Origin of the sequence: Maribacter sp. Hel_I_7 (assembly GCF_000688315.1) — a bacterium.
Lineage (GTDB): Bacteria > Bacteroidota > Bacteroidia > Flavobacteriales > Flavobacteriaceae > Maribacter > Maribacter stanieri.
Genome location: NZ_JHZW01000002.1, coordinates 1,669,283 through 1,784,625, shown reverse-complemented (window position 1 = coordinate 1,784,625; position 115,343 = coordinate 1,669,283). Strand labels below are relative to the sequence as shown.

Below are 115,343 nucleotides of genomic sequence, written 5' to 3'. Positions count from 1 at the left end.
AAAACATGATTTAATGACAGATGCTTTCGGTAAATATGGCGAAGTAAATAAAGGCTGGACAGCAGATGATGCTAAAGGCTTTATTAAAATTCTATCCAATTCTGGTAAGATATATAACCACGTAAATTCATCTGATGATTAAAGCAGGAATTATTGGTGGATCTGGTTACACGGGTGGCGAACTTATTCGAATTCTATTGAATCACCCCGCCGCAGAAATAGATTTTGTTTACAGTACCACCAGAGCAGGTAAAAAGGTTACTACAGCACATCCAGACTTATTAGGAACAACAAATCTAGAATTTACAGGAAATGTAAACCTGAATGTTAATGTTGTTTTTCTGTGCCTAGGCCACGGTAACTCTACGGCATTTTTAAAGGAACACAGCTTTTCTACAGATACTATTATTATCGATTTAAGTAACGATTTTAGACTAGTTGCAGATGCTAATTTTGATGGTAAACAGTTTGTATACGGATTACCGGAATTAAATAAAAGCGAAATAGAAAATGCCAAATACATAGCCAACCCTGGTTGTTTTGCAACAGCTATTCAATTGGCATTGCTTCCATTGGCAAAAGCAAATCTCTTAGAAAATGAAGTGCATATAAATGCCGTAACAGGTAGTACAGGTGCAGGCGTTAGTCCGTCAGCCACTTCTCATTTTTCATGGCGTAACAATAACGTAAGCTGGTACAAACCTTTTACGCATCAGCATTTGGGAGAAATCAATGAGAGTTTACATTCGCTTCAAGAAAATACTGGGAACTTATTTTTTATGCCCAATAGAGGAAATTTCACTCGTGGAATTTTAGCGACTTCGTATACCAAATTCGATGGTGATTTATCGGAAGCTAAAGTATTGTATCAAGATTTTTATAAGGATGCGGTCTTTACCCAAATTTCTGATGAGCCTATCAACTTAAAACAAGTAGTAAATACGAATCAGTGCCATATTCATTTGCATAAACACGATGATTTATTACTGGTGACCTCAGCAATTGATAATCTATTAAAAGGTGCATCTGGGCAAGCCGTTCAAAATATGAATTTGATTTTAGGACTAGAAGAAAATTTAGGACTGAATTTAAAGGCAGGGGTATTTTAACTTCCGCTACACTCAGTACTTTACTCATTACTAAATACTAATTACAACATGAAAATAGCTATTATAGGTACCGGTAATTTAGGACTTTCCATTGCAAACGGAATTCTAAAAAGTAATGGTGCCACTAGTATGTACCTTACTAAAAGGGATACTACATCTATTGCTGATTTTGAAAAATTTGATAAAGTTACGGTTACCAACGACAATCGTTTGGCCGTACAAAATTCAGACATCTTAATATTTGCCGTGCAACCCGTTCATTTTGCTACAATCTTAGAAAGTGTAAAGGATTTACTGACCGATAATCATGTAATTATATCTACAATTACCGGTTTCGGAATCGAAAAAATAGAGGCAGTTATCGGTAAAGATAATTACATTGTTAGAAGTATGCCTAATACCGCTATTTCTGTAGGTAAATCAATGACCTGTATTTGTAGTAATGAAAAAGGTAAAAAACGTATTGACTTAACAAAGGCTATTTTTAATAGAATGGGTCATTCTATGGAAATACCTGAAAACCAAATGCAGGCCGCAACGGTTATTTGTGCAAGTGGTATTGCTTTCTGGATGCGTTTAATACGTGCAACTACCCAAGGTGCCATACAATTAGGGTTTGATGCAAAAGAGGCTCAAGAACTTGCTATGCATACCTGTAATGGCGCCGCAAGTTTACTTATAGACTCTGGCAACCATCCAGAAGAAGAAATAGACCGTGTTACTACACCAATGGGCTGTACAATAACCGGATTAAACGAAATGGAACACCAAGGTTTAAGTGCGTCTTTAATACGTGGCATTATTGCTTCTTATGATAAGATTACCGAATTTAAAACCAAGTAAAACAGCAATTAAATGAGTTCTTTTTTGAACTTGAATCTTTTTGAATTATGAAATTATTCGACGTTTACCCATTATATAATGTAACCCCTGTTTCCGCTAAAGGAATTGTAGTGACCGACGATAAAGGTCAAGACTACTTAGATTTCTACGGCGGGCATGCCGTAATATCCATTGGTCATACGCACCCACATTATGTGCAACGTTTAAAAGACCAGTTAGATAAAATAGGGTTTTATAGTAATGCTGTTCAAAATCCGCTACAAGAGGAACTAGCAGAAAAACTTGGTGTAATTTCTAAGTGTGAAGATTATAACCTTTTTATGTGTAACTCTGGCGCCGAGGCAAATGAAAACGCACTTAAAATGGCATCTTTTGCAACAGGGAAATCTAAAATTATAGCTTTTAACAACGGATTTCACGGGCGTACTTCTGCTGCCGTGGCGGTTACGGATAATCCTTCTATAAATGCTGAAATTAACCAACAGCATGAAGTAGTTTTTCTTGACCTGAATGACATAAAAGGTTTTGAACGAGAAATTTCCAAGAATGTCTGCGCCGTAATTATAGAATCTATACAAGGAGTAGGTGGACTAGATGAACCTACCACAGAATTTTTACAGAAAGTAGCAGCACTATGTAAAGAAAATGATGCTTTATTAATTGCTGATGAAGTACAATCGGGATTTGGTAGAAGTGGTAAGTTTTTTGGATTTCAGCATCATAATATACAACCTGATATCATTAGTATCGCTAAAGGTATGGGTAACGGCTTCCCTGTTGGCGGCGTTCTTATTCATGAGAATATTAAGGCAAAATACGGAATGCTAGGTACCACTTTTGGTGGTAATCATTTGGCTTGTGTAGCTACATTAGCTGTTTTAGATGTCATTGAAGGAGAAAACTTAATTGCAAATGCTGAAGAACTCGGGATTTATTTCAATGAAAAGGCAAAAGAAATTCCGCAAGTAAAACGAGTAAAAGGAAAAGGTTTAATGCTAGGATTAGAATTTGATTTTCAAGTAGCTGATCTACGTAAAAAATTGATTCACGAGCATCACCTTTTCACCGGTGGTGCAAAAGATAAAACGGTACTTAGAGTATTACCGGCATTGAATATTACCAAACAAGATTTAGACGTGTTTTTCACCGCTCTTAAGACTGCTTTATCATGATAAAAACGCTCAGCTTAGCAAAAAGGAATGCCGTTCTAAAACGCATGGCAGAATTGGTTCAACAAGAAGAATCTATTTTAATATCTGCAAATGAGAAAGATTTAAATTCTTTCGAATCTGCTGACATTGCAATGATCGACCGTTTAAAGGTGGATAAAGATAAGGTTAGAGAAATGGTTTCTTCCTTAAAAAAATTAGCTGCACTAGCTGATCCTTTACATGTAGAACGTTTTCAATTTACGCATGACAATGGTTTAGAAATTAGTAATAAAACAGCCCCGTTCGGCACTATCATGATCATTTATGAATCTAGACCAGATGTCACTATTGAAGCTGCCGGTATTGCTTTTAAATCTGGAAACAAGATTTTATTAAAAGGTGGGAAAGAATCGTTGAACTCGAACTTGGTTTTAGTCAATTTGTGGCATAAAGCTTTAGAATCTTGTGACTGTTCTGAGGATTGGATTACGTACTTGAATTATTCAAGAACAGAAACGCAGCAGTTTCTAGAAAAACCAGCTCAAAAACTAGATTTAATTGTACCGCGTGGTGGTGAAAGATTGATTGCTTTTGTAAAGCAACATGCGCAATGCCCTGTAATTGTTAGCGGCCGTGGAAACAACTTTGTATATGTTTCTCATGAAGCAGATTTGCAAATGGCTTTAGATGTAATCATCAATGCCAAGACCACAAAAATATCGGCATGTAACGCGGTTGACAAAGTAATTATCTCTAGAGATTTACCCCGTAAAATGGAGTTTTTAAATCAATTGGTTAAAACGCTTAAAAAATATGATGTGGCAATTTTGACCGATGCTAAACTAGCTGGGTTAGATGGTACTTCTCAAATGGAAAATGAGTCCGTGTGGTATGAAGAATTTCTAGATTATAAAATTGTTATTGGACAAGTGCCCGATGTAGATGAGGCCATACAACTTATCAACACCTACGGTGGTGGACATTCAGCTGCCATTATCACAAAGGACGAAGAGGAGGCAGATGTATTTATGCAATCTGTAGATACTGCGGCTGTATATCATAATGCATCTACCCGTTTTACTGATGGCGGACAATTTGGATTAGGTGGCGAACTGGCAATCAGCACCGATAAATTACACCAACGCGGACCAATTGGCTTACAGCACTTAGTTACCAATAAATGGTACGTAAAAGGAAATGGTCAAGTTAGATAGTTAGGAGTTAGGAGTTAGGTAGAAATAATTATCCTGACGAAAACGAAACAAGCATGTTGAAAAAGAGAATTTTATTGAAATTGGGTTCCAATACCTTAACGAAAGACACTGATCATATCTCTCGTGGTAAAATCGAAGATATTGGTAGGCAAATAGCAGCTTTAAAAGATCAATATGAATTCATTATTGTGAGTTCTGGGGCTATTGCCGCAGCAAAACAATTTGTGAAACTGGAGCATAATGGCGAGGAAATTAATGTAAAACAGGCATTGGCTTCTATTGGTCAGCCACACTTAATGCGTATTTTTCAAGAGAATTTTAGGGAGTTGGGGCTTTTTACATCTCAATGCTTATTGTCATATTCAGATTTTGAAAAAGAACAGTCTAGGGTGAATATTAAAAATACAATTAACGTACTTGTCGCTAATAATTTCATCCCTATCATTAATGAAAATGACACGGTAGCAACAGATGAAATTAAGTTTGGAGACAACGATAAATTGGCTGGTTTAACGGCATCGCTTTTATCAGCAGATATTCTAATTATTGCCACCAATACTGACGGTATTTATACGAAGTCTTCACTATCAACTTCCAAACCAAAAACAATTGAATCAGTATCAGATTTAAGCATATTACTAAAAGAAATAGGGGAATCTAAATCTACCCATGGCACTGGCGGAATGCAATCTAAAATAGTTGCGGCAACAATTGCCCAGAAGGCAGGTATAGAAACCTGGATTACCAATGGCTTAAAAGACCACTTTATTACCGACGCTATTGATAATAAAAGCACATTTACAAAAATTAAAGCATTATGAATTACCTATCTATAAATGATATCGACTCTTTATCTACTTGGGTAAAGGAAGCTATAACCCTTAAAGAGCAACCTAAAAAACATAAAACTCTTGGTAGTGATAAAACTATAGGACTTTTGTTTTTCAACAATTCGCTTCGTACTCGTTTAAGCACTCAAAAAGCGGCTATGAATCTGGGTATGGAAGTTATTGTTATGAACTTTGGCAGTGAAGGTTGGGCTTTAGAATATGCTGACGGTACTGTTATGGACCAAGGTACGTCTGAACATATAAAGGAAGCTGCGCAGGTAATTTCTCAATATTGCGACATCATTGCAATACGTGCTTTTGCAGGCTTGAAAGACAAAGAATTAGATGAAGCAGAAGAAGTACTGAACGGCTTTAAAACATATGCATCTGTACCTATCGTAAATATGGAGAGCTCTGTTGGTCACCCTTTACAGGCACTTACAGATGCCATTACTTTAGATGAGCACAACTTTAAGAACAACCCAAAAGTAGTTTTGTCATGGGCACCACACCCACGAGCATTACCACATGCGGTTGCCAATTCTTTTGTACAAATGATGCAGAAACAAAATGCAGAATTTGTTATTACACATCCTGAAGGATATGATCTTGACCCTAACATCACCAAAGATTCTAAAATAGAATATGATCAAGAGAAAGCATTGGAAAATGCTGATTTTGTTTATGTAAAAAACTGGAGCAGTTATACTGATTATGGCCAGATAAAATCTCAAGATAAGAATTGGGAAATGACCTTAAAAAAATTGGGCAAGGCAAAATTTATGCACTGTTTACCAGTACGTAGAAATGTTGTAGTTGCAGATGAAGTTTTAGATAGTGAGCAATCTTTGGTCATAGAGCAGGCCAATAACAGAACGTATGCCGCACAATTAGTTTTAAAGAAAATACTAGAAGATTTAAAATAAAAACAGTGCACAAACTCGAGAACAAAGTAGCAATTATTACAGGAGCAACCAGTGGAATGGGTAAAGCCATAGCCACTTCATTTGTTGTAAATGGCGCCCAAGTAATTTTATCTGGTCGCGATGAAACTCGAGGTAATGCCTTATCTGCCGAACTAGGTAAAAATGCTTTTTTTGTAGCTGGCGATATTAGAATTTCTGAATACAACGAGCAATTGGTCAATGCAGCTATTCATCATTTTGGAAAACTAGATATAGTTTCCATGAATGCAGGAATACTTGGTATAGGCAGTGTAACCGATTTACCAGATCAGTTATGGAAGAACACTATGGATACCAACTTGTCTTCCATCTTCTATCTATCAAAATATGCAATACCTGAACTCCGAAAAAACGAGGGTTCTTCTATTTTAATAAATGCCTCTATAGCCGCTTATAAAAGTTTTCCAAATCACCCTGCGTATTGTGCTTCCAAAGCTGGAGCACTAGCACTAATGCGCCAAATGGCCGTCGAGTATGGGCCTGAAATCAGGGTAAATGCAATATGCCCCGGACCAGTAGATACTCCGCTACTTTGGAATTCGGCAAAGGCTTTTGACAACCCCAAAAAAGCTGTAGAGAATGCAGCGGACAAAACATTATTAAAACGACTGGGCAAACCAAATGACATCGCGAATCTTGCTTTATTTCTAGTATCAGATGATGCTTCTTGGATTACAGGCACGGCAATGACTATAGATGGCGGAATTTTAAATGCTTAACATGAAAGAAAAACTATCCGTAGTAAAAATTGGAGGAAACGTCATAGAAGATGAAAAAGCATTAGATAATTTTCTCTCTGCATTTTCTCGACTAGAGGGACTTAAAATATTAGTACATGGCGGTGGAAAATTAGCTACTCAATTAGCTACCAAATTGGGAATTGAATCTAAAATGATTGATGGCAGACGTATTACCGATGCCGAAACGGTAGATATTATTACCATGGTTTATGGGGGATTAGCCAATAAGAAAATTGTAGCTCAACTACAATCTAAAAATATCAATGCCATTGGCTTAAGTGGTGCGGACGGTAATAGCATACAAGCTCATAAACGTCCTGTAAAACAAATTGACTACGGCTTTGTTGGAGATATAGACGGTGTTAATTCTGAATTATTAAAAAACCTGCTATCTATAAACCTTACTCCTATTTTCTGTGCGCTTTCTCATGACGGTGCCGGACAATTACTAAACACCAATGCCGACACTATTGCCTCTGAAATTGCAATTGGAATGGCTTCTGTTTTTGAGACCACCCTCTATTATTGCTTTGAGAAAAAAGGTGTTTTAATAGATATTACAGATGAAAATAGCGTGGTTAAAAACATTGATACAAGCAAATACAAGGAACTATTGTCTAAAGGTGTTATAGCCGATGGTATGCTACCTAAACTTCATAATTGCTTTCATGCATTAGATAACAATGTTGAAAAAGTTTGCTTAGGTGATGTTAGTATGCTAGATAAAAATACAGAACTGTTCACTACCTTAAAATTATAAGATGAACCAAATAGAACTTACAGAAAGTGCAATAGCATTATTGAAAGAATTGATTTCAATTGAATCTTTTTCCAATGAGGAAGATAAAACCGCAGATGCTATACAGGCTTGGTTGGGAAAATACAATATCCCAACAGAAAGGGACCTCAACAATATCATCGCCAAGAATAAATATTGGGACGAATCAAAACCCACATTACTTTTAAACTCACATCACGATACTGTAAAACCAAATACTGCATATACCAAAGACCCATTTCTACCACATATTGAAGATGGCAAACTATTTGGGTTAGGTAGTAATGATGCTGGCGGACCTTTAGTATCCCTATTGGCGACTTTCGTTACATATTACAACTCTGAAAATCTCAACCATAATATTTTAATGGTAGCTTCTGCAGAAGAAGAAAATGCTGGGGAAAATAGCCTACGTGGATTATTGCCAAAATTGCCTCATATTGATGTTGCAATTGTTGGTGAACCTACCTTAATGCAACTTGCCATAGCCGAAAAGGGCCTTGTAGTTTTTGATGCCGTAATAAAAGGCACACCATCACATGCAGCGCACCCCAACGAGGACAATGCTATTTATAAGTCAATCAAAGTATTAGATTGGTTCAAAAATTATAAATTCGAGAAAAGCTCTGAAGCTTTGGGCGATGTAAAAATGACCGTTACCCAAATAAATGCTGGAACGCAGCATAACGTAGTACCTGCACAGGTTGATTTGGTAGTTGATGTAAGGGTCAACGATGCCTATAGTAATAAAGAAATTGCAGATTTGCTAAAGAAGGATGCTCCATGCGAATTAAAGGAACGATCTTTGCGTCTAAATTCATCGAAAATAAATAAAGACCATCCGTTAGTGCAGTCTGGCATTGCGTTAGGTAGAACAACTTATGGCTCACCTACTCTTTCTGATCAGGCAGCGTTAAGTTGTCAATCTTTAAAATTAGGCCCAGGAGATAGCACACGTTCTCATTCTGCCAATGAATTTATCTATGTTGATGAAATTGTAGAAGGTATTGATTTGTATATTAAAATATTAAAAGGATTTTTGCACTAAGCTTTCAGCTAGCAATTAATAAATTATAAAGAGCTAACAGTATCTTCAATTTTATGAAATTGATATTTGCTCTTGAACTTGAACTTGACTTATGAAACTCTGGGATAAAGGATTTAGCACCGATAAGAAAATAGACCATTTTACGGTAGGAAATGATAGAGAACTTGATTTGCATTTAGCAAAGTATGATGTAATTGCATCTAAAGCCCACGCTAAAATGTTAGGTGAAATTGGTTTAATAACTCCCAAAGAAACCAAAGAACTTGTAAATGAGCTAAATCATATTGCAGCTAGAATTGAAAAGGGTACATTTTCTATAGAGAAATCTTTTGAGGACATGCATTCAAAAATTGAATACATGCTTACCCTTAGTTTAGGCGATACAGGTAAAAAAATACATACGGCAAGATCTAGAAACGATCAAGTTTTAGTGGCAATGCATCTTTATCTAAAAGATGAACTAGATGAAATTAAATCAATGACCAAATCGCTTTTTAACCTTCTTCTGGTAAAAGCGCAAGAACATAAAGATGTAATGTTGCCGGGTTATACCCACTTACAAATTGCTATGCCATCTTCTTTTGGACTTTGGTTTTCTGCTTATGCAGAAAGTTTAATAGATGATCTTTATTTTATTGAAGCAGCATATAAAGTTGCCGATCAAAACCCTTTAGGAAGTGCTGCAGGTTACGGTAGTTCATTTGCTATTGACCGCAGATTCACTACCAAAGAAATGGGCTTTAGTACCTTAAAATATAACGTAGTTGCCGCTCAAATGAGTAGAGGAAAAGCTGAAAAGGCTACCGCTTTCGGTATTGCCAACATTGCCGCCACCCTATCTAAAATGGCAATGGACATCTGCCTCTACATGAGTCAGAACTTCGATTTTATTTCATTCCCAGATGAATTGACTACAGGTTCTAGCATTATGCCACATAAGAAGAACCCAGATGTATTTGAATTGGTTCGTGGTAAATGTAATAAGCTACAATCTATACCCAATCAATTAACCTTAATCATCAATAACCTTCCGAGTGGTTACCATAGAGATTTGCAATTGGTGAAAGAAATAATTGTTCCGGCTATTCAAGATATGAAAGCTTGTTTAGAGATTTTGACGTTTAGTCTAAAAGAAATTAGAGTGAATAAAAACATTCTAGACGACCCAAAATACGACTACTTATTTAGTGTAGATACCTTAAATGAATTGGTACAAAACGGCATGCCATTTAGAGATGCTTACAAGAAAATGGGGCAAGAAATAAATGATGGTACGTTTACACCTAAAAGAGATATTCATCACACCCATGAAGGTAGTTTAGGTAATTTATGTTTAAAGGAAATTCATGATAAGATGAAAAAGGTTTAACTCACTTTTACATACTTATCTGAATATATTTTGGTAAACTGTGCTCCAAATGTTACTATTAAACTAGAATAGGACACCCATAGCATTACCAAAATTATACTGCCAGCTGCACCATATGTTGAACCTGGTTCTGCTTTACCAAAGTAAAATGCCAGTGCATATTTACCCACTAAAAATAAAAATGCAGTAAGTGCAGCACCAACTTTAACCGCTTTCCACCGCACATGGGTACTTGGCAAGTATTTAAACATTGCACCAAATAATAGGTAGATAAAGGTCAAGGAAATAACAATATCCAACACAAAACCTAGCTCCAACATTCCATCTGGTAAAAGTCTAGATAGTTCAGCAGAAAATGCCGACAAAAATGAGGTTAGCACAAAACTGATCAGAAGCAGAAATCCGAAAATAAGGATAAACCCAAATCCTTTTAAACGCATAAATAGCGTAGATAAAATTTCATTAGTGTACTTTGGTTTCGCTTTCCAAATATCGTTCAATGCGTTTTGTAATTGATAAAAAACACCAGTAGCACCATAAATTAATACTCCTACCCCCAAAATTGTAGCTACTATAGATGTATTCTCACTACCTCTATCCGCAATCATTTCTTGTATAGACTGGGCAGTTTCAGGTCCCATTGCAGAAGAAATTTCAGCAAATAATTCTCCACGCACAATTTCCTTGCCCCAAATACCACCAACCAGTTCCAATATTAAAATAAGTAGACCTGGTAAAGATAAAATTGCATAATAAGCTATAACCGCACTTATTTGAAAAGGTTCTTTTTCCATCCATTCATTATAGGTTTTCACCAGTAATTTGGGTAGGTGAGAAATTCCAAACTTAATATGATTTTCTTCCTTATTTTGAGACATTTATAATAGTATTTAAACTAAATTTAAAAATAAGACAAGTGATATATTGACTGTAATCCGATAAGATTAAATACTACCTCTTAAAAGGTTTTCTAATTCTTTAAAGGATTGGTTTTAATGCAGTTCATCAGAAAAACTAGACTTTACATCTTATTAATAGGCGTTCACAACAAAAAAATTTAACATTTCGATTTCATGGGCATATTTGAGGCAAACCCTCGAATAAACCAACCGGCATGCCAATTTTTAAAAAAAGTATTACCCTTTTTCTTTTATTCTTAAGTTTTAATCTTTTTTCTCAATCTTTTACTTCTATTTGGAATACAAATAATACCGAGACAGGCTCTTCTACAGCCAATCAAGTTACCATTCCAACCAACCCTTCATATACAACATATAATTATGATATAGATTGGGGAGATGCTAATACAGATACTGGAGTAACCGGAAATATCACTCATACTTATGCAACTCCCGGTATATACACAATTAGTATTAGCGGTACATTTCCTTCTATTTATTTTAACGATGAAAATGCAAACGACAAACTAAAGATTATAGAAATACTTGCATGGGGAGACATAGAATGGCAAACCATGGAAAATGCTTTTTATGGTTGTGAAAACTTGAATTTTGATTTAATTGACGATCCTAACCTTGCTCAAGTCACCTCTTTGAAACAGATGTTTAGAGGTTGTACTTCGTTTAATGGAATTGTCAATAACTGGGATACTAGTACTATTAATGATATCTCTGGCATATTCTATGAAGCAGAAACATTTAATAGACCCTTAGCAAATTGGAATACCAGGGCAGTAACAGATATGTCTTATACATTTTACGAAGCCGAACTATTTAATGAGCCATTGGATAGTTGGAATACAGCTGCGGTAACTACAATGTCTAACATGTTTTATCATGCTGAAGATTTTAATCAAAATATAAACAATTGGAACGTTAGCAATGTAACGGACATGTCTAATTTGTTTTTTTATGCCAGAGTATTTAATCAGCCTTTGAACTTATGGGATGTTAGTAATGTAACTACAATGGCAAGCATGTTTTACCTAACATCCTTTAACCAACCAATAAACAATTGGAATATTAGCAATGTAACGGACATTTCTGGAATGTTTCAAAATTGCCCATTCAATCAGCCCTTAAATTTATGGGATGTTAGCAATGTGACCACCTTATCGTCCACGTTTGCCCAAAACAACAATTTTAATCAACCTTTAAATGATTGGGACGTAAGCAATGTAACCGACATGAGCCGAACATTTGGTAGTGCCGGTAGCTTAAAAGATTTTAACCAACCTTTAGATCAGTGGGATGTTAGTAATGTAACTAACATGTCAGGTATGTTTGAAAGCTCTTCTTTTAACCAACCATTAAATGGGTGGGATGTTAGCAACGTAACCAATATGAGCTATATGTTTGCTGGTTGGGCATCTTCCTACATAACTGCTTATAACCATCCTTTAAACCTTTGGGACGTAAGTAGCGTTACGAACATGAGTTATATGTTTCAAGACTCAAGTTTTAACCAAATTATTGAAGGCTGGGATGTTTCCAACGTTACGAACATGAGTAATATGTTTGATAACGCAACGCTATTTAATCAGCCACTTAACAATTGGACGATTACCTCACTTACCAATTTGGATGGTATTTTTACAAATACACCGCTGTTCAACCAACCTCTAGACAATTGGAATACTTCGGCTGTAACAAGAATGAGAAATACATTTCTAAATGCTAATGCTTTTGATCAGGACCTATCATCTTGGGACATATCCTCCGTTACATCTATGACATCTATATTATCCAATTCTGGATTATCTGAGAAAAACTATGATGCTACTTTAATCGGTTGGGCTACCCAAACAGTAGAAGATGATGTTGACTTAGGAGCAACAGGCTTAAAATACTGTGATGGTAGACTTGTAAGACAAGAACTTATTGATAACCATAATTGGACTATAACCGGAGACATTGTTAACTGTTCAAATGTGTTCTGCACAACAATTACAAACCCAGCTGAAGGTGATACGAATGTTCCTGCAAATTCTAACATACATTGGGCTGCCGCACCAAATGCGACCGGTTACTATATTGACTTAGAGGTTGAAAGAGGCGGAGTCCGTAGCTTTGTAAATATCAGTGGAAGCCCTGCAAATAATTATGATGTTGGTAACGTACAAATTTTAACTTTTACCAACGAATTTACTCCAGGCGATACTATTTTCATTACCGTAACACCTTATAATGGTGAAGGTCCGGCAGTTGGCTGTGAAGAATTTAGCTTTACCGTAGTACCCTCATGGGTCAACAGTCCAGCTGCCTATAAATTTACGGTTGACACTAGGTTCGGATCTACTTACGGTACTGACCAATTTGATTTTAGAATTCAAAGAAACTCCAGCTACAGCTATAATTATTCCGTTGATTGGGGAGATAGCGAATACAATAATAATGTTACAAGTGATCTTAGGCACATATACAATACACCTGGCATTTATACGATAGCTATTATTGGCGATTTTCCCGCTCCTTATCATTACTACGGAGATGCCGATGAAGTCATATCTATTGACCAGTGGGGTACACATGAGTATCAATCCATGCAAAGAGCTTGCTTTGGATGTGAAAACATGGAGTATAATGCTACAGATATTCCTGACCTTACTCTTGTAACCGATATGTCTGAAATGTTTGAAAATGCCCATTTATTTAATGGCAATTTAAATAGTTGGGATGTTAGTAATGTAACGAACATGGATTCTACCTTTAAAGGAACCCATATATTTAACGAACCTTTAAACACTTGGGATGTAAGCAATGTTACTGACATGACCAGTATGTTCTATAGCGCTAGAGAATTTGATCATCCCCTAAATTCATGGAATACGGGTAATGTCACCAATATGGGTTCTATGTTCTATGATGCAGAAGTATTTAATCAGCCATTAGATTGGGATGTGTCTAAAGTTACCTCTATGTATAGCATGTTTGGTTATACGGAGCTATTTAACCAAAACATAAATGATTGGGATACCTCTTCAGTTACCAATATGAGCTCTATGTTCAGAAGCGCTGAAGCATTTGATCAACCTCTAAATGATTGGAACGTATCATCGGTTACTACCATGAATTATATGTTTAGTTTCGCCGAAGTTTTTGATCAACCTCTAGACAATTGGAATGTAAACTCGGTTACCAATATGGGGTCTATGTTCTACAATGCTCAAAATTTCAACCAAGACATAGACAGTTGGTCCGTAACGAATGTAACAGACATGTCTTCCATGTTTAATTCAGCTCTAAGCTTTAACCAGCCATTAAATAGTTGGGACGTAAACTCTGTAGTGAACATGTCTGAAATGTTTAATGGCGCAGAAATTTTTGATCAACCTCTAATAGATTGGGATGTAAGTGCCGTGGCCAACATGTCATCTATGTTTAAAAACGCTTTACTGTTTGATCAACCGCTAAGTAATTGGAACGTATCATCGGTTACGCTAATGCCGTCTATGTTCGAAAGCGCTGAAGCTTTTAACCGACCATTAAACAATTGGAATACTGCTGTGGTAACCAACTTTGCAGCGATGTTTAAAAACGCATCAGTTTTTAATGAACCACTTACAAATTGGAATACTGGAGAAGCATTGACTATGCAAGAAATGTTTAGCGGTGCAACGCTATTTAATCAAAACATTGATGCTTGGAACGTCTCATTTGTAACCACAATGGAAGCTATGTTTAACGAAGCTACCAGTTACAACCAAAGCATGAATTCTTGGAACGTAGCCTCTGTAACTACCATGGAAGACATGTTTAAAGGCGCCATTGCATTTAATGAAATTATTGGGAATTGGAATGTAAGAGGTGTCACCACCATGGAAGAAATGTTCAGCGATGCAACTGCTTTCAACCAAAATATAAACAATTGGCGTATATCTGGGGTAAGCAACATGGATTATATGTTCAACAACGCATTGGCTTACAACCAACCTATGGATTTATGGAATCCGGGAAATGTTAGCATGCGATCCACTTTTTACAATGCCTCTTCACTAGACCAAAGCTTGGCAGAATGGGATGTTAGCGGAGTAACTAACATGAGCGATATGTTAGATAACACTGCTTTGGTAAGAGAAAATTATGACAATACGTTAATTGCTTGGTCCGAACAGAATTTAACATCAGGTATTACCCTTGGTGCACAAGGTCTGCCCTATTGCGATGCGCAAGAAGAGCGACAATCTATGATAGATAATTTTGGCTGGACATTTAGCCTAGACGTTCGAGATTGTCCAATTCCTGAATGTACACAATTAGCTTCACCATTAAATGGAGCAACAGATGTACCTATTAACACTAACCTTACTTGGGATGCCGCGCAATTTGCACAGGGTTATTATTTAACTGTAGGAACAACAGCTGGCGGAAACGATGTTGTAAATAATGAAACTATAATCAACGAGACTTCATACGAATTTTCTTCAGATTTTGATACTGGCGATACAGTTTATGTAACCATTGTACCTTTTAACGATGAAGGTAATCCTGGTGTTTGTAATGAAGAGAGTTTCACCTTATCAAACACACTACCTACCATACCAGAATGCACCTCTTTGGTAACACCTGCCAATAACGATAGTGATGTGCTAGTAACTACAGATTTAACCTGGAATGCCATATCTAATGCTGACGGTTATAGATTAACGATAGGGACATCTGCAGGAGCCAATGATATTCTAGATAATTTTGATGTAGAGAATGTTACTACACATGATCTAGTAACAGACCTACCTGAAGATAGAGATATTTTCATCACTATTATTCCGTATAATGAACAAGGACTTGCTGACAGTTGTACCGAAGAATCCTTTCATACAGAAACAATACCTGTACCACCTACATGTACCAATCTAATTAGTCCTGCACACCAAGAAACAGATGTAGCTATTGATACAAATTTAAGTTGGACAGCAGTTCCTGAAGCTACTGGATATTTAGTAATCGTTGGAACTACGGAAGGTGGAAATGAAATTGTAAACAATGTAGATGTAAATAATGCTACAACTTATGATATACCAGATGATCTTTTAGAGAGCAGAACTTACTATGTTACCATAATACCTTACAATGATGTTGATGATGCATCAGGGTGTATAGAAGAAAGCTTTACAACTGGCGATTCTACCAGTCCGCCATCTTGTCCAATTCTAAGCACACCTATCAATGGTGCTACTCAAGTTCCTTTAAATACCAACCTAAACTGGAATGGCTCAGGATCTGCAGAAGGATACCGTCTTAATGTAGGTACATCTTCTGGAGTAACAGACATTTATACTGGAGACCTTGGTGATGTAACTTTTTACAATTTCGCTAGTGATTTACCTGAAAACGAAACCATATACGTTTCTATCATTGCCTATAACATCAATGGAGATTCGGATTCTTGTGCCGAATTTACTTTTGAAACCGCAGGTCCGCCAGCATGTACTTCTTTGATCAGTCCATTAAACAATGACACTGATGTCGCCATAGATACTTCTATTGAATGGAACGCTGTTGCCGATGCCGATGGTTACAAAGTAACTGTTATAGGTAGCAATAGCACTGCAAACAATATGACCGATTTTGATGTAACCACGGGTACTACTTTTGATTTTGCAAATGAATTTACACAAGGTGAAACGATAACAGTAACCATAACACCATATAATGTAAATGGTGATGCCAACGGGTGTACTTCAGAAAGTTTTACCATTGTACCACAACCAGTGCCTGCTTGTACATCATTAATTTCTCCATTAAACAATACACCTGATGCAGATATCGATACTGACATTAGTTGGAATGCAGTCTTAGGAGCAGATAGCTATAGAATAACAGTAGTTGCAAGTGAAAGCACGATAAATAATTTAAACGAAGTAGAGACTCTAGACACCTCTTATGATTTCACTAACGATTTTATACAAGGAGAAACAGTCACGGTCACCATTAAACCTTTTAATGGGTCTGGTGAAGCTATAGGATGTACCGCTGAAACTTTTACTATAAAACCAGTACCTAATTGCACATACTTAACAATGCCTGCCAATGGTGATATCGCCGTTGATGCCAGTACGTCAATTTCATGGAATTCCGTAACAGATGCCATAGGGTATTTTGTGACCATTTCTGGTAGCATAAGTACTGATAATAACGAAACCAACCGTAAAACCACAGTAACAACTTTAGACTTTGATACAGATTTTACACAAGGTGAAACTGTTTCTGTTACCATAATACCGTATAACGAATCCGGTAATGCTATTGGTTGTATTATAGAAAATTTTACGATTGAAGCCGTCCCGAACTGTACTAGCTTAGTTTCTCCCTCAAATGAAGCTACGGACATACCCTTAAACACAAGATTGGAGTGGTTAGAAATAACTGAAGCTCATGGATATAAACTCTCAGTTACAGGTAGTGTAAGCACTGTAAACAATGTCACGGAATTAGATATTACATCAGGTACCACTTATAACTTTTCAAACGATTTTGAACAAGGTGAAACAGTATCGGTAACTATTTTACCATATAATAATGCAGGGGATGCCATAGGATGCTCTACTGAAAGTTTTACAATTAAATCTATTCCAAATTGTACAACTTTATTAACACCATCCAATGGTGAAGTTTTACCAGAAGTAAATGAAATAACATGGAATGCCATTGCCGACGCAGATGGTTATAAAATAACAGTTAGTGCAAGCAATAATAGTGCAAATAATGTAACTGACTTGGAAGTTCTTGACACGACTTATATTTTCCCTAACGAGTTTAATGAAGGAGAAATGGTAACCGTTACTATAGTACCATTTAACGAGATAGGCGATGCGGCCGGTTGTTCTTCCGAGAGTTTTACAATTAGACCTTTACCATCTTGTACAAATCTAGTTTCTGCTTTACAAAACGGTGTAGATATATCTGTTGCAACTGATATTGAATGGAACAGTGCAGTTGATGCAGATGGGTATAGAATTTCTATAGGTACAACTAATGGTGGTAATGAGATTGTAAACGATGAAGATGTTGCTTCTTTAACTACCTATTTACATAGTGAAGACTTACCTTCTGAAACTCTTATTTATGTAAGTATCATTCCATATAATACCTCTGGCGATGCAATAGGATGTAGTTCTGAAAGTTTCACTACAGAAATTATTGCTCCAGATTGTGTCTCATTAATCAGCCCCGCAAATGGGGAAGTTAACGTACCGTTAGAAAGTATTATTTCTTGGGAAGAAGTTGAAAAAACCAATGGCTACCGTATTTCATTAGGTACTTCTATGAATACAAACGATATTCTTGATAATCTTGACATGGGCGCTGCCACCGAGTATATCCATAATGAAGAATTCCCTTTTGACACCGAAATATTTGTAACCATTACTTCGTATAATGATGCAGGTGATGCCATTGCGTGCGAACAACAATCCTTTACTACATTAATTCCTGAAGATGAAACCAAGTACGGATTCTCGCCAGATGGTGATGGTATAAATGAATATTGGCATATTGAGAATATTGATTACTACCCAGAAAACGTTGTCAGCATTTATAACCGATGGGGAGAAATCGTATTTCAAATTGAAAATTATGACAATGCATCAAAGGCATTCTCTGGTACAGCAAATATGCGAACCAAATTAGGTGCAGATCAATTACCTACGGGTACTTACTTCTTCAATATTCAAATAGAAGGTGAAACCATATTAAGAAAAACACAAGGTTACCTTGTTTTAAAGCGATAAAATAGCATGCAGAATATATTTAAAAACATCGCTTTAGCAGCACTAATTTTAGTGGCATTAGCAAACAATGCAATAGCACAGCAAACTCCAACATTTTCAGAGTATAATTACAATCCGTACTTAGTGAATTCTGCATTTGCAGGTCTTGCTCCTAGTGCAGAGATAGGTATAAGTAACACAGGTACTTTTAATCAATTTGAAGGTAGTCCAAAAAGTTTCGCCCTAAGTTTCCATACTCCATTAAACCGAGGTAAAGTTGGCTTAGGAGCAGGATTAATACGTGATGAAGTTGGTGTAACCACCTCAACAAGTGCTTTTACTACATATTCTTATAAAATCTTTTTCGACACTAAAAAGAACAGACCTTATTGGCAGATATACACGCCAAATTCTTTATCATTTTCTATTTCTCCCGGTGTACAACAATACCAAGAAAATTTATTAGAATTGGGTATTATGGACGACCCCAATTTTGCGATGAATATTAATGCTACAATCCCCACAATCGGACTAGGGTTTCTTTTAAATCTTGCCGATGTCTATGTAGGCGTTTCTACACCAAATGTTATTGGCAATATGCTAGTTTCTGATGATAATATTGAAATCAACGTGCCTTATTACGGCTACCTTGGCTATCGTTTCTTCTCTAATAAATTTGAAGAATTAATGATTAAACCAAACCTGTTGCTTAAATATGAAAACGGCGCTCCTTTTCAGGTCGATATGAATATTGCAGTTAGCTTTAGAAATCGATTTGAACTTGGTACGGGCTACAGAACCAATTCGTCTATAAACCTATTAGCCGGTGTATATCTATTCAAGAATATTAGAGCAGTTTACAGTTATAATGTAGCCACTAACGATTCTCCACTAGGTAACACACATGGCATCATTGCCACGTACCGCTTTGGCGAAGGCTTTAGTAAAGACTAATTACTTTTCAATAAATTATGAATGAATTCTAATTTATTCTTTACTGAATCAGATATAATAAAGGGATAAAGATCATCTTCACCCATTGACCTGTTCATACTATTCAATGCAAATAATAATGGAATACCGGTGTCCATTACCTTCTCAAAGCTAGTTTCTCTATACGGATCGAAACTGGCGTTTATTTTTAGATTTTTCTTAGCCGTTATCTTCGGATTAGTTTTGAGTCCGAAATTATATGCAGTCTCTAGAACATCTGTCAAATGCAAGTAGTGAGACCAGGTTTCCGCCCAATCTTCCCAAGGGTGAGAAGACGCATATTTGCTTATAAACCTTTGCTGCCAATTCGCTTGTGGACCGTTGTTGTAATAATTGTTCAAGGCATCACCATACGATATAGATTCATTACCGAATATATTTCTAAATTCTGCTAAAGTATCTGGTTTATCACGAACAAGTCTTTCCCAAAAATAATGACCTATTTCATGCCTAAAATGACCAAGAAGTGTTCTATAACGCTCAGACATTTGCTTTTTAATCTGCTCACGAACAACCGGATCCGCCTCTGATATCAACAAGGTTATTACACCATTGGCATGACCTGTCTTTATGTCCTTAGACGCTTCTGGTAAATCTTCTTTCGCCAAGAAATCAAAACAAAAGCCTTTTATCTCATCTGTTGTTTTACTGACCACAGGTAATTTAAAACGTAATAATTGATAGACTAATCTGTGTTTAGCAATTTCAATATGCTTCCACTTAATTAAATTATCATCTTCTAAAATATGGGGAATTGTTCTATTTAAGGAACATGCCAGACAGTATTCATTACCCCTAGAAACATCTACTAGCCAATTACAGACATTATGATTGTAATTTTTACAGTACCTATAGGTCTTGTCCTCCAACTCTGGAACATTCCATTGAGATGCTTTTGCATCTAAGGAAACTGTCTTATTATAATACGAAGAATATCCTAAAAGATAACCACAGTTTACACATGTGTTATTTTCAAAAACAACCGTATTCTTACAATTTGTACACTGAAATAATTTCATATATCCTGTAGTCTTATAACCAAACGAGAACCAGGTGTTATTTAATCATCTTAAGGTTTATAACCTCTTGATCCGTTAAATACCTCCAGTGTCCTCTTGGTAAGTCTTTTTTAGTAAGACCACCATAAACAACCCTGTCAAGCTTTTGAACCTTATACCCTAAGGTTTCGAACAAACGCTCAACAATTTTATTTCTAGAACTAAATATTTCTATTCCTACTTCTCGTTTAGGAGCATCGGCAATAAAACTAACATCTTGCACTCTCACTACTTTTTCGTCAACTATGACTCCTTCTTGAATTTTCTTTAGATCGGCGCTTCTTAATTCTTGCTCCAATACTAAATGATAAATTTTACGCATACCATTTATAGGGCTCTTAAGCACCTTCGTCATGTTACCGTCATTGGTAAATAAAAGTAACCCAGTATGTTCTTTCTCCAATTTATCTATTGGTAGCAATTTTGATTTGGACGCACTAGATATCAATCCAGATACATGTCTTTTTCCTTTTTCGTCACGTATAGTTGTAACAAAATCTTTTGGCTTATTAAGCAACACGTATTCTTTCTTAACAGGATTTAATAATTGACCGTCGAATTTTACTTCATCGCTCAACTTCACCTTATACCCCATTTCTGTGATAGGCTTCCCATTAACAGTTACATTACCTGCAGAAATATAAATATCCGCATCTCTTCTAGAACATACCCCAGAATTTGCTACATATTTATTAAGTCTAATAGAATTTGGATCCATTGGCTTACTCGGCGTCACATTTTTCTTAATGGGCGCATTACCTCGAGCATAGCTCTTTTTTTTGAAATTACCTCCTTGTCTGCCTGAAGCATTCTTTCCCCTATTAGAATCATCCCTACTCATAACTGTACTAATTTTGTACAAAGGTAGGAAATTGCATTGCCGTTCAAATAGTTATATGTAACATATTACGAACAACTATAGTATTCTGTTTAAAACAAGGTCTACATCTATTAAAAGAATACTAAAGACACCCATTACAATAATAAGTTTAAGAATATTATGTAGCCATACATAGTCTTTTCGTGCTTGGGCTTTAAAAAGCAGAAATATAAACAATACCATTAGTAACACACAAAGCACAAAATAGAAGTTCATATATCCCACATCAAACTTAAATATTAGAAGTAAAGCTGGTACAAGGGTCAATAATATTAAAAAAGTTATTAGCAATTTAGATGTTCGCGATCCGTATATAATGGGAATAGTTTTATAATTCTGAGCTAGATCCCCAGAAATGTTCTCCAAATCTTTTATCATCTCTCGTGCAAGAATCAACAAAAAGAGAAATACAGCATGTACAAATATGACTGGTTGCAAATTCTTATAATACACAAAGATTACAAAGAAAGGGGTAATCGCCAGGGTAGCTGAAATGAAATTACCTAGAAAAGGTATTTTTTTCAACTTATGAGAATAAATCCAAATGCCAAAAATATAAGATGAGAAAAAGAAAACAGCTCTAAAAGAAACATAACTAGCCGCTATGACTGCCATGAAATTTAATACAAAATATGTTGTTAGCTTAAATCGTTGGCTCACCAAACGATCCAACATACTTTTACGAGGTTTGTTGATTAGGTCTTTTTCGGCGTCGTAAAAATTATTTATAATATATCCGCCCGCAATTACCATGGCTGATGCCAAGACAATTACAAAAAGGTTAATATCGAAAACCACTTTACGTACTGGCAATTCTGGCGCCAAAATATAAATAGACGCCAAATATTGAGCTAAAGCTATAACAAGTATGTTATACCCTCTAACTACTGAAAACAGACTCAGTACTTTTAAAAGTAAGAGCTTATTTTTTCTATTAAGCATTTTGGAAATTACCTAAAAATTATAAACTACTTCCAGTTTATAATCTTTTAACGCAGTTTTAGCTTTTTCTAAATCTTCTGTAAAACCTAGAATATAACCACCACCACCTGAGCCGCAAAGTTTTAAATAGTAATCATTAGTATCTATACCATTTTTCCATAAGTCATGAAACTTTGCTGGTATCATAGGTTTGAAATTATCTAAAACAACATGTGACAATTGTTTTAGATTACCGAACAGTGATTGAATATTGCCGTTTACAAAATCTTCTACACAAGCATCTGTGTGCTTTATAAACTGATTTTTCAGCATTTTTCTAAATCCATCATTTTTCATTTGTTCCATGAAAATCTGAACCATTGGGGCTGTTTCACCAATAATACCACTATCTAATAAAAATACCGCTCCTTTACCTTCTGCATTCTGAGAAGGTATGCTGGTAGACTCAATATTATCTTTAGAATTTATTAAAATAGGAAGACTTAAATAACTGTTTAATGGATCAAGACCAGAAGATTTACCATGAAAGAACGACTCCATTTTACCGAATATCGTTTTAAGCTTTAATAATTTTTCTCTAGTTAAATTCTCTAAAACCGTTATTTTATCTTGAGCGTATTTATCATAAATAGCTGCTACAAGAGCACCACTACTACCTACGCCATAGCCCTGTGGTATAGAACTATCAAAATACATACCTTCAGCAACATCTCTATTTAAAAGATCTAAATCAAATGAAACCAAACTAGGCTCATCAATTGTAAGATTTTTTAAATATTGAGCAAATACTTCTAAGTTTTTATTAGATTTTGTTGCCTCTTTAGAAACACTAGCATCAGATTTCAAAGCTCCTTTATAGAAATTATAAGGTATTGATAATCCTTTGGAATCTTTAATGATACCATACTCCCCGAAGAGAAGAATTTTTGAATAAAAAAGAGGTCCTTTCATTTTTAAAAACTAAACAGATATTGAAACTTAAGTATAAATATAATCAAAGATTCATATAAAGTTGAACGTTTTACCTTAAATGGTTAAACAAAATAGACGAATCCTTTATCTACCAACGTTTTTTACCATATAATAGTACTATAAACACCTACAACTTCTTAGCACCCAGACCAATTCGATCACAAATATACTGTCCATTTTGGCAAAAAGGAACTAACTTCTCTTTAATAAACGGAAAAACGACATCTTTTTCATTTTCCGGATAAAGCACGTGCACATTGGCACCCGCATCTAAAGTAAAACAAACATGAGTATTAGATTCCTCTCTAAACTTCCAAATTTCATTAATAATGGAGAGTGTATTTGGCTTCATTAATATAAAATAAGGAATACTAGTCATCATCATTGCATGTAATGTTAGCGCCTCACTTTCAACTATACTTATAAAATCAATTAAATTACCATCTGCCAAAACCTTACCAAGCTTTTCTAAATTTGTATGTGCCTGGTCAAACCTTTGGGTCGCAAATGGGTGTCCATGCATGAGTTCATGACCCACCGTACTACTCACTTGCTTCTCTCCTTTATCAACCAATAAAATGGTATCATGAAAATTATTGAATATTTCATGTACCTCATAAGGATATTTTATTCCATATAGGTTTGAGCTCCCCTTAATTGAAGATGTTTCACCCCATTGCACCAACGGACCTTCAATGCTACGGCATGCACTACCCGAACCTAAACGAGATAAAAATGATACTTTTCTATTAAAATCATCAGTAGTAATATTAGGTAAGAACGTTTTTTCCATCTCCATAAAGCACAATGCCAAAGCAGACATACCGCTTGCAGATGATGCTATACCACTACTATGCGGAAAAGAATTAGATGTATTTATTATAAAATGATAGTCTTTCAAAAATGGCAAATACGCCACTATTCTTTTTAAGAACGTATTTATTTTTGGTTTAAATTCTTCTTTTGCCTCTCCTTCAAACAATAGGTCGAACGAAAATTCATCACTATGCTGTTCCTTCTTTTTATAGTGTACACTAGTTTTTGTTACACATGCAGCCAACGTAAAACTAATAGATGGATTTGCAGGAATTTGATTTTCTCTTTTTCCCCAATACTTTATTAAAGCAATATTACTTGGAGAAGAATAGGTTACAGAACCTTCTTCTTTCAATGTGGTATATGGAGCTGGAATAAAATCTTTTTCTGACATTGAATATTCAATTTGTGCAAATATAGTTTTTAGGGCTATCAATTGAAATAAATTCTTATTTTAGAGGTAAACACCGACCTATTGAAAAGAAAGCTTACTTACGTTTTTATTGGTATTTTATTATGTACCACCATTGGATTTCTCAGCAGCGTTGTTACGCAAAGCTCTGTAAACGATTGGTATATGACATTGAACAAGCCAAGCTTTAGTCCCCCTAAATGGATCTTTGCTCCTGTTTGGAGTGTATTATATATTATGATGGGAATTTCTGCAGGTTGGGTTTGGGCGAAAGGCTTTCATCATAAGTATGTAAAAACCGGACTCTATCATTTTGGTTTTCAACTTCTTTTAAATGGTTTATGGAGTATTGTTTTCTTTGGACTAAAGCAGCCCCTTTTAGCGCTTCTGATAATAATTACATTACTAATTATTCTTGGGTTAACCATTAAATGGTTTAACGTTGTCAGTAAATTAGCCGCCGTTCTATTGGTCCCTTATTTTCTATGGCTATGTTTTGCTACAGCTTTGAACTATAAAATTTGGGAATTAAATTAACTCAGTTCTATTAATTTGGTCAAGGTTCTATAATTTCTAGTAGTTGCTAAAACTTTCAACTTTCGCTCAATTAGATTGTTATTTAATTTTGCTTTTCCGTAGCCAGCTTTACACTTGAGATAAATACAAGTATCAGCTATTACAAATTCTTCATTATCAAAAGATTCTAATTCAAAACTATTTAATTCATCTTTATTTGGTTTATTCTTGAGCAGAACAAAATAGATTTGCTTTCTTAAGATTTCGTCATCTGTAATGAACGGATTATGGTTTAGTATTCCTTGTAAAACAGAAACGGTTTTTACTATTACCGGTACATTAAACCCAAACTCGTTTAAAATAGCTTTTGAAAGTAGTTCTTCTAATTCTACCGTATAATCTAAAGTACTATTAAAGACAATATTTCCACTTTGAATGTATGTTTTAACTTGTTGAAGTTTTAAGTCCTCACATAACTTTTTAAGTTGGGTCATTACAATCTTATGCTTACCACTAACATTTATTCCTCTTAAAAATGCTACATAAGTTGTCATATCAATCAAAATTATTATTCAAATCTTCTACCACTCCCTTAGCGGCAATATACCCCCCTGTCCAAGCATTTTGAAAATTGAACCCACCTGTTATCGCATCAACATTTATAATTTCGCCTGCAAAATATAGGCTAGGTAAAATTTTACTTTCATAGGTTTTAAAGTTAACTTCCTTTAAATCTACACCTCCGGCAGTTACAAATTCTTCTTTAAATGTACTCTTTCCATTTACTTGAAAAATACCGGCAGTTAATTGCTCGGCTAGTGTTTGCAATTGATGTTTACTAACTTCTGGCCACGTAGTTGTATCGTCTATACCAGATGCTTTTACCAAGTTAACCCATAACCGTTTTGGTATATCTAGTACTTTAGATCTTAAGATGGTCTTCTTTTCTACCTGCTTAACTTCTAAAAGCAACTCCAACAATCCGTCTTTATGATATTCTGGCACCCAGTTCACTTGAATTTTAAATTGATAATTATATGCCTCTAAAACTCTGGCACCCCATGCAGAAAGCTTTAAAATAGCCGGACCACTCATACCCCAATGGGTAATCAATAATGGACCTTCTGAGGTTAAAGTAGAAATATCTGATTTATGTAGTTTTACTTTTTTACCAAAGTTCTTTTTAGGAACAACATGCACTTCTGCCTGTGTAGCTACGCCAGGAATAGTCGATATGCGCTCATCTTTAATATTAAAAGTAAATAATGATGGTACTGGCGAAACAATACTATGCCCTAGAGCTTCAATATAGCCCCACATTTTAGGATTGCTTCCCGTTGCCAGAATTAGCTTTTTAGAGGTCAAAGAACTATCACCAACGGCAACCTTCCATTTCTTTTTTCCTGCCTCTTCAATTTGTTCAATACCGGTAACGGAGCAATGTGTTTTTACTTGAATACCTAATCTATCTGCTTCTGAAACAAAGCAATCGATTATGGTCTGTGAAGAATTACTTACAGGAAACATTCTACCATCGTCTTCAATTTTTAAAGCGACACCACGTTCCTCAAAAAAACCAACGGTATCTCCACTGGCATAAGTATGAAATGGACCTAAAAGCTCCTTTTCTCCTCTTGGATAATTTTTACTTAAATCAGCCGGGTTAAATTCTGCATGGGTAACATTACAACGCCCGCCACCAGAGACTTTTACTTTGGTAAGAACCTCTTTACCTCGCTCCAAAATTGCAATCTTGGTATTAGGTCTATTCTCCGCAACATGTATTGCCGCATAAAAACCTGCAGCACCACCTCCAATTATTAGAACGTCGTACATTATTTTACACGTTCAGGGAAATTTGTAATAATACCGTCTACTCCTATACGTTTCATGGCATCAATATCTGATGGCTCATTTACCGTCCAAGTATATATTTTAAAACCGGCATCACGAATTTCATTTGCCTTCTCTAAGTCTAAATTTTTAAAATATGGATTTATCGCAACAGCATTTAATTCTTTGGCAACTGCAATTGCATCAACAGGATTTTCTTCGGTCAATACTGCTATAGCTACCTTAGGATTACGTTTACGCATTTCCTTTAGCTCATCCCAATTAAAACTTGAGATTATGAAATTGTCTGGAGACCAATTCTTTTTCTCTATATAATAATTCATTATAAAATTAACCTTGTCCGCAGTACCAGCACCTTTCAACTCAATGTTCAATGCAACTTTATTATTAATAAGCTTAAGTACATCTTGCAGCATTGGTATTTTATGACCGCCCTCAACAATTACCTTGTTCAAGTCAGTAATATAATAATCTTCAATATTGCCAGGAGCGTTTGTTAACCGTTCTAAGGTATCATCATGAAAAACTACAATCTCTCCACTTTTTATCTTGAAAACATCAATTTCTATCATATCAACACCCAAATCCATTGCTTTTTGAATAGATGGTAGGGTATTTTCAGTTTCGTGCCCCATGGCTCCTCTATGACCAATAACTAAAGGTTCTTTCATATTACAGGATGCTAATGTGATACATATTAAGACTAGAACTATTCTTTTGAGCATGTTTTAAAATTTTAATTCAAAAATAAAAGATTCTAAAGGATTTAGACTGATTGCAACATGACCTTCACCATTTTCTATTCGCAATGAATTAGAATGACCATAAAGTGCATCTTGTAAAGCATAGGTACCTTCCTTTAATTTCCAGTTCTTCATTAAATCTAGAGGTAATTTTAAATCGAACGAAAAATGGTCGTTAGCATCAAAATTGGAAACAATAATTAGTTTTTGATTATCTGACCAACGAACGTAAGATAATACCCTATGATTGTAATTTTCTGTAATTTCTTTATTGTAAAAATGAATTTCCCGATAAGCTCCCATTAAAGCTTCACTACTAATAGTGAAATTTAATAATCGCTTGTAAAAATCTCTAAGTTCAGTTTCTTGGGGTGTTGATTGTCCCCCATCGTATTTCTTATTATTAACCCATCTTTGGTGATGGGGAACACCTATATAATCGAAAATAGACGTTCTTGACGGACTCCCAAAACCAGCATTTTCGGCAGCTGGCTCGCCTACCTCTTGACCAAAATAAATCATGGTCGGCGAAGTACTTATTGTTGCCGAAACCACCATTGCCGGTCTACCAATTTCTGCATTACCAACAAATTCTGGACTTGCAATACGTTGCTCATCATGATTTTCTAAAAAATGGAGCATATGATGTTCTATATCTTGTAAACCATTTTGTACCACCGGTAAATGATCAGACCAACCGTAGCCTTTCATTATATGCTTTAACCCGTCATAAAAATCGACCTTATCATATAGGTAATCCATTTTTCCCTTATGAATATAAGTTCTATACAAGTCCGGATTATATACTTCTGCCATAATAAAGGCATCAGGGTTTTTCATTTTTATAGAAGAATTCATAAAGCTCCAAAATTCTACAGGAACCATTTCTGCCATGTCATATCTAAAACCATCTACACCCATTTCTAACCAGTACAGCGCTACATCTCTAAACTTTCGCCAAGAGCTAGGAACCACTCTTTTCTTCCAGTAATTAAAATGTTCTGTATAATCTTTCTCCCCAAAATCATTAGGTAGCATATCAAAATCTAATCCGCCATCTGGTCTTACACCATAATTTATACGTACGGTCTCATACCAATCGTTCATATCTGGTTGCGGACTTCTAGACCCATTTCCTGTCCATTTCGCCGGAATCTCAACTAGTTTTGTATTTGCAAATTCTGGAATATCCCCACCTAACGGTCTATACCCATCTCGCCACACTGGGTGCTGAAATTCGGTATTTGGGATGTAATAAAAATTATTATCCTTTTGATATTCTACCGATGTATCATCTCCAAATCCAAAATCGGAAACACCCTTTGGATTCGTCTTCCCTTCATATTTTCTTGCAACATGATTAGGCACAATATCAATGATAACTTTTAAACCTGCCTTATGTGTACGATTTATTAAAGATTTGAACTCAGTTAATCTTTTAGATGGGTCTTTCGCCAAATCTGGGTTAACATTGTAATAATCTTTAACCGCATAGGGCGAACCTGCCCTACCTTTAACTACCGTAGGGTCATCATTTGATATACCATATTCCGTATAATCATTAATGACCGCATGGTGCGGTATACCTGTATACCAAATATGGGTAATGCCTAAGTCTTTAATTTCTGAAAGCGCCTTCTTGGAGAAATCGGCAAACTTACCTACTCCGTTCTCTTCAATAGTGCCCCAAAGTTTGTTGTTGGTATTCGTATTTCCAAAAAGTCTAGTAAATACATGATAAATAACAATTTTACTATTCATGGGGCATTTTCAATTTTTATGATTTAAAACACTGTACAAATTATACTGTAATCAACTCATCTGGATACAATGATATTTTCTTACCATTTACCCGAATAGATACTTCCTCTGTACCCGTTAGCTGAAAAGTTGTATTCTCTGCAGTCACTTTTACTTTAATAATTCTATTTCTAAAATTGACTTTAAAGGAATATGTCTTCCATTGATTTGGAATTTGAGGTTTAAAGGATAGTTTATCATTTATAATACGCATACCTCCAAATCCTTCAACAATACTCATCCAAGTACCTGCCATAGAAGTAATGTGCAAGCCTTCTTCTACTTCTTTATTGTAGTCATCCAAATCTAATCTAGACGTTCTTAAATAGAAATTATACGCCTGCTCCATTCTACCTAATTTTGCAGCCTGTATACTATGCACACATGGTGATAACGAAGATTCATGAACCGTAAATGGTTCATAAAAATCAAAATGTCTTTCAAGATCTTCAGTTGAAAAATCTTCTTCGAAAAAGTAAAATCCTTGTAAAACATCTGCCTGCTTAATGTACGGGGACCTTAAAATTCTATCCCAACTCCATTTTTGATTTATAGGTCTATCTGATTTTGGCAATTCACTAACCTTTACCAAATCTTTATCTAAAAAACCATCTTGTTGTAAAAACACGCCATATTCTTTCGAATATGGGAAGTACATTTTACTAGCTACTTTTTTCCATTTACCACACTCTCTATCGGTAAGTTTTGTTTTACCAACAATTCTATGATAATCATCTGGGTAGCCATTTTTAACTTTTTCTAATTGTGTAAGCGTATAATTTATACACCATTTTGCCAAGTAATTTGTATACCAATTATTATTGACATTGTTTTCATATTCATTTGGTCCAGTAACCCCAAGCATTACGTATTTATTCTTGACCTTTGATAAGTTTACACGCTGATGCCAAAATCTAGAAATACCAATTAAAACTTCTAATCCCATTTCTGGTATATAGCTATAATCACCGGTATATCTAAAATAGTTGTGAATAGCAAAAGCTATAGCCCCGTTTCTATGAATTTCCTCAAAAGTAATTTCCCATTCATTATGGCATTCTTCACCATTCATGGTTACCATTGGGTACAATGCAGCACCATTAGAAAAGCCTAATTTTTTAGCATTCTCAATTGCTTTCTCTAAATGGTTATAACGATACTTCAATAATTTTCTAGCAACCTTATCATCTTTTGTTGCCATATAAAAAGGAATACAATAAGCTTCAGTATCCCAATACGTACTACCTCCATACTTCTCACCTGTAAATCCTTTTGGACCAATATTCAGTCTAGAATCCGTTCCTAGGTAAGTCTGATTTAATTGAAATATATTAAAACGTATACCCTGCTGTGCTTTAATATCTCCCTTAATAACAATATCGCTCATTTCCCAAATAGCCGCCCAAGCAGCTATTTGCTTTTTCAATAAACCTTTAAAACCTAATTCACTTACTTCACTCAAGCTATTTTTGGCAACCTTTACCAAGTCATCATTTGGATGATTTCTTGCAACCGTATACCCACCAAACTTTGTTAAAGTAATTGATTCGTTCGCTTTTACATTTTGCTCAAACTTAAGGGAAACAAAATTATCAGTCTTTTCATCAGCTGGGACACTTGAAACATCTTTATCGCCATATGAAACTGAGGCCTGCATGAAAGTACAGATCTTAAATTCTGTTTTCATGGTATGTGCTTCAATAAAAGCACGATTATTCTCTGAGCTTACGTTTGTTGTATTCCAAAATTTATCATCCCAGTTACTATCCTCATTCGTAATTCCACTATCTAAATACGGCTCAAAAACTATTGTAGCATCTGTCTTTAAAATTTTAATAGTATATGATATTGCACCAACTTCGTCTACATCTAAGCTTAAAAAACGCTTAACCACTACATCAATTTCAATGTTATTAGAAGTCACCGCTTGAAAGCTACGGGTATAAACACCCTCTTTCATATTTAGTTCTCTTCTAAAACCAGAAACTTTTTTGCTTGTTGCCAAATCAAACTCTACTCCATCAACAAATACTTTAATGCCGATCCAATTAGGAGCATTCAAAACCTTTGCAAAATATTCTGGATATCCATTTTTCCACCAACCTACTCGGGTTTTATCTGGATAATACACCCCGGCAATATAACTTCCTTGAAAAGTTTCACCTGTATAGGTTTCCTCAAAATTGGCACGTTGCCCCATGGCACCATTACCGATGCTAAAAATACTTTCAGATGATTTAACATTTTCACTGTCAAAACCTTCCTCAATAATGCACCACTTATCTGGTTTTATATAATCTTGATTCATTAAATTAAAATTGAGTTTAAATCAAAAATAGAGCAACTATGAATAGGTACCCTTATTTATTTTTATTAAGTAGTGATTCTAAAAATTCATCGCTTATTTCAGTGAAATCTTTAAAATTATAATTCGCTTCGTTGAGTATGGTATCCTCTCCAATGCCTATACTAATCATATTCGCGGCATTTGCTGCCTGAATTCCAGCAACTGCATCCTCGAAAACCACACATGAACTTGCCGTAACACCCAAATTACTAGCTGCAATTAAAAAGACCTCCGGATCTGGTTTTGCTTTAGTTACACTATTACCATCGACAATACTATCAAAATAAGGCAACAAATTAACCTTCTCCAATATTGGTCTGGCATTTTTACTAGCTGACCCCAATGCTATTGGCACATTATTTTTCTTTAAATATTCTAAAACTCTTGGCACATCTGGTAGTATTTCACTAGCATCCATTTTTTCAATGTAAGCAAGGTAATCTACATTCTTCTCTACCATCCAAGTATTAAACTGTTCTTGCGTTGCCGAAATGTTCCCGATATCTAAAAGAATTTCTAAGCATCGCTTTCTACTGACCCCTTTAAATAATTCATTTTGTTCCTTTGTAAATTCAAAACCTAATTCTTTAGCCAGTTTATGCCAAGCCAAATAATGATATTTGGCCGTATCAACTATAACACCGTCCAAGTCAAAAATAAACCCTACTTTTTCCATTATCGCAAAATATTAATTGATTGAAGAACCTCTTTTAATCAATGTTGCATTTATTATTTCCGTTTTAAACGGTTCCTCAATTACTTCTACTGACTCCATTCTATTTATCAGGAGCTTAGCCGCTAACTCTCCCATCTCTTGGCCATGTTGCGCAATAGTACTTAGTTTAGGAGAGGAGTACCTAGACAATATACCATCTGTAAAGCCTATTATTGAAATATCACTCGGTACATTAAACCCTAAATGTTGTATTACACTCATAGACTGTATGGCAAAAATCTCATTTACACATAACACGGCATCAATACTATTTTCTTTAAAAAATTTGGTCATAACATCCGTATTGTCTATTTCATGAGGTAATGTCAAAATTAAATTCTGATCAATCTCAATATTATTTGACCTTAATGCCTCCGCATATCCATCTTTTCTACTTTCACTAACATTAAAGTAATTCTCGGTTGTTATTAAAGCTATCTTCCTACAACCCGACTTAATAAAATGATTAACCGCCTCACTAGCTATTTCAGCATCATTTAATATAACCTTATCACACTCTATCTCTTCAGTGACGCGGTCAAAAAGGACTATGGGTATTCCTTGATCCAACAATTCCTTTAAATGGGTGAAGTCATTTCTTCTTTGTGTTTCCGCACTTAATGAAAGTATAAAACCATCTATACTACCATTTGCGAGCATTTCCATGTTTATAACCTCTTTATCAAAAGACTCATCAGAAATACAAACAATTACATTATATCCCATTTTATTGGCATACATTTCTATACCTCTAAAAACAGTTGTAAAAAAATGATGTACTATATCTGGTATAACAACACCTATATTTTTTGTTTTCTTGTTTTTAAGACTTAGCGCTATATTATTAGGACGGTAGTTATAGAATTTAGCAAATGCTTTTATTCTATCTTTAGTATCCTTACTAATCTCCTTGCTATTTTTCAATGCTTTTGATACAGTTGAAATGGAAACATCAAGTTCCCTAGCAATATCTTTTAAAGTAATTTTTGGTTTCAAAAAAAAGGATTTTAAAATTTTAAGATAAGAACTTAAATTCTTCTAAAAGTAAAAGTCGATTTTTTACTTCTATTTGGTAAATATATACAAAAAAGGATTTTACCTATCTTTGAAGAAATATCGTATATTCCCACTTTAGTTAGTGTAATTATAGGAATATAATAAATTTAGCTATTCACTATCATTATACTCGTAAAAAATAAAAGTTATCAACACGAAACCGTTTTCGTAACATTTAAACTTTGCTGATACTCTTATCAACAAGCCTTTTTACATATTTTTAACAATTGAAATTAAATTAACTCAACTTAAATTAACAATTTATGAAGATTACATTCCTAAAAAGTCTGTTGGTTCTTGGTGCATTTATGTGCTTCGGACTTGTTCAGGCGCAAGAAGTATCTGGAACTGTTTCAGATGCAAGTGGACCTTTACCAGGAGCTAGTGTTCTTGAAAAAGGAACAACGAATGGTACACAAACAGATTTTGACGGTAATTACACATTGACCGCAGAAGAAGGAGCTGTACTTATTGTAAGTTACATTGGCTACAAAACTCAAGAAGTAGCAATCAACGGTAGAACTTCAATTAACTTCACTTTAGAAGAAGATGCAGAAGCGCTAGAAGAAGTTGTAATTATCGGTTACGGTACTACAACTGTAAAAGATGCTACTGGCTCAGTAACGGCTGTAACAGCTGAAGACTTTAACGGCGGAAATATTTCTTCGCCTGAGCAATTAATACAAGGTAAGACTGCCGGTGTTAACATACAGGAAACTAGTGGTGAGCCTGGAGCAGGAATTCAAATTAACATTAGAGGTTCTAATTCTGTTCGTGCAAACAACAACCCGTTGTTCGTAGTTGACGGTGTTCCATTAGGTGGAGGTGATACATCACCACAAGGTGAAACAGGTTTTGGTCAAAGTGCCGTTAAAAACCCATTGAACTTTATTAACCCTAATGATATTGAAAGTATCAGTATTCTAAAAGATGCTTCTGCAACGGCTATTTATGGTTCTCGTGGTGCAAATGGTGTTGTTATTATTACAACTAAAAGTGGAAAAGGAAGTAGCCAAGGTGTTTGGGACTTCTCTAGTTCATTAAGTATCGCTACTGCAGCAAATACATTTGACCTTTTAGATTCTTCTGAATTTTTATCTGGTGTTACCGCAGTAGGTGGAGATGCTAGCGCTGTAAACTTTGGGGCCAATACAGACTGGCAACAAGTTGTATTAAGATCAACAGCTTCTCAAAACCAAAACCTTTCTTATTCTAAGAATTATGGTAGTGGTAATGTTAGAGCAACTTTTGGATATGGCAAACAATTTGGTATTGTTGAAAACTCTGATTTAGAAAGAATTACTGGTAGAGTAAATCTTAACCAAAGATTCTTAGATGATAAATTAGTTCTTGGTCTTCAAATGTCGATCGCTAGAATTAACGATTCTCAGGCTCCAATTAGTGCGCAAGCAGGTGCAGCAGGTGATGTTCTAGGTGGTGCTTACGCTGCAAACCCAACATGGCCAGCTAGTTCAGGCTTTAATGCTGGTGGATTAAACGTGAATCCTCAAAATGCATTAGACAATACTCAAAACATAACTAATACTGATAGATACTTATTAAATGGATCTATTCAGTATAACTTTACTTCAGAAATTTCTGCAAAATTAAATGCAGGTTTAGATGTTGCTGAAGCTACAAATACTTCTGTAATCTCAAGAGACATTAATAACATTAACGGTGTTACTGATATAGGACGTGGTAACTACGGTGTTTTAGAAAGAAATAATAAAACTTTCGAAGCAACGGTAAACTACAATAAGGAATTTGAAAGCTCTAGCCTTGAAGCTTTAGTAGGTTTTGGTTACCAAGATTTCCAAACATTTGGTTTCAATGCAGGTGGTAGAGGTTATACTACTAGTGACTTGAATGCAATGGGGAGAAACTTAAGAAGTGCCGTAAGTGATTTACAGAATGCAGTTACTGGTTCTTATCAACAAGCTTATTACGCTCCAAATACTGGCGGTGTATTAGTAAACAGATTATTACCAACTGTTGTTGCTCAAGAAGCCTTGGGTACTACCCTAAACAGTTCAGTTACTTCTGTATTTACAAACTCGTTTGACAACACAGATGAATTACAGTCATTTTTTGCTAGATTAAACTACACATTAAAGGACAAATACTTGTTTACGGCTACAATGAGAGCTGATGGTTCTTCTCGATTTGGACCAGAAAATCAATATGGCTACTTCCCTTCTGGTGCATTTGCATGGAAAATGAATGAGGAAAATTTTGTTGGCGAGAAAGTATCAACTCTTAAATTACGTTTAAGTACTGGTATTACTGGTAACCAAGATGGTTTAGGGTACGGTAATTTCGTAGCTAGACAACGTTTCTCAGACTTAACGGTTCAACAAAACCTTGATATTAACGCTAACGGTACGGCAATTGTTGCTACAGATAGACCTGACCTAAAATGGGAATCTTCTTTCAACTTAAATGCTGGTCTAGATTTTGGATTTAATAACGATCGCTTTAGTGGTAGTTTAGACGTATATAGAACTGAAACTACTGACGTTCTTTTACAAACACCACCTGCAGCACCTGCAGTTGATCCTTTCCAATTTCAAAACGTAGATGCTAGCATTATCAACCAAGGGGTTGAACTTGCTTTAGCTTACGATTTCGTAAGAACAGATGATGCAACTTTCTCTGCTGATTTCAATATTGCTTATAACAATAACGAAGTTCAGAACTTTGATGGTCTAATTGACACAGGTGCGGTTAACGGTCCTGGTTTAACAGGTGCATTTGCACAACGTTTTGCTTCAGGTCAATCATTGTATTCTTACTTCCTACCAATTTTTACTGGTTTTGACAGTGCAGGTTCTCCAACCTACCAAGATGTTGATGGTAACGGTACAGGCGATCCTTTCCAAGATAAAACTTTTGTAGGCGAAGATGCGTTACCAGATATTACTTCTGGTCTAAGCTTAAACTTAAAAGTAAAAGATTTCGATGCATCTGTATTTTTCCAAGGTCAATTTGGTTTCTCTGTATATAACAATACTGAAAATGCATATTTCACTGCAGGAGCGCTTTCTAATTCTAGAAACGTAACTCAGAATGTATTAACTAGTGGTGAAGATCCAGGAGCTTCTGCTGATGCTTCTACTCGTTTCTTGGAAAAAGGAGATTTTGTTCGTTTCCAAAATGCAAGCATTGGTTACAATGTTCCATTATCTGGTGAAGGCGCTTTAAATTCTTTACGTTTTTCTATTACTGGTCAAAACCTTTTCTTAATTACTGATTATAGTGGTTTAGATCCAGAGGTTACTGCTAATACTGGTGATTTAGGTTCTGGTGTACCTTCAAGAGGTATTGACTACGGTTCTTACCCAAGACCAAGAACATTCACTTTTGGTATTAACGCATCATTTTAATTAAAAAAAATTGTATATCATGAAAAATAATTTTAAAATCTTAACGCTTTCTATTCTATCGTTGGTAGGGGTTACCTCCTGTACCGATCTAGAAATAGAAGAAACAGATTCGATCATTTCTGAAGGATTTCAAGGTTTAGCTGACCCTTCTTCAACCGTAACAAATCTATATGGGACTCTAGCAGGACAATATGCAGTTCAAGAAGACTATTTCGCTCTTCAAGAAGTTACCTCAGATGAGCATTTGATTCCTACCCGTGGTGGTGACTGGGGTGATAACGGACTATGGAGAGTTATGCATACCCATGACTGGAACGGACAACATACATTCATAGTAAATCTTTTCCAAAAATGGAATTCTTACCAATTACAAGCATCACAGGTTCTAGATTCAAGAAGTAACCCATCAGCAACGAATATTGGTGATGCAAGCTTCTTACGAGCCTATAGCATGTGGGTAATATTAGACAACTTTGGGCAGGTCCCTTTCAGAGATACTTCTTTACCATCATCAAGTATTCCTGAAGTACTAACAGGTCAAGAAGCTTTAGATTTTATACTTGCTGACCTGGAAGCTGCTATTGCAAATGCGCCGGCAACAGTAGCTTTAAGTGGAGACGCAAACGGCAGAGCTAGTAAGGCTGCCGCTAGATATTTAAAAGCTAAAGTTCTTTTGAACAAGCATATATATGTTGGTGGTTCTCCTGATTCTGGCGATATGGCCGAAGTAGTTTCTTTGGTTGACGCTATTACAGCTGACGGTTACGCTTTGCAAGATGGTTATTTTGACCTTTTCTTACCAGATGCAGATACAGAAACTATTTGGTCTTTAGAAGCGAATACGATTAATAAAGTAGTAATGGGTCTTCACTATAACAACACCAGTATTCAAGGTGGTGGTTGGAATGGCTTTAGTACTCTTGCTGAATTTTATGACTTATTTGAAGGAGATTCTGAATTTAACGAATTAGATGCTTCTCAAAATCCTGCAAATGGTCAAGAAGAACGTAGAGGTGGTGTTCCAACTGTAGGTGTAGCTTTTGCTGATCAACCTTATGCTTCTGAATTAGATGGATATGTTGATGGCTCAAATGTAGGTTATGGTTTTTTAATCAACCAACAATACGCTTTAGACGGTACGCCTCTAAAAGACAGACAAGGTGCTCCTCTTACTTTCAAAAGAGATTTTAAAGATGGTGCCGGTACAGTTAGTTTCATCAATAATGATGAAACAACTGGTATTCGTATTCAAAAGTACGCTGCTAGAAATGGCGAAGCTTCTATAAGCCATCAAATTGTATTCAGATACGCTGATGCTCACTTAATGAAAGCTGAAGCTATATTTAGAAGCGGTGGTGACCCAACAGCTATGATCAATGATTTAAGAACAATACGTAACACTCAAGAGTTGTTAGGAACTGTTTCTGAACAAGATATTTTAGATGAAAGAGGTAGAGAATTGTATCAAGAAGCATGGAGACGTAATGATTTAATTCGTTTCGGTCAATTTGGTAGAGACTGGTTGTTTAAAGCACCAGGAACTATTGACAATGATGCTTACAATGTTTTCCCTATTCCACCAGCACAATTACTTGCAAATCCTAACTTGGTTCAGAACCCAGGATACTAAGGATATATAATTTTAAGTTTAAGTTGAAAAGGCCTCCAATTTGTTTTGGAGGCTTTTTTATTGGGTTATAACTTTTTTGAAATCATCAATGAATAATTTATTAGGTTACCGACTGAATTGCGAATCTAACCTGTTGTATTTAGTATTAAAACACTTTAATATATAGGGTTTAAAAAGTTGTTACAGCTAGATTTTAATACAATATATAAGAAATCACCTATACTCTTTAATTGTTAGCAGTTGAGTTTTGCTTAGCAATTCAGCAGGCCTTACCTAAGCTTTATAATAGCGCTGCTTTACCATTTAACTACAAACTAAATTTCCCTAAACAAAACAGTAATTAATTAAAAAAGTAAGCCCCATCACTTAAAGTGATGGGGCTTACTTTTTTAAATCAACCTCTTATTATTTACTTAGCAAAATACACATATATACTAATAACAATTACACAAATCAGTATACCTGCTTGATTCACATATTTGTATGGAGTTATTGAAACTTGATCTGTATACTCTAGAACGAAAGGTTCTTTTCGTGGTCTAATAGCGCCAATAATCAGCATTATTATAATATTGGTAACAAATAGTATAGCCATAATATGCAAGAAGTGAGGATATGCTTCTGCCTCAATTAATTTCAATTGCGCAACATCTGTTATACCTTTAGCACTTGCATCTGCTAATGCTTCGTTCACAAATTTATTCTTTAGCCAGAACTGACTTATAATATATAACGCAGACCCTGAAATTATACCCACTTTAGCCGCTATTGCCGGCACTCTCTTTGTCAAATAACCAACTACAATTATCGTAAAAATAGGAATACTATATATACCATTAATCTCTTGTAAATAATTGAATAGACTACCTGCATTTGCAATTAGCGGTGCTATAAACATAGCTGCCAATGCCAAACAGATTCCAAATATCTTTCCATACTTTACTACTGTAGTCTCTGGAGCATCAGGGTTAATATGCTGCTTATAAATATCTATACCAAACAAAGTAACCGAACTATTTAGAACACTATTAAAAGAACTCAAAATAGCACCGAACAATACCGCTGCAAAAAAACCAACCAATGGTTTTGGCAACACTGCACGAACCAACTCTGGGTAAGCTAAATCACTAGAATCAAGACTGCCGTCAAAATAATGATACGCTATCATACCTGGCAACACTAATATTAACGGACCTAATATTTTTAAAAATGAAGCCAATAACAATCCTTTTTGACCTTCAGCTAAGTTTTTTGCCCCTAATGCTCTTTGAATTATTTGTTGGTTGGTTCCCCAATAAAATAATTGCACTAACATCATACCTGTAAAAATGGTGGCAAAAGGTACTTCTTGTCCTGCATTCCCTGTAGAATCAAATCGTTCCGGGTTAGCACTAACTAATACATCTAATCCCCCAAATACACTGCCATCGCCAATCGCCATTAATCCAAAAACGGGTATTAACAAACCACCGATCAACAAACCAACCGCATTAATTGAATCTGAAACCGCAACAGCTTTTAAACCTCCAAAAACTGCATACACTGAACCTATCAACCCAATTCCCCATATACAAATAACGAGAGCTGTACTGTCTGCGACCCCTAATAATGTAGGAACATCAAACATACCACTTATGGCAACCGAACCAGAATACAATATAACGGGAAGCAATACAACAACATAACCCGTAAGAAATAAACCAGAGGTTATTGTTTTTGTAGTTACATCAAACCGTTTGGCTAAAAATTGCGGCACCGTAGTTAATCCACCTTTTAAATATCTAGGTAACAGAAAAATAGCTGCTACAACAATAGCAATGGCCGCTAATGTTTCCCATGCCATAACAGATAAACCGTCTGTATATGCACTACCATTTAAACCTACAATTTGCTCTGTAGATAAATTGGTAAGTAATAGCGATCCCGCTATTACTCCGGCCGTCAAGCTTCGCCCTCCTAAAAAATAACCATCCGAGGTTTGTTCATCGGTCGTTCTGGTCGCGAAGTATGAAATTACAGCCACTAAAATAGTAAAGCCTAAAAAAGATAAAATCCCTATCATTTGTTGAGTTGTTTGTTAATTAGTCAAGGTTAAATATATTGGATTATTTCCATTACATCTAAAAACAGGCTGTAAAATCTCATTATTCATATTATACGATAGCTCCTATAACGTTTTCTTTAAAATTTAACGTGTAATTTCATTAAATAACCCTAGCAAACAGTAGGTATTTGGCTATCTTGCAATTTCATTTTTAAAGAACTATTTGGCTGACTATCAACTCAATTTTAATAGTTTACAAAAATCTGAATGGAATGCGAAATAGAGTAGCACAGATACTTTAAATTAATAGGCAGACTTATGACTGAATAGTCGTTAGTTTTCAATTAATAATTTAATATTCCTCATTATAAAAGAACATATAATGCCATCTCTAATTAATTCAAGAATGAACTCCAATATATTTAAGCTGAGCTGCCTTGGCTTATTTTTATCACTTTTATCCTCATGTGGCTCTAAAGAAGATACGAATACATCTTTAGAAAATTCAGAACCTACATTATTTACACTATTACCTTCTGAAGAAACTGGTATTTCATTTGTAAACAAAGTTCAAAACTCAAAAGAATTTAACATATTCAAATACCGTAATTTTTATAACGGTGGTGGTGTTGCCATTGGCGACATCAACAATGACGGTTTATCTGATGTTTTTCTTACTGGAAATATGGAACCTAACAAGCTTTTCCTCAATAAAGGAGACTTCAAATTTGATGACATTTCTGAAAGTGCCGGTATAGCGGGTAACAAACCTTGGTCTACAGGCGTAGTAATGGCAGATATTAATAATGATGGATTTCTTGATATATACGTTAGCAATGCCGGTAATATGGAAGGAAACAATCATGATAATGATTTATATATAAATAATGGAGACGGTACTTTTACCGAAAAAGCCCATGAATACAATCTTGCGGAGACAGGGTTTTCTACGCATGCTTCATTTTTTGATTATGATAAAGACGGTGATTTAGATGCCTATATTCTAAACAATAGTAATATTCCCGTAAGTAGCCTCGGCTATGCTGAACAACGAGAAGTAAGAGCACAAGATTGGGAAGGTGTACCAAAAATTTTTAGAGGTGTTGGCGATATGCTTTTGCGAAACGACAATGGTAAATTTGTTGATGTTAGCGAAAAAGCAGGTATCTATGGTAGCCTAATTGGATTTGGCCTTGGTGTTATGGTTATTGATATTAATAATGACCTCTACCCAGATATTTATGTATCTAACGATTTTTACGAAAGAGATTATTTATACATCAACAACCAAGACGGAACTTTTAGGGAAGAAGTTCAAAAATGGACCAACCATTTAAGTTTATCTGCAATGGGAGTTGATATGGCCGATATTAATAATGACGGACTTACAGATATCTTTATTACAGATATGTTACCTGAACCTGATCAGCGTGTAAAATCTGTAATGGAATTTGAAGGTTATAATATCTTCAAGTTAAAACAGAGTAAAGATTTTCATCAGCAGTACATTCAAAATACATTACAGCTAAATAATGGTAATGGTTCTTTTTCTGAAATCGCTTACTATAGCGGTGTTGAAGCTACAGATTGGAGCTGGTCTGGACTTCTGTTCGATATGGACAATGATGGTCTAAAAGATATTTATATCACCAACGGAATCAATCACGATTTAACCGACTTGGATTTTGTTGATTTCTTTGCGAATGAAATCATACAAAAAATGGCACTCACCGGCAAAAAGGAATCTATTGATTCTATAATCAATAAAATGCCAGTTACACCATTACCCAATTACGCTTATCACAACAATGGGGATATAACGTTTAGCAATTATAATAAGCAATGGGGATTTGAAATACCTAGTAGATCGAACGGTTCTGCATATGGTGACTTGGATAACGATGGAGATCTAGATTTGGTGGTCAACAACGTAAACATGGAAACCTTTGTTTACCGTAATAATTCTGAATCTCAGTCTGAGAATAATTACATAAAATTAAAATTCGAAGGTTCTAAAGGAAACAAATTTGGTATAGGCACCGTTGCCCGCCTTTATTATCCTGATAACATTATTGACCAAACTTTGATGCCTTCTAGAGGTTTTCAGTCTTCTGTTGAATACCCTATGACTATAGGTCTTGGAGCTACTAAGTCTTTAGATTCCATTCGTATCATATGGCCTAATGACGCAACGGTTAAATTAACCAATGTTAAAGCAAACCAAACCATCACTTTTGTTCAAGAGGAAGCAAACGAAATTTTCAAAGTAAAGCAAGAATCTACCCCTACCCTTTTAAAATCCATAGAAAACAACACCTTCTTGACTCATAAAGAAAATAGCTATATGGATTTTGATAATGAAGGTTTAATTTCTAAGTCATTAGCGGAAGAAGGTCCTGGCTTGGCAGTTGGTGATGTAAATGGTGATGGTAATGACGATATATTTATAGGTGGCGCAAAAGGACAATCGGGAGCTTTGTATCTACAAAAAGGAAACGGTGCTCTTTCAAAACCAATTGTAAAGTATTTTGAGCCAGAGGCATTATTAGAGGATACCACTGCTTCATTTTTTGATTCGGATAATGATGGGGATCTAGACCTTATGATTGGGTCAGGCGGAAATGAACTAGGTATGCAAGGCACTTACGGAATTCGTTTGTATCTCAACGACGGCAAAGGTAATTTCTCCTTGAGTACCAATAAATTACCAAGTATCAATAAAAATGTTGCCGTTATCGCTCCTTCAGATTTTGATGAAGATGGAGATATAGATGTTTTCGTTGGCTCTAGAAGTGTAGTTGGTACGTATGGAATAAATCCTGACCACTTATTTCTGCTTAACAATGGTGATGGTACATTTACAGATGTTACAGAACGTTCTGCTTATGACATAAAAGATGCCGGCATGGTAACAGATGCGCAATGGGTAGACATGGACGGTGACGGTAAAGATGATTTGGTAACGGTTTCAGATTGGGGCAGTCCAAAAATCTATAAAAACTCTGGTAGAAGACTCAGCCATTTTAAAAGCTCACTTGACAGCCTTAACGGATGGTGGAGCGCTATAGAAGGTAAAGATTTGGACAATGATGGTGATCAAGATTTAATTTTAGGTAACATGGGAAGCAATCTTCACTACAAACCTGCGCCAGGCCAACCAATGAAAATGTGGGTAAATGATTTTGATAATGATGGTACTATTGAACAAATAACTACTCAGAACTATGATGGTGGGGATTACCCTCTTCATCAAAAAAAGGAATTGACCACCCAAATATTAGCGCTCAAGAAAAAGAATATTAAAGCCTCTGAATATGCCAAAAAGACTATCCAAGAGTTGTTCCCAAAGAATATTCTTGATAACACAATCTTAAAACAGGCAAACATTTCTGAATCTATTATTGCAATCAATGACGGCAATGGCAATTTTACTATTAAAATACTACCGCCTCAAGTACAATTTTCTTGCATTTATGGCATACAGTGTCTTGATGTAAACAAAGACGGAAATTTAGACCTTGTAATGGCAGGTAATAATTTTGAATTTAAACCTCAATATTCTAGACTTGATGCCAATTACGGAAACGTATTGCTTGGCGATGGCAAATTAGGCTTTGAATGGCAAAATTATTCAGAAAGCGGTTTCTTTATTAGAAATGAGGTAAAGCAATTAGAAATAGTCAAGGATAAAAAAGGAAATCAATTCATCATTGCAGCTATCAACAACGACACTCCAAAATTGTATCGATTAAATGAAAAGTAACATACTCTACATATGTTTATTGGTTTTCACCTTTAGCTGTAAGCAAAATTCTGGTGAGTTATTTGTAAAACATGCTGCAGAAGAAACGGGCATAGCTTTTGAAAATACACTTACTGAAACTAAAGACCTTAGCATCTTAGATTACCTCTATTTTTATAATGGTGGTGGTGTTGCCATTGGCGACATTAATAACGACAGTCTTCCAGATATTTATTTTTCCGGGAATCAAGTTAAAAACAAACTATACCTAAATAGAGGCAATTTACAGTTTGACGATATTACAGAAAAAGCAGGTGTAGCAGGTAATAGTTCTTGGAACACAGGTGCCATAATGGGTGATGTAAATGGAGATGGACTATTAGATATATATGTATGTGCCGTAGTTGGATTAAATGGCTTTAACGGACATAATGAGCTATTTATAAATCAAGGTGATGCAACTTTTAAAGAAAGTGCTGCAGCATACGGACTGGATTTTGAGTCGTATAGTTCGTCCGCCGCTTTTTTAGATTATGATCTTGATGGTGATTTAGATATTTACCTACTCAATCACGCTATTCATACTCAAGATTCTTATGGTAATGCTCAAATACGCCATAAAAGAGTATATGAAACAGGCGATAAATTGTTGCGTAATGATAATGGCCAATTTGTAGATGTAAGTGAAGAAGCCGGTATTTATGGAGGTGTAAACGGTTATGGTTTAGGTATTGCAGTATCTGATTTTAACCAAGACGGGTACCCAGATTTATACATTGGAAACGATTTTCACGAAGATGATTATTACTATTTAAATAACGGAGACGGTACTTTCAAAGAATCTCTCAAAGAGGCTTTTGGACACACAACAAGATTTTCAATGGGTAGTGATGTAGCGGATATCAATCATGATGGTCTACCTGATTTGATTTCTTTGGATATGTTGGGTAAAGACGAAATTGTCTTGAAGTCATCTGAGGGCGATGATGATATTCAAATTCAGAAAATGAAAACCGAGACCTTCGGTTATCACAATCAGTATACTAGAAATATGCTATCTGTAAATCAACCAAATGGCAAGTTCTTAGAAACTGCACTACAAAGTGGTGTAGCAGCTACAGACTGGAGCTGGAGTGCTTTGTTCGGTGATTACAATCAAGATGGAGAACAAGATTTATACATAAGTAACGGTATTCCAAAACGACCTAACGACCTAGATTACATCAACTACATTTCTAACGAAAATATTAGAGCCAAAATAAATAGCACCAATCTCGTAGATCAAAAGGCTCTAAAAATGATGCCCTCTGGTTTCATCGGAAATATGATTTTTAAAGGTGCAAAAGACCTACAATTTATAGATGAATCTAAATCTTGGATTGCTCAAGACACCATAATTTCTGGGGCGACAGCTTATGGCGATTTAGACAATGATGGTGATTTAGATTTAGTAACCAATAATTTATTTAGTCCTGCCGGTATTCAAGAAAATACTACTAACAGCACAAACCATTGGCTAAAAATTAAATTAAACTTTACAGAGAAAAATAAGTTTGGTATTGGAACAAAAATTTTCTCGTACGCTAATGGTATTCAACAATTCAAAGAAATGTATACCGTTCGTGGATTTCAGGCATCTTCCGAACCCATAATACACTTTGGCTATGCCGATTTAAAAAACGTTGATTCCCTTAAAATTATCTGGCCCGACAAAAGCTTTCAAGTGCTGAAAAACATAATTGTTAATCAAACACTGTATATAAGCCCTAATCAAAATCAAGCTTTTGATTATAATTCTTTAAAAAAGAAACAGAAAATATTATTCAAAAAAACATCAAACAACCTTGGTATAGATTACACTCATATTGAGGATGCTTACAGTGATTATTTACGCCAGAAACTAATACCATACCAAATGTCTGACAGAGGTCCGGCTGTAAGTGTAGGCGATTTAAATGCGGACGGCAAAGAAGATGTATTCTTTGGTGGTTCTAAATATATACCATCTCATATATATGTTCAGGGAGATTCCTTATTTCAATTACAGGTTTATCCAGAAATTCAAAAAGACAGTATAAAAGAAGACATATCTTCATTAATTGCAGACTTTAATGGAGATGGTAAAAATGATTTAATCATTGGCACCGGTGGCGCAGATTTTTTCAATCAAATGAAACCATTAACAGATTCTTTCTACGTTGCCAGTGATAGTACATTCAACAAATCGGCATTTCCAGAAATGTTCGAAAATGCGTCTATACTTTTAAAATTAGATTATGACCATGATAATGATTTAGATGTGTTGATCTGTAACCAATCAATTAGCGCAGATTATGGAAAAAAGCCAAATAGCTATATACTAAATAATGATAACGGCAATTTTAGCGTAGCCAACAACCCGTTTAAAAACTTGGGAATGGTGACCGATGCTGTAGTTACCGATTTTAATAATGACGGATGGGAAGATTTATTGTTTGTTGGTGAATGGATGTCACCAAGATTTTTTCAAAATAATGAAGGTGTATTCGAAGAAACATACCCCTTAGAAAACAAAAATATTAATGGTTTATGGCAAGCTGTCACTAGCTATGATATTGATGGTGATGGTGATCAAGACTACCTTTTAGGTAACTGGGGATTGAATACAAAATTTACCGCATCTGAAAAGCACCCAATGAAAATGTACTATGGCGACCTTGACAAAAACGGAGCTACAGAAACCATTGTTAGCACATATAAAGATGGAAAAGATTATCCAATTGACGGACTTAAAGAACTATCCAGCCAACTAGTTTCATTACGTAAAAAGTTTACGAACTACAGCTCATTTGCCGGTAAATCGATGGAAGAAATTCTTGGTAAAGAGATGTTGCCTAACGCTGAAGTTTTAGAAACACATACCTTAAGTTCTGGTTATCTACAAAATGACAACGGTCAATTTATCTTTGTTCCGTTTAATTACGAGTTACAACTGGCACCTATCATGTCATTTTTAGAATTTGATTTTAATGGAGACAATAAAACCGAAGTATTAGCCGCTGGAAATTATTTTGGCGTAAAACCATATCATGGTCGTTTTGATTCTTTTCCTGGAGCATTGATAAATAATGCTAACAATGTTACCTTAGCGAATGAAATTGGACTCGATTTAACAGGAAAATCGATTCGTAGCATGAATATCATAAACTTGAACAACAACAAATACATTTTGCTCACCTTCAATAACGAGGCTGCAGAAGTATACCAAATACTCAAACCATAGTACAATGAAGAGGTATATTATTATTTTAGTAACAGGAATTTTATTATCTAACTGCACACCAAAAAAAGAAGAACCTATTAAAATAACCCCAGAAGAGCTTCATAATTCTATTGACAAAGTAATAGATATTATGATTCATGATATTTTTTCTCCTCCGGTAGCTAGTAGAATATTCGCTTACCCAAATATTGCAGCCTATGAAATAGTAGCGCAGGTAAATCCAAAATACAACTCATTGGCGGGTCAAATTACCGACCTAGAACCAATACCTGAAATGGATACAATATCTGGTATTAATCCACGATTATCGGCTTTGATAGCACACATGAATATTAGTCGTCAATTAATCTTCTCTGAAGATAAATTTGATGTTTTACAAGACAGCTTATTCACACAGTGGAAAGCAACCAATGAAAGTGAATTTGAAACTTCTAAGGCTTATGGACTAAAAGTTGCTGACCACATTAAAGAATGGATGGGTAAAGACAATTACAGTCAAACCCGTACAATGCCAAAATTTACGGTAAATACAGACGACCAAACTAGATGGCAACCAACACCACCGGCTTACATGGATGGAATAGAGCCACATTGGAGTAAAATTAGACCATTCATCATAGATTCGGCCTCACAATTTAAGCCAATACCACCACCAGCATTTTCATTAGAAAAAGACTCAGATTTTTACAAAGAGTTAATTGAAGTTTACAATATCAGTAATGAGATAACAAAAAATGGTGATGAATCTGAAGAAGTAGCTATTGCTAAATTCTGGGATTGTAATCCTTATGTTTCCGTAACAAGAGGGCACCTAATGTTCGCTACCAAAAAAATAACTCCAGGCGCGCATTGGATCGGAATCACAAAAATAGCTAGCAAAAAAGTTAATAGTGATTTTGACGATACGGTTTACGCCTACACCAAAACCTCTTTGGCAATCGCAGATGCCTTTATCAGTTGTTGGGACGAGAAATATCGCAGTAATCTAATAAGACCAGAAACGTTGATCAACCAGCATATAGATGAGAATTGGAAGCCTATTTTACAGACACCTCCTTTTCCAGAATATACTAGTGGACATAGTGTTGTTTCAGGTGCTGCTGCAACTGCCTTAACGAGTATTTATGGTGATAATTTCAGTTTTGAAGATGATACTGAAACTCCTTACGGTCTGCCTATCAGAAAATTTAATTCGTTCAATGAAGCTGCAGACGAAGCGGCTTTGAGCAGAATGTATGGAGGAATTCATTATAGAGCCGCTATTGAAGTTGGTGTGGGGCAAGGAAGAAAAATTGGTGCTCTTTTGGAATCTAAAATTAAGATGAAGAACAATTAAAATGAGAAAAGGAATTACCATTTCAATTGCACTTATTTCTATTGCACTACTTTGGTATTTTTTCATAAAACCACAAGACTATCAAATTAGAGTTGTAGCGAAGGCAAATACCGGTACAATTAACCAAGCCCTAAAATCTTGGAACAAAACTCTTAAAGAAGCTTCTATTCGTCAACTGAGTGACCTTAACCACTTAGAACAAATGATTGCTACTGGTGATTCCACGCATATTTATTTGTGGAACATTACTCCAATTACTGATTCTACCTCGCAATTAGTAGTAGATGTAAAGGACGCTGACTACAGTTTAAATAACAAGTTGGTTATACCTTTCGGTGATACTGATTTTGAAAAACAATCAAGAAAAACGGTTACAGATTTCATTGAAAGTTTAAATATTCATAGAAAAGAATTCAAAACTACCTTTATAGGTGAAGATGAACTGCCATCTACTTATTGTGCTTGTGTTGAGCACAAAACCACCCAAAGTAACAAGGCGTTTGGAATGATGGAAAGCTATCCTTTTCTAAACTCTGTTATTGCAGGAAATGGCATTCAAGTAAACGGAATTCCGTTTATTGAGACTACAGACTGGAACATGCAAAATGATAGTATCTCTTTTAATTTTTGTTATCCTATTATCAAAACAGACTCATTACCCATTGTAAAGAATATGGTATATAAAGAGTTTATTGGCAAGAAATCCTTGAAAGCCATTTACAATGGTAATTATATGACATCGGATAGGGCTTGGTATACCCTGTTAGATTACGCAAAAGAGAATAATATAAAAATAGAGCAGAAACCAATTGAATTCTTTTTCAATAACCCTAATATGGGTGGAGATGCTTTACGTTGGAAAGCCGAAATATTCATGCCAATTGCAGAATAAAATGAACAAGATTGCTTTTACATCCTTACTTCTAATCTCTACTTTGATTTCCTGTACAAATTACGGGCAATTAAAAGTGGTTACTGATTTACCTTGTAGTTTAGATGAGAATTCAGGATTGGCAACCTATGGTGATTCTACAGTTTGGGTAGTGGAAGATAATGGTAATAAAGATGAAATATATCAAGTAAACCTTAAGGGCAAAATTATAAAAAGTTTAGAGGTAAAAAATGGAGGTAATCATGACTGGGAAGACCTCACCAAAGATGTATCTGGCAACCTATATATTGCAGATATCGGTAATAACGATAACGAACGTAAAAACTTGGTGATTTATAAATTACCTAACCCAACTAGTGAACCTGGGAACAAAATAGATGCTGAAAAAATAGAACTTTATTACCCTGATCAAAAAGATTTTCCCCCTAAGAAGGATGCTCGTTTGTATGATTCAGAGGCTATATTTCATCACGGAGATAAATTATACATTATTACAAAAAATAGATCAAAACCATTCTCGGGTGAAGCTCATATATATACCGTTCCAGACACTAAAGGAAAGTATGAAGCAAAGTTCGTTGGTTCATTTACCCCATGTACAGATTGGAAAGTATGCCAAATTACATCAATAGATATATCGCCAAAAGGAGATAAAATAATAGCGCTTAGTTATGGTAAACTTTTTATATTCACAGACTTCTCTTGGGATGATTTCACCAAAGGAAACATGCAAGAAATTGACTTAGGTGCCAGAAGTCAGCTAGAATCTGTTTGCTTTTTAAATGACAGTACCCTGCTTATTTCTGATGAACGCACTCACGGCACCGGAGGCAACCTATACACCTATTCTTTAAAATAATTATATCTCTAGAATCCAAAACCTAGACCAAATGTAAATCTTGGTCCGTCTTCACTGGCAAATATTGCGGTGTTAATGGAGATAATATCAGAAGCGTTTAAAAAGAATCCTCCACCGTAAGAAGTATGCCAACGTCCAGAACTCATTTCTGGATACCAAACTCTACCATAATCAAAGCCTCCAAAAAGACCCATTGCAATTGGCAATAGTCTGGTTCTTTTCTTTTTTAAACTAAATCTAATATCCGTATTCTGATAATATGATGTTTTCCCAGTGAAACGTTGATTTCTAAACCCACGCAAACCATCTAACCCACCAATACTAGCGGCTTGATAAAATTCATAATCGTCGCCAATATTAAATTGTGCCTTCCATTTTGTAGCGAGCACTAATCGACCATTAGGAATTAGTTTATAATCAAAACCTAGACTTGGTATTATATATCCAAAACTACCACTCTCTTTTGAAAGGTTTTCTTTGAAACCAACTTGCAATGAAGAAGACATCCCTAAAGTTGGAAAAGCTTCATTATCCTTATTTTCATATGTATAAGCAGCATTTACACCCACAAAATCGCTATTGGTTTCTTCTCCATTTTCTTGATAAAAAGTATTTATAAATCTATCGTTAGTTTCCTCTACACTAATATTTTCATAAGAAATACCAAACTTTACTTTAGCCCCCAATTGCCCTCTCCAAACCAATGACGGAGAAAAATCTATTTGCCTAAGCTTAACCCTATTATAATCTAACTCTAAATCATCATCAAAATTTTCAGTATTGTTTCCAAAACCAAAGAAGTTAACTGCAAAATTCGGACTCGTAAATCGTGCAGATAATTCAGCATTCCAATTCTCAAAAACATGTGCAAACTCGCCTTGATATTTAAAGTCAAAACCACTTGTCGCAAAATAATACGAAGCCGCAAAAGTGTGTTGTTGTGTAAATGGGTTTTGCCTAAAACCGTTATACGTATAGGTATTCATAAAGCCTATTCTAACCCCGTCATCTGGATTAAACCCAATAGTAGGAATTATTTGATTATAGCTATTTCTTAGTTTAAGCGGCTGGTATGTGTTAAGCTCATAATCATCTGACAACTTTACTTTTGCCCCACCAGTTTCTTTAAACGTGTTTTTCTTGCTCTTAAAATCATACAATGCTACATTTCTACCATCTTCTATTCTATATATATCATTGTTATGCCCTCCTATAATCCTAACCTTGACTCCAGAATAATTCGACGGATTTTTAACTTCAAAAATATCATCATCATCTAAACCAAAAACCCATAATTCCTTGGTGTCTACTTTAGTAAAAACCTTATAGTAAAATAATCTCTTCTTTTTATCGCTGATATTTCTGTAAACTTTTACTTCTGTTTCGGTATCATTTAACCTGTTTATTTCAAACCAGTCATCTTTATCCGTACCTGCAACTACTGCATATTTGTTTAAAATCTTATAATATTCATTCGCGGTTTCTTGAATATTACCTAATCGTGCCAATAGCGTTTTTTTAATTTCATCTACGGTTTCATCTCGCACTTCTACTGGAAAAGATTTAAATGCTTCATCTATATCACTTGACTTCAAATTATCCTGTAAATACTTTGCTTGTGCCAACCATTGACTTTTTTCTGTTTCGCCCAATAAAGTGAGATCTAAAACATAGGTCATTGGCGATGAATTAAATCCTTTTACATTTCTAATTTCGTCGTTAAAACCTTCCATAAGTCTTAAACCTGGTATTATTCTCGTAGCTAAATTCATTAGAGCACCATCTCCCATTTTTGAAAATACTTGATCACGATCTCTTGGTACGGGCCTATAGATTGTTTTATCTTTCTCTTTAAACTCTGCCCAACGCCATTGATCAACATGCCTATCCCAATCACCAAGAACCATATCAAAAAGTCTTGCTCTTAAATAAAGATCTTTGTCTACCTCATATTGCTCGTCATCTCTTAAATCTTCAAGCATACTATCTGTACTCTTCAATTCATTTGAATACCCAAAGCTTGCCAAATCTCCATGACCGTCCCCAGTATGTTCTTCAATCATATACAATTCATCTCCAAAAGAGTCATTAAACTCCTTTAGAGCAGGTTGTTTAGGTACATAATACAAAACTGGGTTGGTGTGGTAAATACCAACGGCATCAGATAATTTTGCTGTTGTAAATGGACCATAAGGATGAGAGCCTGTATAAAAATCTTGTAACAACTCTTGTGTATAGGTCTCTTTTAAATCATCAAGTACATATTGATCTTGAAAAGCCATGGACTGCAAATAAAGTTCAGCGCTCTTTCTCAGTGCCCTCATCACATACTCCCTACCATCCTTCGCACGTAGTCTCAATGATTTAGATTGGTGACCACCACCTTTTTTTACAGGTTCTAAGCCTCCCATTAATGAATCTAAGTTTACCGTAGGCACTTTCACTTCCGTACCATAATATTTACGATAACGTTCTCCCCATATTCCCTTAAAAAATCCACTTTTGTCAATTTCTTTTTGAGAGTAAACAGAGGCTTTTACACTATCAGGAAAAGAGGCTGTTAGTTGATCTACATACTCAATTTGAGTTGGCGGAAAAACCTCATTTGTAAACAAAAACTCCTCACTATTATCATCTCCTACCCCATAGAATCTAACTCTAGACGAACCATCTTTATATACCTCTAAAGTGGCATATCCCATTTTACCGGTATTAAACTGAGAACCGTTCAATAACTTTGTAAAACCTTCTTTTGCCCCTGAACCACTTACAATTTGTGGGGTATTATTTTCAAGTATATACTGCAGCGTATGTTCATGCCCCGATGCGAATATTACACGGTCAGAATATTGTGCCAAGGTCGTTACCCTATTCATTAATTCTCTATAACGCTTGTTATTCACATCTTCAATCGATGCCCCAGAGGTACTTCTCAATACATTAATAAAAGATCCTAAAACAGGAACCGGCACCGCCATTTGTTTTGGATAGAATTGTTTTCTTAACGAATATTGACCTCCGTGCTCCCCGTAACTATTTGTAGGATGATGCATTGCAATTACGGTTGTACGATCACGATAGCCCTTTATTGCATCTTCGAGTTCTAAGAAAAATTTATCCCTACTTTTTATTTCGCACTTGTCGTTAATATCTGGACGCTTGTCCCAGTTCGTCAAATACCATTCTGTATCTATAGTAATTATCGCAACATCATCACCTATTTCTATCACATCTATGGGGCAACCGTTCTCTGGCAAAAAAGGATCTTTCTCTTTTTCTTTTAATGCTCTTTTTATATAATTTTCTTCACGTTCAAGTCCAATTAATCCTTCGGTATACCAATCATGATTTCCAGGTATAAAAAGTGGTCTTCCCTTAAAATTATCTAAAGTTTTTATCTGGGCATCTAAATGGTTTGCCGCTGTTCTATATGCTTGTGTAGAATCTTTTGGGTCTGGTAATCCGGCCGGGTAAATATTATCCCCTAAGAAAATAGCAGTACTATTCTTATCCGCTTTATCCAATCTATCCTTGAAAATTTTTAGTGCTGGGTTCATTCCTCCCATCGGAGATAAGCCTGCATCTCCGATTAGATAAAATGTATGAGACACTTCCTTAGCCTCGTTTACATCAACGGCATATTTTTCATCAACGTATTTTGTCTTATGAGTTGCACAACCTGTAATGAAAAGAAAAACCAATAGATATGCGTAATATTTTTTCATAGCACTATAACCCTCTTTAAATTTTCGTAATTTGGGAAATTCTAACAAAACTCTTCCATGTCAAACATCTTAGAAAAGACACAACAATTTGCTGTAGAATTACTTACCAACCAATTGGACAAGAACTTCTTATATCACAATCTAAGACACACTCAACGCGTAGTCAAAAGTACTAAACAAATATTGGATTCATGTTCTCTATCCGATGAAGATAAGGAGATATTGGAGCTGGTTGCTTGGCTACATGATACTGGTTATACCAAAGGCATTAAGGATCATGAAGAGCATAGCTGTGAGATAGCACAAGAGTTTTTAGAAAAAGAAGGATATGACAAAGAGCGAATAGAAAAAGTTAAAAAGTGCATACTTGCCACCAAATGGAATGCCAAACCCACTAATTTGATGGATAAGATAATCCGCGATGCCGACTCTTCTCATTTTGCACAAAGTAGCTATATAGAAACTTCAGATTTATTACGCGAAGAGCTAAAACTTCTTGGAATAAAAAAATATTCTTATAAAGAATGGTTAGATATCAATATTCAGGTTTTTAGAACCGACCACCAATATTATACAGATTACGCAAAGGAAAATTGGTTAGAGAAAAAAGACAAAAATTTAAGAAAACTTGTAAAGGATAAAAAGTCTGAAAAGAAACTTGCCAAGAAAGAAAAACTTAAGGCTCAATTTAAAAGTGAGAGCCCTGATCGTGGAATACAAACACTATACCGTGTAACACTAAAAAACCATATTACCCTTAGTGATATTGCAGACACCAAAGCGAACATATTATTATCTGTAAACGCCATTATCATATCATTAGCGCTGTCTAATCTTATACCAAAATTAGACAACCCATCTAATGACTACCTTATTTACCCTACGGTAATATTTGTATTTTTTAGCGTAGTTTCTATGGTACTCGCTGTTTTAGCAACCAGACCAAATGTAACCAGTGGCGAATTCACCAAAGAAGATGTCAAGAACAAAAACGTAAATCTATTGTTCTTTGGAAATTTTCATAAAATGGCATTAAGCGATTATGAATGGGCTATACAAGAAATGCTTAAGGACAAAGATTATATATACACTTCATTAACGAAGGATCTTTATTTTCTTGGGATTGTACTAAATAGAAAATACTCGCTACTTCGTTGGACCTATACAATCTTTATGATTGGCATGATACTATCTGTAATAGCATTTGCAGTTTCATTCAAGTTCTTTGGTCCTGATCGTAAAATAGAACTACTTAGTCAAGTTCTATTCTTTTAAAGCATCCATTAAATCTTGATAAGTATATGTCTTTTCAGGTTCTTGCTCTCTTTTATAAAGTATTTCTGCCCTAATTGCTTTTAAACCAGACACCCCCTGTAAGCCTTCTAATTCAACAATTTCAATCTTATCGGTAAAGCAGCCTTTAGATTTTAGAAACTTAATATACCTTAAGTATTCTAGCTCATCTTTTTTCTGAGAATATACAATGGAAAGAACCCCTTTTTCAGTTAAACGCTGATTTGTTCCTTTTATATAAGACTTATCTATTCTTTTCTTTATAACCTCGTAACGCGCATTATAGGTGCCATCAACATCAAACTGTTTTTCGTCCATTCTAAAACGAATAGATAATGATGTGTTATATACCAATATTAATGATGCTACATCCAACGGTACCGGTAATTTTGGTTTCAATGAATAATGGGCATTTTCCATCTCGCACATTACTTGTAACTGCCACAACCTTAAATTATTAAGATACAAATGGTTATACTCCTTATTTTCTGAGATTGAAGAACCAATATACATGTTGTGTTCTACACCATCAGTTTTATAACGCTCATAGTAATGCGGATACATTGCCTGTGCGCTTTCTTGTCTTTTATCAATAATTGCGGATACCTTTTTATTAATCAATGTTACGCTTTCATCGTAATTCTTTCTATGATCATAATATGAACCTGTACCCATATCAATTTTAGACTCATACTTTAAAATATGTTTCTCGATATCTTTGTCGTTTTTTTTAAGATGTTCAAAAACAGGAGAAATCTCATCGTTTACAAAATCGAAAATTGCTTGTTCGCTATTGGTATAAAGAGTCTCTTTAATACTTTCTAGGTGGTTATTGACTCTAAAAATCAACTCCTCATAGATAGGCAGCTCCCATTTTTTAAATGCAATATTTAGTACATTATCAATTTCAGATAACTGAATCATTAAATCTCGCTGTATGGCTAAATTTCTAGCTTGCGAAGAATCTTTAATATCTATTTGCCCAAATAGTGGATATACATCTTTGAAAACGATTTCCTTGAATGAAGGAGATCTTCCCTCGGTTTCATCAAGAATAAATTTTTTGGCTTCCTCTTGAAATTTCCAATATACCGATGAATGAACAGACGTACACTCATTTTGTATAATAGCGTCTATTCTATTGTTTTCCTCATTTTTAGTACGTACGACTGCCGATACTATAAAAGGCATTACATCATCAAGCTTTTGTGCATTAACACCATTAAGAACGCCTTTCTTCTCAGAAACTATTTCCAAAACTCCTAAAAGATTATTTTCAAAAGCTATTGGCGCAAAAATAGCACTTTGTACACCTTGCTCTTTTAATCCTTTAAAGGGCTGCATATTACCAGATTGTTCAACTTTAAGGTCTATATCTGCAATAGTATAGTATGAATTACTTCCAATTAATTTATCATAAGAATCTTCACAAAGAGCATTTTTACAATTCATGTGATGCTCCCCTCTTAAAAGAAAACTTTCGAAACCCATGCCCGCTACCTCTTCAAATTGATCTTTCTTAGCATCAAAAGAGGCAAAACCAACTTTAATATTTGGCAATCTAAAAAAGGATTTAAACGTTTCTTGCAAATCATGCATGAATTTTGCAGGTTGCAAAGTATCCTTTGATATCAATTTCGATTTAATATTTGATATTGCCTGTTCCATGGTAACATCAAACAAATTAGCAATTACAAATCCTTTACTAATAAAACTTTCTGGCGGAATTTTTTCTATCCAAAGCGTTGCATCCGTAGGGTTTGCTAAAAGTTCATCTACATCTTCTTGTGTAATCTCTTTTGCTTTATCGGTAGGTATAATATCAATAAAATCGGCATTATATAAAATGCGATAATGACGCATTACACCAGCGGCATCTGGAATATCATAAAAGTAAGGACGACTAAAATCTAGCTGATAACCGTAGTAATAATTTAAAATAACCACACAGCTCATAATATAATCCATCTCTTCACCAAGATTTCGCAATTCTGGTTCGTAGTTATCCCCTGCTTCACTAATTATAGTTTGAAACCGTTTAGAAGATTTTATAATAGTATTTTGAAAAGGAAGGGTTGCAACCTTTATCTCATTTCCACTTAATGCTTCTGTAAACGTATCTTGTAAAATACGCTCGATCAAATCTTTATTTTTCTCTAATAGACTAAAATCGGAAAAACCGTCACGTAACTCAGGGAAACCTTTTTCAACTGCCAATATTCTTTCTGCTGTAGCAGCCAAAAATGGATTGTCACCTTTTAAATGTTGATCGTACTTCTGTAGAAGTTTTTCAAAACTTATAAGGTGCTTAACCGGCATTTTCAATCTATCGTGCTTTCCCATGACCTAGTTAGTCTACAATTAAGCTGTAAAGTTACAAAACATACCATATTTTTTAGTGTACTAAGTTCTTATGGTTAACGGGATTTTCGGATATTTAACGAAAAATAGACCATGTCATCGGATAGTAGACTTACAAGAGCTTACAAAAACGCTAAAGTTATCCCGTTTGACGACTCTTCTAAGTTTATACTTTTTAGCGATTGTCACAGGGGTGATAATAGTTTTGCCGATGAATTTGCCAACAATAGAAATATCTATTTCCATGCTCTTAAATTCTATTTTTCTGAAGGATTTGACTACTGTGAGCTTGGCGATGGTGATGAACTGTGGGAAAACATTTATTTTGAATCTATTTTTGAAGCCCATAAAAATGTTTACAAACTATTAAAACAGTTTCATTTAGCACATAGACTGCATATGATTTGGGGAAATCATGATATGGTTTATAAAGATGAGGCTTATGTAAAAAAGCATTTATCTAGTTATTTTGAGCCTATAGATGACAAAGATAAATCGTTATTTGAAGGTATAAAATATCATGAAGCCCTTATCTTAAAACATAAAAATACAAACCAAGAAGTCTTTCTTACCCATGGCCACCAAGCAGATTGGTGGAATTATACATTTTGGCGCTGGGGTAGATTTTTGGTAAGAGTGTTATGGAAACCGTTACAAGTTTGGGGTATTGCAGACCCTACATCTCCTGCTAAAAATTATACTGAACTAATAAAAGTAGAGCGACGTATAAAAAAATGGATTTTAAAGAATAATCTTAAAGTATCTGTCGTAGGTCATACCCACAGACCTCGTTTTCCAGAGCCTGGAGATATACCTCTTTTTAATGATGGCAGCTGTGTACACCCAAGAAGTATTACCGGAATAGAAATTGAAAATGGTTGTATTTCTTTGATAAAATGGCAAATAAACACCACAGATGATGGCACACTTCGCGTCGTCCGTATTTTATTGGAAGGCCCACAAAAGTTGGCGGATTACATAACTCGTTAAATTAACTTCTTTTTGCCATGGTTTTCATAGCGATAACAAAACTATCCAACTCATCTGTGGTAGTGTAAACATTGGGTGTAATTCTACATCCTTTTACATTTGCATAATCAACACCTACTGTAAATATTTTAAACTCACTTAATAATTGAGCCGCTAGCTCCTTTGCATCCATTGATGATATTCCCACATTTGCGATACCACAACTACGATGCATTTCTACTGGAGTGTTTACGGTAATATTGGGCACATTTCTTAATTTATCGCTCCAATATTTTTGTAGAAACTGAAGCCTTTCTTGTTTGCGTTCTATTCCAATCATCTCTATATAATCTAAAGCATCATTAACAGCTAAATCTGTATGTACAGGTAATGTTCCAGTATGATTTAATCGTTGAATAAGGTCAGAATCATTTTCCCAATCTGTAAAAAGCGGCCATATTTTTGTGATTTTATCTTTCGCTACATGCAACATGCCCGATCCAAGAGGAACACTCAACCATTTGTGTAAACTAGTTCCATAATAATCGCAATTCAATGCTTCTATATCTACATTAAAATGACCAATACAATGAGCTCCATCTACCAAAACCTCAACTCCATACTTATGCGCCATGTCACAAATCTTACGAATTGGCAATATATGTCCGGTAATATTAATCATATGGCTCACCATCATTAATCTGGTTTTAGGTGTAATCGCTTTTTCATATAAAGCCACTAATTCTTCATCAGACTCTGGATAGTTTGGAACATCAACAATCGCTGTTTTAATACCATATTTTTTAACCATCAACTGAAAATGGTCTTTCATTGAACCATAATCTTGTAAAGCATAAATGGCTTCGTCGCCTTTTTCCCAAGGATAACCACCAATTATTAAATCTAATGACTCTGTTGCATTTCTAGTTATCACCAACTCTTCTGGAGTGCTGCCAACAAACTTCGCCAAACGATCACGTACGTTTGCTTTATTATCCCATTGTACGGTACGCATATAGTATGAAGCCTCATAGTTGACCATTTTTAAATGTTCTATATACTTCATCATAATCGGTTTTGGGATAAAATTATAATATCCATTCTCAAGGTTAATATAATCTGGTTTTAAAAGATAATCTTCCCGTATTCTTAACCAAAATTCATCTTCAGTTTTCGTTATATATGATTTTGTTGGCACTGCTCCTTTTACCACAGAACTGTATGATAAAAAAGGCAAGGTAAAAGCTGCTTTACCCATGTTGGTCAAAAACTGTCTTTTATTCATGATGGCTTTATTTTTTGATACCTGGATTCTTAAGTTATTAATAATGTATATCAAACACTCTTTTAAAAATATTAAAACTAAACTAATGAATACCAATATAGTAAGCTTCTATTTGAGGAATTTATCCAATTATTATTTTAAGGCAATAAGAATTATAAATATGAATAAAAATTTAGGCAATTCATGCTAACTCTTTAATACGTGATAATACAAAACACTTAAAAATTATTTTGTTTATTCAGAAATAAACAAGTAAAAATTCAATGAATAATCAAAAAATTGAATAAATAATTGTGACTTTCTTAATATTTCGGTTTCCTAATAAATACAATCAATTAAACCTTATTGAAATGAAAAAATTTATTGCAGAATTTATCGGCACATTATGGCTTGTTTTAGGTGGTTGCGGTAGCGCCGTAATTGCCGCAGGATTTCCAGAACTAGGTATTGGCTTTGTTGGGGTCTCTTTAGCCTTTGGTTTAACCGTGGTTACCATGGCATATGCCATAGGTCACATTTCTGGCTGTCATTTAAACCCAGCCGTAACTATTGGTGTTTGGATAGGTGGGCGTTTTGACGGCAAAGATGTTTTTCCTTATATAGTTGCCCAGGTAATGGGCGGTATTGCAGGTGCAGCTATTCTTTTTCTTATTGCTTCTGGCAAGTCTGATTTTGTATTGGGCGGCTTTGCCTCCAATGGTTACGGTGAACATTCACCTGGCGGTTATGGCATGACCTCTGCCTTGATCATTGAAGTAGTAATGACCTTCATTTTCCTATTCGTAATATTAGGTTCTACGTATACAAAAGCTCCTAGAGGTTTCGCCGGTTTGGCAATAGGTCTTTGTCTTACCCTAATTCACTTAATAAGTATACCGGTTACCAATACCTCCGTAAACCCTGCACGTAGTACCAGTCAAGCCCTTTTTGTTGGAGACTGGGCGATAGATCAGCTTTGGTTATTTTGGTTAGCCCCAATAGTTGGTGCAATTTTAGCAGGATTAATTTACAAAGCAATTTCACCGGAAATAACAGATAATTTGTAAAATATTTATGACCAAGCTCATCGTATTTAGATAAAGTATGATGAGCTTTTTTTTTATGGTATATTTAGAGAATCAACTAAACTAACTCTTTTAAAATATGCCTTTAATCATTGTAATCATAGGAATTCTTCTCCTATTCATTCTCATTGCCAAATTTAAACTCAACGCATTCATCACATTCATCATTGTATCATTATTCGTTGGTATTGCAGAAGGTATGGAACCTATTAGTGTCGTCGATTCTATACAGAAAGGAATAGGCAATATATTAGGGTTTCTAGTAATCATTTTAGGCCTTGGTGCCATGTTGGGAAAATTGGTTGCCGATAGTGGTGCCGCTCAACGAATTACTACTCAATTAGTAGAAAAGTTCGGAAAGAATAATATTCAATGGGCAGTTGTTTTAACCGGTTTCATTGTAGGTATTCCAATGTTCTACTCTGTAGGATTTGTAATTCTTGTTCCATTAGTTTTTACCATTGCAGCAGCTACCGGCCTACCACTTTTATATGTTGGTCTACCTATGTTGGCTTCTCTTTCGGTTACACATGGTTATTTACCACCTCACCCTGCCCCAACGGCACTTGCCACAATGTTTAATGCCGATATCGGTAAAACATTACTATACGGAATTATCGTTGCCATACCTGCAATTATCGTTGCCGGACCGTTACTTTCAAGAACATTAAAAGGAATTAATGCAACACCGCTTAAAGAGTTTTTAAACCCTGTAATTCTAAAAGAGGAAGAAATGCCTGGCATGGCAAACAGTATTATAAGCGCACTTTTACCTGTAATACTTATTGCTGTTGCAGCTTTGGCTCAATTTACAATGCCAGAAGATTTTTTTCTTACCAAAATCTTAGTTTTCATGGGTAACCCGGCAATAGCAATGTTAATTGCTGTTTTAGTCGCCATATACACATTGGGTCTAGGTCGCGGAAAAAGTATGAAAGAGGTCATGGATACTGTTGGTAGTGCTATAACCGGAATCACCATGGTACTTTTAATTATCGCTGGATCAGGCGCTTTAAAACAAGTGTTAATAGATAGTGGTGTGAGCAACTATATTGGCGGTATTCTGGAGCAATCCTCTATTTCTCCACTAATATTGGCCTGGTTAATTGCTACTGTTATTCGCGTATGTGTGGGTTCTGCTACTGTTGCCGGTTTAACCGCTGCAGGTATTGTACTTCCGCTTGTTCAAGGTACTGGTGTTAGCCCAGAATTAATGGTTCTCGCTATTGGGTCCGGTAGTTTAATGCTATCACATGTAAACGATAGTGGCTTTTGGCTTTTCAAAGAATACTTTAATTTATCCGTAAACGATACTTTAAAAAGCTGGACGGTTATGGAAACTACCGTCGGTGTTATGGGGTTATTAGGTGTTCTAGTAATTAATATGTTCATTTAAATTTAATAAATATGCAAAAGAAACCTTCTGAAAGAATAAAGGAACTGGGTTTAGTATTACCTCCCGCTCCACCTCCTGCAGGCTTATATAAACCTGTATTGGTCGTTGATCATTTTCTATATATTTCTGGTCAGGGACCTATGCAAAATGACGGATCTTTAATTATTGGTAGAGCTGGACACGACATAACTATGGAAGAAGCTAAGGTTGCCGCTAGACAAGTTGCCTTGACCATGCTTTCCACCATCCAAACTCATTTTGGTGATATTGATAAAATTAAACGTATCGTAAAGACTTTGGGAATGGTCAATTCTACTCCTGATTTTGGTCAACAACCTTTGGTTATCAATGGATTTAGCGAACTAATGGCAGATATTTTCGGACCAGATAATGGTGTTGGTGTTCGTAGTGCCGTTGGTATGATATTACCTGGAGGAATTCCTGTTGAAATTGAGGCTCATTTCGAACTACATCAATAGCACATATGCAAAAAGAAAATTGGTATTCCTTGAACCAACCTGAAGAAGTGATATCTCCTTCCTTATTGGTATATCCAGATAGAATTCAACATAACATAGAGTTAATGATTTCTATGATCGGTGATGTAACTCGTTTGCGTCCGCATGTAAAGACGTATAAAAATGCCGATATCATCAATATGCAGATGGCACGCGGAATTACAAAGTTTAAATGTGCCACTATTGCAGAAGCAGAATTATTAGGGGATTGTAAAGCCCCAGATGTTTTATTGGCTATGCAGCCGATTGGTCCCAATGCGAAGCGATTTGTTGAATTGATGAAAAAATATCCCAATTCTAAGTTTTCAACTCTTGTAGATAACACTAAAACACTTTCAATTCTCGGTGAACTGGCAAAGTCTAATGATATCAAAATTTCGCTTTGGGTAGATATTAATAATGGAATGAACCGCACCGGTATCATTCCAGATAATGATGCTTCAGAATTGTATTCCCAGTTGCATCAAAATTTAAATTTGATTGCCGAAGGCTTACATGTTTATGACGGCCATTTAAGAAATTCTAACCCTGCTACACGAGAGAATGAATGTAATAGTGCTTTTGATGCAGTATTAGCTTTACAGAAAACAATTATAAACCAAAATATTCCCAGCCCAAAAATTGTTGCGGGGGGATCACCAACATTTCCTTTTCACAGTAAAAGATTAAATGTAGAAGCTAGCCCAGGCACCACTTTATTATGGGATTCTGGTTACGGTAGTCAATTTCCTGAAATGAAATTCTTACCAGCGGCAGTTCTCTTTACTAGAATCTTAAGCAAACCTACAACTGGTATTCTTTGTTTTGATTTAGGACATAAATCTATAGCCCCAGAAATGCCTTTTCCAAGAATTGAGTTTTTAGATTTAAAGCATAGTAAACAAATTAGCCAGTCTGAAGAGCATTTAGTGGTAGAATATGATGATTTAACCATACCAGAAGTAGGCGATGTTCATTACGCCATCCCAAAACATATTTGCCCAACTGTGGTGAAATATGACACCCTAACCGTTATTAAAAACAATGCAGTTATAGACCATTGGAAAGTAAGTGCAAGAACTCAAAAATCTACAATTTAAGCATGTTCATATTCGACGCCCATTTAGACCTTTCCATGAATGCGATGGACTGGAATCGTGACCTAACATGGTCTATAGAAGAAATAAGAAAAAGCGAACAAGGTTTAACCGATAAGCCTGGCCGTGGTAACAATACCGTTTCTTTAGAAGCCATGCGTCAAGGAAACGTTGGACTCTGTATGGCGACACAAATTGCACGATATGTGCATAAAGACAATACCCTACCGGGATGGAAATCGCCGCAACAGGCATGGGCACATACACAAGGGCAATTAGCATGGTACAAAAGCATGGAAGAGGCTGGTGAAATGGTTCAGATTACCAACAAAAATCAACTTGACGCCCATTTAGCCCTTTGGAAGACTGACGAAGAAAAAAAGCCTATTGGGTATATACTAAGTCTTGAAGGTGCAGATTCAATTGTTGATGTCTCTTACCTACAAAAGGCTTTCGACAGTGGATTACGTGCCATTGGTCCTGCTCATTATGGACCTGGGACTTATGCTCACGGTACAAATTCCGTTGGTGGTATTGGAACAAAAGGAAGAGTTTTACTAAAAGAAATTCAAAGATTAGGCATCATCTTAGATGTTACCCACCTGTGCGATTTAAGTTTTTGGGAAACTATGGTAAACTATGATGGTCCACTTTGGGCAAGTCATAACAATTGTAGGGCATTGGTAAATCATCACCGCCAATTTACTGATGAACAATTAAAGGAAATTATAGCTAGAAAAGGGGTAATAGGGGTTGTTTTAGATGCTTGGATGATGACACCAACTTGGGAACGTGGTGTATCCACACCTGAATCCGCAAATGTAAGTTTAGAGCAGATAATTGATAACATTGACCATATTTGTCAATTAGCAGGCAATACTAATCACGTTGGAATTGGTTCTGATTTAGATGGCGGATTTGGAAAAGAACAAGGTCCTGCAGATGTAGATACTATTGCAGACCTTCAGAAAATTTCTGGATTATTAGAAAAACGAGGCTACTCTAACAACGACATTGAAAAAATAATGAATGGTAATTTCATTACATTTTTAGAAAAAAACCTACCAAACTAAATATCCTTTTATCGAATAATAGTATAACCTGCAGTATTTTAACGAAGCCTTAAGTACGCATGGCAGGGTATTTGTTATCTTTATTTCATCTTATATACTATTCGATGAGAAAACTTTTTTTTCTTTTTATTATTTTGTTCTCCTTTTCTGCTGTACAACTTTCTGCGCAAACAGATTTGCCTACATCAAAGCCGCTTAAAATTGAGAGTGTAAACCCTATCGAACCAAAAGGTACTCCAAGTGCCGGGGCTGTTCTTAATATGCCTAATTTGATTAAAGAACAGCCAAGTGTAAATATGAAAGACCCTAACCCAGTAAAAATGCTGCGCGATGAAGAATTAGTGCAAGCTGGTACAGGTATGAAAATAGACCCACGTATTGGACCTGGTGAACGATTAGGTGGATCAGGGCAATATTTTGCGGATCAATACCTAGGTGATGTAAAAAGTACAGGGAAATTTATAGGCATTGTTTGCAGAGACCATGAATACGTAGATGGGGATCGAGTAAAAATCTATATGAACGACCAGGTAGTAGAACACAACCTATTATTGACAGGGGCATTTAAAGGTATTAATGTAGACCTGCAAGACGGCTTTAATCGTCTAGACTTCGAAGCACTAAATCACGGATCTTCTGCACCAAACACAGCACAAGTAGATGTTTACAATGACAAAGGAGAATTAATCTATTCTAATAAATGGTTACTATCCGCAGGTTCTAAAGCAACCTTAATTGTCACCAAAGAGTCTATGTAATTCAACTACATTACTTTACCGGCTAAATACCGTTGTACTTCATATACATCAATACTCTTATTAAATTTCTTACTTACGCTGGGTAAATTCTCGCTAGAAATCCAAATCTTTAACTCTGCATCTAAATCGAAAGTACCAGACGTTTCTAAAGAGAACCTAGATATGTTTTTATAGGGCAACGACTTATATTCTACCTTACTCCCTGTTAAACCTTGAATATCAATTAATATCAAACGTTTATTAGTGAACATAAATACGTCTCTTAGAAGAGAAAAACCTAGTTCAATTTGTTCCCCTTCAATTAGTAATCTGCCATATTTTTTTAATAATTGCTCTGCAGAAACTTCACTTGCATTCCCTAATATTTTATTCAATAAGCCCATAATTTCTTTACTTATTTAAATTATCTATTACCCGGACTATACGTTTCCTCTGCTCTTTTTAAAACATCTTCACGATAATAAAGAACTTCTTTCCAATCTATATTTTTATATTTTTCAATTTGATTATCAAAATGTGGCGAGGCAGGATCTCCACTTTGCCCACCAGCTAATATACTCTTGGCTTTTACTTTTTCTCCAAATTCCACTACTGCCACAAAACTATTACCCCGTGTACCATATATTTTTTTTGCACCTTCAGTGGTATAACGAGCTCCATAGGCTGCCAACGCTCCCCATCTACCAGAAGCAAACCCTATAGGAATACTTGGCTTGGTATCATCAAAATGCTGTATAATATCACCTGTTGTACGTTGATACCTATTCACTTCTCCCCAAGGCATTTTCCATGTTCCAAAATCTGCAGTCAGTTCATTTATCACTTCTTCAAAAACTTTTACAGCTTCTTCAGTATGTGTTCCAAAATAAGTCATGCGCTCCATATCACTTATATTCTCTGGGTGTTTTGCTCTGTTACCCATAGCCGTACCATAGAAATGTGCCAAGGTCATTGCCACCTGATTTTCACCTGTAGTATAATCCCAATTTTCTAATACAGAAATTGGTTCTCGTAATTTCGGGTTCTTATCGTCATGAGCATTATACGCTTTTACCAAACCAGGAATCAATGCCTTAAATGCAGGCATATAAGGATCATGAGCTAATTGAATTAGACTATCTATTGTATACCCCTTTCTGTCTTTTAATAATTCTATTGCATGTACACCTCTAAAGTTTTCTTGGTCTTTAGACATGTAATATGGGTAATCTTCCTTTTTTGGACTGAATTCTAAAGCGGAAGTATACGGTGTAGAATTACAGTTCTGTATCCAACCATTTTCTGGATTCAATACCAAAATATTCTCATCTACTTTATGTAACCCTTGCCAATCGGTTTTTGGGTTACTGCCGTCCACAGGTTCAGCATAATTAAATTGCACATCGCGTTTTGGCACAAAATTACCATGGAAATAAGCAATGTTGCCTTCCGCATCTGCATAAACGGTGTTGTTACTTGAATTGGTACGAATATCCATCATATCTAGAAAGCCCTTATAGCCATTTTGCTTTGTACGAATAAATGACTGCTCTAGCGCTTTAACCGGTTCCCACATCATTGCTGAAGCTGTCCATTGACCATCGGCAACGTGGGTTATGGGACCATGATGCGTTCTATATGCAGGATATTTCTTTTCTTTAAGTTCATTACCATCTTTATACTTCAATATTATTTCAGATGATTTTACAGGACGTAGCTCCTCTCCATATTGGTAGAACAGATTTTCACCATTCTTAACAATGGTTTCCTTAAACTCATCCATAACATCTGTGTAAGTAGATGTATGCATCCATCCAGTTTTTTCATTGAATCCTTGGTACACAAAAAACTGTCCCCAAGTAACTGCTCCGTATGTATTCAACCCTTCTTCCGAAACTACATGAACTTCTCCCCTAAAATAAAATGAAGTGTGCGGATTGATCAATAACAACGCATTACCTGACTGTGTTAACTTACCTGAAATAGCAATTCCGTTAGAGCCTTGTGGCTCTTCTACTTCCTTCTCTTTTTTTAATTTCAACTCTTCCATTTCTGGTAGTGCCATATTGCTATCATAAAAAGCAGCAATCTTCTTTGTTGAAATTCGCTCTATATCTCCACCAATAGACCCTTCGCTAAAATACATAGGCATCCATGGCTCAAAATGTGTCAGTAGCCTTGGTTTCACCTCTGGGTGCGTGTATAAATAGTAATTTATTCCGTCTGCAAAGGCATTGCATAATTCTTTTAACCAAGCTGGACTATTCTCATAATTTGCTTTTGCCTCTTCTTCACTCATGAATAACTTAGCACGTAGATCACTATACAGCGCTTCCTCACCATCAACTTCTGCCAACCTACCTGTTGCCCATATATAATTTTGTTCCACACGATTAAAATCATCTTCGCACTGTGCATACAGCAATCCGAAAACGGCATCGGCATCCGTTTTACCATAAATATGAGGTACGCCAAAATCATCCCTAATAATTTCAACGTTAGCTGCCTGTGCTTCCCATTTATCAACTTGTGGATCTTTTGAGTTTTCAGCCTTACAGCTAATAACTAGTATAAAAGCGAATACGTAAATAATCTTATTCATAAATGTTCTATTGTTGATTTATTCAAGGTATATAAATGTAACTGATTTTACCAACTTCCGCTAGAGCCACCACCACCAGAACTTCCTCCCCCGCCAGAGAAAGAACTTGAGCTACCACCAGAAGAACTACTACCTGAACTGAACGAATGCGTTCCTGAAGATGAAAAGGTTTTTTGATAGTAAGTTTTATCATTCTTTACCCAAGAAATGCTCAAATCTTCTTCACCAGAAATCTTAAGTTTTATAAATGCTATTATTGCGGCAATACCAAAAAATGGAAGAAGTAACCACAGTATAAGACTGGGTTCATCAAAAATAAAAGCTGCAGCTTGGGAATTAGACATGTAAATACTGTAGCCTATAATTAGAGGAACAATTATAAACACCAAACCGAAAGCACTTGAAAAGGATCCTGCCAAAAGCATAAATACCCCAGGCAACACCCCTAATTTACCCATGAACACCCCTCTAAAGACCTCGATAACATTGACATAGCTTTTAAGAAAGAAAAAGCCGCCAACCCCTATAAATATCGAGAAAAATATACCAAGAAATATATTCATATATAGTTTCTCTTTAGAATCTTCGTCGACAATCTCTTTTTTAAACTCCTCTAATGCACTAGGATCATTTAAAAATTCTATAAGTTGATCTGCAGCTTGATTTATTCCCGTGTAATACTCCGCTTCCTTAAAATTTGGAATCATCGTATTTCTTATAATTCTTGAGGCAACGGCGTCTGTAATGTAGGGTTCCAACCCATAACCAACTTCTATTCTAACCTCTCTATCCAGTTCTGAAAATAAAATCAGCAAGCCATTATCCTTGCCTTCTTGACCAATTCCATTTTTATTAAAAAGATCATTGGCATAAGTCTCAATAGTATTAAAGCCCAATTGCTCTATAGTAACCACAACTATTTGATTTGTGGTTTTCTCTTCAAAATCTAATAAACGCGTATTCAATTCAAGAACTTGATGTGGGGTAAATATGTTTGCGCTATCGGTTACATAATCTCGTAGCTCATAATACTGCTCTTGAGCATTGGTATACAACGAAAATAATAGAAGTAATAAAAATGTTTTTTTAAGCATACAACAGTAATACTGATACTCAAATATAAAAACCTTTATTGATATGTTGCTTCTATATCAAAACCTATTCTAGATTCGGTCAAATCTTTAGAATTGAAGTAACTTGCAAAAGTTTTGCCAGCATACTGCATTGGCTTGGCCTAACACCAAATAAAATCACCTATGTCCGAAAAAAAAGTAAGTATATTAACAGCATTTAAAACTATTATTTGGCCTCGTAGAAAATTGGTTTTCCTAGGCTTATTCCTTATTGTTATAAGTAAAGCCGCAAGTTTTGTTGCACCAGTTTCTCTTCGCTATTTTTTAGATGATATTGTTCCCAACAAAGATTATGATTCATTAAAACTTCTTGTAGCTGTTGTAATTTTTGCATTCTTGGTGCAGTCAGTTATGTCTTTTCTACTAACAAAAGTGCTTAGCATACAAGCACAATATATGATTTCTGAACTGCGATCTCAAGTACAGAAACAAGTTCTATCACTTCCTATTCGCTTTTTTGACAACACAAAATCTGGCTCTCTAGTTTCTAGAATTATGAGTGATGTTGAAGGTGTACGAAACCTAATAGGCACCGGACTTGTTCAACTTGTTGGTGGAACAATAACTGCTGTAGTATCTCTAATTCTATTATTGAGAATTAGCCCTACAATGACATTATTAACCTTTGTACCACTTATTCTTTTTGCGGTTATAGCATTAAAAGCTTTTAAAATAATAAGACCCGTTTTTAGAGAACGAGGTAAAATAAATGCGGAAGTAAAAGGTAGACTTACCGAAACTCTTGGAGGCATACGTGTAATTAAAGGATTTAATGCAGAAGCACAGGAAAGTAAAGTCTTCGAAGAAGGAGTTGACAGATTATATCAAAATGTAAAAAAGAGTTTAACCGCTACAGCCATAATGACCAGTTCTTCAACCTTTCTTTTAGGACTAGCGACAACAGGAATTATGATGGGCTTTGGAGGCTATAAAATGATGCAAGGTGAATTAACCACTGGTCAGTATTTTGAATTTACTTTTCTACTAGCACTTATGGTAGCGCCTATTGTACAAATGAGTAATATAGGAAGTCAGTTAACAGAAGCATTAGCGGGGCTAGACCGTACCGAAGAGTTAATGAACAAAGTATCTGAGGCCGATGAAAAAAACCGAACAATTACTCTTTCCAATATTAAGGGTGATATGGTTTTTAAAGATGTTTCCTTCGCTTACGAAGAAGATAAAGATGTTTTGCACAACATAAGTTTTGAAGCAAATTCTGGTGATGTCATCGCCCTAGTCGGTAGTTCTGGCTCAGGAAAATCTACTATTGCAGGTTTGGCAGCTAGTTTCTTAAATCCGGATTCTGGAGAAATCTCTATTGATGGTATTGACCTTGCTACAGTAGACCTAACCAGTTTTAGACAGTTTTTAGGTGTTGTTTTACAAGACGACTTCCTTTTTGAAGGTACCATTAGAGAAAACATACTTTTTCCAAGACCAGATGCTTCTGAAGAAGAATTACAAGCTGCAATTAAAGCTGCGTATGTTGATGAGTTTACAGATAGATTTGAAGAAGGACTTAATACTGTTATTGGAGAACGTGGCGTAAAATTATCTGGAGGTCAGCGCCAGCGTATTGCCATTGCAAGAGCGGTATTGGCAAACCCTAGAATATTAATATTAGATGAAGCAACTTCTAATTTAGATACTGAAAGTGAAGCATTGATTCAGAAAAGTTTGGCTGAATTGACCAAAGGAAGAACTACTTTTGTAATTGCCCACCGTTTAAGTACCATTAGAAAAGCGAATCAAATCTTAGTAATTGAAAACGGACGCATTGCCGAACAAGGTACTCATGAAGAGCTAATTCTTAAAGAAGGTAGATACCATAACTTGTTTACGTATCAGGCTAGGATATAGTATATTTACTTTCCCCCTAGTTTTTTTATCTTAAAATAAATAAAGTGAATTTAAAAAAGGAGGCAATTAAAAGAATTGCTTTATCTAGGAATAAAGCTCAATCCCTAAAGGAAAATCAAAGCAAAAAAGCTAACAAACATATTAACTGGCCAGCTTGGCTTTCAGCCTTAGCTAGTATAATCACCACTATATTTATATTTGTTCAATTAAGAATATCAGATTATCAAAGTGATATTTTTGATATACAGACAGATATTTTAAATCAACAGACTAAGTTAGTAGAAATCCAAAATCAACTATTTAAAGAATCAAATATCAAAGTCGACTCACAGAATGCACTATTTGGAAGACAAAATAAATTAGTTGAGTTTCAAAACGAAAAAACCGATGCACAAAATTATCTTATCGACAAACAAAATACTTTATTAGATTTTCAAAATGATAGAATTAGTCAACAAACAAACCTTCAAGAAGCTGACCGTCGAAGCTCTATAGTTTACCTCTTTAGCAATGTTTTGGACAAAATTGATGAGGAATTAAAAACATCAAATGAGAGAAAGTTATCCTCAGAACTTATTGCAAGAATTGCTTCATTAACTCAAGCATTAAAACCCTATAAATATCTTGCCAATGACACTATCACAAAAAGAGCAATTAGTCCTGAAAAGGGGCAATTATTATCCGCACTAATTAACTTTAAATTACATCAAAACACCTATGATTCTATTTTTAAAAAATCTAATTTTCAAAATACAGAGCTACAAAGTTCTTTTCTGAGCAGTACCATTTTTAACGGTATTGATCTTACAAATTCTATTTTTATTAATTGTAATATTTCCAATAGTATATTCCGGAATTCAACTCTTACCAATACTATATTTAATTATTCAATTTTTTTTAATACACATTTCATTAAATCTGATTTAACTGACGCAAATATGGCCGTAATCAAAGCGGAAAAAGCAGAATTTCTAGAATGTATTTTACAAAACGTGAATTTTAGTGGAGCTAATCTTCAAGAATCAATTTTTAACAGTAAACAAAATCATATTTTAGAATTTGGAGAAATTTTATATGGTACTTTAACTAATAGCTCCAAAAATCTTAAACCTATAAATGAAGTATCCAGTTATAAAATTATTCACGGTTCAGAAAGCAGTTATATTCATCCAGTAACACAAAAAAATTATTATCAGGTAGTTATAACAATAAACAATATAAATGTAGACACTACCAGCATAACTGATAAAAATTCGAATAATAACTATTTCCCCGATTATTATTTTAAAAACCTTTCATTCAATAATCTAAATATTGACAATATGAAAAATATAGATCTTTCACACTCAAACTTATCGGGGGCGAAAATTTTAAATTACCAAATAATTGAATCAAGTTTTACTAATTCCATTATCACTTCAATTAAGTTCAACAATGTCTCAATTTGGAAAACTGATTTCAATAATTCAAAACTAGATATACAAACCTTTGATAATAATTTTAAATTTCAAATTTCACCAATAATAGCACCTATAAGTCATTATTTTAACTTAAAGCCAAGAAGTAAGGAAATACCTAATATTAATTTTGAAGTATCTGGAGGAATAATAAATTCTCATAACATCACAAAACCCTATACCCATATTTTAGAAGCAAAAGAAAAACTATAACTCCTCTGGTGCCAGTTCTACTTCTAGTCCGTCCATATCTTCAGTGATATGTAATTGACAGCCTAAACGTGAATTATCTTTTACGTTGAAAGCTTCGGATAACATAGCTTCTTCATCATCACCCATTTCTGGAAGTTCAGTATCTGACAATACATAACATTGACATGAAGCACACATAGCCATACCTCCACAAATACCAATTGTACCTTCTGGCGCTAATTCGTATGAACGAACTACTTCCATTAGATTCATGTTCATATCGGTTGGAGCATCTATCTCGTGCAATACTCCATCGCGGTCAGTTATTTTTATCTTGATATCAGTCATTTATAGGATTTAGTAATTAGGGTTCAGTGAACTAGTTTATTTCATGGATTGAATTAGTCCGTAAAGCATTCTAGAAATTTCATTGGACTTATCAATTAATTCAACTGTTCTCTCTTTTGGTAAATATTTTAATCTTTCAGACAAATACAACATAGACCTTACCTCGCTATTTGAACTTGTTGCAAAATATAAAAACCTGATAAAATCAGGGTTAGTTTTTCGGTCAAAACCTTCAGCAATATTATTGGATATTGAAACTGAGGCTCTAGAGATTTGGTCTTTAAAAGAATAATCTTTCAAGTTTATAAAATCTTTATAAACTAAAACAGCTAAATCTTGTGATTTTTGCCAAACTAATAAATCTTCAAATCTTTTTACAGCCATATTTACTAGCTCCTAAATCCTTTGCCCTTACACCTTATAATTTATTCAATCGCTTTCACTACGGCTTTTGGCGCTTCTTTTTTAGTTCCGTCAAAACCGCTTACACCACCTACGGTTGTGTATTTCATCACATATTTTTTATCTGGATGAATTTTTTGAAAAGCACTTTGGCACATTAGCGTTGCTTCGTGGAAACCACAAAGAATCAACTTTAATTTACCGGGATAGGTATTAACATCGCCAATGGCATAAATTCCAGGAATGTTTGTTTGATAATCGAATGTATCTACTTTGATTGCATTTTTTTCAATTTCTAATCCCCAATCTCCAATAGGACCTAGTTTTGGTGAGAGTCCGAATAAAGGAATAAAATCATCTACCTCTAAAACAAGTTCTTCGTTATCATCAGAAATCTTTCTGATTAGAACAGATTCCAATTGCGTATCACCATTAAGACCAATAATCTCTGCAGGTGTAATTAAATTTAATTTTCCCTTATCCTTTAGTTCTTGAACTTTTTCAACAGAATCCAAGGCTCCTCTAAATTCATTTCTTCTATGTACCAAAGTCACTTGCGATGCTACATCTGCCAAGAAAATACTCCAATCTAAAGCAGAATCACCACCACCTGCAATAATTACTTTTTTATCGCGATACACCTCAGGATCTTTAATCATATAGGCAACACCGTTGTCTTCAAATTTTGACAAATTTTCTAACAATGGTTTTCTAGGCTCAAAACTTCCCAAACCTCCTGCAATAGCAACTACTGGTGCATGGTGTTCCGTTCCTTTATTAGTGGTCACCACAAATGTACCGTCTTCTAGTTTTTTGATGGTCTCAGCGCGTTCACCCAGAGTAAACCCTGGTTGAAAAGATTTAATCTGTTCCATTAAATTATCTACCAAATCACCCGCCAATACCTCTGGAAAACCAGGAATATCATAAATAGGTTTTTTAGGATAGATTTCTGAACATTGCCCGCCTGCCTGTGGCAAGGCATCAATTAAATGGCATTTTAGTTTTAGGAGTCCTGCTTCAAAAACGGCAAAAAGACCCGTAGGTCCTGCGCCAATAATCAATATATCGGTCTTAATCATTACTTCAATTCTTTGTAATACCTTTCAAAATTATCAATCTATAGTTTTATAAATCATGACAATTATCAGAATTTAAGCTTCTATATTAATTACTTCTTGTATCTGGGGAGCATATTTTTTTATAGTCATTTCAACACCACTTTTCAGTGTCATTTGATTTACACTACAACCAACACAAGCCCCTTCTAATCTAACTTTAACAGAAGATTCATCATCAATAGATATCAACGTAATGTCACCACCATCGCTTTGTAAAAAAGGTCTGATTTCTTCTAGTGCTTTTTCAACATTCAATTTTAGTTCAGCTGATGTCATATCTATTTTTTATTAACTGGCGAGCAACCCGCCATTGTTGTAATCTTTATAGATTCTGTAGGTGGCATTGTCTTATTTCTAGCAACAACCTCACTAACAACCTTTTTAGTCAATTCTTCAAAAGCTTTCTCTACTGGAGTTCCTTCTTGTAAGGCTGCCGGTCTACCAACATCACCTGCTTCTCGTATACTTTGTACCAATGGCATTTCACCAAGGAAAGGTACCTTCAAATCTTCTGCAAGATGCTTGGCTCCTTCTTTACCGAAAATATAGTATTTATTCTCTGGTAACTCTGCTGGTGTAAAGTAGGCCATATTCTCTACAATTCCCAATACTGGTACGTTTATAGAGTCTTGCTGAAACATCGCTACCCCTTTTCTAGCATCTGCCAAAGCAACTTCTTGAGGTGTACTTACTACAACCGCTCCCGTAATTGGTAAAGATTGCATAATACTTAAATGAATATCTCCAGTGCCCGGCGGTAAATCAATTAGCATAAAATCTAAATCTCCCCAGTGTGCATCAAAAATCATTTGGTTCAATGCTTTAGATGCCATAGGTCCTCTCCATATTACCGCTTGGTCTCTTTGTGTAAAAAAACCAATTGATAATAATTTAACGCCATAACTTTCTACCGGCTTCATTTTAGATTTTCCATCTATGTTCACCGCAAGTGGTTTGTCATTTGCCACATCGAACATTATTGGCATTGATGGTCCATAAATATCAGCATCTAAAAGACCAACTTTAAAGCCCATTTTAGCCAAAGTCACAGCAAGGTTTGCGGTAACGGTAGATTTGCCCACTCCTCCTTTACCAGAAGCAACGGCAATAATATTGGTAATACCAGGAATTGGTTTCCCCTTTATCTCGTTCGTCTTTGGTTTTGCAGCTGGTGCATCGACCTTAACGTTAATTTTAATTTTTGCCTTTTCGTAAACCTCTTTGTGTATGATTTTTAAAATCTCCACTTCGGTCTTTTTACGTGCCTGTAAACTTGGATTTGTAATGGTAATATCAACTTCAACCTCATCACCAAAGATCTGAATATTGGTAACAGCTCCGCTTTCTACCATGTTCTTACCTTCCCCAGGAACCGTAATGTGTTCCAAAGCTTTTAAGATGTCCTTTTTATCTATCTTCATTATATAAATTCATTCTAAACAACAAAGATAATCCTTAGTTATTAGATTAGGAAGCTAGCGTATTGAAAATGAATATGCCATTATAAATAGAACCTCTTATTGGTATATATTCATTTCTAGATTATTTATGATTTTGAAGTCAAAAGAAACTATCTAAAAACTGTAAATTAGAATCTTCTTTAAAATTCAACCAATGTACCAGCCTGTAAAAAGAACTCCGCTTCTATTAACTTTCGTATTTATTATTCTAATAGCTACTGCTTGCTCTAGCTCAAAAAATGAATTTTCTAAAAAGGATGTAAAACGATCTCAAAAACTAGCGGGATTAGATTTTGATAAGAAATATATAGATACACTTTATCCCTATTTAAAAAGAAATAAAGAAGGATATGATACTTTAAGAAAATACACTTTAGATAACGATGTAATACCTGCTGTTCGGTTTAACCCATTACCTTTAAACTTCACCCCGAAAGAACAAGCTGGGTTTCCTGAATGGGAGATTCCGAATGATGTGCAATTACCTGCTAAAGAGGCAGACCTTGCATTTTACTCCATACCTCAGCTCGCCTCCCTCATCAAAAACAAAAAAATTAGCTCTTATGAACTGACGCAGTTTTTTATTGAGCGATTAAAAAAATATAATCCCCTACTCCAATGCACCATAACCATTACCGAAGAAATGGCGCTGGAACAAGCCAAAGTATTGGATGCCGAACTTGCTGCCGGAAACTATCGCGGAATTTTGCATGGCATACCTTACGGTGTAAAAGATTTAATGGCCGTAGAAGGGTACAAAACCACATGGGGAGCAGAACCTTACCGTAATCAACAAATTGAAATGACAGCAACTGTGGTAGAGAAATTACAGGCTGCCGGTGGCGTTTTAGTCGCTAAACTTGTTTCTGGCTCTTTAGCTCGTGGTGATGTGTGGTTTGATGGAAAAACCAAAAACCCGTGGGATACCGAGCAAGGTGCTACAGGATCTTCTGCAGGATCGGGCTCGGCAACCTCAGCTGGGTTAGTTCCTTTTGCCTTGGGTACAGAAACACTTGGCTCTATTACATCACCAAGTAACCGAAACGGAATAACAGGTTTACGACCAACATACGGTAGAGTAAGTAGACACGGAGTGATGAGTTTAAGCTGGTCTATGGACAAAGTTGGTCCTATGGCAAGAAGTGCCGAAGACTGCGCTATTGTATATAGTGTAATTACCGGTAAAGATTCAAAGGATGGTATGACTACCGATTTCCCAGACGGATTTGAACCCAAAAAAGATTACAAAACACTTCGCGTTGCATATCTAAAAAAGGATATAGACAAAGACACCTCGCTTAGTAAAGACAACTTAGAAAAGGCATTGAAGACTTTTAAAGAAATGGAAATTACGCTAGACGAAGTAGAATTACCAAAAGATATTCCCTACAATAGTTTTGATGTGATATTACGAGCTGAGGCAGGAGCTTTTTTCGACGATTTGGTACGTTCTGAAAATGTTGATAAAATGGTGGAGCAAGATCAACGCTCTAGAGCAAATTCTTTGCGTCAAGCGCGTTTTATTCCTGCAGTGGAATATTTACAAGCTAACCGTCACCGACAAGTGCTTATTGAAAAAATGCAGGCTATCATGAAAGATTATGATGTGCTGATCTCTCCTACATTTGGCAACAAACAATTAATTATCACTAATCTTACCGGACACCCGGTTATTGCAATTCCAACAGGATTGGATAAAGAAAAACACCCTACCAGCATCACCTTAGTTGGTAATTTATATGACGAAGCGAGTATACTTTTATTAGCCAAGGCTTTTCAAGACCAAACTGAGTTTGACGAAATGCATCCTGAAGGGTATACAGATTAGTGGTTGTTGGTTGTTGGTTGTTAGAATACCGCATTTTTTTTTCAGGTGGGAACTATTTGTTTTCAAAAGGTTCGCGACAGTTCTCCTGTGCTTAGCCGAAGTACACCCATTATTCAATAAAAAATTGAATAATGGGAACACGAACTGACATTCGAAAATAAATTCTAACCTATAAGTTTTCAACTACGCTCGAAATAACAGTCCGTAGAAATTTAAATCTTTCTACCATCTAAAAGGTTGATAATTCTTGAACCGTACTCCGCATTTTTCTCCGAATGCGTTACTTGAATAATCGTAACTCCGTCCTCTTCATTTAGCTTCTTGAAAAGCTCCATAATTTCTTCGCTTTGCTGTGAGTTAAGATTTCCGGTCGGTTCATCTGCCAATATCAATTTTGGCTTACCAATCAATGCACGGGCTACGCCCACTAATTGCTGTTGACCACCACTTAACTGTGTTGGGAATAAATCTTTTTTACCGACAATATTGAATCTATCTAGCATATCAGCTACCAAAGCCTTGCGTTCAGAGCTTTTTATCTTTTTGTACAACAATGGCATTTCTAGATTTTCTTCCACCGTTAAATCATCTAACAAATGATATGATTGAAATACAAAGCCGATATACTCTTTATACAAATTAGAGCGATATTTTTCTTTTAGGGTATGAACAGATTCGCTCAAGAAACCATATTCTCCTTCATCAAAAGTATCTAACATTCCTATAACATTTAGCAATGTAGACTTCCCTGAACCAGACGGTCCCATAATGGAAATAAATTCCCCTTCTTCTACTTCTAGATTAATATCTTTCAACAAAAATACGCGCTGACCGCCTTGTTGTACCCACTTGAAAATATTTTTTAATTGTAATAACATGTTTTATATAGTGTATTAGTTTGTTAGTGAAATAGTGTGTTAGTTGGTTGTTGATTAATGTCTTGATTATTACTCTGTTCTCAAACTTTTTACAGGGTTGGCCATCGCCGATTTTATAGTTTTAATAGTCATAATTAATAATGAGACGACTACCATTGCTATACCGCTCAGAGCAAAAATCCACCAGCTTAAATCTGTTTTAGTTGCAAATTCTTCTAACCAATTATGTAGTCCGTACCATGCAATCGGTGCTGCAATTACAAAAGCGATGAAAACCAGTTTTAAAAAATCTTTTGACAATAAATAATTTAATTGGAATAGATTGGCCCCGAGTATTTTTCGGATTCCTATTTCTTTTCTTCTGCGTTCGGTTGTGTGTATAACCAAACCTAATAAACCTAAACAACTAATAAGAATTGCCAACCCAGTTGCCCATTGTAAGAGTATCGATGTTTTTTGCTCACTTTCATAAAACTGCTTAACAGTATCATCCATAAAAGCATATTCAAAATCAGATTCTGGATATATATCCTTCCAAATAATTTCTATTCCATAGATAGTTTTAGACCAATCAGCTGTTTCATTACTATTTAATTTAAAATGAATGGTTTTGTATTGTGTCCATTTACCACTGTAAGAACTGCCTGTTAATGCCATCGGTGCTACACCGTATTTTAAAGAGTGTTGATTAAAATCTTCCATGACTCCAACTATAGGCAAATTATCACCATCAACTATTAAATTTTTGCCGACTATATCTACCTCATTTTCTAAACCTACAGCTTTCAAATATGATTTATTCACTACGTACTCACTTATAGAATCATTCAAAGGCATTCTACCGGCTAGTAGCTTTAAATTATATAAATCAAAATAGTTGGCAGTACCATACATTAGGTGTAGATATGAATTTACTTCTGTACTATCTTTTATGTATTTCACATCCATGGTCATAGTAGAAAATGAAGCGGGAGGATTACCTGCGAGTACCACATTTGATATGCCTGCCAAATCTTGTATTCTATTTACAAATCTTGTTCGTTTTACAGCCGATGTATCTTGCCATGGAGTTTTAAAATATGCAATTGCCTCTGTCTTAAAGCCCATGTCCTTTTTCATAATATAGTTCAACTGCTTACCTACCATCAGCGTAGCTATAATAAACACTTGCGCAATAACAAATTGAAATACCGTCAAATACTTTCTTAAAGAGCCTTTATCAGAATTAGGTATGATTTGCTGTTTAAATACTGAAACAGGTTTGTATTTAGACATAACCAAAGCAGGATAAAAACCAGATAAAACCGTTACTAAAAAAAGTAACAGAAAAACACCTGACAATAACCATGGGTTTAAAAAAATATCGAAACTTAATCCGGCAGGAATAAAATCTAAAAATAAAATTAATAGCCATTTTGAGATAAATATTGAAAGTACTGCTGCCGACAATGTCAATAAAAATGTTTCTCCTAAATATTGAACTATCAATTGTGATCTTGAACTACCTAAAGTTTTTCTAATACCTATTTCTTTTGCTCTTTTTATTGCTTGAGCCGTATTTAAATTAATGAAGTTAATACATCCTAATATCAATAAAATAAATGCTAATAATAGAAGACTTTTTAACGCCGCCTTTGTTGTTCTACTTTCATTAAAATCGAAGGTTCCATAATTAGGGTTTAGATGAATATCGCTTAAAGGCTGTAACATGAACCTTCTTTTACTAGCACCCGAATGCGAATTTTCTGGTTCATCATGTTCTTTTGCAATTCGTGTTAGTGTTTTTTGAACATTATTTGTAATAGCATTTTCTGAAAGTTTAAGAAATAATTGAGATGCTGAATTTGTATTGTCCCATCCTGATTCATTTATCGCATTGGTCATATCTTGTCTAGCCGCTGTTTTCAAAGAAATAAATTCTTCAAAAACTATGTCTGTACGACCATCAAAACCATCTACAATACCTGAAACAGTAGCATGGATACTATCATTATAAACAAGCGACTTCCCTACAACGTTACTTGGTTCTTGATTTGGAAAATATTTTATGGCTCGTTCTTTAGTCAACACCACCATATTTGGCTCTTCCAAAGCACTATTTGAATCGCCCGCCAACCAATCATATTCAAATGTTTTAAAATATGAAGGTTCTGTATAAATCACAAAATCGGGGTCTTTGAATTTATTCCCCGTTTCTTGATTTGCAACATGTAAGGGATACGTAGTAAAGAAAGGAGCGACCGTTTCAATCTCATCAGTTCTCAATTCTTTTAGCTCTTGTGCCAAAGGAACCGTTACTCCCGCATTATAAAACACACCCAACGCACCTTCAAACGAAGATGTGACCCTATAAATTCTATCACCATCAGTATGAAATTTATCAAAAGTAAGGTCGTAAAAAACCATAGCACCAATTACGAATGAAGCACTTAAACCAATAGAAAGACCCAATATATTAATCAGGGAAAATGTCTTATTTTTCCAAATATTACGAAAAGCTATTTTTAAATAATTGCGTAGCATATTAGTTTAGTTTTACTCTGTTCGTAAACTTTTTACAGGGTTGGCCATCGCTGATTTTATCGCCTGTATGCCTAATGTAAATGCCGTTATGAAGAAGGCAATACTTCCTGCCAAAGCAAACATCCACCATTGAATGGAAATACTATAGGCAAAGCTACCCAGCCAAGCACTCATCATATACCATGCAATTGGAAAAGCAATTAAAGCTCCAATACCTACCAAGATTATATAATCCTTTGAAAGCAACACGACTATTTTTAGTACCCCAGCACCTAAGACTTTACGTATACCAATTTCTTTAATTCGTCTTTTTGCCATAAATGAAATAAGACCGAACATGCCCAAACAAGATATAAATATGGTTAGCAATGCAACCACGTTTACTGTTTTTAGCATTCCATCAATTAAACGATATTGTCCACTTACTTTATCACTTAAATCACCTTGGTCATAATTTTTTCTGGAATCTATTTTAGCAAAAGCAGTCGCTAATATGTTCTTTATTTCTTTTTCCTTTCCATCAACAACCCGGACCGTTAGGTAGCGATGTTTGGCTAAATTCTCTTCATCTCTATAATAATGTACCAGAGGTTCTACCGCATTTTGTAAATCTTGATAGTGAAAATCTTTCATTACCCCAACAATAGGGTTACCTATGAAATCGCTGTTTTTATATTTCAATCGTTTTCCCTCTATTGTTGTCCAACCAAAAGCTTCCATGGCACTACGATTAATAATAACAGGCGTTTCTTCTCCATTGTCAATATCACTGTCAAAATCTCTTCCTTCTACCAGCGGAATCTGTAGCGTTTTCAAGTAACCATCATCTGTATATGACCTTCTAAAACGAACATCTGACTCTGTATTTGGGTCATAAAATGTAGTATAATTGAAATAATAATCTGAAGGAACTGACTGGCTCGTACTAACATGCGTTACATACGGATTGGCTTCTAAATCATTTAACAGCGCTTTAAAACTAGAGTTGGCGGCATCCATATTCTTATAATCAAGATCTATGTTACCTACAATAACATGATTACGCTCAAATCCCAAGTCTGCCTTTTTCATGAACCCGATCTGACTGTTTAAAATGATTGCAATACAGATAAAAAGTATGGCTATAGAAAATTGAAGGATGATGAATGAATTACGTAAAATAAAACTTCCCTTAGCACTATCTATCTTTCCTTTGATACCTTGTGAAACCGGTAAAGAAACAAACCTTAATGTAGGTAATATGCCCACCACTAATGTCACCAAAACACCTAAGGCAATCGCCCCTAAAATTACCGGATAATCATTTTTAAGGCTAAAATTAATCTCACCAAAATCCGCCCCAAAGACATCATTCATTTTCGGTAATAAAAATCCGAAGAAAAGAACACTAGAAATAAGTATGGAAAACAATACCAAAATCCCATTTTCAAGGCAAAACTGGGTAATTACCCCTTTACTATTACCTCCCAATATTTTGCGAACTGCAATGTCTTTTGTTCTCCGAAACATAGTAGAGGTATTTAAGTTCAGAAGATTTACTAGCACTAAAAGCAATACAAAAAAAGAAGTGGCGATGTTACCCGCAATAATTATTTCAACCACCGGTATAGAATCCATTCTAACTTCTGAGTGCGGCATAACCTCCATTCTTGAAATTACAGAAGGATCCGCATAATTCTCCTGCACCAATTTGTCTACCTTCTTTTCAAATAACGCAATATCTGTTTCTGGATTTAGCTTTAAGAATATCGGTGAAAAACTATTGTTCCAATTGGTCTGTTGTTTAAATATAGGGTTGTCCTTTAAAAGTGTATTTGGCAATAAGACACCTAATCTAAAAGAAGAATACGGACTTATAGGTTCTAACACCCCCGTAATGGTAAGGTTTAATGTATCTGCCGCTTTTAGGCTTTTACCTACTGGGTTTTCTTCTCCGAAAAACTGCTTGCTTACCTTATCGGTCAAGACAATAGAATACTTTTCTTTAAATGCAGTGTTATGGTTTCCATATTTTAGAGGTAGTCCAAAAACCATAAAGAATTCTGGGTCGGCATAAGTTGTTGTATTTTGAAATTCCTTATCCCCAGCTTCTAACCATACATCTCCCCAACCATGCAGGTGCGTACCTGCTTTTAATTCTGGCGACGTACTCTTTATTTTATCCAACAAAGGGTATACTACTTCATTGTAATCATTACCATCATTTAAATGTGTCTTTAAGTAATAGATATGTTCTTGCTCTGGAATCATGGAATCTGCTACATAATAGGCATACACAGAAAACATGAGCGTTAATACACTACCAATACCTATACTTAAGCCCAAAAGGTTAAGAAAGGAAAGCGTTCTATTTTTCCACAGATTACGAAAAGATAATTTTAGATGGTTTAATAACATGGTTCGTTTTTTACTCTGTTCTTAAACTTTTTACCGGGTTTGCCCTAGCTGCTCTAACGGTTCTTGTACCAATTGTTAGAAAGGCAATTATTAATGCCAGCGCACCCGCTGCCACAAAATACCAGATACTCAATTCAATTTTGTATGCATAATTTTGGAGCCATTCGCGCATTGCCCACCATGCAATTGGTGAAGCGATTACAAAGGCAATCAAAACCAATTTCAAAAAGTCTTTGGTCAGAATATAGGTAATTGAGGTAACACTGGCCCCAACTACTTTTCTTATGCCTATTTCTTTAGTTCGTTGCGATACTATTAACAAAGACATTGCGAAGAGCCCCATACAACTTAACAAAATTGCTATTATAGAACCACTGGCAATCATTTTAGCCGTTGTTTTTTCTTGCTTAAATGTTCTATCTATATTCTCGTCTACAAAGGATCCTAAAAATTCTGCATTAGGTTCTAGTTTTTTCCATGCAGATTCAATTGCAGCAAATGAATTGGCCATGTTAGCTGGCGAGACTTTTACAAAACCATAGGTAAGATTTTGTTGCCTACTCATAAAAAAAGTCATTGGCGCAATTTCCCGATCTAAATCTGTGAAATTGTAATCTTTAACAACCCCGTAAACGGGATAAAATACACCATCATCAATCTCTAATTGTGAAACTAGCGGATTTTGTTCTCCTAATTCTTTGGCCATTGCTTCATTGATTACAACCCCTAAGCTATCGCCGGCACTCTCAAAACTTCGTCCGGCAACCACGTTCAATCCTAATGTTTGGATGTATTCATGATTAACCACTAAAAAATTAGTCATTACAATACGACCTTTATATTCAAAACCAATGCCGCTAGAAGACCTACCACCATCTTTTCCTAGGCCCAAATTACTATCAGAACCGCTGACTGAAATTATATCTGGATTACCGCTTAGCTCGTCACGCAACAACTCTACCATATCGTGACTATTACGCTTGCCGTTTAAAGGAAAGGAAACCACCTGTTCTTTATCAAAACCTAAATGCTTATTCCGCATATAATCAATTTGCCCCCATAAGACCAAAGTGCCAACTATCATAAGAATTGCTATGCCAAATTGAAACACCATAAGTACGTTCCTCACCTTATTGCTGCCCGAAGATTCCAATTTTCCTTTTAAAGACTGAATTGTGCCTAAACGGCTCATCAATAGTGCAGGGTAACCACCAACAAGCATGGTAATAACAAGGACTGTTAGTAAAAGTCCTACTAAAAATACAGGTGATAAAAGTAGTTCTGAAGAAATCTGTGTATTGAACATTGACTTAAAATCATTCAAAAAAACTGCACTCAACACCACACCAATAGTTATAGATAATAGAAAAACAAACAAACTTTCGCTCCAAAATTGAAAAAACAGTTGCTGCTTTTGTGCCCCTAAGGTTTTACGCATACCTATTTCCTTTAGGCGTTTTGCCGTCTTTGCAATACTCATGTTTATATAGTTGACACAGGCAATGAACAATATTAATAAAGCGATACCGAAAATGAGGTACGGCCTACTCCTACTCACCTCAACAAATCCGTTTTTAAATTTTGCAAAATGTACATCTTTAAGCGGAACCAGTTTAAGATTTATAAAACGACCATTTTCATCTGCCGTTGCTCCATCTCTTTTTAAACGATTTATACCTTCCTCGTAGTGAAGGTCTATAAAGGGCTCGCTACTTTTTTCAAAAACTGATGCCGTCATACCTTCGTCAAGTTCTACATATACCGCGTGATATTGTCTATCCCACGCTTCTTTACTTTCATTATACTCGTTATGACTTTCAAATCTAGCGGCAATTTGAAAATCTAAATTGCTTTGCGGAAGTATATTGTCTGCAATAGCACTTACCGTAAATGGCGTTTCCTGCCCATTTACCAAAAGGTTAAACGTTTTTCCAATAACATCGGTTGACCCAAATAATTTATTTGCCCCATCTTTTGTAACCACAACAGAATTTAAATTCTCTAAGGGGTTCTTATCATTCCCGTTAAGAATAGGAAAGCTGAACATGGAAAAGAATTCTTGGTCTACCCAAATAATATCCATATTTACCTCTTTGTCATTATAGAGCGCAAGCGTTCCATCTTCTGCACATCTGGCTATTCCTTTCACTCCAGGTACCTCAGCATATAATGCGGGGGCTAAAGGTGCTGGTTGAACTGTACCTGCTTTTGGCCCTTTAGGAGTTTGTTCTGTACGCACAACCTTATAAATTGAATCGACATTTGTGTGAAAACCATCATACGAAAGTTGAAACATGGCTGCCATTCCCAGCAATATTACCACGGCAAAAGCTATGGATAATCCCACTACATTTAAACCGGTATTCGTTTTATCTTTTATTAAGTTTCGCCAAGCAATTTTTAAATAGTTTTTAAACATGATGAGTGTTTTTTTTAATGATTGATTGATGGTTTATTCTGATCTTAAACTTTTTACAGGATTTGCCCTTGCTGCTTTTATTGCTTGAAAACTTACCGTTACCAATGCTATTACTAACGTAAGACCACCGGCAATTGCAAATACCCACACTGAAATGGATATTCTAAAATCGAATTCTTCTAACCAATTAGACATATAATACCAAGCAATAGGAATTGCAATTAGAATAGATATAGCTACCAGTTTTAGAAAATCTTTAGATAGAAGCGTCACTATTGTAGTAACCGAAGCACCCAATACTTTTCGAATACCTACCTCTTTAATTCTATTCTCTGCCATATAACTCGCCAAACCAAACAAGCCTAGACAAGAGATTAAAATTGTTAACAGTGTAAACAGTGTAGCAAGTTTACCTATTCTTTGCTGATCACTGAATTTTTCTGCATATTCTCCATCCACGAATTCAAAATCAAAAGGATACTCTGGATTGTATTTCTTATATATATTTTCGATGATAGCTAAATTTTCTGAAGTAGAATTTGCCTCGTTCAGTTTCATATGCATTACATTAAACCACCCTTTCGCCCCTTCAATTACCAATGGTTCTATTTTCTGAAATGGCGAATTGAATACAAAGTCTTTTACCACCCCAACAACATGCCATTCTATCCCATTGTCTTTAATAATTTGACCTAAGGGTTCATTAAAACCCATAAGCGAGACAGCTGACTCGTTTAATAGTACTGCTGTAGAATCAGTAGGAAATTCTTGCAGATTTAAATCGCGACCAGACAATAGCTCCAAACCCATAGTTTCGGCAACAACATCATCAGCAATTAATCTTAATACAATTGTTTTATCATTTTCATTTTTTCCGCTCCATTCAAACCCCCAAGTATTACTCCAACTTTCTGTAATAGGCGAACTTGTTTTGGTAATGGAAGACGCCGCTCCAGACTTGAGCAATTCTTTCTTGATCAACTCATAATTCTTATCAATATCACCTTCTAAAAAAGTGTAAATCAAGTTATCCTTTGAATAGCCAAGTTGTCTATTTTGAACTTTATCTAATTGTTGGCTTATAATTAGTGTTGACGTAATTAATATTATTGCCACAGAAAATTGAACCACTACCAAAACCTTTCTTGGCGTAATTAGGGTATCTGCTTTATGGAATGTGCCTTTTAAAACTGCCGATGGTTTAAATGCCGATAAGTACAATGCCGGGTAGCTACCTGCCAATAGACCGGTAAATAAAACAATTGCCAACGTTGAAATCCAAAACCACATACTGGTAAAATCCAATTCAAGTTCATGACCTACCAGATCATTAAACGCAGGCAGCACCAATAGCACTAGAAGTATTGAAAAGATTGCGGCAATAGCTGAAATCAGAATAGATTCTCCCAAAAATTGATAAATCAAATGCTTTTTAGGGGCTCCCATTACTTTTCTAACACCAACTTCTTTTGCTCTTTTTTCACTTCTGGCCGTACTTAAGTTCATGAAATTAATACAGGCGATTATTAGAATAATTGCCGCTATGATACCGAACATCTTTATTAAATCTATTCTACCACCAACTTCCTTTCCATTTTCAAATTCATTATACAAATAGGTTCTTGAATATGGATATAAGAGGGTAACCATATCAGAAGAATCTTCATCATAGTTTTCTCTTAAGGTTTTAATTTTAGTCGAAAAATCAGAAAAGTTGACGTCCTTCTTAAGCATTATATAAGTAGCCACAGAGTTATTACCCCAATGGGTATCGTCCCAACCTTTTTGAGTTAAATATGCCCAAGGCACCAAAAATTCAAAGGAAAAATCCGTATTGGTTGGTAAATCTTTTAAAATTCCCGTAACCTTAAATGTGTCGGCATTATCAATTACTACTATTTCACCAATAGGGTCTTTATCGCCAAACATCTTTTTAGCGAAAGTCTCTGTAATCACCACTGAATTTACATCACTAAAGACACTGGCAATATCACCTTGTACTAAGGGGAAACTAAAAATGCTCAAGAAATCCGGATCTACAATTGTGCCCGTTGCCTTAATTCGTTTAACACCTACGGAAAATAAAAATGGGGTATCGTAAAAGTATCTAGATACGCGTTCTACTTCTGGGTAATCTTTCTTTATTGCAGGTGCCATTGCTTTAGGCGTGGAGTTCCATGTCCAAATTTCACCCTCAACATCATATTGATTGTTAACTTCATAAATACGCTCTTGGTTTTCATGAAATCGGTCGAATCCTAATTCAAAATTTATCCAAAGAACAATTAGAGTAAACACGGTAAGCCCAATAGAAAGACCTGCAATATTTAAAATCGAAAAACCTTTATTCCGAATTAAATTCCTCCATGCTATTTTCAGATAGTTTTTAAACATGATGAGTGTTTTTTTTATATTTTTTATCTCTTACAAGCGCAATCGAGAACTACTTACCTCTTGTCTGTGCTCTAGGGGGCAGCCTTATTATTCTACTCGGTTCGTAAGCTCTTTACCGGGTTTGCCCTTGCTGCCTTAATCGCCTGAAAACTTACGGTAACTATGGTTACCAACATAGCACCGGCAATGGCCAAGGCGAAAATCCACCATTTGAGAATTACCCGATACGGATATTCCTGCAACCAACCGTTCATAATAAAATAGGCTATAGGAACGGCAATAAAACAAGATACAACGACCAACTTTAAAAAGTCTTTTGAAAGCATATTCCATACATTGAATATGGATGCACCTAGCACTTTTCTAACTCCAATTTCCTTTTTTCGTTGTTCTGCTACAAAAGAGGTTAACCCGAAGAGCCCCAAACAACTTATTAAAATTGCCAATGCAGTGAAAATACCTGAAAGTGTACCTACACGTTCTTCCGATGCAAATTTTTCGCCATATTCTCCATCAATAAAATCATACTCAAAAGGTATATCTGGAAAATGCTCTTTAAAAACCCTTTCAATGGTAGCAAGGTTTTTACTTGCGCTCTCATTTGGGTTCAATCTTAAATTGTAATAACTAGCATTATCAAAACGATCATACACATACACACCTTGTTTAACCGGCTCGTAAGGCGATTGTGTTATCATATCTTGTACTACACCAATAATCTTTAAAGGTGGCCCTGGATCTTCTTCACTATCCTCTTTTAGCAACATACCGATAGGGTTTTCCAATCCTAAATATTTCTTTGCCGTTTCATTAATTAATATACCTAATGAATCTGTTGCAAATTCTCTAGAAAAATCTCTTCCTTCCAGAATTTTAAGGTTTAACGATTTTGCATACTCTGGTGAAACTTCTGTCCAAGCTAAATCTTCTTGAAACCCTTCTGGTTTACCATCCCAAGTAAAACCATTTCTATTTGAATAGATTTTGGTGGTCGGACTACTGGAGGTTGACATTTCACTAACCGCACCAGATCCTATAAATTCTGAACGCATTAAATCGTATTTTCCTGTGAAATCTTGACTAAATGTGGGAATCTGAATCAATCCTTCTACATCATACCCAACCGGTCGATTCTTAGCATGATTTATTTGCTGCATTACGATGACTGTACCAATTATAAATGCTACTGATACTGTAAACTGTACTACTACCAATATTTTACGGGGTAAGCCCGCATATTTACCAACCTTAAAGGTTCCTTTTAAAACATCTACCGGTTTAAAAGATGATAGATACAGCGCAGGATAACTACCTGCCAATAATGAAGTGAATAAAACAAAAACTAAGGAAATCAACCAAAAGATTCCATTATCCCAAGGAAAAGTAATTTCCTTTTTTGACAATTCATTAAACCCGTTTAAGGATAAAATTACAATTAGCATAGCTAAGAAAAAGGCAAAAAGAACTACTAAAAAAGATTCACTTAAAAACTGATAAATCAATTGACCTCTTTGTGATCCTATTGATTTTCGAATACCTACTTCCTTACCACGCTTCTCTGACCTAGCCGTACTTAAATTCATAAAATTAATACATGCCAAAAGCAATACAAACGCACCAATTATACCAAATAACCACACGTATTTTATGCGACCACCACTTTGCTTACCATTTTCAAAACTGCTACGTAGATACCAGTCCTGCATCGGAAAAAGAAAAAGTTGCGGATTGAATTCAATTAAATCTGGATTAAGATTTTTCTTAGCATCTTTTATGGTTTTTGTAACATTTTCAAATGATGTTTGGTCGGCAATCTGAACGAACATTTGAAAAGAATTGTTACCCCATTGGTCTTCTGCATTACGTATCCATTCATTGTTTGCCAAATACTTTTCCCATGGAATAATAAAATCGGTATCATTGAACGAATTGTTTACAGGTATATCTTTATAAACCGCACTAACATTTAACTTATGTTCATTACTTACCGTAACCGTTTTACCAATTGGGTCTTCGGCACCAAACAAAGCATTGGCCGTAGATTCAGCCAACATGATGGAGTTAATCTCTCGAAGTCCGTCTTTCTCTCCTTTTAAAATTTCTAGACCAAAAAGTTCCGGCCCCACTTGTTGCATATAATTACCTGGTCTTGATATGCTTATATCTCCATATTTTAAATAGTGATCATTGGTCCATGAACACATAATTAAATGCTTAAAATTATCACCGTACCCATCACGCAAGGTTTTTTCTAACGGTCTTGGAATCGCCGGCCCGGTTCCTATTTCGCCATTGAATGTCTGAGATTGAAAGACTTGTGCAATTTTATCTTTATTCTTAAAGTAGCTGTTATAAGAAAGTTCGTCTAAAATCCAAAGGCCGATAATTAACGTTACCGCCATTCCTAAAGCAAGACCGCCCACATTAATGAATGTATAGCCTTTGTTCTTCCAAAGGTTTCGCCAAGCGATTTTTAAATAGTTCTTAAACATGATGAGTGTTTTTGATGATTGATGTTTTTAACTTATGCTACCTTAAAGAGTGTTTTTAATTTGAAATGTTTCATTCTGACCGCAAACTTTTTACAGGGTTTACTATAGCCGCTTTTATACTTTGATAACTTACCGTTACAATAGCCACTACAATTGCTAAAACCGCTGCGAGTACAAAAACTCCAAGTCCTATTTCTATTCTATAAGAGAAATCTTCTAACCACTTATTCATGGCAAACCAACCCAATGGCAAAGAAATGAGAATTGCTACACCTACTAATTTTAGAAAATCTACTGTAAGTCTATAGGAAATCTGACTTACAGTAGCCCCTAATACTTTTCTAACGCCAATTTCTTTTGTACGCTTTTCAGCATTAAAGGCAGCTAATCCAAATAATCCTAAACAAGCAATGAAAATGGATAGAATAGTAAAAATGAAAAATATTTGACTCAGCTTTTGTTCCGAGTTATACGTGGAATAAAATGCTTCGTCCATAAATTGATAATCAAATGGTTGACCAGGTGCCATGCTATTCCAAATATTCTCAATCTCCGCAATTGACTTTGAATAGTCACCACCGCTTAACCTTACCGCCATATTCTCTGCGTTATTTTCAACGTGCAATCCTAATGCACCAATATTCTCGCGAAGCGATTTAAAATGAAAATCTTTAACCACCCCTATTATAGTATAGTAGGTAGGGTTTTCCATATCTATTTCTTCGGAAATCCTCATTCCCAAAGCTTCTTGAGCTGTAACGTTCAAAATTGGTAAAGTAGCTTCGTTGATAATAATTGCTGTAGAATCTGATGCATACTGTTTATTGAAATCGCGCCCAGCTACAACATCCATTTCTAACGTCTTCAAATAATCCATGTCTACATCCCAAGTCTGCATTTGAATTGCATTTTCCTGACTTTTGGTTCCTTCTTGGAAGAAAGAAGTATCTGACCGCCATGATGGTGTAGGGTAAAAATTACTTAGCGTAACATTTTCTACGTTGCCCATTTTAAGAATCTCTTCTTTAAATGCATTTGTTTTAGATCCTAACGGACTAATTTCATTAATCAACAACACCTGGTCTTTTGTAAAACCCAAATCTTTACTCTGTATAAAATTCAATTGCTGAAAAACTACCAACGTACTTACTATAAGAAATACGGAAATTGAAAATTGAAATATTACCAAAGCATTTCTTACCCTACCATTACCTACACTTTCAGATGCTCCACCTTTAAGTGTTTTAACTGGGGTAAACCTAGACATGAAAAAGGCAGGATAACATCCTGAGAAAAGCCCTAATAATATTGTTGCGGCCAATAACAAAAACCAAAACAAGGGTTGTGAAAATGGTATTGCAATAGACTTACCGGTAAATCCGTTAAAAAACGGCAGCGTAATCATGGTAATCAACAAGGCAGCTATTAATGAAATAAAAGCTATTAAACCAGATTCTGTCAAAAATTGAAAAATCAAATTCATTTTATTAGAACCCAATGTTTTTCTTACCCCAACTTCTTTGGCTCTTTTTAATGAGTGAGCCGTAGACAAATTCATGAAATTTACACTTGCCAGAATAATTAAGAATAGCCCAATAAAAGAAAGTATATAAATGTTTTGCATGCTGCTGGTAGCATTCATTTCTGAGCTTCTATCTGAATGCAAATGAATATCTGTCAGCGCTATAGTATGGTAGCGTATATAATTACCAGATGCCGCAAATGATTCTGCAGTCATACCCGGAAAATACTTTTGCGCCCATGGTAACATATACCTTTCTAGCATGCCTTGTAACGGTGCTTGAAAATCTTCAACTTTAGCTTCCGGTATTAATTTTACAAACGTAAAATAGTTGTTGCTACCCCAAAGTTCCTCTCTAGACGCAACATTACCTGCCATAGCCAAAAAGACACTATACTCATTAAAATAAGAGTTTTTAGGCATGTCATCTATTACCCCTGTTACCGTATACGTATCGGAATTATCTAAAAGCATATTTTGCCCTAAAACATCTGTTGACCCAAAGTATTTTTCTGCGGCAGTTTTTGTAAGCACTAATGAATTTGTGCCCGTTAAAGCAGTTTTTGAGTTTCCTGCCAATAAATCAATACCAAAGAATTGAAAGAAAGTTGAATCGGCGTAGGTTACTTTGTTCTCTTTAGAACTTGTTTCACCACCTACCTTTTTTACGTACATACTACCCAAAGTTCTAAAACGAACCGTAGACTCTACTTGCGAGTAATCTCTTTTTAAAGCACCAGCCATTGGTGGGGCAGATTCTGCTGCTTTAATTTCTGCACCTCCAAATTTTATATCGGCATCTATACGATAAATACGATCCGCATCGGCAAACATTTTATCATAGCTCAACTCATCATAGATGTATAATGAAATCATTAGAGTACCGGCCATACCAATAGCAAGTCCAAATGTATTTAAGAAAGTAAAAAAGGCTTGCTTTTTTAAACTTCTCCAAGCGATTTTGATATAGTTTTTAAACATGGTTCTCGTTTTTTGATTTGTGTTGACTATTTTTACTTAACTATCAAAGTCTAATTTCATGCCACATATTTAAATCGTTTATTATCAGTTAGTTAAACCCGTAATTAATTTAATAAGTGTAAAATATTTGGACAAAACATGTCTAATATATATACAGTTGAATGTTTAGTTTATAAATACCAATCTGTTACTTTCATTCGGTTCGCAAACTTTTAACTGGGTTTGCAACTGCCGATTTTAAAGATTGAAATCCTACGGTTAAAAAGGTAATGAGCACTGCAAAACCACCTGCCAAGGCAAATACCCACCATTGTATATCTATGCGATAAGTGAAATCTTCTAACCAGCGCTGCATAAAGTAATACGCAATTGGTGTTGCTATAACAAGAGCTATAATTACTAGCTTAATAAAGTCTTTCGTCAATAATTGAACTACAGACCCAATACTCGCTCCTAACACCTTACGAATACCAATCTCTTTTTTCTTCTGTTCGGCAACAAATGATACAAGTCCGAAAAGACCTAAGCAACTTATAAGAATGGCTAGAATAGTAAAAACAATAGAAATTTCTCCTAAACGTTTTTCTTCATCATACAATTTCTCTACTTCCTTGTCTACAAAACGATAATCAAAAGGAACATTATTTACCGTTGCTTTCCATTGTTGCTCTAAACTTGTCAATAATTGTTGGTAGTCTGTAGTTTGGGTCTTTATAAATAACCAATTTGGTTGATTTACCTTCTGTAGAAATAATGGTGCTATCTCATTTTTTAAGGATGCAAAATGATAGTCTTTTACAACTCCTATAATCCGCATTTCATCAGTCTCATTTCCAAAACTTTGAATAAGTCTTGCACTTAGTGCATCTTCTTCTTTTATATTAAATGTGCGTAATGTTGCCTGATTAACAATGATTTGATCCGTGGTATCGGCAGGTGTAAAATCTCTACCAACTACTAAAGGAATATTCATGGTTTCAAAATAACCTTCACTAACACCTTGTCTTTTTACAATGGTATTATTCTCTCGATTTCCACCAGGTAAATACAGACCATTATCATTCAATACTACTTCAGACGGTGCATAATTACCACTAGAAATATTTAATACTCCCGGTATATTTAGAAACGATTTTTTAAGAGATTCAAACTTACTAGAAGCTTCGGCTGTTCCTATTCTTAATGCCAATAGGTTCTCTTGCTCAAAGCCAAGGTCTTTACTTTGGGTAAATCGAAACTGCTGCGTTACAATAATTACCGTAGCCACTAAACTAATGGATACTACAAATTGAAAAACTACCAATGCTTTTCTAAACGTGCCATTACCCGATTGTAAGATGGTTGCACTTTTTAGGGCATTTATAGGTTTTATGTTTGATAAAATTATTGCAGGATAAATACCCGATACAAACCCTGTAATGAGCCCTAATATTATTAATATAGTACCAATTCGCCAGTTCAATAAATCTTCATAGCCTAAACTAGCGTTGGTCAATTCATTTACCATTGGCAGGAGCAAGATTGCAATAGGAATACTTATGAGCACTGCAAAAAGTGACAGTAACATAGATTCTCCTAAAAACTGTCGCATTAAACTATTGGCACCTGCACCTACCACTTTACGAACCCCAATTTCTTTTGCTCTTTTACTTGCTCTAGCCGTGCTTAGGTTTATAAAATTTATACAAGCAACCAATTGAATAAAGAAAGCTAATGTGAGTAAGAAATACAGATATTTTATATTAGAAACTTCATGTATCTGATTTTTTCGACCTTCGGAGTACAGATGAATTTTTGTGATATTTTGTAGGGATAAAATTTTTCTATCCATGCCTGCATCTTTAAGGTCGTCAGCTCCTCTTTCTTGTAAAAAACCTGGAAGCTTTTTTTGTAACCCTTCGGCACTACTATTGGGCTTTAATTTCACATAACTATAGACAAAATTATTAGTAGCGAAACTTTTAAACCTCTGAACAAAAGTACCTATCCCTGGGGTACTCATGCTCACTATATAATTAGGATTTAAGTGCGATTTGCCAAACGATTCATCAAAAACACCTTTTACCGTTAAGGTCTGGGCATCTTCGCCACTGCCCCACGTTACCGACTTGCCCAATGCTTCTTGATTACCGAATAATTTCTTCGCCAACGTAGAAGATAATACCAACGAGAATGGCTCGTCTAAGGCTGCATTTTGGGTACCCTCTACAAATTTATAGGTGAATACCTTGAAAAATGTAGAATCTGCCATGTAGACCCTAGGTTCGTAATAAGCATCTTTACTATCGGCAGCGCTAATCAAATTACTAAAAAACACATCTGTTAAGAATGCACGTGTAGCTTCCTCTACTTCAGGAAAATCTTCTTTTATTGCAAAAGCTATTGGCGGCGAAGCGGCTGCCGTATCAAAACCTTCTTTACCATCTCTTTCTATTACCGTTTCTACCCTAAAAATGTTTTCCGCATTTTCATGGTGTTCATCATATCCAAATTGAGAAAAAACATATAACAATATTGCAAGACAACTCACCGTACCTACGGTAAGTCCCAATAAATTGATACTTGTTTGCTGTTTGCTCTTTAACAGGTTTCGCCATGCGATTTTTAGATATTGTTTGTACATGATTTTCGTTTTTTTGATTTGATTGATGATGAATGATTTACTCTGTACGTAAGCTTTTTATGGGGTTAGCTCTTGCAGATCTTATTGCATGATAACTTACGGTAAGTATGGCTACCGAGACAGCCATTAAACCTGCCAGCGCAAAAACCCACCAACTAATATCAATTTTGTAGGCGTATACATTTAGCCATTTGTTCATGGCATACCATGCAAAAGGTGTTGCTATGAGTATAGATATTAATACTAACTTGATAAAATCTTTTGATAATAAAGCTACAATGCTTGTAACCTCAGCACCCAATACTTTTCGTATTCCAATCTCTTTGGTTCGTAACATGGCACTATATGTTGCCAATCCAAATAGCCCTAAACAAGCTATTAAAATTGCTAAAAATGAAAAAAGTGTAAATAATTTTTTAAACCTGAAATCCGCCTGATATTGTTCGTTAAAACTATCATTCAAGAAACTATACAAAAACGGTCTATGCGGGGCTAATTCAGTCCATTTTCCCTCTATACTGGAGATTGCCTGTTGCATATCTGATGTTTTGACTTTTAGAGAAATATATCTGCCGTATTCTGAATAGCGCATAGATAAAGGAGCTACTTTTTCATGAAGAGACATATAATTGAAGTCTTTAACAACCCCTACAATAGTACCCTCACGCCCCCATTGTTGAAATTTCTTGCCTATAATATCCGCTGGGTCTGAATAGCCAAATGATTTAACCGCAGCTTCGTTTACTATCATAGCACTAAGCGAATCTGATACGAATTCTCTTGAATATGGTCTACCGGCAACTACCTCAATCTCATAATGTGGAATAAAATCAAAATCTATTTCGTACAAGAAAGGTTCAAAATGCTCCATACTCCCTTCAAAAGATTCTATTTCTGTTCCTGCAGCAGGAAAATGACTTCCTGGAACGGTACGTGAACTAGCAACTGAAGTTACTTCTGGTAAACTTTTAAGTTCATTTTTTACAGTCTCAATATTATCTAAAACCTGTCCGTCCCAATTAAAATCGATAACCAGTTGTTGTTCATTATCAAAACCTAAATTTTTGTTGAGCATGAACCCTAATTGATAATACACAATTACGGTACTTGCTATTAATGCTATAGAAAGACTAAATTGAAAAATTACCAGTCCCTTTCTAAGATTTACACCTTGTGGAGAAGAACTTACAAGACCTTTAAGTACACTTATAGGTTTAAAGTTGGATAGGACGAACGCAGGATAGCTACCGGATAATAATCCGGTTATTAAAGCAGTACCAAAATAAAGTAGTAATGTTTTTGTGTTAATAATATTATCTAGCGAAAACTCTTTTCCAGTTATGTTTCCCATCCAAGGAAGGCAAATAGCCACAATCAAAAGTCCTATTCCTGCAGATAGAAACACCATGATCAAAGACTCTCCCATAAACTGATACACAAGTCCTTTTTTATCTGCTCCAATCACTTTTCTAACACCAACTTCCTTAGCTCGTTCCATGGATCGGGCAGTAGCCAGATTCATGAAATTGATGCTAGCAATAATTAAAATAAAGAGTCCTATTATGGCGAAAATATAAATATTGTTCAAGCTTCCTGTGATACCTGGTTGACGAGCTGCTTTCGATTTTAGATAGGTATCTTTTAAAGGCTCGAACGAAATATTGTAGTAATAATCCTTTGATTCATCTGGAAGTCTACTCTTTAAAAAGCTGGGCATCTTGGCTTGAAAATCCGCAACATTAAAATTATCATCCACTAAAAAATAGGTGTAAAAATCTACATAGCCCCATGAATCGAATATACTTGGTCGAGTTTGGTAAAAAGAACTCATAGACAGTAATACATCGAAACTAAAATGTGAATTAGATGGTACGTCTTTCATTACACCTGTTACCGTATACAAGCCATCATCTGCTCTTCCGCCAACACCATCAACGGTTTTACCCATTGGGTCTTCATTCCCAAAATATTTTTTTGCAGTGCTTTCCGTTAGTACAATAGAGTAAGGTGCTTCTAACGCAGTGTCCGGGTTTCCAGATATTAACGGCCAACTAAAAACATCAAAAACAGTATCATCTACATAAAAACAATTACTCTCTTGAAAAGAGTTTTTATTATATTCAAGCAATACATCTGACCTACCTGAGAATTGAACTTTTTCTATCACTTCAGAAAAATCAGCTTTTAATGCTGGTCCAACAGGGGCGTTCCCCCAAATCCATCGGTCATTCAAATCTTCCGACCCACCATGATGAACAACCCTATAGATATTATCGCCTTTTTCGTGATAGGTATCATAAGAGAGCTCATTGTTTATGAACAAAGCAATCATTAGAAAGCAAGCCATACCAATTGCCAAACCCCCAATATTTATAATGGAGTATCCCTTATTCTTTATTAAATTTCGCCATGCGATTTTCAGATAGTTTTTAAACATGATTCTCGTTTTTTTGATGCTTCCACTACGCTCAGCACAAATTGATGATTGGGTGCTACGCACCTTAAATTGATAAAATCCTATTCGGACCTCAACCCTTTTAAAGGTTGTAAAAGTGCTGCGCCTATAGATTGGTAGCTTATCGTAATAATGGCAATAGTCAACGCAATACCCGAAGCAACCAAAAATATGCCCCACCCAATGGTAATATGATATGCAAAATCTTGAAGCCAACGGTTCATTAAATACCAACCTATAGGAATTGCTATGCAGATGGATATTAAAATCAGCTTCATAAAATCTAGCGTAAGTAATTGATAGATGCTTTTAAAAGGCGCACCTAGTACCAACCGAATACTGATTTCTTTTTTGCGTTGCTCTACCATAAAAGCAGATAATGCAAAGAGCCCTAAACATGCTACAAAAATGGCAAAGAGGGCAAAACTGTTGAAAATTTTTCCCATGCGCTGCACATCATCATGCATACGTGTAAACTCTTGATCTAAAAAGTTATAATTGATAGCTTGGTTTGGCACATTCTTATTCCAAACTCCTGTTATACTTGCCAATGCTTCATTAATATTTCCTTTATTCAACTTTATAGAAACGGCTCCGTTATCTTTTCCTATTACAAGCGATAATGAAGAAATATCTTCTTTTAAAGACTTAAAATGAAAATCATCTACAACTCCTATTATAGTAAATGCTTGTCCGTTATTATCAAGCTTTTTTCCTATTGGATCTGCTAACCCAAGCTCTTGCACCATTTTTGAATTGATTACAATGGAGTTAATTGAGTCTAAGGCAAATTCCTTTGAAAAATCTCTTCCTGCTTTTAGCTTTAATCCTAAGGTTTTTATATAATCATAATCAACTCTCCAAATTTGAGCAGGTATACCCCTACCTTCATTTCCCTCATTTGCTTTCCTAAACGTATTACCGTTTCTACTTGCACCATCTACCGGCAAATAATTGGTTACCGTTGCACTTTTTACTTGAGGTAATGCTAAAAGTTGCTCCTTAAAGGAATCCATGCGGTTGCGTAAAATTCCCGCCCCTTCAAGTACAACAACTTGCTCTTTATCATATCCTAATTCTTTTTTAAGTATATAGTCCATCTGCTGATAAATAATCAACGTACCAATAATTAAAATGACCGATGTAGTAAATTGAAAAACGACTAATCCACTTCTAAGTTTAGCACTTTTACCTCCTATGCTAAGACTGCCTTTTAATACATTAACCGGTTTGAAAGCCGATAAATAAAATGCAGGATATAACCCAGCAACAGCCCCAACCAATAGTGATGCAATTAAAAGTACTGGTAAAAACCACCATGCAGACCACGGCATTGCTATTGTCTTTGCAGCTATAGTATTGAACGATGGTAACAATGCCCATGCCAGCAATACACCCAACACAAATGAAATGATACTGAATAAGACTGATTCCGTTAGAAATTGAGCAACAAGATTAGGTTTAAAAGCACCAATGGTTTTTCTTAATCCCACTTCTTTAGCTCTATTGGCTGACTTTGCTGTTGATAGATTAATGAAGTTAATAACCGCTAACAATAACACAAACCCAGCAATGGCAGCAAATAACCATACAAAACGAATATCACCATGCTTTAACCCATCTGCCATCTTAATATCAGAATACAGATGAATATCGGTTATGGGTTGTAATTTGTATTCTATAGTTCTAAGTACCTCTATAAAATCTGGCGCACGACCTCTGTCTATTTGCGCGGGAATTACATAATCTTCAATTATCGAAAGCATCTTTTTTTCTAAATACGGAATATTGGTATTGGCATCTACCAAAACATAGGTGAAGTAGTTTTGATTCGTCCAACTCATACGCGTATCTTCTATTGGAAGCAGAAAATCAAAATTTAGGTGCGCGTTTTTCGGAACATCTCTCATGATACCCGTTACGGTATATGGCTTAGCCGAATCATCATCTAAAATAATGGTTTCGCCAATTGCTTTTCCATTTTTAAAATATTTGTCTGCCTTAGTTCTGGAGATGACTATGCTCTTAGGATTCGTAAGCGCTGTTGCCGTATTACCCTGCTCTAGTTGAATTTCTAAAATATCGAATGCCTCTTGATCGGCGAGTACAAAACCTTCTTCAAAATTATTCTGCACTTCGCCTTCTAAATGCATGGCGTGTTTACCAGCGCCAAATATTTCAATAGTATTTACCTTGCCCGCTTTTAAAATTTCTGGAAAATCGGCCTCTAATGCATCTGCCAAAGGCAATTGAAAATGGGTGCTTTTTACTTGCTCTCCATTAAACATGCCTTGCATGACTACCCTATAGATTTGATTTTTTTTCTCGTAATGTTGGTCATAGCTAACCTCATTTCTAATAAATAATGCGATTAATAAACAGGCAGCTATACCAACGGCAAAACCACCAATTTTAATGGTGGTGAAAAGCTTATCTTTTTTAATACTTCGCCATGCTGTTTTAATGTGATTTTTAAACATGATTCTCGTTTTTTGATGATTGATGATGTGGTGAAATTCACCTAATATTTTTTACTTCATTCTGTACGTAAACTTTTTACAGGGTTTGCTCTAGCTGCTTTTAAAGCTTGAAAACTTATGGTTAATAATGCAATGGCAATTGCAATTGTACCTGCTATAATAAAAGCCCAAGCGTTTATAGAAATTCTATATGCATAACCTTCTAGCCAATTTTGCATAAGTAACCATGCAATTGGACAGGCAATTACTATTGCGATAATGACCAACTTCATAAAATCTTTTGACAATAAGCCTACGATACCAGCAATACTTGATCCCAAAACTTTTCGGACTCCAATTTCTTTTCTACGTTGATCTGCAGTAAACGCAGATAACCCAAACAACCCTAAACAGGAAATAATAATTGCAAGTAATGCAAAGATTTGAGAAAGGCTTCCTATTAGTTTTTCGCTTTTAAATTTGGCGTTGTACGTATCGTCCACAAATTCATATTCAAAAGGAAATGCCGGATTGTGTTTTTTCAACACCGTTTCCATAGTTGACAATGCTGTTGTGGTTGCAATACCTTCCTTCGCTTTTACATATAAAAAACGTGCTTCATCATGATAGTTGAAAAATATCACCGGATCACTAGAGCCATACATATCGTCATATAAATAGTCTTTAACGACACCGATTACGGCGTAATCGTTCTCAATTGTTTTACCGACTGCGCTACCTGCACCCATTAGTTTTGCAAAAGACTCACTTACTATTAAATTAGTACTGTCTTTTAATGGATTATCACTAAACCCTCTACCTTCTAGAATTGTCATCCCAGTAGTTTTAAAAAAGTCAGCACTTATATATCGTGTAGAAACTAACACATCTTCTGTGTCAACTCCACCCTGCCATTCTAAACCAGATGTATTATTCCCGCCAGATAGAATATCTGAATTATTAAGCCCAATGCTCTCTAGCATACCAGATGCCTTCATGTCTTGTGCTATAGGATTGAAGTTCTTTATGATATCTCCCTTTACAGGTATCTTAACCAAGTTTTCTTTGTCGTACCCTAAATCTCTTCCTTTAACATGTTGAACTTGTTGATACACAATAATGGTACTAATAATAAAGACAATGGAAACCACAAACTGGGTAGCCACCAATCCTTTTCTGATAAATGGGGCACTACCTTTTGATATTCGCGAACCCTTTAATACATCTACCGGTTTAAAAGAAGACAGATAGAACGCCGGATACCATCCTGCAACTAATCCACAAACTAAAGTTATGCCTACTAAAGTCAAGATATGTACCGGACTCCCTAAACTTAAATCTAATTGCTTATCTATAAGTGTATTAAACTGCGGAATAAGAAGTTTTAATAATACTATGCTCAATGCTGCCGATAATGTTGCAGTAATCACTGCTTCTGCCATAAACTGAGACATGAGTCCTTTTCTACCTGAACCCAATACCTTTCGCACCCCAACTTCATTAGCTCTCTTTTCGCTTCGTGCAGTAGCTAAATTCATGAAATTGACACAGGCTATCAATAGTATAATAATTGCTATAAGACTGAACAGACGTACATATATAATTTGTCCTCCAACATTTTTTCCTCCTTCAAAATTTGATTTTAAATGCCAATCTTTCATTGGATGAAGAAAGGCGTACGCGTCATCCTCTTCGGTTTTTATAGGTAGTATTGCCTTCACCTTTTGGTTGACTATATCGAAATTTGCTTCGGGAGCAAGTTCAACAAACGTATCGGAAAAATTAGCTCCATACTCTAGCATCCAATCTTTACCAACAGCGAATCTTTCAAAAGGTGCAACCCAGTCAAAACTATAGGTTACATTACTTGGCAAATCTTCAAAAACTCCAGAGATAGTATAATTAGTATCATTATTAACCCTAAGAACTTTACCAACAACCGAGCTATTTTCACCATATAGTTGCGTAGCTGTTTGTTTTGATATTATAATTGCATCGACCTCATTAAAAGCAGTTTCCAAATTACCTTCCACAAAAGAAAGACTGAACATGCTCAAAAAATCAGGGTCTGCATACTTACCTTTTTTATTGATAGATTTATCATCTACCTGCAACAGTAAATCATCTCTTTTGGTTCTAGCCGCACCAACAATACCTGGTACTTCCGTTTTTAAAGCTTCTGCTAAAGGACCGGGAGTTGCTTGAAAAAAAGTTCGCCATTCACCATCATACTGCTGATTAGTTGGTACATAATAAATTACATCTTGCTTTGCGAAATTTTCGTCATAACCTACCTCATCTTCTACCCAAAGTAAAATCATAGCGGCACAGGTTATACCTATTGCCAGACCAAAAATATTGAGCATACTATACCCTTTATTTTTCCAGAGGTTTCGCCAAGCGATTTTGATGTAGTTCTTAAACATGATGTTCGTTTTTTGACTGATTAATTATATATCCTTGATTAAGGGATAAGTTTGGTTGGTTTGGTTTGTTGGCTGACTAATTGTTGATTGATGAATAAACTCCCTTACATCATGGCTCCAATTGCCCTGTTTTGACTTTCGGTAACAATTTGACCATCGAATAGATTTACAACTCTGTGTGCGTAGTGTGAATCTCTATCTGAGTGTGTAACCATTACTATAGTGGTTCCTTCTTGGTTCAATTCCGTTAATAAATTCATTACTTCAATTCCGTTTTTAGAATCTAGGTTACCCGTTGGCTCATCGGCTAAAATTAACTTCGGATTTGTTACAACCGCTCTAGAAATGGCAACACGTTGCTGCTGACCACCGGATAACTGTTGTGGAAAATGCTTTTCTCTATGCGCAATTTTCATACGCTCTAACACCTTCATCACTTTTTCTTTTCGTTCAGCCTTGCCCATTTTTAAATAGATTAAAGGCAATTCAACATTTTCATATACCGTTAGTTCATCTATAAGATTAAAGCTTTGAAAAACGAAACCTAAATTACCCTTACGTAACTGTGTACGTTGGCTTTCTTTTAAACCACCAACTTCATTACCGGCAAAATTGTAACTGCCATCTGTAGGATTATCTAGCATGCCTATGATATTCAGTAAGGTAGATTTACCACAACCTGAAGGTCCCATAATTGCTACAAACTCACCATCTTCCACTTTTAGGTTGACATTGTTCAACGCCAAGGTTTCTACTTCTTCTGTTCTAAAACTTTTTTTAAGATTCGTAATGGTTATCATTTTCGATTGATTTTAATTGTTATGTAAAAGACAGCGCTACACCGCCCTATGTGACAGTTTATTTCTATTTTAATACGATTCTTTCAGCTTCCCCGAAATTATCATAGTTACTTGTTATTACCTTTTCACCAGATTCCAAACCTTCTAAAACTTCATAGTATCTGGAATTCTGCTTTCCTATTCTTATATTTCTTTTAATAGCTTCTCCTCCATCCGTGTTAACTACAAAAATCCATTGTCCGCCAGTACTTTGAAAAAAGCTTCCTTTTGGTAATAAAAGTGCATCGTTAGATTCTCCTAATTGTAATTTAATGTTGTAGCTCTGACCTGATCTAATAGTTTCTGGTTTGTTATCGGTAAAAACTAAGTCCACCTTAAATCTCCCGTTTCTAACTTCAGGATAAACCTTTCTTAATCTCAATGGAAACTCAGCTCCGTTACGTTCTAAAACAGCTACTAAATCTCTTTTTACACGATCAATATAATGCTCATCAATATCTGCTTCAATTTTATAATCGGTCAAAACATTTATTTGACCTATACGCTGACCTTGTGCAATACTTTGCCCAATCTCAGCATCTAAAAATCCTAATTGACCATCTGCAGGAGCACGTACATTTAAGTGATCAAGTCTTTGATACACCATCCCCAAGGTCTTTTGCATACGGTCTAAATCTGTATCCAAACCTTTTAATGAGGTTGAACGCAACTCATCATCTTGTACGGTTTGCACTTTTATAATCTCATATTGCTTTTGAGACAATTCATAGTTTTCCTTTGACAATTGAAAAGCTTCCCTAGAAATTAATTCTTCATCAAACAACGCCTTGTTCTGCTCATAATTTCTCTTCAATCGTTGCAAATCTGTACTTGCGGTTGCCAATGATTTTCTACCTTCAACTTGTCTTGAATCGAAATTTAATTTTGTTGATCGCAAATCGTTTTGCTTCAATGCCAAATTACTTTCGCTTGCTAAAATCTGCTCGTACAAATTCATGTTTTCCAACTTTAGGATGATATCTCCCTTTTTTACCATGGCACCTTCTTCAATAAGTTTTTCACTTACCCTACCTCCTTCATAAGCATCCATATATATTGTGGCTATTGGCGCTACATTACCATTTATAGTAATGTAATCGTCAAATTTCCCAGCGGAAACCTCAGCTATTGACAGCTTGTCTTTTTCTGTTCTAAAGGTTGAAACAGAACTAGCAAACAATAATTGATACCCCACAAATAGTAGTAAAACCCCTAATGCGATGTAACCGTAATGTTTCGGTTTAAGACCTTTTTTCTTTTCTAATTTTATATCCATCTTATTCTTAATTCGTTGTTCGTTTTTGGTTAATCGTTAATCGCAGAGCTCCATTTCTAATTGATATCAAAAACTGGCAGACCTCTGTAAAAATCTAACGTACTCTTGTTTATTTCTGACCTTAATTTTACTTGTAAATTTTCATTTTGGGCACTCGCATATAAATTCTTGGCTGTAAAAAGTTCTAAGGCATTTATCAATCCTTTTTCATATCGCTTTTGGGCAATGGTAAATGCTAAATTCTGCGCGTCCATTTTCTGGTTACTCTGTATTAACTCTACCTCAAGTGAGTTATAGTCTTGTACCAATTGCTGTATTGCCTGAAACAATTCTTGCTCTTGTGTCTTTAAGTTATTCTCTGCACGAAGCTTTTCTATTTTAGATTGTTTTACCCTAGATCTTGCAGACCACCCGTTACTAATAGGTACATTTAAATTTACACCTATATATTGTGAAGTATTGTCTCTAAACTGCTCTCTAAATGGTAACGTATTACCTAAGGTATCTCTTGTGGTTTCAAAATAACCTGTACCTATACCAGCAAAAAATGATAAAGAAGGATATAGCCTACCTCTTGATACTGCTACCTGTTTTTTAGCCGCTTTAGCTCTAAATTCCTGTGCTTTTATCATTGGCAAAAATGCTCTTGCTTCGGTATAAATAGAATCAGATTTCATTTCTTCACTTTCAAAATTAGATACTTCTTCTTGCAGGTCTTTTTGAATTGCTATTTCTGATGTATTCTCTAAATTCATTTCTTGAATTAAGGTCAGTTTTGCAGATGCCAATTGATTATTGCTTTGCGTTACGTTCAATTTATCGGTCAATAACAAAGATTCTGCCTCATATAAATCTGCACCCGCTTTTAAACCCAATTCTACCTGCTTCTCTACCAAGTTATAGTTGGATTGCGATACAATTAATTGCTCTTTAGATATTTCTACTAATCCTTCAAAAAATTGGATATCATAAAAAGCTTGCATTACCCTAAATGCCAAAAGATATTTTTGTTGCAATACTTCTTCTTGGGTTGCTTTAAATAAAAATTTTGATGCTTTTATCGAGTTGATTTTTTGAAATCCCTGAAACAGATCAATCGAAGATTCTAGAGAATAGTTATTAGAATAAAAGTCTTGATTTACAAACGTTCCCGTATTAGGATCTTCTGCTCTACCGTAGCTAATTAAATAACTAGAAGATGCATTTACAGATGGTAACAGGTTACGAACAGATTGTCTATATGTCTCTCTATTGCCTTGGTTAGTATATTCGAAGTCGTTTAACTGTAAATTATGCTCTAAAGCATAAGTGACACACTCATCTAATGTCCAAGTTTCTTGTGCAATAATAGATCCCCAAATGGAGCATATTAAAAATGTCGCTATTTTAAATTTTTGATTCATTTCTTAATTGGTATGCCATTCTCTATACTATATGCGTGCCACAACTTTAATTTATTGGTTTACAGTATTTTACATATTCTAAAAATTATTTTTAATAGCATCAGTGTAAAAATGTTGTACAGATAATGTCAAATATTTTTACACTGACATGAAAATACGAACTTCTCTATGTAGATTTAGAAGAGTTAATAGAATGTTGCCATGATCGATGCTAAAATACTTGTTGTAGATGATACCAAAAGTGTATTGAGTGCTTTAGAGATATTATTACAGTTTGAATACAAAAGTGTTCAAACCATTTCTAACCCCAATCTACTTACCTCATTCCCCAACCTAAAAGAGATTGATATCATATTATTGGATATGAATTTTTCTGCGGGAGTAAATACCGGTAATGAAGGATTGTATTGGCTACGTGAGATAAAAAAGAAAGCTTCGCACATATCAGTAATAATGATGACCGCTTATGGCGCAGTTGAACTTGCGGTAGAAGCTATTAAAGAAGGGGCTACCGATTTTGTATTAAAACCTTGGAATAACGAACGACTGTTAACTACCGTAAAATCTGCATACGAGCTTAGAAAATCCCAGAAAGAAGTTCAGCATTTAAAACAAAAAGAGAATAACCTTAAACAGGTAATTAACCAGAATACAAATTACATTATCGGTAATTCTAAAGCACTAAACGGTGTATTGAGTCTTGTGCAAAAGGTTGCCAAAACTGATGTAAACATTTTAGTTACCGGCGAAAATGGAACCGGAAAAGAATTAATTGCTAGAGAACTTCATAAATCATCCGTCAGAAATAATGAGGTCTTCATCTCGGTAGATATGGGATCTATCTCAGAAAATTTGTTTGAAAGTGAATTATTTGGTCATGTTAAGGGTTCATTTACCGATGCCAAAGAGGACCGAGCAGGAAAATTTGAAGCTGCTAACGGCGGAACGTTATTCTTAGATGAGATTGGAAACCTTTCACTGCAAATGCAGGCTAAACTCCTCTCTGTGATACAAAACAGAGTTGTGGTTCGTGTTGGCTCAAATAAACCTATTGCTGTTGACATACGTTTAATATGTGCCACCAATTGTAATTTAGACCAAATGGTAGCAGAGGGACTCTTTCGGGAGGATCTTTTATATAGAATAAACACCATACAAGTACAAGTACCGGCATTAAGGGAACGTGATAATGATGTTCTGGTGCTATCCGATTTCTTTTTAAAGAAATTCGCTAATAAATATGGAAAGCCCAGTTTGAAAATTAACCAAACAGCGCAAGAAAAATTAATGAGCTATGCCTGGCCTGGCAATGTAAGGGAGCTTTTGCATACTATGGAACGAGCCGTAATACTTTCTGAAGGAAATGTACTAAAACCAACAGATTTCCTGTTGGAATCCAAAACGACCATGACCATGGAAAACGGTCCGAAAACCCTTGAAGAAATGGAACTGGTTATGATTACAAAAGCCCTTAACGATAATGATGGTAATTACAGTGCCGCTGCCGATCAATTAGGTATTTCAAGACAGACGCTTTACAATAAACTTAAAAAATCGGGTAAATGATGGTTAGCAAAAGTATATACTACCAACTTGTTTTTAGAATTATTCTAATAGCTGTTTGTGCCCTTTTAACCGCATTCCTATTTGCAAAAGAGCATTATCTACTCGCCATCATATTAACCCTTGTTTTTATTGGACAAACTTACGGACTCATACATTACGTTAACCAGACTAACAGGAAAATAGCTTACTTTTTTGATGCTATAAAGAATGAAGATTTTACCTTACGTTTTCCTGAAAAACTAAGTATAAAATCTATTGAAGAGCTGAATCATAGCTTAAACATGTTGAATAACATGATTCAAGATATTCACGTAAAAAAACAAGCTCAAGAACAGTATTATCAAGAAATATTAAGACAGGCAGATATTGGTATTTTTACCATCAATGAAAAAGGACATATTCTTTATGCTAACCCAACTGTTCAAAACCTACTTAATTACAGACCACTCAACCACATAAAACAATTGAAACAAATAGACCCAAATCTTTATGGTCTTTTTGAATCTTTAAAGCCTTTTGAAAGTACCTTATATTCCTTAGGCAATGAGCGGGGCAAAAAAGAACTGACCCTAAAATGCACCCCTATTTCTATTGAAGGAAAGCAATTATTATTAGTGATTGTTCACGATATTCAAAAAGAACTGGACGACAAAGAAACAGATTCTTGGGTAAAACTAATACGTGTTTTAACCCATGAAATCATGAATACCATTACACCTATTACTTCAATATCCGAATCCATATTAAAATATTTCAAAAAAGGAAACCAGCTTTCTACTCCCGAGGAATTTGGTGAACTACAGATAAAAAATTCCGCAAAGGGTCTTGAGGTAATTAAAGAACAGGGTAATGATTTAATGAGCTTTGTACAGTCATACAGAACTTTTTTAAGTGTGCCAGATCCAGATCGTGAATTGATACCTGCGAGCAAGATTTTAGAAAAGGTTCGTCTTTTACTACAAGAATATACCAATGGTCATAACATCATTTTAGAGGTCTCTTCTGATCCAGAAGATTTAGAGCTATATATAGATGAAAAGCAGCTTACACAAATACTCCTAAACCTAGGTAAAAATGCTCAACAAGCTTTAGAAGGACAAGATGAGGGTAAAATCATCATTAAAGCAGGAGAAGGACCTGACGGGAAAAAATATATTACAGTAACAGATAATGGACCCGGAATTTCACCTGAACTTATAGATGAAATATTTGTTCCGTTTTTTACAACCAAAAATACCGGAACAGGAATCGGGTTGAGCTTAAGCAAACAAATTATGCGTTTGCACGGTGGTTCGATCCGAGTAGTATCTAATGAAAAGACAACGTTTACGCTGACATTTCAATAGCACTATAATTCCGCCTTGAGCTCTGTAAATGGGTCCCAAAAGTAGTTTTCTAATTGTACTATTTGCAGGTCTTTTATTACTACGCCCTCACCTTCTAACAGTTGTTGCATGAGGTTAGTCCCATCAAAATGATGTTTACCAGTAAGAAGTCCGGCTTTGTTAACCACTCTATGCGCAGGAATATCATCCATGTTATGTGATGCATTCATAGCCCAACCTACCATTCTTGCACTACGGGCCGCACCTAAATATTTAGCGATAGCACCATAGGAAGTCACTCGACCTTCCGGTATTAATCGCGCTACCTGATATACTCTTTCAAAGAAATTCTCATTTTCAGGTTTCATCGTATTCTTTCGTTAATTAAACAACCTAAAAGCAGTGATTACAAAAAGAAGTACCATTAATCCACTTAAAATATAGTTACTGTTCTTAGTGAAGGATTTTGTTTTATGCTCCCACTTATTAAAGTAAATAACATAAACATACATTGCCAAAAATGTACCACTACCTGCAGCCAGAATAAATAAAACTTCATCAACTATTCTGTAGGTCATGATACCTTGCGAATGAAAAACGGTATTTAAGCCACTGTAATACGGAATTGCCAAAAGATTAATTAGCGCTAAAAATACCCCTTTAGAAAAGCTATTTCGCTTCTTTGCCTCTACTATTATAAAAGGCTTTTTAACTTGTTTTCTACCCTTAATAAAAAAGAATATAGCCAACGCAAAAAACACCAATAATGCTGTTTGTAATAGCAACTCTACAATATGCTGGTTTCTAGATATGAGTTTAGCTATACGTACTGCAACATAAGTTTGTAACATTACGGCAAGTGCCACGCCTAACGCAAATATTAATCCGTTAGCCTTCCCTTTTTCTACACTTGTTTTAGCAGCATTTAAATTAAGTAGGCCTGGTGGCAACGATGCAAAAAAAGCAGCCCCAAACGTAAAAACAAATAAGATTGGCAATTGTTGCATTAAATCAATTTACCTTGAACCTAATAAAAGTAATAGGCTTTCCTTTTTCAAGATACTGATTTTCATAGAAAGTCTGTATTTCTAAGACCTCTTTAGGGCTACCTTCATTGTTATACACATCATGGTTGGCATAAAGTACCTCTAAACCTAGACCGTGTAGCAACCCTAAGGTATACCCATGCATAAACTCGCTATCCGTTTTAAGATTAACCGTTCCTTCAGGTTTTAACACTTGTTTGTACCGTTCTAAAAATGTAGCATTGGTCATACGGTGTTTGGTACGCTTATATTTTATTTGTGGGTCTGGGAAGGTGATCCAAATTTCAGACACTTCCTCTTTTCCAAAAAGATGATCAACCAATTCTATCTGAGTTCGAATAAAACATACATTTGGTAAATCTCCTTCAACAGCTTCTTTAGCTCCTTTCCAGAAACGGGCGCCTTTTATATCAATACCAATAAAATTCTTATTTGGAAATTTCTTTGCCAATCCAACGGTATACTCGCCTTTACCACAACCCAATTCCAATACAATAGGGTTGTCGTTTTTGAAATGGGTATTCCATTTTCCTTTCAACGGAAAACCGTTTACCACTTCATCCCTAGTTGGTTGAATTACGTTTGAAAACGTTTCGTTTTCCTGAAATCTTTTTAACTTATTCTTACTTCCCACAATTATCACTTATAAACTGCGGCAAATCTAAGAAAAAAGAGAGGGTTAGCGTTTATAGTACTTCTTCTATTTGAACGATACTTTTCTCTAAAGTAAAAGAAAACTCCGAACCTACCTCTACAGCGCTTTCCACATATATTTTTTCTCCGTGGGCTTCAATGACATGTTTTACAATGGCAAGACCTAATCCAGAACCGCCTTCACGGCGACTACCACTTTGATCTACCCTATAAAAACGTTCAAAAAGCCTTGGTATATGAACCGCTGGTATGCCTTCACCATTATCCGTCACCCTTACAATAACCTTATTCTTTACTAAATTTTCAACACTTACCTCTGTAGTACCATTCTCATTTCCATACTTTATAGAGTTCACTAATAAGTTAGTAAGCACTTGTTGTATTTTCTCTTTATCGGCAAAAACCAAAATCGGTTTCGGATAAGCAATATCGAATGTTAACGTAATATTTTTTTTATCGGCTTTCATCTCCAACAAATCAAATACACTTTGAATTAGCTCTACAATATTAAAAGTTTGCTTTTCTAACCTAAGATCCCCCACCTCTAATTTAGTAATGAGGTCAAGGTCTTTAACAATGTATATTAAACGATCTACCGCTTTATTTGCGCGAAATATGTATTTCTTTCTTACGTTTTTATCATCGATTGCACCATCTAATAAAGTCTCTAAATACCCTTGAACAGTGAACAATGGAGTCTTTAATTCATGAGAAACGTTCCCTAAAAAATCTTTACGGTACTCTTCCCTAATTTTTAAAGTATCTATTTCTATTTTCTTATCCTTGGCAAATTTTTCAATTTCAGCTGTCAATGTTCGCATATCTGTCATAACAGGATACGATGGTATCGTTGAAGATTCCAACAGCTCTACCTCATCATAGATTTTTTTAATACGCATGTAGATAAACTTCTCTATCCTTACCTGTAAAGTGACAAAAGAAATAATGAAAAAGGTAATTGCAGCCAATATTAAAACCCACCAATTTATGGTACTAAATTGCCATTGCAATACTGACAATATAAGTGTGCCAATAATTACTATATAGAGTGATGAGCGAAATGCAAAACGATATGATTTTCTAGAACGAACTGGAGCTGCCATTTAAAGAACAAACTTATATCCTACTCCCTTTACAGTTTTAAAATGGTCCTCTCCTATTTTTTCACGAAGTTTTCTAATGTGTACATCTATTGTACGACCACCAACAACAACTTCATTACCCCAAACTTTGTCAAGAATTACTTCTCTCTTAAATACTTTACTTGGCTTAGAAGTCAATAAGGCAAGAAGTTCAAACTCTTTTCTAGGTAAAATGATTTCTACACCTTTCTTAATAATTTTATACTCCTCTCTATTAATGACAATATCACCCACCTTGGTAATATCTTCTTGAGTATTTTCGTCATTTTTAACACGTCTAAGAAGTGCGTTTACTTTACTCACCAATACTTTTGGCTTTATAGGCTTAGTAATGTAATCATCTGCACCTGCATCAAAACCGGCTACTTGAGAATAATCTTCCCCTCTAGCTGTCAGAAAGGTAATAATAGAACTTTCCATACCAGGGGTTCTTCTTAGAATCTCGCAGGCTTCTATACCATCCATTTCTGGCATCATTACATCTAGTATAATAAGGTGCGGTAATTTCTTTTTTGCTTTTGCAACACCATCGGCACCATTCTTAGCTGTATAAACATCATACCCTTCCGCAGATAAATTATAGGCTACAATCTCTAGGATGTCTGGTTCATCATCAACTAAAAGTATCCTAATGTCCTTCTTTTTCATGGTTTTCAAATTAGATTGATTCGCTCAAAAGTAAAGATAATACTCTTACAGCAACGTCACTTAACATTGATTTAATGTAGTAACGTTTAGGTAACATTAACAAAATAAATGTTTAACACCTAGCTAACTCGAACATTACAACCCTTCTCTTTCTTTGCCGTGCAATAAAATTGTACGTGTCAAGAACACAATTACCAACCTAGTTAAATTAATAAATTTAAAAAGAAAAGATGAAAAAAATTATTTGGTCACTTGCTACAGTAACTGCTATAATCGCTGCAGCATCTTGTGAAAAAGAAACAGTTGTAGAAATTGAAAAAGAAGTTATCGTTGTAGATACAGTTACAACTGAAACTGAAGTTCAAACAACAATTACAGTTAGTGATGACATTACAACCGATGTTACTTGGACAGCTGACAAAATAGTTACTTTAGATGGTAGAGTTTTTGTAACTGAAGGAGCTACATTAACTATTGAGCCAGGTACAATTATTAAGGCTAACGCAGGGTCAGGTGTTAACGCTTCTGTATTAATAGTAACAAGAGGTAGTAAAATTGAAGCCGTAGGAACTGCTACAGCACCAATTATCTTTACATCTTCTGCTGATAACATTGAATTAGGTGAAACTGCCGGTACTAACCTTGATCAAAACGATCGTGGTCTTTGGGGTGGTTTAATTATATTAGGTAATGCACCTGCTTCTTTTGATGGTGATGCTGAATCTGCTCAAATCGAAGGAGTTCCTACAGATACTGACGGTGATAAAGGATTATACGGTGGATCTGATTCTGCTGATGATTCAGGTACTTTACAGTACATCTCTATTCGCCATGGTGGTGCTTTGATTGGTGAAGGAAACGAAATAAACGGTCTTACTTTAGGTGCCGTTGGTACTGGAACAACTGTTGACAACATTGAAGTTGTTGGTAATGTTGATGATGGTGTTGAATTCTTTGGTGGAAGCGTAAACGCTACAAACTTATTTGTATGGGCACAAGGTG

Annotated in this window: 79 protein-coding genes (2 of these 79 running past the window's edge); 35 read left to right on the top strand and 44 right to left on the bottom strand. The window is 35.3% G+C overall.

All coding sequences use genetic code 11. The annotated features are described in order from the left end of the window. The 11 genes from argG to argH all read left to right on the top strand — a co-directional run. A protein-coding gene (gene argG, locus P178_RS0109260) for an argininosuccinate synthase (RefSeq protein ID WP_027065970.1) crosses the window boundary here: on the top strand, nt 1–142 show its final stretch. It extends 1,049 nt beyond the left edge of the window; 142 of the gene's 1,191 nt are visible here — the last part of the coding sequence; the start codon falls outside the window, past its left edge; the stop codon is at nt 140–142. Further along, the gene (gene argC / locus P178_RS0109255; protein ID WP_027065969.1) at nt 135–1,109 is read left to right on the top strand and encodes an N-acetyl-gamma-glutamyl-phosphate reductase; all 975 of its coding nucleotides are present in this window, start codon (nt 135–137) and stop codon (nt 1,107–1,109) included. Before argG ends, argC begins: the two co-directional genes overlap by 8 nt. Nucleotides 1,110–1,157: 48 nt before the next feature. Next, the gene (proC, locus tag P178_RS0109250; protein ID WP_027065968.1) at nt 1,158–1,952 is read left to right on the top strand and encodes a pyrroline-5-carboxylate reductase; all 795 of its coding nucleotides are present in this window, start codon (nt 1,158–1,160) and stop codon (nt 1,950–1,952) included. Nucleotides 1,953–1,999: 47 nt separating this feature from the next. Beyond that, a complete protein-coding gene (locus tag P178_RS0109245) occupies nt 2,000–3,124 on the top strand; it encodes an aspartate aminotransferase family protein (RefSeq protein WP_027065967.1) in 1,125 nt (374 codons plus the stop codon). Further along, complete coding sequence (locus tag P178_RS0109240; protein ID WP_027065966.1) at nt 3,121–4,317, top strand: glutamate-5-semialdehyde dehydrogenase; 1,197 nt, start codon at nt 3,121–3,123, stop codon at nt 4,315–4,317. The genes P178_RS0109245 and P178_RS0109240 overlap by 4 nt, the downstream gene beginning before the upstream one ends. A gap of 53 nt (nt 4,318–4,370) precedes the next feature. Then, nucleotides 4,371–5,138 carry a glutamate 5-kinase gene (gene proB, locus P178_RS0109235; RefSeq protein WP_027065965.1) on the top strand — a complete coding sequence of 256 codons (768 nt, stop codon included), beginning with the start codon at nt 4,371–4,373 and terminating at the stop codon, nt 5,136–5,138. Beyond that, nucleotides 5,135–6,073 carry an acetylornithine carbamoyltransferase gene (locus P178_RS0109230; RefSeq protein WP_036145981.1) on the top strand — a complete coding sequence of 313 codons (939 nt, stop codon included), beginning with the start codon at nt 5,135–5,137 and terminating at the stop codon, nt 6,071–6,073. Before proB ends, P178_RS0109230 begins: the two co-directional genes overlap by 4 nt. Nucleotides 6,074–6,078: 5 nt before the next feature. After that, nucleotides 6,079–6,831, top strand: coding sequence for an SDR family NAD(P)-dependent oxidoreductase (locus P178_RS0109225; protein ID WP_027065963.1), 753 nt, complete (start codon nt 6,079–6,081; stop codon nt 6,829–6,831). A 1-nt stretch (nt 6,832) separates the two neighbouring features. Further along, the gene (gene argB / locus P178_RS0109220; RefSeq protein WP_027065962.1) at nt 6,833–7,612 is read left to right on the top strand and encodes an acetylglutamate kinase; all 780 of its coding nucleotides are present in this window, start codon (nt 6,833–6,835) and stop codon (nt 7,610–7,612) included. Nucleotide 7,613: 1 nt separating this feature from the next. After that, a complete protein-coding gene (locus P178_RS0109215; protein WP_027065961.1) occupies nt 7,614–8,678 on the top strand; it encodes a M20 family metallo-hydrolase in 1,065 nt (354 codons plus the stop codon). A 91-nt stretch (nt 8,679–8,769) separates the two neighbouring features. Further along, on the top strand, nt 8,770–10,047 hold the full coding sequence (argH, locus tag P178_RS0109210) for an argininosuccinate lyase (RefSeq protein WP_027065960.1): 1,278 nt from the start codon (nt 8,770–8,772) through the stop codon (nt 10,045–10,047). On the opposite strand, the gene P178_RS0109205 is transcribed toward argH, so the two are convergent. Beyond that, the gene (locus P178_RS0109205) at nt 10,044–10,925 is read right to left on the bottom strand and encodes a YihY/virulence factor BrkB family protein (protein ID WP_027065959.1); all 882 of its coding nucleotides are present in this window, start codon (nt 10,923–10,925) and stop codon (nt 10,044–10,046) included. The two genes, argH and P178_RS0109205, sit on opposite strands and share 4 nt — an antisense overlap. Before the next feature lie 236 nt (nt 10,926–11,161). On the opposite strand from P178_RS0109205, the gene P178_RS22610 reads away from it, so the two are divergent. Both P178_RS22610 and P178_RS0109195 read left to right on the top strand, forming a co-directional pair. Then, nucleotides 11,162–18,736 (top strand): BspA family leucine-rich repeat surface protein, encoded by a 7,575-nt coding sequence (locus P178_RS22610; RefSeq protein WP_051638214.1) that lies wholly within the window; start codon nt 11,162–11,164, stop codon nt 18,734–18,736. 6 nt (nt 18,737–18,742) lie between these two features. After that, on the top strand, nt 18,743–19,669 hold the full coding sequence (locus P178_RS0109195) for a PorP/SprF family type IX secretion system membrane protein (RefSeq protein WP_027065958.1): 927 nt from the start codon (nt 18,743–18,745) through the stop codon (nt 19,667–19,669). Here P178_RS0109195 and P178_RS0109190 read toward each other — a convergent pair. The 5 genes from P178_RS0109190 to P178_RS0109170 all read right to left on the bottom strand — a co-directional run bounded on the left by P178_RS0109190 (nt 19,666) and on the right by P178_RS0109170 (nt 24,770). Further along, nucleotides 19,666–20,727: a putative zinc-binding metallopeptidase gene (locus P178_RS0109190; protein WP_027065957.1), complete on the bottom strand. Its 1,062-nt coding sequence runs from the start codon at nt 20,725–20,727 to the stop codon at nt 19,666–19,668. The two genes, P178_RS0109195 and P178_RS0109190, sit on opposite strands and share 4 nt — an antisense overlap. A 37-nt stretch (nt 20,728–20,764) precedes the next feature. Then, nucleotides 20,765–21,607: a pseudouridine synthase gene (locus P178_RS0109185; RefSeq protein ID WP_027065956.1), complete on the bottom strand. Its 843-nt coding sequence runs from the start codon at nt 21,605–21,607 to the stop codon at nt 20,765–20,767. A 75-nt stretch (nt 21,608–21,682) separates the two neighbouring features. After that, entirely contained in the window at nt 21,683–22,588 is a 906-nt protein-coding gene (locus P178_RS0109180; RefSeq protein WP_027065955.1) for a geranylgeranylglycerol-phosphate geranylgeranyltransferase, read from the bottom strand. A 12-nt stretch (nt 22,589–22,600) separates the two neighbouring features. After that, entirely contained in the window at nt 22,601–23,539 is a 939-nt protein-coding gene (locus P178_RS0109175; protein ID WP_027065954.1) for a mevalonate kinase, read from the bottom strand. Nucleotides 23,540–23,687: 148 nt separating this feature from the next. Next, nucleotides 23,688–24,770: a diphosphomevalonate/mevalonate 3,5-bisphosphate decarboxylase family protein gene (locus P178_RS0109170; protein ID WP_027065953.1), complete on the bottom strand. Its 1,083-nt coding sequence runs from the start codon at nt 24,768–24,770 to the stop codon at nt 23,688–23,690. Nucleotides 24,771–24,851: 81 nt separating this feature from the next. Between P178_RS0109170 and P178_RS0109165 the strand changes: the two genes are divergently transcribed. Continuing rightward, entirely contained in the window at nt 24,852–25,325 is a 474-nt protein-coding gene (locus P178_RS0109165; RefSeq protein WP_027065952.1) for a TspO/MBR family protein, read from the top strand. On the opposite strand, the gene P178_RS0109160 is transcribed toward P178_RS0109165, so the two are convergent. The 7 genes from P178_RS0109160 to P178_RS0109130 are packed head-to-tail and all read right to left on the bottom strand — an operon-like array spanning nt 25,322 to nt 33,777. After that, nucleotides 25,322–25,858: a DUF1697 domain-containing protein gene (locus P178_RS0109160; protein WP_027065951.1), complete on the bottom strand. Its 537-nt coding sequence runs from the start codon at nt 25,856–25,858 to the stop codon at nt 25,322–25,324. The two genes, P178_RS0109165 and P178_RS0109160, sit on opposite strands and share 4 nt — an antisense overlap. A gap of 1 nt (nt 25,859) precedes the next feature. Then, nucleotides 25,860–27,140, bottom strand: a complete 1,281-nt coding sequence (locus P178_RS0109155; protein ID WP_036145974.1) for an NAD(P)/FAD-dependent oxidoreductase — start codon at nt 27,138–27,140, stop codon at nt 25,860–25,862. After that, nucleotides 27,140–27,829 (bottom strand): glycerophosphodiester phosphodiesterase, encoded by a 690-nt coding sequence (locus P178_RS0109150; protein ID WP_231500522.1) that lies wholly within the window; start codon nt 27,827–27,829, stop codon nt 27,140–27,142. The genes P178_RS0109155 and P178_RS0109150 overlap by 1 nt, the downstream gene beginning before the upstream one ends. A 57-nt stretch (nt 27,830–27,886) precedes the next feature. Continuing rightward, a complete protein-coding gene (locus tag P178_RS21685) occupies nt 27,887–29,662 on the bottom strand; it encodes an alpha-amylase family glycosyl hydrolase (protein ID WP_036145971.1) in 1,776 nt (591 codons plus the stop codon). A gap of 40 nt (nt 29,663–29,702) precedes the next feature. Continuing rightward, nucleotides 29,703–32,009 (bottom strand): glycoside hydrolase family 65 protein, encoded by a 2,307-nt coding sequence (locus P178_RS0109140; protein WP_027065948.1) that lies wholly within the window; start codon nt 32,007–32,009, stop codon nt 29,703–29,705. Between the two features lie 52 nt (nt 32,010–32,061). Continuing rightward, nucleotides 32,062–32,724 (bottom strand): beta-phosphoglucomutase, encoded by a 663-nt coding sequence (gene pgmB, locus P178_RS0109135; RefSeq protein ID WP_027065947.1) that lies wholly within the window; start codon nt 32,722–32,724, stop codon nt 32,062–32,064. Nucleotides 32,725–32,736: 12 nt separating this feature from the next. Continuing rightward, nucleotides 32,737–33,777 (bottom strand): LacI family DNA-binding transcriptional regulator, encoded by a 1,041-nt coding sequence (locus P178_RS0109130; RefSeq protein ID WP_155941603.1) that lies wholly within the window; start codon nt 33,775–33,777, stop codon nt 32,737–32,739. Between the two features lie 305 nt (nt 33,778–34,082). On the opposite strand from P178_RS0109130, the gene P178_RS0109125 reads away from it, so the two are divergent. Beyond that, nucleotides 34,083–37,205: a SusC/RagA family TonB-linked outer membrane protein gene (locus tag P178_RS0109125; RefSeq protein WP_027065945.1), complete on the top strand. Its 3,123-nt coding sequence runs from the start codon at nt 34,083–34,085 to the stop codon at nt 37,203–37,205. Between the two features lie 19 nt (nt 37,206–37,224). Next, nucleotides 37,225–38,835 (top strand): RagB/SusD family nutrient uptake outer membrane protein, encoded by a 1,611-nt coding sequence (locus P178_RS0109120; protein WP_027065944.1) that lies wholly within the window; start codon nt 37,225–37,227, stop codon nt 38,833–38,835. A gap of 409 nt (nt 38,836–39,244) precedes the next feature. Here the strand turns inward: P178_RS0109120 and P178_RS0109115 are convergent, their stop codons facing one another. Then, a complete protein-coding gene (locus tag P178_RS0109115; protein WP_027065943.1) occupies nt 39,245–40,897 on the bottom strand; it encodes a solute:sodium symporter family transporter in 1,653 nt (550 codons plus the stop codon). A 388-nt stretch (nt 40,898–41,285) separates the two neighbouring features. Here P178_RS0109115 and P178_RS0109110 point away from each other — a divergent pair, with 388 nt between their 5' ends. Genes P178_RS0109110 through P178_RS23375 form a run of 5 tightly spaced genes read left to right on the top strand, consistent with a single transcriptional unit; the run spans nt 41,286 to nt 50,970 of the window. After that, nucleotides 41,286–44,642 carry a VCBS repeat-containing protein gene (locus P178_RS0109110; RefSeq protein ID WP_027065942.1) on the top strand — a complete coding sequence of 1,119 codons (3,357 nt, stop codon included), beginning with the start codon at nt 41,286–41,288 and terminating at the stop codon, nt 44,640–44,642. Next, complete coding sequence (locus P178_RS0109105; protein ID WP_027065941.1) at nt 44,632–47,883, top strand: VCBS repeat-containing protein; 3,252 nt, start codon at nt 44,632–44,634, stop codon at nt 47,881–47,883. The genes P178_RS0109110 and P178_RS0109105 overlap by 11 nt, the downstream gene beginning before the upstream one ends. A 4-nt stretch (nt 47,884–47,887) precedes the next feature. Continuing rightward, the gene (locus tag P178_RS0109100) at nt 47,888–49,219 is read left to right on the top strand and encodes a vanadium-dependent haloperoxidase (protein WP_027065940.1); all 1,332 of its coding nucleotides are present in this window, start codon (nt 47,888–47,890) and stop codon (nt 49,217–49,219) included. Between the two features lies 1 nt (nt 49,220). Next, nucleotides 49,221–50,111 carry a transcriptional regulator gene (locus P178_RS0109095; protein WP_027065939.1) on the top strand — a complete coding sequence of 297 codons (891 nt, stop codon included), beginning with the start codon at nt 49,221–49,223 and terminating at the stop codon, nt 50,109–50,111. A 1-nt stretch (nt 50,112) separates the two neighbouring features. Then, nucleotides 50,113–50,970, top strand: a complete 858-nt coding sequence (locus P178_RS23375; protein ID WP_027065938.1) for a hypothetical protein — start codon at nt 50,113–50,115, stop codon at nt 50,968–50,970. A gap of 8 nt (nt 50,971–50,978) precedes the next feature. On the opposite strand, the gene P178_RS0109085 is transcribed toward P178_RS23375, so the two are convergent. Then, nucleotides 50,979–54,695, bottom strand: a complete 3,717-nt coding sequence (locus P178_RS0109085; RefSeq protein ID WP_027065937.1) for a metallophosphoesterase — start codon at nt 54,693–54,695, stop codon at nt 50,979–50,981. 57 nt (nt 54,696–54,752) lie between these two features. Here P178_RS0109085 and P178_RS0109080 point away from each other — a divergent pair, with 57 nt between their 5' ends. After that, complete coding sequence (locus P178_RS0109080; RefSeq protein WP_027065936.1) at nt 54,753–55,970, top strand: Pycsar system effector family protein; 1,218 nt, start codon at nt 54,753–54,755, stop codon at nt 55,968–55,970. Here the strand turns inward: P178_RS0109080 and P178_RS0109075 are convergent. Beyond that, nucleotides 55,959–58,331, bottom strand: coding sequence for a hypothetical protein (locus P178_RS0109075; protein WP_027065935.1), 2,373 nt, complete (start codon nt 58,329–58,331; stop codon nt 55,959–55,961). The genes P178_RS0109080 and P178_RS0109075 overlap by 12 nt on opposite strands. Nucleotides 58,332–58,442: 111 nt before the next feature. On the opposite strand from P178_RS0109075, the gene P178_RS0109070 reads away from it, so the two are divergent. Next, entirely contained in the window at nt 58,443–59,339 is an 897-nt protein-coding gene (locus tag P178_RS0109070; protein WP_027065934.1) for a metallophosphoesterase, read from the top strand. Between the two features lies 1 nt (nt 59,340). On the opposite strand, the gene P178_RS0109065 is transcribed toward P178_RS0109070, so the two are convergent. Beyond that, nucleotides 59,341–60,603 (bottom strand): aminotransferase class V-fold PLP-dependent enzyme, encoded by a 1,263-nt coding sequence (locus tag P178_RS0109065; protein WP_027065933.1) that lies wholly within the window; start codon nt 60,601–60,603, stop codon nt 59,341–59,343. 350 nt (nt 60,604–60,953) lie between these two features. Between P178_RS0109065 and aqpZ the strand changes: the two genes are divergently transcribed. The 6 genes from aqpZ (at nt 60,954) to P178_RS0109035 (ending at nt 66,488) form a co-directional block, all read left to right on the top strand. Beyond that, nucleotides 60,954–61,649, top strand: a complete 696-nt coding sequence (aqpZ, locus tag P178_RS0109060; protein ID WP_027065932.1) for an aquaporin Z — start codon at nt 60,954–60,956, stop codon at nt 61,647–61,649. Nucleotides 61,650–61,746: 97 nt separating this feature from the next. Next, complete coding sequence (locus P178_RS0109055; protein ID WP_027065931.1) at nt 61,747–63,063, top strand: gluconate:H+ symporter; 1,317 nt, start codon at nt 61,747–61,749, stop codon at nt 63,061–63,063. Nucleotides 63,064–63,074: 11 nt separating this feature from the next. Beyond that, a complete protein-coding gene (locus tag P178_RS0109050; RefSeq protein WP_027065930.1) occupies nt 63,075–63,542 on the top strand; it encodes a RidA family protein in 468 nt (155 codons plus the stop codon). A 5-nt stretch (nt 63,543–63,547) separates the two neighbouring features. Beyond that, on the top strand, nt 63,548–64,660 hold the full coding sequence (locus P178_RS0109045) for a D-TA family PLP-dependent enzyme (protein WP_027065929.1): 1,113 nt from the start codon (nt 63,548–63,550) through the stop codon (nt 64,658–64,660). Between the two features lie 2 nt (nt 64,661–64,662). Then, nucleotides 64,663–65,730 (top strand): dipeptidase, encoded by a 1,068-nt coding sequence (locus tag P178_RS0109040; protein ID WP_027065928.1) that lies wholly within the window; start codon nt 64,663–64,665, stop codon nt 65,728–65,730. Between the two features lie 104 nt (nt 65,731–65,834). Then, nucleotides 65,835–66,488, top strand: coding sequence for a hypothetical protein (locus P178_RS0109035; protein WP_027065927.1), 654 nt, complete (start codon nt 65,835–65,837; stop codon nt 66,486–66,488). A 5-nt stretch (nt 66,489–66,493) separates the two neighbouring features. Here P178_RS0109035 and P178_RS0109030 read toward each other — a convergent pair whose 3' ends face one another. The 3 genes from P178_RS0109030 to P178_RS0109020 are packed head-to-tail and all read right to left on the bottom strand — an operon-like array spanning nt 66,494 to nt 70,163. After that, nucleotides 66,494–66,871: a PH domain-containing protein gene (locus P178_RS0109030; RefSeq protein WP_027065926.1), complete on the bottom strand. Its 378-nt coding sequence runs from the start codon at nt 66,869–66,871 to the stop codon at nt 66,494–66,496. Between the two features lie 20 nt (nt 66,872–66,891). Continuing rightward, complete coding sequence (locus P178_RS0109025; RefSeq protein WP_027065925.1) at nt 66,892–69,069, bottom strand: acylase; 2,178 nt, start codon at nt 69,067–69,069, stop codon at nt 66,892–66,894. Nucleotides 69,070–69,116: 47 nt separating this feature from the next. Next, on the bottom strand, nt 69,117–70,163 hold the full coding sequence (locus P178_RS0109020; protein ID WP_027065924.1) for a TPM domain-containing protein: 1,047 nt from the start codon (nt 70,161–70,163) through the stop codon (nt 69,117–69,119). Nucleotides 70,164–70,325: 162 nt separating this feature from the next. On the opposite strand from P178_RS0109020, the gene P178_RS0109010 reads away from it, so the two are divergent. Both P178_RS0109010 and P178_RS0109005 read left to right on the top strand, forming a co-directional pair. Beyond that, on the top strand, nt 70,326–72,065 hold the full coding sequence (locus P178_RS0109010; protein ID WP_027065923.1) for an ABC transporter ATP-binding protein: 1,740 nt from the start codon (nt 70,326–70,328) through the stop codon (nt 72,063–72,065). A 44-nt stretch (nt 72,066–72,109) separates the two neighbouring features. Next, nucleotides 72,110–73,735, top strand: a complete 1,626-nt coding sequence (locus P178_RS0109005) for a pentapeptide repeat-containing protein (RefSeq protein ID WP_027065922.1) — start codon at nt 72,110–72,112, stop codon at nt 73,733–73,735. On the opposite strand, the gene P178_RS0109000 is transcribed toward P178_RS0109005, so the two are convergent. The 5 genes from P178_RS0109000 to P178_RS0108980 all read right to left on the bottom strand — a co-directional run bounded on the left by P178_RS0109000 (nt 73,730) and on the right by P178_RS0108980 (nt 77,006). Next, nucleotides 73,730–74,062 carry a 2Fe-2S iron-sulfur cluster-binding protein gene (locus P178_RS0109000; RefSeq protein ID WP_027065921.1) on the bottom strand — a complete coding sequence of 111 codons (333 nt, stop codon included), beginning with the start codon at nt 74,060–74,062 and terminating at the stop codon, nt 73,730–73,732. The two genes, P178_RS0109005 and P178_RS0109000, sit on opposite strands and share 6 nt — an antisense overlap. A 36-nt stretch (nt 74,063–74,098) precedes the next feature. Beyond that, a complete protein-coding gene (locus P178_RS0108995) occupies nt 74,099–74,446 on the bottom strand; it encodes a four helix bundle protein (protein ID WP_027065920.1) in 348 nt (115 codons plus the stop codon). Between the two features lie 41 nt (nt 74,447–74,487). Continuing rightward, the gene (locus P178_RS0108990; protein ID WP_027065919.1) at nt 74,488–75,546 is read right to left on the bottom strand and encodes an NAD(P)/FAD-dependent oxidoreductase; all 1,059 of its coding nucleotides are present in this window, start codon (nt 75,544–75,546) and stop codon (nt 74,488–74,490) included. Between the two features lie 72 nt (nt 75,547–75,618). Continuing rightward, nucleotides 75,619–75,861, bottom strand: a complete 243-nt coding sequence (locus tag P178_RS0108985; RefSeq protein ID WP_027065918.1) for a NifU family protein — start codon at nt 75,859–75,861, stop codon at nt 75,619–75,621. Nucleotides 75,862–75,863: 2 nt separating this feature from the next. Continuing rightward, on the bottom strand, nt 75,864–77,006 hold the full coding sequence (locus P178_RS0108980) for an Mrp/NBP35 family ATP-binding protein (RefSeq protein WP_027065917.1): 1,143 nt from the start codon (nt 77,004–77,006) through the stop codon (nt 75,864–75,866). Nucleotides 77,007–77,199: 193 nt separating this feature from the next. On the opposite strand from P178_RS0108980, the gene P178_RS0108975 reads away from it, so the two are divergent. Beyond that, a complete protein-coding gene (locus P178_RS0108975) occupies nt 77,200–78,873 on the top strand; it encodes an amidase (RefSeq protein ID WP_081819408.1) in 1,674 nt (557 codons plus the stop codon). A gap of 212 nt (nt 78,874–79,085) precedes the next feature. Here P178_RS0108975 and P178_RS0108970 read toward each other — a convergent pair whose 3' ends face one another. The 14 genes from P178_RS0108970 to P178_RS0108905 form a co-directional block, all read right to left on the bottom strand. Then, the gene (locus P178_RS0108970; RefSeq protein WP_027065915.1) at nt 79,086–79,751 is read right to left on the bottom strand and encodes an ABC transporter ATP-binding protein; all 666 of its coding nucleotides are present in this window, start codon (nt 79,749–79,751) and stop codon (nt 79,086–79,088) included. Nucleotides 79,752–79,820: 69 nt separating this feature from the next. Next, nucleotides 79,821–82,274, bottom strand: a complete 2,454-nt coding sequence (locus P178_RS0108965; protein ID WP_027065914.1) for an ABC transporter permease — start codon at nt 82,272–82,274, stop codon at nt 79,821–79,823. A 12-nt stretch (nt 82,275–82,286) separates the two neighbouring features. Continuing rightward, nucleotides 82,287–84,671, bottom strand: a complete 2,385-nt coding sequence (locus P178_RS0108960) for an ABC transporter permease (protein ID WP_027065913.1) — start codon at nt 84,669–84,671, stop codon at nt 82,287–82,289. A 10-nt stretch (nt 84,672–84,681) separates the two neighbouring features. Then, a complete protein-coding gene (locus tag P178_RS0108955; RefSeq protein WP_027065912.1) occupies nt 84,682–87,090 on the bottom strand; it encodes an ABC transporter permease in 2,409 nt (802 codons plus the stop codon). 33 nt (nt 87,091–87,123) lie between these two features. After that, entirely contained in the window at nt 87,124–89,484 is a 2,361-nt protein-coding gene (locus P178_RS0108950) for an ABC transporter permease (protein WP_027065911.1), read from the bottom strand. A 92-nt stretch (nt 89,485–89,576) separates the two neighbouring features. Then, nucleotides 89,577–91,976, bottom strand: a complete 2,400-nt coding sequence (locus P178_RS0108945; RefSeq protein ID WP_027065910.1) for an ABC transporter permease — start codon at nt 91,974–91,976, stop codon at nt 89,577–89,579. A 70-nt stretch (nt 91,977–92,046) separates the two neighbouring features. Then, a complete protein-coding gene (locus tag P178_RS0108940; protein WP_027065909.1) occupies nt 92,047–94,479 on the bottom strand; it encodes an ABC transporter permease in 2,433 nt (810 codons plus the stop codon). 193 nt (nt 94,480–94,672) lie between these two features. Then, nucleotides 94,673–97,102, bottom strand: a complete 2,430-nt coding sequence (locus P178_RS0108935; RefSeq protein WP_027065908.1) for an ABC transporter permease — start codon at nt 97,100–97,102, stop codon at nt 94,673–94,675. 37 nt (nt 97,103–97,139) lie between these two features. Further along, nucleotides 97,140–99,539, bottom strand: coding sequence for an ABC transporter permease (locus tag P178_RS0108930; protein WP_027065907.1), 2,400 nt, complete (start codon nt 99,537–99,539; stop codon nt 97,140–97,142). A gap of 80 nt (nt 99,540–99,619) precedes the next feature. Next, nucleotides 99,620–102,037: an ABC transporter permease gene (locus P178_RS0108925; protein WP_027065906.1), complete on the bottom strand. Its 2,418-nt coding sequence runs from the start codon at nt 102,035–102,037 to the stop codon at nt 99,620–99,622. Between the two features lie 56 nt (nt 102,038–102,093). Next, nucleotides 102,094–104,442 (bottom strand): ABC transporter permease, encoded by a 2,349-nt coding sequence (locus P178_RS0108920; protein WP_027065905.1) that lies wholly within the window; start codon nt 104,440–104,442, stop codon nt 102,094–102,096. A gap of 104 nt (nt 104,443–104,546) precedes the next feature. Then, the gene (locus P178_RS0108915) at nt 104,547–105,242 is read right to left on the bottom strand and encodes an ABC transporter ATP-binding protein (RefSeq protein WP_027065904.1); all 696 of its coding nucleotides are present in this window, start codon (nt 105,240–105,242) and stop codon (nt 104,547–104,549) included. A gap of 64 nt (nt 105,243–105,306) precedes the next feature. Then, entirely contained in the window at nt 105,307–106,557 is a 1,251-nt protein-coding gene (locus P178_RS0108910) for an efflux RND transporter periplasmic adaptor subunit (RefSeq protein ID WP_027065903.1), read from the bottom strand. Nucleotides 106,558–106,613: 56 nt separating this feature from the next. Continuing rightward, entirely contained in the window at nt 106,614–107,960 is a 1,347-nt protein-coding gene (locus P178_RS0108905; RefSeq protein WP_027065902.1) for a TolC family protein, read from the bottom strand. Nucleotides 107,961–108,161: 201 nt separating this feature from the next. Here P178_RS0108905 and P178_RS0108900 point away from each other — a divergent pair, with 201 nt between their 5' ends. Next, a complete protein-coding gene (locus tag P178_RS0108900; protein ID WP_027065901.1) occupies nt 108,162–109,526 on the top strand; it encodes a sigma-54-dependent transcriptional regulator in 1,365 nt (454 codons plus the stop codon). After that, complete coding sequence (locus P178_RS0108895; protein ID WP_231500521.1) at nt 109,523–110,872, top strand: sensor histidine kinase; 1,350 nt, start codon at nt 109,523–109,525, stop codon at nt 110,870–110,872. The genes P178_RS0108900 and P178_RS0108895 overlap by 4 nt, the downstream gene beginning before the upstream one ends. A 2-nt stretch (nt 110,873–110,874) precedes the next feature. Here P178_RS0108895 and P178_RS0108890 read toward each other — a convergent pair whose 3' ends face one another. Genes P178_RS0108890 through P178_RS0108870 form a run of 5 tightly spaced genes read right to left on the bottom strand, consistent with a single transcriptional unit; the run spans nt 110,875 to nt 114,341 of the window. Further along, on the bottom strand, nt 110,875–111,219 hold the full coding sequence (locus P178_RS0108890) for an MGMT family protein (RefSeq protein ID WP_027065899.1): 345 nt from the start codon (nt 111,217–111,219) through the stop codon (nt 110,875–110,877). A 12-nt stretch (nt 111,220–111,231) separates the two neighbouring features. Continuing rightward, a complete protein-coding gene (locus P178_RS0108885; RefSeq protein WP_027065898.1) occupies nt 111,232–111,858 on the bottom strand; it encodes a LysE family transporter in 627 nt (208 codons plus the stop codon). A gap of 4 nt (nt 111,859–111,862) precedes the next feature. Further along, nucleotides 111,863–112,531, bottom strand: a complete 669-nt coding sequence (gene trmB, locus P178_RS0108880; RefSeq protein ID WP_027065897.1) for a tRNA (guanosine(46)-N7)-methyltransferase TrmB — start codon at nt 112,529–112,531, stop codon at nt 111,863–111,865. Nucleotides 112,532–112,583: 52 nt separating this feature from the next. Further along, the gene (locus P178_RS0108875) at nt 112,584–113,654 is read right to left on the bottom strand and encodes a sensor histidine kinase (protein ID WP_027065896.1); all 1,071 of its coding nucleotides are present in this window, start codon (nt 113,652–113,654) and stop codon (nt 112,584–112,586) included. Beyond that, a complete protein-coding gene (locus tag P178_RS0108870; RefSeq protein ID WP_027065895.1) occupies nt 113,655–114,341 on the bottom strand; it encodes a response regulator transcription factor in 687 nt (228 codons plus the stop codon). Nucleotides 114,342–114,571: 230 nt separating this feature from the next. Between P178_RS0108870 and P178_RS0108865 the strand changes: the two genes are divergently transcribed. Then, nucleotides 114,572–115,343, top strand: partial view of a hypothetical protein gene (locus P178_RS0108865; protein ID WP_027065894.1) — the 5' portion only. The gene runs 521 nt beyond the window's last position; 772 of the gene's 1,293 nt are visible here — the first part of the coding sequence; its start codon is at nt 114,572–114,574; its stop codon lies off the right edge, out of view.

What these genes read in the sequence shown, in the direction of transcription:
- argC (WP_027065969.1), top strand. Translation starts at nt 135, where the DNA reads ATGATTAAAGCAGGAATTATTGGTGGATCTGGTTACACGGGTGGCGAA.
- proC (WP_027065968.1), top strand. Translation starts at nt 1,158, where the DNA reads ATGAAAATAGCTATTATAGGTACCGGTAATTTAGGACTTTCCATTGCA.
- P178_RS0109245 (WP_027065967.1), top strand. Translation starts at nt 2,000, where the DNA reads ATGAAATTATTCGACGTTTACCCATTATATAATGTAACCCCTGTTTCC.
- P178_RS0109240 (WP_027065966.1), top strand. Translation starts at nt 3,121, where the DNA reads ATGATAAAAACGCTCAGCTTAGCAAAAAGGAATGCCGTTCTAAAACGC.
- proB (WP_027065965.1), top strand. Translation starts at nt 4,371, where the DNA reads ATGTTGAAAAAGAGAATTTTATTGAAATTGGGTTCCAATACCTTAACG.
- P178_RS0109230 (WP_036145981.1), top strand. Translation starts at nt 5,135, where the DNA reads ATGAATTACCTATCTATAAATGATATCGACTCTTTATCTACTTGGGTA.
- argB (WP_027065962.1), top strand. Translation starts at nt 6,833, where the DNA reads ATGAAAGAAAAACTATCCGTAGTAAAAATTGGAGGAAACGTCATAGAA.
- P178_RS0109215 (WP_027065961.1), top strand. Translation starts at nt 7,614, where the DNA reads ATGAACCAAATAGAACTTACAGAAAGTGCAATAGCATTATTGAAAGAA.
- argH (WP_027065960.1), top strand. Translation starts at nt 8,770, where the DNA reads ATGAAACTCTGGGATAAAGGATTTAGCACCGATAAGAAAATAGACCAT.
- P178_RS0109205 (WP_027065959.1), bottom strand. Translation starts at nt 10,925, where the DNA reads ATGTCTCAAAATAAGGAAGAAAATCATATTAAGTTTGGAATTTCTCAC.
- P178_RS22610 (WP_051638214.1), top strand. Translation starts at nt 11,162, where the DNA reads ATGCCAATTTTTAAAAAAAGTATTACCCTTTTTCTTTTATTCTTAAGT.
- P178_RS0109195 (WP_027065958.1), top strand. Translation starts at nt 18,743, where the DNA reads ATGCAGAATATATTTAAAAACATCGCTTTAGCAGCACTAATTTTAGTG.
- P178_RS0109190 (WP_027065957.1), bottom strand. Translation starts at nt 20,727, where the DNA reads ATGAAATTATTTCAGTGTACAAATTGTAAGAATACGGTTGTTTTTGAA.
- P178_RS0109185 (WP_027065956.1), bottom strand. Translation starts at nt 21,607, where the DNA reads ATGAGTAGGGATGATTCTAATAGGGGAAAGAATGCTTCAGGCAGACAA.
- P178_RS0109180 (WP_027065955.1), bottom strand. Translation starts at nt 22,588, where the DNA reads ATGCTTAATAGAAAAAATAAGCTCTTACTTTTAAAAGTACTGAGTCTG.
- P178_RS0109175 (WP_027065954.1), bottom strand. Translation starts at nt 23,539, where the DNA reads ATGAAAGGACCTCTTTTTTATTCAAAAATTCTTCTCTTCGGGGAGTAT.
- P178_RS0109170 (WP_027065953.1), bottom strand. Translation starts at nt 24,770, where the DNA reads ATGTCAGAAAAAGATTTTATTCCAGCTCCATATACCACATTGAAAGAA.
- P178_RS0109160 (WP_027065951.1), bottom strand. Translation starts at nt 25,858, where the DNA reads ATGACAACTTATGTAGCATTTTTAAGAGGAATAAATGTTAGTGGTAAG.
- P178_RS0109155 (WP_036145974.1), bottom strand. Translation starts at nt 27,140, where the DNA reads ATGTACGACGTTCTAATAATTGGAGGTGGTGCTGCAGGTTTTTATGCG.
- P178_RS0109150 (WP_231500522.1), bottom strand. Translation starts at nt 27,829, where the DNA reads ATGAAAGAACCTTTAGTTATTGGTCATAGAGGAGCCATGGGGCACGAA.
- P178_RS21685 (WP_036145971.1), bottom strand. Translation starts at nt 29,662, where the DNA reads ATGAATAGTAAAATTGTTATTTATCATGTATTTACTAGACTTTTTGGA.
- P178_RS0109140 (WP_027065948.1), bottom strand. Translation starts at nt 32,009, where the DNA reads ATGAATCAAGATTATATAAAACCAGATAAGTGGTGCATTATTGAGGAA.
- pgmB (WP_027065947.1), bottom strand. Translation starts at nt 32,724, where the DNA reads ATGGAAAAAGTAGGGTTTATTTTTGACTTGGACGGTGTTATAGTTGAT.
- P178_RS0109125 (WP_027065945.1), top strand. Translation starts at nt 34,083, where the DNA reads ATGAAGATTACATTCCTAAAAAGTCTGTTGGTTCTTGGTGCATTTATG.
- P178_RS0109120 (WP_027065944.1), top strand. Translation starts at nt 37,225, where the DNA reads ATGAAAAATAATTTTAAAATCTTAACGCTTTCTATTCTATCGTTGGTA.
- P178_RS0109115 (WP_027065943.1), bottom strand. Translation starts at nt 40,897, where the DNA reads ATGATAGGGATTTTATCTTTTTTAGGCTTTACTATTTTAGTGGCTGTA.
- P178_RS0109110 (WP_027065942.1), top strand. Translation starts at nt 41,286, where the DNA reads ATGAACTCCAATATATTTAAGCTGAGCTGCCTTGGCTTATTTTTATCA.
- P178_RS0109105 (WP_027065941.1), top strand. Translation starts at nt 44,632, where the DNA reads ATGAAAAGTAACATACTCTACATATGTTTATTGGTTTTCACCTTTAGC.
- P178_RS0109100 (WP_027065940.1), top strand. Translation starts at nt 47,888, where the DNA reads ATGAAGAGGTATATTATTATTTTAGTAACAGGAATTTTATTATCTAAC.
- P178_RS0109095 (WP_027065939.1), top strand. Translation starts at nt 49,221, where the DNA reads ATGAGAAAAGGAATTACCATTTCAATTGCACTTATTTCTATTGCACTA.
- P178_RS23375 (WP_027065938.1), top strand. Translation starts at nt 50,113, where the DNA reads ATGAACAAGATTGCTTTTACATCCTTACTTCTAATCTCTACTTTGATT.
- P178_RS0109085 (WP_027065937.1), bottom strand. Translation starts at nt 54,695, where the DNA reads ATGAAAAAATATTACGCATATCTATTGGTTTTTCTTTTCATTACAGGT.
- P178_RS0109080 (WP_027065936.1), top strand. Translation starts at nt 54,753, where the DNA reads ATGTCAAACATCTTAGAAAAGACACAACAATTTGCTGTAGAATTACTT.
- P178_RS0109075 (WP_027065935.1), bottom strand. Translation starts at nt 58,331, where the DNA reads ATGGGAAAGCACGATAGATTGAAAATGCCGGTTAAGCACCTTATAAGT.
- P178_RS0109070 (WP_027065934.1), top strand. Translation starts at nt 58,443, where the DNA reads ATGTCATCGGATAGTAGACTTACAAGAGCTTACAAAAACGCTAAAGTT.
- P178_RS0109065 (WP_027065933.1), bottom strand. Translation starts at nt 60,603, where the DNA reads ATGAATAAAAGACAGTTTTTGACCAACATGGGTAAAGCAGCTTTTACC.
- aqpZ (WP_027065932.1), top strand. Translation starts at nt 60,954, where the DNA reads ATGAAAAAATTTATTGCAGAATTTATCGGCACATTATGGCTTGTTTTA.
- P178_RS0109055 (WP_027065931.1), top strand. Translation starts at nt 61,747, where the DNA reads ATGCCTTTAATCATTGTAATCATAGGAATTCTTCTCCTATTCATTCTC.
- P178_RS0109050 (WP_027065930.1), top strand. Translation starts at nt 63,075, where the DNA reads ATGCAAAAGAAACCTTCTGAAAGAATAAAGGAACTGGGTTTAGTATTA.
- P178_RS0109045 (WP_027065929.1), top strand. Translation starts at nt 63,548, where the DNA reads ATGCAAAAAGAAAATTGGTATTCCTTGAACCAACCTGAAGAAGTGATA.
- P178_RS0109040 (WP_027065928.1), top strand. Translation starts at nt 64,663, where the DNA reads ATGTTCATATTCGACGCCCATTTAGACCTTTCCATGAATGCGATGGAC.
- P178_RS0109035 (WP_027065927.1), top strand. Translation starts at nt 65,835, where the DNA reads ATGAGAAAACTTTTTTTTCTTTTTATTATTTTGTTCTCCTTTTCTGCT.
- P178_RS0109030 (WP_027065926.1), bottom strand. Translation starts at nt 66,871, where the DNA reads ATGGGCTTATTGAATAAAATATTAGGGAATGCAAGTGAAGTTTCTGCA.
- P178_RS0109025 (WP_027065925.1), bottom strand. Translation starts at nt 69,069, where the DNA reads ATGAATAAGATTATTTACGTATTCGCTTTTATACTAGTTATTAGCTGT.
- P178_RS0109020 (WP_027065924.1), bottom strand. Translation starts at nt 70,163, where the DNA reads ATGCTTAAAAAAACATTTTTATTACTTCTATTATTTTCGTTGTATACC.
- P178_RS0109010 (WP_027065923.1), top strand. Translation starts at nt 70,326, where the DNA reads ATGTCCGAAAAAAAAGTAAGTATATTAACAGCATTTAAAACTATTATT.
- P178_RS0109000 (WP_027065921.1), bottom strand. Translation starts at nt 74,062, where the DNA reads ATGACTGATATCAAGATAAAAATAACTGACCGCGATGGAGTATTGCAC.
- P178_RS0108995 (WP_027065920.1), bottom strand. Translation starts at nt 74,446, where the DNA reads ATGGCTGTAAAAAGATTTGAAGATTTATTAGTTTGGCAAAAATCACAA.
- P178_RS0108990 (WP_027065919.1), bottom strand. Translation starts at nt 75,546, where the DNA reads ATGATTAAGACCGATATATTGATTATTGGCGCAGGACCTACGGGTCTT.
- P178_RS0108985 (WP_027065918.1), bottom strand. Translation starts at nt 75,861, where the DNA reads ATGACATCAGCTGAACTAAAATTGAATGTTGAAAAAGCACTAGAAGAA.
- P178_RS0108980 (WP_027065917.1), bottom strand. Translation starts at nt 77,006, where the DNA reads ATGAAGATAGATAAAAAGGACATCTTAAAAGCTTTGGAACACATTACG.
- P178_RS0108975 (WP_081819408.1), top strand. Translation starts at nt 77,200, where the DNA reads ATGTACCAGCCTGTAAAAAGAACTCCGCTTCTATTAACTTTCGTATTT.
- P178_RS0108970 (WP_027065915.1), bottom strand. Translation starts at nt 79,751, where the DNA reads ATGTTATTACAATTAAAAAATATTTTCAAGTGGGTACAACAAGGCGGT.
- P178_RS0108965 (WP_027065914.1), bottom strand. Translation starts at nt 82,274, where the DNA reads ATGCTACGCAATTATTTAAAAATAGCTTTTCGTAATATTTGGAAAAAT.
- P178_RS0108960 (WP_027065913.1), bottom strand. Translation starts at nt 84,671, where the DNA reads ATGTTATTAAACCATCTAAAATTATCTTTTCGTAATCTGTGGAAAAAT.
- P178_RS0108955 (WP_027065912.1), bottom strand. Translation starts at nt 87,090, where the DNA reads ATGTTTAAAAACTATTTAAAAATTGCTTGGCGAAACTTAATAAAAGAT.
- P178_RS0108950 (WP_027065911.1), bottom strand. Translation starts at nt 89,484, where the DNA reads ATGTTTAAAAACTATCTGAAAATAGCATGGAGGAATTTAATTCGGAAT.
- P178_RS0108945 (WP_027065910.1), bottom strand. Translation starts at nt 91,976, where the DNA reads ATGTTTAAGAACTATTTAAAAATCGCTTGGCGAAACCTTTGGAAGAAC.
- P178_RS0108940 (WP_027065909.1), bottom strand. Translation starts at nt 94,479, where the DNA reads ATGTTTAAAAACTATATCAAAATCGCTTGGAGAAGTTTAAAAAAGCAA.
- P178_RS0108935 (WP_027065908.1), bottom strand. Translation starts at nt 97,102, where the DNA reads ATGTACAAACAATATCTAAAAATCGCATGGCGAAACCTGTTAAAGAGC.
- P178_RS0108930 (WP_027065907.1), bottom strand. Translation starts at nt 99,539, where the DNA reads ATGTTTAAAAACTATCTGAAAATCGCATGGCGAAATTTAATAAAGAAT.
- P178_RS0108925 (WP_027065906.1), bottom strand. Translation starts at nt 102,037, where the DNA reads ATGTTTAAAAATCACATTAAAACAGCATGGCGAAGTATTAAAAAAGAT.
- P178_RS0108920 (WP_027065905.1), bottom strand. Translation starts at nt 104,442, where the DNA reads ATGTTTAAGAACTACATCAAAATCGCTTGGCGAAACCTCTGGAAAAAT.
- P178_RS0108915 (WP_027065904.1), bottom strand. Translation starts at nt 105,242, where the DNA reads ATGATAACCATTACGAATCTTAAAAAAAGTTTTAGAACAGAAGAAGTA.
- P178_RS0108910 (WP_027065903.1), bottom strand. Translation starts at nt 106,557, where the DNA reads ATGGATATAAAATTAGAAAAGAAAAAAGGTCTTAAACCGAAACATTAC.
- P178_RS0108905 (WP_027065902.1), bottom strand. Translation starts at nt 107,960, where the DNA reads ATGAATCAAAAATTTAAAATAGCGACATTTTTAATATGCTCCATTTGG.
- P178_RS0108900 (WP_027065901.1), top strand. Translation starts at nt 108,162, where the DNA reads ATGATCGATGCTAAAATACTTGTTGTAGATGATACCAAAAGTGTATTG.
- P178_RS0108895 (WP_231500521.1), top strand. Translation starts at nt 109,523, where the DNA reads ATGATGGTTAGCAAAAGTATATACTACCAACTTGTTTTTAGAATTATT.
- P178_RS0108890 (WP_027065899.1), bottom strand. Translation starts at nt 111,219, where the DNA reads ATGAAACCTGAAAATGAGAATTTCTTTGAAAGAGTATATCAGGTAGCG.
- P178_RS0108885 (WP_027065898.1), bottom strand. Translation starts at nt 111,858, where the DNA reads ATGCAACAATTGCCAATCTTATTTGTTTTTACGTTTGGGGCTGCTTTT.
- P178_RS0108875 (WP_027065896.1), bottom strand. Translation starts at nt 113,654, where the DNA reads ATGGCAGCTCCAGTTCGTTCTAGAAAATCATATCGTTTTGCATTTCGC.
- P178_RS0108870 (WP_027065895.1), bottom strand. Translation starts at nt 114,341, where the DNA reads ATGAAAAAGAAGGACATTAGGATACTTTTAGTTGATGATGAACCAGAC.